Origin of the sequence: Bradyrhizobium sp. SZCCHNRI2009, from assembly GCF_032485115.1 — a bacterium.
In the GTDB taxonomy this organism is placed as follows: domain Bacteria; phylum Pseudomonadota; class Alphaproteobacteria; order Rhizobiales; family Xanthobacteraceae; genus Bradyrhizobium.
Window position 1 is genome coordinate 1 of sequence record NZ_JAUEUH010000011.1, and the last position, 113,088, is coordinate 113,088.

Below are 113,088 nucleotides of genomic sequence, written 5' to 3' on the forward strand. Positions count from 1 at the left end.
GACGAATCGAGCCGATTTTGAAGTGTCAACCATCTCCCCGAACACCCGTCAGCTATGTCCCCGGGCTGAACAGAAGCCCGAGGATCCCGACTACAAGGGCGGCGGGTTGCGCGACTTCTTCCTGTACCGCGATCTCGGCATCGCCGACGCCACCGGCGGCCAGGTGATCCGCCACCTCGTCAAGGCCAATCCGGATCGTCCGCCGGTGGATGGGTACAGGTTGGCATCGCCATGATTGCGATTTCCAGATCGTCATCATGATGAAGGGCTGGGCCCGCTTCATGTACGAGGACAAGCCGACCCTGGTGAAGGCCGGCGACGTCGTGCACCAGCGTCCCGGCATCGTGCACTACCTCTACGATTATTCCCCTGATATGGAATATATGGAGATCGTCAGCCCGGCCGACTTCAAGACGGTCGAGATGCCGCCGGCGACCGACAACGTGCCGCCGGTCACGCCCTGGGCCTGAGCGCCCGATCTCCTTCTTCGTTAGTCTTTGGCATCCGGTTGCGGCAAGCGGCGGGAGGCTTCCCCTCACGATGTGGTGGGTCGTCTCCGTTGTGTCCGACATCTAGCGTGAACAGATCGCGCACCCGATGCGGCATCCGATTCGGACGCGATTCGTTCCAGCAGCGTTCCAAGGATTAAGACTGCGAGGCAGCGCCGTCGCATTTTGAAACACGGCACGCGCGCTGCCTGTCTCGCGCCTGGGTGCTCTACATTGCCCCTTGCGACCGGTCTGGCGCCGGTCCATCACCCGCGAGGGGAGCATCGATCATGACATTGACCACATTGGCTTGGCTCGCGCTCGCGGCCTACGGCGCGCATATTCTCGAGGAATACACGTTCGATTGGCGCAATTGGGCGCGGGCGGTGATGAAGCTGCCGGTCGAGTGGAGCGACTTCTACGTGACGAACGCGCTGGTGGTCGTGCTCGGCGCGGTGCAGGCAGAGCTTGCCGAGACATGGCCGCCGGCCGCGCTCACCTACGCGGCGCTGATGATCATCAACGCCATCTTCTTCCACATCCTGCCGTTCCTGCGCAGCGGAGGCAGATTCTCGCCGGGGCTGGCGACGGCGCTGATTCTGTTCTTTCCGATTGCAATTGCGATGTGGCGGCGAGCGTGGGGTGACGGTGCGCTCGACGTTGGAACGGCTGCCCTCGCGATCGTCGCCGGCTCGCTGCTGATGGCCTATCCGGTCGTGATGCTCAATCTGCGTTCAAAACCATATTTTCGGCAAGACCGGCCCTGAGCAGAACTCAGGGCCCGGCATGATCAATAAGACGAAGCGCGATCGGCAACGAAGCTCGGCTGCGGACGGCGTCCATTGCGCTCGTCAAATCGCGCGCGCGGGAAGCGCCAGCCGATGACGGTGGCTTCGAGCGCGCCGCCGGATTCCTTGTTGTGCCATTTGCCATCAATGTAGAAACAGGGGAACGGCAGTTGATAGGTGCCGCTGTGATCCTCGCACAGCACCTCGACCGTCTGTCCGGGCGGCGGCTCACCGCTGCCGTCGAATTGCGCCAGCCGTTTTTCGCGCGTAGCCATTCTGTCCATCTCCCTAAAAACGGGTCCCAGCCGGAACTTCAATGCGCGATTGAGGTCTCAGTATGGTATCAATCAGGAAACTCCGTCAGTTCCACGCAAAATCATGTGTTGGGCAAGCCAATGAGAAAATTGTGATGCGAAAATTCGTTGCCGCGCGAATCATCTTTGCCGCGAGCGCGCTCGCGATATGTGTGAATTCTGCCGGACATGCGCAGGATATTCCGGGCATCGAAATCTGCACTGCAGAAAAGGCGATGGATCGACGGACATCATGTCTGCAGAGCAATATCGATTTCCTGCAGAAGACGATGACCAAGCAATCGCTCGATCAGCAGCAGAAGCTCGATGCGGCGAATCGGCAGATCCAGGCGCTGAAGGCTGCGCTGATCTCGCAGCAGGGCCTGATCGACGAACTCAAGGCGTCGCAGGCGAAACTTGCGGACGAACTGAGGAAGAAGGCCGATGCGCCGGCCGCCAAGGACGCGGCGCCGGCGAAGCCGGCCGGCAAATAGCACGGCCCGCAGCGCAACAACGATCAAGCGCATGTGGATCTCCGCGCGCAGGATCGGGCGCTTCGATAGGAGAGAGGTGTGTCCAACAACCCGGCCCAGAAGGCGCTCTGGTTCATCGAGAGCCATCTGTCGGCGCCATTGACGCTGGATGAGGTCGCGGCCATCGCCGGCGTGTCGCGCTTTCACATCGTGCGCGCGTTCGCGGCGGCGACCGGCGTCTCGGTGATGCGCTATGTCAGGCTGCGCCGTCTCAGCGAGGCGGCACGGGCTCTGGCCTCTGGCGCACCCGACATTCTCAGTCTCGCGCTCGAGGCCGACTACGGCTCCCACGAAGCGTTCACGCGCGCGTTCCGCGACCAGTTCGGCGTCACGCCGGAAGCGGTGCGCGCCCGTGCGCGTCTCGATGGCCTCGCACTGCAGGAGCCGATCCTGATGGACCAGACCCCGCTCGATGATCTCGCCGCCCCACGCTTCGTCACCGCGCAGCCGCTGCTCGTCGCCGGCCTCGGCGATCGCGTCAGCGTCGACAATGGCGCCGGCATTCCCGCCTTGTGGCGCCGCTTCAACGAGATCGTGAACGAGGTTCCGGCGCGCCGCGGCGTGGTGGCTTATGGCGTGTGCTGCAACGGCGACGATGCCGGCAATTTCGACTACATCGCCGGCGTCGAGGTGGCCGATTTTTCCGACCTGCCTCGGACCTTCAGCCGCGTGCGGGTTCCGGCGGCGACGTTCGCCGTGTTCACCCATGCCGGCCACGTCTCGTCGATCCGCCGCACTGTACACACGATCTGGAATCGCTGGTTGCCGCAGTCGGGCTATGAGGTCGCCGATGCGCCGAACTTCGAGCGCTATGATCAGCGTTTCGACCCGCTCACCGGCAATGGCGGCCTGGAAATCTGGCTGCCGGTGATCGGCTAAACATCGCGCGCGGTACCAACTTGCGTCGACACGCTGCAAGCGTCTCCCTCAGCAGGGCTGCTCTGCGGTCTCGCGCTCAGCCGCTTGCTTGGCAAGCCGTGCCGGCTTTGCGATAACCTTACGCCTAACAACCATGCGCCGCAGCGCGGCGACGAAAGCGGGAGGTCGTCCGATGTCCGACATGCGCGTGCTCGCCACCGATCTGGAATTTCCGGAAGGGCCCGTGGTGATGCCCGACGGCTCGGTGGTGCTGGTCGAGATCCGCGGCAAGCGCCTGACGCGGGTGTTTCCCGACGGCCGCAAGGAGATCGTGGCGCAGATTCCGGGCGGGCCGAACGGCGCAGCCCTTGGGCCCGACGGCAAGATCTACATCTGCAACAATGGCGGCTTTTCCTGGATTCCGACCGGCAAGATGATCATGCCGGGCCCACAACCCGAGGACTATCTCGGCGGCTCGATCCAGCGCGTCGATCTGCAGAGCGGCAAGATCGAGACCGTGGTCAGCCGCTGCGGCGAGCACGCGCTGCGCGGGCCGAACGATCTGGTGTTCGACCGTCACGGCGGCCTGTGGTTCTCGGACCTCGGCAAGCGCCGCGCCCGCGACATGGACGTCGGCGCGTTCTATTACCTCAAGCCCGGCATGAGCGAGATCGTCGAGGCCGTCCACGGCATTCTGCCGGCCAACGGCATCGGGCTATCGCCGGACGAGAAGACGGTCTACATCGCGGAGACGCCGACCGCGCGTCTCTGGGCCTACGATCTCGCCGAGCCCGGCACCGTGAAGCCGCGCGAGGTGATCTATCGCGGCGAGCGCGGCCGCCCGATCGCGGGGCTCGGAGGCTACCAGATGTTCGATTCGCTCGCGGTCGAGGCGAACGGCAATGTCTGCGTCGCCACGCTGGTGACCGGCTGCATCAGCGTGATCGCGCCCGACGGCACGCTGGTCGAGCAGGTGCCGACTGGTGACCGAGTCACGACGAACATCGCCTTCGGTGGTCCCGAGCTGAAGACGGCCTACATCACGCTGTCGGGCAGGGGTGAGCTGGTGGCGATGGACTGGCCGCGACCGGGCCTGGCGCTGAATTTTCTGAACAAGTGACGCTCTACGTGATAGTTCCGTCATCGCGAGCGTCAGCGAAGCCATCCGGAGCGGCACATGCGACTCTGGATTGCTTCGTCGCTCGCTCTCCTCGCAATGACGGACACTGCTGATGCCCTTTCTTGAACCAGTCACCCTTCGCGGCCCGCATGCGAGCCTTGTGCCGCTGTCGGCGGACCATCACGACGCGCTGGTCGAGGCCGTCAGTGACGGCGAATTGTGGAAGCTGTGGTACACCGCAGTTCCGAAACCCGAGACCATGACCAAGGAGATCGAGCGGCGGCTCGGCCTGTTCGCCACGGGAAGCATGCTGCCGTTCACGGTGCTCGATGCCGACGGCCGTGTCGCCGGCATGACCACCTACATGAACGTCGATGCCGCCAACCGCCGCGTCGAGATCGGCTCGACCTGGTATGCGAAGCGGGTGCAGCGCAGCGCGCTCAACACGCAGTGCAAGCGGCTGCTGCTGGCGCACGCCTTCGAGGCGATGGACTGTATCGCCGTCGAGTTCCGCACCCATTTCTTCAACCAACAGAGCCGGCGCGCCATCGAGCGGCTCGGCGCCAAGCAGGACGGCATTTTGCGCAGCCACCAGATCGCGCCGAACGGTACGCTGCGGGATACCGTCGTCTACAGCATCACCGCGGCCGAATGGCCGACCGTGAAGGCGCATCTCGACTACCAATTGAATGACAAGCCGCGCTGACCGCGCTATGGCCGCTTGCCGCCTCGCGCGGCTGATGATGACGAGACCGGGACGAACGACCAGATGGATACCTTCGACTATGTGATCGTGGGCGCCGGCTCCGCCGGCTGTGTGCTGGCGAGCCGCCTCAGCGAGGACCCTGAGGTCACGGTGTGCGTGCTGGAGGCGGGGCCGCGCGACTGGCATCCCTACATCCATCTGCCCGCCGGCTTCATCAAGACCTTCTACATGAAGAGCATCAACTGGGGCTATCAGCAGGAGCCGGGGCCGTACACGGCGGGGCGCAGCATCTACGCGCCGCGCGGCAAGACGCTCGGCGGCTCCTCCTCGATCAACGGCCATGTCTACAATCGCGGCCAGCGCCAGGATTTCGACACCTGGGCGCAGATGGGCAATCGCGGCTGGAGCTATTCCGACGTGCTGCCGAATTTCAAGCGCATGGAGAAGCGCATCGGCGCCGGCGAGGACCAGTATCGCGGCCGCGACGGCAACCTCATCGTGACCACCATGGAGTGGAAGGACACGCTGTGCGAGGCTTTCATGGATGGCGCTGTCTCGCTCGGTATCCCGCGCAACCCGGACTACAACGGTGCCATCCAGGAAGGCGTCTCATACGTCCAGCGCACCATCCAGAACGGCCGCCGCGTGTCGTCGGCGACCGCTTTCCTGCGTCCGGCCAGCAAGCGGCCGAACGTCGAGGTTCGCACCCACGCCCATGCCACCGGCGTTGTGCTGGAAGGCAAACGCGCGGTCGGCGTGCGTTACAGCCGCGGCGGGCGCGGCGGGGCGCCGGTCGAGGTGCGCGCGCGAAAAGAGGTGATCCTGTCCGGTGGTGCCTACAACTCGCCGCAGCTCTTGCAGCTCTCCGGCATCGGCGCGCCCGCGCTGCTGCAGGAGCATGGCATCGAGGTGCGCCATGCGCTCAACAGCGTCGGCGAGGGCCTGCAGGACCATTACGCGCCGCGCACGGTGGCGCGTGTCAAGAACATCAAGACCGTCAACGAGCTCGCGCGCGGCCTCAATCTATGGGGCGAGGCGCTGAAATGGGCGGTGACGCGGCGCGGCATCCTGTCGCTGTCGCCGACCATGGTCTACTGCTTCTGGCATTCCGGCGAGACCGCCGAGCGCTCCGACCTGCAGCTCACCTTCACGCCGGCGAGCTACAAGGAGGGCGTGCAGGGCCAGCTCGAGGACGAGCCCGGCATGACGGTCGCTTCCTGGCAGCAGCGCCCGGAGAGCCGCGGCTACGTCCGCATCCGCTCCGCCGACCCGTTCGCGCCGCCGCTGATCCAGACCAACTATCTCACCGCCGAGCTCGACCGCCGCGTCGTCGTCGCCGGCATGAAGCTGGCGCGTCGGCTGCTGGCCTCGGCCCCGCTCGCGCCGTACTACGCCTATGAGGATTTCCCGGGACCGAAGGTGAACAGCGACGATGAGTTCCTGGCCGCGGCGACGCAGCGCGCCACCACCACCTTCCATCCCGGCTGCTCCTGCCGGATGGGCCCAGCGGACTCGACCTGGGCAACGGTCGACGACCAACTCCGCGTCCATGGTCTCGAGGGCCTGCGCGTCGCCGACGCCTCGATCATGCCGCGCATGATCTCCGCCAACCTCAACGCCGCGACCTTGATGATCGGCGACAAGGCGGCGGACCTGATTTTGGGCAAGGCGCCGGTGGCGGAGAGTTTGTCGGCGTAGTTGGGGCCGTCGCCGCTTATCGTTCGAGCCCGTGTCGTGCCGCACGACCAGTGCGCCCCCCTCCCCCTTGCGGGGAGGGGAGTGCACCGCCTGCGCGGCAGACTATGCTTCCGATCACGAGCTTGACTACTTCACCAGCCTGAATCTCCCGCCCTCGACCTTGATCAGGAACGCCGAGCGCTCGTCGTAGCCGTTGTGGTCGGTCGGGCTCATGTTGGAGAGGCCGTTGTTGAGATAGACGTCCTTGCCGCGCTCCAGTTCGTCGCGCAGTGCGGCGCGAAACTCTGCGGTGCCCGGCTTGGCCGCCTTCAATGCGCCCGGGATGGCCCGCTTGAGCAGCGTGGCGGTGTCCCACAGATGTGCGGCGAAGATGTTCGGCTTGTCACCATTGGCGGCCCGATAGGCTGAAACGAATTCGTCATTGGCGCGGCGGAACGGATCCTCCGCGGGGAGGTCGTCGGCGATCGAGAACGCTTCGCCGGCGAACGCCGCGCCCTCGACATTCTCCCTGCCGAGCTTGATGAACTCCTGTGTCGCGACGCCATGGGTCTGGAAGATCCTCCCCGCATAGCCGCGCTCGCGCAGCGCCTGTTGGGGCAGCACCGCCGGCGTGCCGGCGGAGGCGATGAACACCGCATCCGGATTGGTGGCGATCACCTTGAGCGCCTGGCCGGTGACGCCGGTGTCGCCGCGCGCATAGACCTCGTGCGTCGTCACCGTGAGCCCGAGCTTCGGCGCCAGCTTCGTCACCTCCTGATAATAGCCCTCGCCATAGCCGTCGGACACGCCGATGAAGCCGAGCGTCTTCACCCCGGTCTTGGCGATGTATTTCAGCATCGCCGCGGCCATGATGTCGTCATTGGGCACGACCTTGAATGCCCATTTGCGCTTGTCGTCCATCGGCTGCACGATCGCGGTCGAGGCCGCCAGCGACAGCAGCGGCGTCCTGCTTTCGAGCGCGACGTCGAGCATCGGCATGGTGACCGGCGTCAGCGAGGAGCCGATGATGACGTCGACACCGTCCTGGATCACCAGGCGGCGCGCGTTCTGCAGTCCCTTCACGCTGTCGGATTCGTCGTCGAGCGCGATGTAGACGATCTTCTCGCCGTCGATCTCCTTCGGCAGCGCGGCCACTGCCTTGATCTGCGGCTGCCCGAGCGCCGAGCCGGGCCCGGTTGCGGACACCACGATACCGACCTTGATGTCGGCGCGCGCGGGCGAGCCGAAAGCCATCGTTGCAGCAATTCCGATCGCCGTGAGCGCGGCCCTCATCGCATATCCTCCCCGTTGAGCGTGCTCGGCGCGTTGACTGGCCGAGACTTTGGCCGATGAGCGTAGCCGGACCGGCGGCCTCGTGTCTGTCCCCGTGGTTGGTGACGCGGGGCGGCGCTTCCAGCCAGGGCGGGTTGCTGCTAGGTTTCGGCGAACAAAGAGATCCGGGAGGAACGCATGGAGGCTCAGGAGCCTGGCATCGAGGCGGCCGGTGCCGTCGGCGCGATGGTGCTCGCGATCGGACAGCCCGAATTTCCGCAAGTCCTGATCGAGACGTTGCGCATCCTTGCCGATGTCGGCCACTGCATGGTGTTCGCCTTCGAGGACCAGCGCTCGGCGCGCTGCCTGCTCAGTACGGGGAACATCGCGATCGGGCCCGACCTCGGCGCGGCCTATTCGGAGCACTTCCACACCGCCGATCCGAACCGGGATACGATCTTTCGCGAACGCGCGGAAGCGCGCCACATCCTGCTGCCGAACTTCGCGCGCCGCATGTACCCGAAGGGCTACCGCAAGCTGTTCTTCGAGGACTCCGAGATCGTCGACAAGGCCGCAACCGCGATCTGGGTCGGCGAGCACTGCACCTACGTGAACTTCTATCGCACTGCTGCCCAAGGCGGTTTTGCGCCCCACGAGCGCCAGCGCATCGCCGCGGTCGCCCCGATCGTGGGGGCCATCGTCGCGCGTCATTGCCAGGATCGCGCTGCCGCGATGGATCCGGCCGACAGATTTGCTTCGTTGTTCGCCGCCGGCGGACCGCTGTCGGTCCTGACCGCGCGGGAGAAGGACGTCTGCCGTCGCATCCTCGAAGGCTTCACCTCCGAGGCGATCGCTGGGGCTCTCGGCATCGCCCTCAACTCCGTCTTCACCTATCGCAAGCGCGCCTATGAGAAGCTCGGCATCGCCTCGCAGAACGAGCTGTTCGCGATCGCCCTCCGCCTGATGACGACACCGCGGCCGCTGAACTGAGCGAGGGGCTCGCCTGCTGTCACCCATCGCCGGGACAGACGTTGCCGGAGCGTGCGGCTAGCCTGCGCCGTCAGAACCGGAGACCGAGAGTGAGCACAGCACCGCATTTCGACATCGATACCGCCGCGTTCTGGGCCGATCCCTATCCGGCGCTGGCTCGCATGCGCCAGGAGACGCCGATCGCCTTCGTGCCGCAGCTCGGCAGCACGCTGTTGTGCCGTCGCGACGACATCTTTGTCTCCGAGAAGCAGATCGACGTCTTCAGCTCACATCAGCCGCAGGGCCTGATGAACCGGCTGATGGGCCACAACATGATGCGCAAGGACGGCGCGGCGCATATGGCCGAGCGCCAGGCGATCGCGCCGGCGGTGTCGCCGCGCGCGGTGCGGGTGCACTGGCTGGCGCAGTTCCAGGCCCACGCCGACCGGCTGATCGACGCGCTCGATCCTGCGACGGACGTGGATCTCGTTCGCGATTTCGCGCTGCCGTTCTCGGCCGAGTGCCTGAAGCTGATCACCGGCCTCACCAACATGCGCTTCCAGGACATGAATGCGTGGTCGCAGGCCATGATCGACGGCATCGCCAACTACACCGGGGATCCCGCGGTCGAGGCGCGTTGCAACGCCGCGACATCAGGCATCGACGCTGCCATCGACGACATGCTGCCGGTGCTGGAGAAGACCCCGAACCAGAGCCTGCTTGGCGTGATGCTCGCCACGCAAATGCCGATGGAGAGCATCCGCGCCAACATCAAGCTCGCCATCTCGGGCGGCCAGAACGAACCGCGCGATGCGATCGCCGGCACGGTGTGGGCGCTGCTGACGCATCCCGAGCAGCTCGCGCTGGCCATCCATGGCGAGGTGCGCTGGCTCCAGGTGTTCGAGGAATACGCCCGCTGGATCTCGCCGATCGGCATGTCGCCCCGGCGCATCGCCAAGCCCTGGACGATTCGCGACGTCGCCTTCGAACCGGAGGAGCGCGTGTTCCTGATGTTCGGCTCGGCCAATCGCGACGAGGCGCATTTCACCGAACCCGATCGCTTCGACATCCGCCGCGACGTCTCCAAGAGCATCGCCTTTGGTGCTGGCCCGCATTTCTGTGCGGGCGCCTGGGCCTCGCGCGCGATGATCGCCGACGTCGCGCTCCCGACGCTGTTCGCGCGGCTCAAGAACCTGCGCCTGCGTGACACCGAGCCGGTGCGCATCGGCGGCTGGGCCTTTCGCGGCCTGCTCAATCTGCCGGTGACCTGGGACGCGACGCAGGATTGATCCTCGCCGCGGCCCTTGCGGGGGAGCGCCGTACTCAGGCGGCCTCTACGCCCTGCCTGCTGCGATCGCCTGCGCCTCTGCGGCTGCGCGCTGCATGCTGGACGACATCTCGCCGGTCACCGTGCTCTGCTCCTCGACGGCGGCGGCGGTCGAGGTGACGTATTCGCTGACGTTCTGGATCTCGACCTTGATCGCGTTCAGCGCATTGACGACCTCGCTGGAGATCCCGTTCAGTCCGGCGATCTCCGCGCCGATCTTGTCGGTGGCGGCCTTGGCCTGCGTGGCGAGATTCTTGACCTCCGACGCGACCACGGCAAAGCCGCGGCCGGCATCGCCGGCGCGCGCCGATTCGATCGTGGCATTGAGTGCCAGCAGGTTGATCTGCCCGGTGATGTTGCCGATCAGCTCGACGATGCCGCTCATCGCCTGCGTCGCCTCGCTCAGGCGCTTGGCCTGCGAATCGGCGGAGGCGACCCGGTCAGCCGCCCCCATCGCGGTCTCGCGGGACTTCGTCATGGCCTCGGAAATCTCGCGCACCGAGGCGTTCAATTCCTCGGCACCCGCGGCGACGGACTCCATCATGCCGCGGACGCGCTCGTTGCCCATCCGCACCAGCACCTGCTTGGTGACGTCGGTCGCGTATTTCACGACCTTGAAGGGCTTGCCGTTGAGGTCGAGGATTGGATTGTAGGAGGCCTGAATCCAGACCTCGCGACCGCCCTTTCCGATCCGCTTGTATTCCGCGGCCTGATATTCGCCGCGGTTCAGGGCGGCCCAGAAGTTGCGGTAGGCCGCACCGTCGCGCTCTGACGGATCGACGAACATCGAATGATGGCGGCCCTTGATCTCGGACAGCGTATAGCCGAGCGCCTGCAGGAAATTGTCGTTGGCGTTGATGATCGTGCCGTCCAGTTCGAACTCGATCACGGCCTGCGATTTGCTGATGGCGGCGATCTGTCCGGCGAGATCGGCATTCCGAAGCTTCTGGGCGGTCACGTCGGTGGCGAACTTGACGACCTTGAAGGGCTTTCCGTTCTGATCGAACACCGGATTATAGGACGCCTGAATCCATACCTCCTTGCCGCCCTTTCCGATCCGCTTGTATTCCGCGGCCTGATATTCGCCGCGGTTCAGGGCGGCCCAGAACTCGCGATAGGCGGCACTGTTGCGCTCCTCCGGCGAAACGAACATGCTGTGATGTTTGCCCTGGATCTCCGGAAGGCTGTAGCCCAGCGCATTCAGAAAATTGTCGTTGGCGGTGACGATGGTGCCGTCCAGGTTGAATTCGATCACGGCCTGTGATCGGCCGATGGCCGCGACCTGAGCGCTGTAGTCGAGGTTCTGCAGCCGCACGCTGGCGTCGGACCACTCGACGACCGTTCCGGCGCGGCTTCCGTCCGGGTGCTTCAAGGGCTGCGCGATCAGATCGAACGTCCACTTGCCGATCTTGATGGTGGCCCGGTGCTCGGAGGCGAGGGCCTGCAGCATGCGGCGCTGGTGGGTCGGGTCCTTGTGGAAGACGTCGATGTTGGTGCCGATGAGGCCGTCGACGCGGAAGTTCGGCAACTGCGTCTTGAGATCGGCCTCCGCCTCACGCATCAGCGCCCGTACCGCCTCGTTCATGTAGACGATGTTGAGCTTGTCGTCAGCGACCATCACCTTCGCGGTGATCGCGTTTGCGGCCAGGGCGGCCAGGGATGCGGCGTTGTTCTTGCGGCCAAACATGATGGTCTCCTGTGCAAACGATCACGCCAGCGATGTGCACATCCTCGTGATCACGCGGTAGTTGCTGTGATCCGGAGACGGCGCTGACTGCGATCATTCCTGAACTCGATGATCCCCGTAAATTCCCGGGGGGCTTTATTCAATCTAACAGCTCGTCAGTAAGATTCGGTTAGGCAGCAATCTGCAGAGATGTTCTGATTGTGCAGGAATGGCCGTGAATCTGCGGGGCGTGTTCAGGTGTCGCAGGGCCGGGATTGCCTTAGATCAAGATCGACATGATCCTCGGCGCTAGGCTCCATTCGGATTGGATGGTATCGGCTTCGACATGCCAGAGAAGGACATTGCCGAGGTCATCGCGGTGCCGAGGGTGTTTCTCGACAGCCTCGGCATCGGCATCTCGATCATCGACAGTGCAACGGGACATATCCGGTTTGCGAACGCCGAATGCTGCCGGATCGTCGGATACACGCTGGAGCAGCTCAAGACCGGTGGGCTGACCTTTGTCGATCTGACGCATCCAGAGGACCGGGAGCGCAATCGGCTGCAGCACGACAAGCTGCTTGCAGGCGAGATCGCGACCTATCAGCTCGACAAGCGCTATCTTCGGCCGGACGGAAGCGTCGTGTGGGGACGCGTGACCGTCAATCCCGTCAGGGACGCCAGGGGCCGCCTGAAGTGGTTCTGCGCCGTGGTCGAGGACATCACGACAACCAGGATCCTGGAAGAACAGCTTGCGGCCGCGGAGAAGCTCGCTGGGCTGTCGACGTTCAACCTGATCGTCGATGCAGACGATTCCAAGGGAGATTTTCCGCCGGCGTCGCCATCGTCGCTGCGCGACATGTTGTGCCACGTGCATCCCGAGGATCGGAACGGGCTCGCGCAGGTCATCCGTCGTGCGATCATGAAGCGAACCGGCTACACGCGCGACTACCGGGTGCTTGGCAAAGCCGGTGCGGTGCGCTGGGTCCGTGGCATGGCGACCTCCGTCTACAGCCCGTCCGACGGACGAACCCATCTCGTCGGCGCGACGATCGACGTCACCGCGGATCATCTCGATCGCGATCGCCAGGTGCCGGAGCCCATTCGCAGGATCCTGGAACACATTGAGACGAACTGGGATCAGAAGATATCGATCCAGCAACTCGCGGTTCGCTACGGCGTCAGCCCCCGCACGGTCTATCAGTACTTCGCGAAGAGTGGCGTGTCCTTGGCCGAGAAGATCAAGCTGACGCGAATCCAACATGCGCACCGCATGCTGTATGATGCGAAAGCGGGTGACACGGTGACGTCGATCGCCCTGCGATGTGGCTTCAGCAATCCGGGGCATTTCGCCAGGGAGTATCGAAAGATCTATGGTGAGACGCCGTCGGAAAGTCTGAGGCAGGCGTCATTGCCGCTGGCGGCGCGGGGTGAAGCCGCCGCTGCTCCGTCCGTCCGCTGATCGTCAGCCGACCTTCACGGCATCACGTCTGGATGGAGCACCGGCCAGATGTGCCCGACGAGCAATCTCCGCATGCTTCGTATGCGCGAAATGCCCGTCGAGTTAGTTTGCCGCAGCCGCGCCGGCTTGCGTCGTCGGGCAAATCAGACCGATGGTCTTGCCCATCCCGCCTCGAGCAGAGGGGCGTACGCGTCGTCACGAACGTGGAGGCGGGCTGCGATGGACGTGACGGCTGCGCTGGACGAGCGTAGTCGGCGCGGACGGCGAAGTCGTGTGGTCCTGACCTCTCGACGCTGAGGTCAAGCTCGCGAGCGTTGCTTGACGGCACGCGCGGGCGATGGGGGCAAGAGAGCCGATCCCCAGGGAGAGCACGAAGGACACCGTTAACACCGTCGCGCGGGGAAGGCCGGGTCTGTCCGGCTGTACCTGTGGTACCTGCCGCCTGCATTCTTTTGAGCAGGCGGGCCACGGGCCTCAGCCGAGGTCCGGCCTTCCTCGCGCCCTCTCGATTTTCAGGAGGGGCATGATTGCCGCATCACCTGCGCCTCATGGGCGGCGGGAAGGCGGTGTCGTGTCTTATGGGAGGCACAGTGTGATGGAAGGCGCCAACCGCAACCTCAGCCGTCGTCCCGGCCTTGCGCCGGGACCCATAACCCCAGGAAGATGTGTGAGGCACGCTGGTGGATCGATTTCGCTGCGCCACCATGGCCGGTGGCCATGGGTCCCGGCGCAAGGCCGGGACGACACCGGTCGTGACGCGCGAGTTCTGGCAAACGAGACATCGACCGGCGCCACCATCGCGGTTCGCCTTACGCTTCCAGCGCCGTCCTGATCATGCGCGCGAGGTCGGCGCTGACATACGGCTTCGCCAGCAGCAGCACGTCGGCATCGAGCCGGCCATGATGCACGATCGCGTTCTCGGTGTAGCCAGATGTGTAGAGCACCTTCAGCCCGGGGCGGCGCTTCTCGGCCTCGATGGCGAGCTGCCGGCCGTTCATGCCGCCGGGAATGATGACGTCGGTGAACAGCAGGTCGATGCGTTCCTGGCTGTCGATGATTGTCAGCCCATCGGCGGCATTGCTGGCCGACAGGGTGCGATAGCCGAGACGGCGCACCTGAGCCACGACGTAGTCGCGCACCAGCGCATCGTCCTCGACGATCAGGATGGTCTCGTCGCCGCGCGCGACCGCCGGCCGGCCGGGCTCTGCGGCCGGCGTCTCCGGCAGTCCGGCGGCGCGCGGCAGATAGAGCTTGACCGTCGTGCCGTGGCCTTCCTCGCTGTAGATCTTGACGTGGCCGTTCGATTGTTTGACGAAGCCGTAGACCATGCTCAGCCCGAGGCCCGATCCCTTGCCGACGTCCTTGGTGGTGAAGAACGGCTCGAACACCTTGTCGAGCAGTGGAGCCGGAATGCCCTGGCCGGTGTCGCTGACCGCGATCATGACGTAGCTTCCGGGCTTGGCGTCGCGGTTCAGTTGCGCGTAGTGCTCGTCGAGCGTGACGTTCTTGGTCTCCAGGGTCAGCTTGCCGCCGTCCGGCATCGCGTCGCGCGCATTGAGCGCGAGGTTGAGGATCGCGGTCGACAATTGGCTCGGATCGATCAGCGCCGGCGCGCTGTCATGGGCCAGCATCGATTCGATCTCGATCTGCTCGCCGAGCGTCGGCCGCAGCAGACGGCCGGCCTCGACGATGAGCGCATTGATGTCGGTGGCGCGCGGCTGCAGCGGCTGGCGGCGCGAGAAGGCGAGCAGGTGCCGGGTCAGATCGGCGCCGCGCTCGGCGGCGGCGCTGATCATGCCGGCGATGCCTGCGAGCTGGGGCTTGTCCTTGACCGCATCGGCAAGGATCTCGATCGTCCCGGTGATGACGGTCAGGATGTTGTTGAAGTCGTGCGCGACGCCGCCGGTGAGCTGGCCGATCGCCTCCATCTTCTGCGCCTGACGGACCTGGGCCTCGTTGGCCTCGATTTCCTGGAATCGCCGCACCATCGCTTCCGCGGCGCGGCGCTGCCGGATCTCCTCCTCGAGCTGCGCATAGGCCTTCTGCAAGGTGATGCGCGTCGGCAGGACCAGAAGCTGCGGCAGCATCTTGATCATGATGACGATGATTCCGATCGAGGTGACGCCGAGAAAGACGTTGATGACGTCCGTGATGGTCGAGGTCGGTACCCAGAGATCGACGATCGCGAGCAGGCGGGTGACCCCGACGACGGCCACGAAGGTCGCAAGCGCCCCGACGATGCCGCGGAACATGACGTCGCGCCAGCGCCGCCGCAGGAACGTGCCGACGACGAAGGCGATGGTGAAGAAGGCGCTGGCGATCAGTCCGTTGGATACGACCTGCAGCCATGCCCATACCGGCGCTCCATGCAGACCCGCCGCTTGCACCGTCAACGTCGGCATATGCAAATCATCCTCAACAACGCAGCGCGCCAAATCCGGGGGCGGCCCGGCCGGTCGTCGTCGCAACCCGAACGGATCATTCAGCTTTTCGTCTCCGGCGCAAGGGCAATGGCGGCTTCGACGCGCATCGCGGCAGGGCGCTCTCGCCGCGAATGCCGCTCCGCCGCGCGGCGTCAAAAGCCTGCCACACATCCTTTACCGCCCGGTCACGCGGTTGTTAACGCGCCGACCTAAGCCGCTCGACACCGTCATCACCATGGGGAATGAACGAGATGTCGAACACGATCGCGCACAACCGGCGCGAGTTCCTGCGGCTGCTCGGAGCGTCGGCTGCGACCGCCGCCCTCGGCCAGAGCATCGAGCGCGCGCATGCCATTCCGGCATTCAACCGCCACGGCAGCATCGAGGACGTCAAGCACATCGTGGTGCTGATGCAGGAGAACCGCGCCTTCGATCATTATTTCGGCGCGATGCGCGGCGTCCGCGGCTTCAACGATCCGCGCGCCGTGAAGCTGCCGAATGGCAATCCGGTGTGGCAGCAGCCGAACGGCGCGGGGGCAGTGATGCCGTTCCGCGTCGACAATGCCGGCCAGGTCTATGTCGAGGACGTCGCCCATGGCTGGAACGACGGCCAGAAGGCCTGGAACAACGGCAACTACGACAAGTGGATCGCCAACAAGGGCACCACGACCATGACCTGCTTGAACCGGCAGGATCTGCCCTGGCACTATGCGCTGGCCGACGCCTTCACGGTGTGCGATTCCTATTTCTGCTCGGTGATGGGCCCGACCGATCCGAATCGCTACTACTTGTGGACCGGTTGGGACGGCAACGACGGCAAGGGCGGCGGCCCGGTCATCACCAATGCGGAAGCCGGCTACGACTGGACCACGTTTCCGGAGCGGCTGGAGAAGGCCGGCATCTCCTGGAAGGTCTACCAGGACATCGGTCTCGGCCTGACGGCGGAAGGCTCCTGGGGCTGGACCCAGAATCCGTGGATCGGCAATTACGGCGACAACTCGCTGCTGTATTTCCACCAGTATCAGAATTCGCAAGCAGGCAGCCCGCTGTACGAGAAGGCGCTGCGCGGCAGCAACATCGCCAATGGCGGCACGTTCGAGAATCTGTTCGACGGGCTGCGCAACGACGTCCGCAACGGCACCCTGCCGCAGGTGTCGTGGATCGCAGCTCCGGAGGCGTTCAGCGAGCATCCGAACTGGCTGCCCGGGCCGGGCGCCTGGTACATCTCCAAGGTGCTCGACATCCTGACGTCGAACCCCGAGCTGTGGAGCAAGACCGCGCTGCTCATCAACTACGACGAGGGCGGCGGATTCTTCGACCATGTCGTCGGCCCGTATCCGGCGATGTCGCAGGCCTGGGGCCAGTCGACCGTCGATGTGAGCACGGACCTCTTCGCTGGCGACGGAAGCCACGTTGCCGGCCCCTACGGACTAGGCGTCCGCGTGCCGATGCTGGTGGTGTCGCCGTGGTCGCGCGGCGGCTTCGTGTGCTCGGAGGTGTTCGACCACACGTCTGTGATCCGCTTCATCGAGCGCCGCTTCCATCACAAGGCGCCCGATCTGTTCGAGAGCAACATCCCGGCGTGGCGGCGCGCGGTGTGCGGCGATCTCACCTCGGCGTTCAACTTCACTTCGCCCAACGAAGGCATGGCGCCGCTGCCGAGCACGGCCGGCTACAAGCCGCCGGCCGCCGACATCACCTCCGGTGCCCGCTTCGACGACTATCATCCGGTGCCGCCGGCCAAGCAGGCGTTGCCGCAGCAGGAGCCGGGCATTCGCCCGGCGCGCCCGCTGCCCTACGATCTCAGGGTCGATGGCGACGCCGATGCTGCGCACAAGACGTTCGCGATCCGCTTCGCCAATCCGGGGCAGGCGGGCGCCTGCTTCCACGTCCGCTCCGGCAACACCGCGACCGGTCCGTGGAGCTACACCGTCGAAGCCGGGAAATCGCTGCACGGCGTGTGGGACCTCGCGGCCAGCGCCGGCCAGTACGATCTGTCGGTGTACGGCCCGAACGGCTTCTTCCGCCACTTCAAGGGCGGCGTCGCCACCACCGCCGCGCTGGTCGACGTCGATACGGTCCATCTCTGTGATTGGGACGATGGTGACGATTCGCGCAGCCTTGCGATCGCGCTCACCAACAAGGGAGCGAACTGTGTCGTGACACTGGCCGACAACTATACGGGACGCAGCGAGCGGCACCGCCTGCAGCGTGGCCAGCGGCTGGAGACGCGGGTTCGCCTGCAGCAGACCCATGGCTGGTACGACCTGACGGTCACGACGGACAGCGATGCCAACTTCAACTGGCAGCTCGCGGGTCACGTCGAGAACGGCCGGCCCAGCATCAGCGACCCGGCGATGGGCAGGATCGCCGCGACCTGATCGCGAACGATATCGGGATGCGCCCGGAGCGATTCGGGCGCATCCTCAAGATGACGAGGTGACGAGACCTTCGGGTGCTGCGTCGTCGGCATTGGGATCGCCGGGCGCCGTCGCCCAGGCAAGTTCGACCAGGGTGACGATGCGGCGGCCGGCGCCGTCGAGCTGGCACACGATGAGCCCCTGGTCCTCGATATAGGTCAGCAGGCGCTGCGCCCGGCGCAGCGAATGCGAGCCATAGGCGCGGGCGATCGCCGCATCGCTCGGGCAGGGGCGGCCGTCCTTGGCGGCGCGGGCGATCATCATGAACACGCCCTGCATGTCCTCAGGCAGCAGCGAGGCGCGCAGCGTGACGTCCTGCCAGCCGGCATCGTCGGCCGTCTCGTCGCCGCCGAGCCCCGCGCGGGCGCGGGTCAGCATGCGGCGGAACTCGTTGAGGTCGGGCACGGCCGTGCCCAGCCCCTCGATGCGGCAGCGGACGACGAATTCCTGGTAGAGCACGCCGACGGCGCGGAAGCCGGCGTCGGGCTCGGCCAAGACCGCGCGCAGCACGCGCTCGACGCGGGCTTTGCGTTCGGCTAGCTCCTCCTCGCTGACGGCGGGTGCTGGCGGTTCGGGGCGCAGCTCGAGCGCGGCGGACTTCGCCGCCATGAGCTGGTCGAGCAACTCCGGTTGCGGCTTGCGCTGCGGCCGCGCGTTGGTCTCGGGCGGCGGTGCGGCGAGAATCACCGCGCGGGCGTCCTCGAGCGAAGCCTCCGGCAGCGGCATCAGCCGCGGCGTTGCATTGCGCGGCTTGGTATCGGTCGGGCCGATGCGCAGGCCGAGTGGACGGCGCGACAGCGCGGGCCCCAAGGCCATGAACTGGCCGCGCTCGAGGTCGCGGAACGCCTCGGCCTGGCGCCGCTCCATGCCGAGCAGGTCGGCGGCGCGGGCCATGTCGATGTCGAGGAAGGTGCGGCCCATCAGGAAGTTCGAGGCCTCGGCCGCGACATTCTTGGCGAGCTTCGCCAGTCGTTGCGTCGCGATCACGCCCGCCAGCCCGCGCTTGCGGCCGCGGCACATCAGGTTGGTCATCGCGCCGAGCGAGGCCTTGCGGGCCTCGTCGGAGACTTCGCCCGCGACGGCCGGTGCGAACAGCTGGGCCTCGTCGACCACGACCAGCATCGGGTACCAGTGGTCGCGGGAGATCTCGAACAGGCCGTTGAGAAAGGCGGCCGCGCGCCGCATCTGATTCTCGGCGTCGAGGCCTTCGAGGTTGAGCACCGTCGACACGCGATGCATCCGTGCCCGTTCGCCGGCGACCTGCAGCGCGCGCTCGGTGTGGTCCTCGGCCGCGATCACGAGATGGCCGAATCGCTCGGCCAGCGTGACGAAGTCGCCCTCCGGGTCGATGATCGTCTGCTGCACCCAGGGCGCGCTCTGCTCCAGCAGGCGGCGCAGGAGATGCGACTTGCCGGAGCCGGAATTGCCCTGCACCAGGAGCCGGGTCGCCAGCAGTTCCTCGAGGTCCAGGGCGGCAGGCGATCCCGCCGCCGTCTGCCCCATCTCGATTGCAACCGTCATGTGCCCCGACTCAAGCCCGCTTCACGCAGAGGCTGGCGCTTAACAAGCGCAGGCGCGCACGTCGAGCGTTTGCAATGGACTGTCCCAGATTGCGGGATTGGCTGTGGATGGTTCGCAGATGGAACCCGATCGCGGGCTGCCCAGTTCCCTGTCGACGCGCCTCTTGCCGTGAGGGCCGGTGCTTGGCGCCCGCGCGCATTTGACGGTACTGTGCGGCGAAAAAGGGGCCAGGAGTGAACGAGCATTCGGATGCCGGTCACGCGACGTTCAAGGCGTTCGCGCGCGGAGCCGACTTCCTGCAGGGTGGCGGGGAGATGGGGGCGCTCATGCGCATCCATGATTGGTCGCGGACGCCGTTGGGGCCGCCCGAGAGCTGGCCTCAGTCCTTGCGCACTTCGATCAGCACCTGCCTGGACTGCGCGTTCCCGATCCTGATCTGGTGGGGCCCGGAGCTCGTCATGCTCTACAATGACGAGTATCGCCTGATCCTCGGCTCGCAGAAGCATCCCGCGGCGCTGGGGGCGCCAGGGCGCGCGGTATGGTCCGAGATCTGGGAGGTCATCGGCCCGATGCTGCGGCACGTCGTTAGGCTTGGCGAAGCGACCCGCTCACGCGACATGCGGCTGTTCATCGACCGCCACGGCTACTTGGAGGAGACCTATTTTTCGTTCTCCTATTCGCCGATTCGCGATGAGACCGGCGGCGTCGGCGGCGTCTTCACCCCCGTCATCGAGACGACGGCCCGGGTCGTGGGCGAGCGCCGTATGCGGACCTTGCGCGATCTCGCCGCGCGCGGCCGTGCCGACAGTCTGGCGCATGCTTGTCGCGAAGCCACCGACGTCCTCGCCGAGAATCCGCATGATGTCCCGTTTGCGCTGATCTACCAACTCAGCGAGGATCAGCGATCGGCACGGTTGTTGAGCGCCGCGGGGGGGCACCCGGACAGCGCCATCGCGCCGGCGCAGATTGCCCTCGACAGTGACGGGCTGTGGCCGATCCGAGCGGCGGCGCGCGCGGTGGCGCCGATTCGCGTCGTGCTGGATCGTGCGAAATTTGCCGGCGTGCCGACCGGCGCATGGCCCGAGCCGCCACAGCTGGCGCTGGTGCTGCCGGTTGCGACGGGCCGGGAGCAGGCGACGGCGATCCTGATCTGTGGCGTCAATCCGCGCCGCGCCCTCGATGCCGAGCACCAGGGCTTCTTCGATCTGATGGCCGCTCAGCTCGGCAGCTCCTTTGCGGAGACGCTGGCCTATGAACAGGAGCGGCGCCGCGCAGAGGCGCTCGCCGAGATCGATCGGGCCAAGACCGCGTTCTTCACCAATGTCAGCCACGAATTCCGTACGCCGCTGACGCTGATGCTCGGTCCGCTCGAAGATGTCCTGCTGCGGTCGCAGGCCTTGCCGCCTGCGGATCGCGACCGGCTGGAGATCGCCGAGCGCAATGTCTTGCGGCTGCTCAAGCTGGTCAACACGCTGCTGGATTTCTCGCGGATCGAGGCCGGCAGGATGCAGGCGGTCTACGCGCCGGTCGATCTCGCGAGCCTGACCGCGGAGATCGCCAGCACCTTCCGCTCGGCGATCGAGGCCGCCGGTCTCAGGCTGATGGTGGATTGCCCGCCGCTGCCGGAGCCGGCCTATGTCGATCCCGAAATGTGGGAGAAGATCGTCCTCAACCTGCTGTCCAACGCGTTCAAATTCACCTTTGCGGGCGACATCGAGGTCCGGGTCGTCACCTGCGATCGTCATTTCGAACTGAGCGTGAAGGACACCGGGACCGGCATCCCGCAGCACGAGCTGCCGCGGCTGTTCGAGCGTTTCCATCGCGTCGCCGGCGCGTACGGCCGCACCCATGAAGGCTCGGGCATCGGGCTCGCGCTGGTGCATGAGCTCGCCAAGCTGCACGGCGGATCCGTCGCAGCGACCAGCGAAGCCGGGCAGGGCAGCACGTTCGCGGTCAGGATTCCCAGGGGACGAAGTCATCTGCCGTTCGACCAGGTCGACGCGGCGCCAGCGCAGGAACCGATCCTTCGCGGTGCGCGGCCCTTCATCGAGGAGGCGTTGCGCTGGCTGCCGGATCCGCCGCCGCTCGACGCGCATGCCGTTCCGGACATCGACATCACCACCCCCTCAGCCGGCAGGGCCGGGCCGCGCCCCCGTATCCTGCTGGCCGACGACAATGCCGATATGCGCGACTATGTCCGCCGCCTGCTCGCCTCGCGCTACGATGTCGAGACCGTCGCCGATGGCGAAGCCGCGCTCGCGGCCATCGCCCGCGACAAGCCCGACCTCGTTCTGTCTGATGTGATGATGCCGCGCATCGACGGCATGCAGTTGCTTGCGCGGCTGCGCGCCGATGAACGGGTCGGCACTATCCCGGTGATCCTGGTGTCGGCCCGGGCCGGAGAAGAGAGCCGCGTCGAAGGCATGGAGGCCGGTGCGGATGACTATCTCATCAAGCCGTTCAGTGCGCGTGAACTGTTGGCGCGCGTCGAGGCGCATCTCAAGATGGCCCGTCTGCGTGCCGAAGCGACGGAGCGGCTGCGCGCCAGCGAGGAGCGCTATCGCGCTTTCGTAACCGCGAGTTCCGACGTCATCTATCGCATGAGCCCCGACTGGCGGGAGATGCGCCAGTTGCAGGGCAAGGACTTCATCGCCGATACAATGAACCCGAGCCAAGGCTGGCTCGCGAAATACATTCATCCGGACGATCAGGCGCAGGTGACTGCGGCGATCAGCAGGGCGGTCGCGACGAAAAGCATGTTCGAGCTGGAGCACCGTGTCATCCGGATCGATGGCAGCCTCGGTTGGATCCATTCGCGCGCCATCCCCATTCTCGGGCGTGACGGCGAGATCATCGAGTGGTTCGGGACGGCGCGCGACATCTCCGAGCAGAACAAGGCCGAACGGGAGTTGCGCAAGAGCGAGGAGCGCCTGCGCAGCGCGGTCGAGGTCGGTCGGCTCGGCCTGTGGGACTGGAACGTCGCGACCGGCGAGGTCTACTGGTCGGACGAGCACTTCCGCATGGAAGGCTATGGCGTTGGCGAACTGACTCCGAGCTACGAGGCCTGGGCGGCGCGCATCCATCCCGACGACCGTCCCGCAGCCGAAGCCGCGCTTCACCGCGCGATGGAGGCGCACCAAGAGTATGTCAGCGAGTTTCGCGTGGTGCATCCGGGCGGCGCAATTCGCTACCTCTACGGCCGTGGGCGCTTCTTCTATGACGACGCGGGACGACCGATCCGCATGACCGGCGCCATGGTCGACGTGACCGAGCGGCGTGAATGGGAGGAGCGGCAGAAGGTGCTGGTGGCCGAACTGCAGCATCGCACCCGCAACCTGCTGGGCGTGGTCCGCTCGATGGCCGACAAGACGGCGCGCGCCAGCACCGATCTCGGCGATTTTCGAGCCCGCTTCCGTGATCGGCTGGATACGCTGTCACGCGCCCAGGGCCTGCTGTCCCGCCTCAAGGAGCATGATCGCGTCACCTTCGACGATCTGATCCGTAGCGAGCTGTCGGCTGTCGCCGGCGGTCCGGAGCGCATCGGGCTGTCGGGGCCGTCCGGTGTAAGGCTGCGGTCGTCGACCGTTCAGACCCTTGCCATGGCGCTGCACGAGCTCGCCACCAACGCGGTCAAGTATGGCGCGCTGGCGCAGCCGTCGGGCCGGCTCTGCGTGGTCTGGTCGCTCGAGCGCGAAGGCGCGGAGGGACAGCCCTGGCTGCATATCGAGTGGCGCGAAAGCGGGGTCGACATGCCGCCGCCAGCCACGATGCCCAGCGGCACGGGGCAAGGGCGCGAGCTGATCGAACAGGCCTTGCCCTATCAGCTCAGCGCGAGGACCTCGTACGCCTTCGAATCCGACGGTGTCCGTTGCACGATATCGATTCCCGTTTCGCTCACCACACTGGAGCTCGAGGATCATGCCTGAACGCTCGCTTCGCGACCGTCATATCCTCATCGTCGAGGACGAGTACATGCTTGCCGACGAGCTGCGCTGCGCCTTCGGCGACGCCGGCGGCACGATCCTGGGCCCGGTCGGAACCGTTCCCGACGCGCTCGCCTTGATCAAACGCGAGGGGCGGATCGAAGGCGCCGTTCTCGACGTGAACCTGCGCGGCGACATGGCGTTTCCGGTTGCCGATCTGCTGGTCGAACGCGGCGTGCCCTTCGTCTTCACCACCGGCTACGACGAATCGGTCATCCCGGACCGCTTCTCGAAGATCCTCCGCTGCGAGAAGCCGATTGCCGTCGATGGGATCATGCGCGCGCTCGGACGCCTGATCGAGAGGACGGCGCCGCAATGACGCGCCGGTCGGATGGAGCTGGGCGCCTCACACCTCGCGCCGGCTGAGGAAGGCGAGCCGCTCGAACAGGTGGACGTCCTGCTCGTTCTTGAGCAGCGCACCGTGCAGCGGCGGAATCAGCTTGCGCGGGTCGCGCTCGCGCAGCTGCTCAGGACCGATGTCCTCGTTGAGCAGCAGCTTGAGCCAGTCGAGCAGCTCGGAGGTCGATGGCTTCTTCTTCAGGCCGGGCACGTCGCGGACCTCGAAGAAGATGCGCAGGGCCTCCTCGACCAGTCGCTTCTTGATGTTCGGGAAGTGCACGTCGACGATGCGGCCCATCGTATCCGGATCGGGGAACTTGATGTAGTGGAAGAAGCAGCGGCGCAGGAACGCATCCGGCAGCTCCTTCTCGTTGTTGGACGTGATGATGACGATCGGGCGTAGCTTCGCCTTGATGGTCTCGTTGGTCTCGTAGACGTGGAATTCCATCCGGTCGAGCTCGAGCAGCAGGTCGTTCGGAAACTCGATGTCGGCCTTGTCGATCTCGTCGATCAAGAGCACCGGTCGCTGCTCGGCCGTGAAGGCCTCCCACAGCTTGCCGCGCTTGATGTAGTTCTTGATGTCGGACACCCTGGAGTCGCCGAGCTGGCTGTCGCGTAGCCGCGAGACGGCGTCGTATTCGTAAAGGCCCTGCTGCGCCTTGGTGGTCGACTTGATGTGCCAGGTGAGCAGCGGCGCGTTGACGGCCTTGGCGACTTCCTCGGCCAGCACGGTCTTGCCCGTCCCCGGCTCGCCCTTCACCAGCAGCGGGCGCTCGAGCACGATCGCCGCATTGACGGCCACTTTGAGGTCGTCGGTGGCGACGTAGTCCTGGGTGCCGGTAAATTTCATTGCGTCTCGCTCATCGTTCGAACTTGTGTTGAGTGGCTACACAGCGGCAACGCCGCTGCGGCCTTAAGATGATGGCTGCCATCGGAAGCAGAAATAATCAAGCGCGCCTGATCAATGAGAGGATCACGAGCACGATGACGGCGCCGATCGTGGCGTCCAGGATCGCCCCCAGCGTGCCGCTGGCGAGCGCAATGTGCAGGGCCGGCAGCACGTAGCTTGCGACCAGCGCGCCGATGATGCCGATGACCATGTTGCCGATCAGGCCGAAACCTGCGCCGCGCACGATCAGCCCCGCCAGCCAGCCCGCGACGGCGCCGATGATCAGTGCTGCAATAATACCCATCAAAGCCCCCATTCCACCTGTTGTTCCAGGGATTGTAGAGCAAAATGCCGGCGGGTCCAGCGTGGGGCGTGGAGCGGCCCTTGACGCGCCCTCCCAGCCGCGCGATCTAATGGGCATGTTCCTGCAATTCTTCACAGCGCTGCGCGATGCGCAGGTCCCGGTCTCCTTGCGTGAATATCTCACGCTGATGGAGGCCGTCGACGCCGACCTCGCCGAGCATTCGGTCGAGAACTTCTACTATCTCTCGCGCACCGCGCTGGTGAAGGACGAGCGCAATCTCGACAAGTTCGATCGCGTATTCGGCACCGTGTTCAAGGGGCTGGAGAACCTGCTCGACGCGATGGAGAAGGCCGAGATTCCCGAGGAATGGCTGAGGAAGCTGGCCGAGAAATACCTCACCGAGGAGGAGAAGAAAGAGATCGAGGCCATGGGCTGGGACAAGCTCATGGAGACCTTGAAGAAGCGCCTGGAGGAGCAGAAGGGCCGTCATCAGGGCGGCAACAAGTGGATCGGCACCGCCGGCACCTCGCCGTTCGGCGCCTATGGCTACAACCCCGAGGGCGTCCGCATCGGCCAGGAGAAGAACCGCAACAACCGCGCCGTGAAGGTGTGGGACCGGCGCGAGTTCAAGGATCTCGACGGCAATGTCGAACTCGGCATCCGCAACATCAAGGTGGCGCTGCGCCGGCTGCGCAAGTTCGCCCGCACCGGTGCGCCCGACGAGCTCGATCTGGACACCACGATCCGCGAAACCGCCAACCACGGCTATCTCGACGTGCACATGCGTCCCGAGCGGCGCAATGCGGTGAAGGTGCTGGTGTTCTTCGACATCGGCGGCTCGATGGATTCGCACGTCGCGCAGGTCGAGGAGCTGTTCTCGGCCGCCAAGAGCGAATTCAAGCACATGGAATATTTCTACTTCCACAACTGCCTCTACGAGGGCGTGTGGAAGCAGAACAAGCGGCGTTTCACCGACCGCACGCCGACCTGGGACGTGCTGCACAAGTACCCGCACGACTACAAGGTCGTGTTCGTCGGCGACGCCTCGATGTCGCCTTATGAGATCATGGTGCCCGGCGGTTCGGTCGAGCACGTCAACGAGGAGCCGGGCTCGGTGTGGCTCGACCGCGTCATCCGCACCTATCCACACGCGGTATGGCTCAATCCGGTGGCGCAGAAGCATTGGGACTATTCGGAGTCCACCACCATCATTCGCCGGATCTTCTCCGAGCGCATGTATCCAATCACGATTGAGGGATTGGAAGCGGCGATGAAGGAGCTGGTCCGGTGATGCTGTCATTCCGGGGCGCCCGAAGGGCGAACCCGGAATCCCGACATTGCCCTGCCACTTCGAGATTCCGGGTTCGATGCCTCGCATCGGCCCGGAATGACGCCAAGAGGAAACGAGAGAATGCCCCAGACCATCACGCGCGGCATCAAGGCGCTGCTCGATGAAGCCAACGCCGAGATCGAGACGCTCTCGGCGGCTGAGGCGATCGCGGCGGCGAAGCGCGACGATGTCGTGATCGTCGATATCAGGGATCCCCGGGAGATCGAGCGCGAGGGCAGGATTCCGGGCGCGTTCTCGTGCACCCGCGGCATGCTGGAGTTCTGGATCGACCCGCAGAGCCCCTACGCCAAGCCGATCTTTCAGCAGGACAAGACGTTCATCTTTCATTGCGCCGGTGGCCTGCGCTCGGCGCTCGCGGCCAAGACCGCACAGGACATGGGTCTGACGCCGGTCGCCCATATCGGCGGCGGCTTCGCGGCGTGGCGCGACGCCGGCGGGCCGGTCGAGGCCTGGGCGCCGAAGAAGAAGGATTGATCGCTGCCCATCCCGCGCGGACTTGACCCGCGTGTCCATCGCTTCGACAAGGTGGATCGCCGGATCTCAAGTCCGGCGATGACGACTGAATGTGAAGTCCGGAGCTTTTGCGCATGACCATTCACGACGACCCCCTCGTCTCCACCGACTGGCTCGCTGCGCATCTGGGCGATCCCAAGGTGAAGGTGCTCGACGCGACCTTCAAGATGCCGGGTGTGCTGCCGCTGCCGAAGGACGATTATCTGAAGGCGCATATCCCCGGCGCCGTGTTCTTCGACGTCGACGAGGTCTCCGACCATTCCAATCCGCTGCCGCACATGTATCCGAGCGCCGAGCAGTTCGGCCGCGACGCGGGCCGGCTCGGCGTCAGCAATGGCGATACGGTCGTGGTCTATGATTCCGGCGGCTGGGTCGCCGCGCCGCGCGCCTGGTGGATGTTCCTGTCATTCGGCCACACGGATGTGCGCGTGCTCGACGGCGGGCTGAAGAAGTGGATGGCGGAGGGGCGCCCGGTCGAGAGCGGACAGGTCACGCCGGCGCTCGGCACGTTCAGCGCGAAGTTCGATGCCGCGCGCGTGCGCCGGATCGAGCAGATGGTTGCCAATCTCGCCGGCAATGCCGAGCAGGTGATCGATGCACGGCAGGCGCCGCGCTTCGCGGGCGAGGTCGCCGAGCCGCGGCCCGGCCTCCGATCCGGCCATATCCCCGGCAGCCGAAATTTGCCTTATGCGGAGCTGTTTGACGCTGCGACCGGCGTGATGAAGCCGCTCGACCGGTTGCGCGAGGCATTCGGCGCTGCCGGCGTCGATCTCGCCAAGCCGATCGTCACCTCCTGCGGCTCCGGGGTGTCGGCGGCCGTGCTGACGCTGGCGCTCTATCGTCTCGGCATCCGCGACACCGCGCTCTACGACGGCTCGTGGTCGGAGTGGGGCATCGAGAACGGTCCGCCGGTTGCGACGGGGCCGGCCTGATCGGCTGGCTCCGCCTATCGCGTGCGCGGCCCGGCAGCCTGCTGGCCGACCGCCTGCGGTTGACCAAACGGCTGCTGTCCGAATGGATCGGGGAAGGCAGTCTGTTGCTGCTGGGCGGCCGCGGCTTGCCGAGCCGACCGGAGCCGCTGGGCGATGCGCCGCTGCTTGGCGCGGCGCGCAGCGATCTGCTTCTCCCGGGCCTGGCGCTTCTTGAGGATGCTCCGGCGCAACTGAACGCTCGCGACCTTCACCGAGGCACGATGCTCGCTGGCGGCAGGCCGCTCCTGATGAGCCGGCTGTTCGGCCAGCGCGGCGAGCTTGGCCGCGATCGGATCGAGCACCGCCGGAACGAGCGCGAGCGGGGTTGAAGCGGCGGCTGCGGTCGTCATCATCGGATCGGCGCTGGCGATGACCTGAGGAACTGGCGGCGGTGGTGCGACCACGGCGGCCGCTGCTTCGCTCGGCGCCCGCGCTGCAGTCTCGGGCGAGCTGTCCATGCTCGGCCTGTCGGACGCTTTTTCGACCGGAACGACGATCGAAGCGGTCGTGTCCGGAATGGGGCGCTCCGGCTTGGTGCTCTCGATCCGATCGTTCGTCGCGGACGCGGTCGCGACAATGGCGGAGGTGCGGGACGTGTCGACCGTTTCCGCGGGCAGCGAGGGCGTCGGCACGTCCGTGGCCACCGCAACGGGCATCACCTCGGGCGTGTCGGCGGCCGAAGCCGCCGTCGACGGCGCGCTCGGCGGCTCGGACGCCGCCGGGGGAGCATCGGCCATGACCGGCGGTGGCGTCGTCACCGGCGGTGTCGGAATCGAATCCACCCGCAGCACCGCGAGCACCGGCGTGGGTTCGGCCGGGGGCAGGAAGGTCGTGAAGCCCGACGCCTGAGTCGTGCGCCAGGACGCGTTGCTGGCGAACTGCTCGTGGGCGGCGCGCAACAGGGCCGCGGCGCCCATGCCGAAGATGGTGAGAGAGATGGAACAGACGATCGCGGCGACCAGAAAACGAAAGCCGGGAAGCATTGACGGTAACTCTCGCCACGGCAGCGGAGACTGCCGAGACATTCGAGCCAGTAGGGAACGCGGTGATCACAGGGAATAGCCGCGTTCGCGACGAGGCCGGCTTCTGCCGTGCATCGCGAATCAGGCTCAGGTCAGAATACCGGAAGTGTTCCCGCCCGCTCGGCAAATCACGGCATCGATAGGGCCTGCGGGGGCTACGCCGCACTTTTTCGGCGGCGTGAGACTTCCGTGCAACGACGGAGACATGATCACAAATTGCCGAAGTCGGGCCGCTCTGGCCGGAATTGTCTTGAATGCGCCGCTATCTTCGGTCATCTGGCAAAGCAAAGGTCCCAATCGGCGGCTTGGGGATACTGCAAGGGCGATGATGATCAGACAAATCCTGACGGTTTGCGCGGTCGCGGCAGCGGGCGTGACGGCAACTTCGTTTGCCGAGGCACAGCAGGTCTATCAGACCGCGCCTGGAGCGTATTCACCGGCGCCGACGCCTTACCCGGCCGACGCGCGCGGGCAGGGGCAGGATTTTGACGCGCTCGACGATGAGGATGCGCCCGGCAATTCCGCGGCGTTGCCGCCGCCCGGCCCGGTGATCTCGCCGGACGATCCGCGCTACGGTCGTCCAGCCAATGCGCCGGTTTATGGTGCTGCGGCTCCGACCGGTCCCATCCTTTCTCCCGACGATCCCCGATACGGACGTCCGGCCGGTGCGACGGTCTATGGGGCCGCTCCGACCGGCCCGGTGATGTCCCCGGATGATCCGCGGTATGGCCGCCCGGCTGGTCCGCCCCCGGTGATCTATGGTGATCGTCCCGCCTCCAGCCAACAGGCCTATGGTGGCGCCTATGGCAACAGCGCGCCTAGTGGCGACGCAGGCGCGCCGCGGCCGCCCGGCGCCGTCGTGGGCGCGGCGCAGGCCCCGTCCGCCGGGGATCGTCCGATGACGGTAGCAGCTCTGCCGCCTGAGGAACAACCCGATGCGGCGCCGGCGCCGCTGCCGGCGAACCTGCGCCGCCAGGAGGTCGACTTCGTCACCAAGGAGCCGCCGGGAACGATCGTCGTCGATACGCCCAACACCTACCTCTATCTGGTGCTCGGCAACGGCCGGGCGATGCGCTACGGCGTCCGCGTCGGCCGCGAAGGCTTCACCTGGACCGGCGTGCAGAAGATCACCAAGAAGACCGAGTGGCCGGACTGGTATCCGCCGAGCGAGATGATCGAACGGCAGCCCTATCTGCCGCGCTTCATGGCCGGCGGGCCGGGCAATCCGCTCGGTGCCCGCGCGATGTATCTCGGCTCGACCGTGTACCGCATCCACGGCACCAATCAGCCGTCGACGATCGGCAAGTTCGTGTCCTCCGGCTGCATCGGCATGCTGAACGACGACGTCGCCGACCTGTTCGACCGGGTCAAGGTCGGCACCCGCGTGGTCGTGATGCCGGGCGGTGCGCCTCCGGGTTCCAGCAAGAACATGGCTGCTGCCGCGGCCTCACCGGCTCCGGCGCCCGTCCAGGCCCAGGCGACTGTGCCGGCGGCTGGCCAGCCCGCCAACATGCAGCCGCTGCCGCCGCCGGTGACGATCCGCTGAGGCGGGCGTGCGCGAGCTGATTACGTTGAAAACACCCTCCTCGCGGAGGGGTGTTTTGCTGTGAGCGCCGCGCTCGCCTGCGTCAAGCCAGCCGGCGCGGCGGCTCGGCTCCTGCGAGCCAGGTGGCGATGCAATCGACCATCTGGCCGTAATGGGCGCGAAAACTCTCCTCGGTGACGTAGCCGAGATGCGGCGTGAGCACGACATTGCCGAGCCGGCGCAGCGGATGGGCGACGGGCAGCGGTTCCACCGAGAACACGTCGAGCCCGGCGCCGGCGATGCGCTTGTCGCGCAGTGCCTGCAGCAATGCGGCCTCGTCGACGATCGGCGCGCGCGAGGTGTTGACGAGATAGGCGGTGGCCTTCATGCGCGCGATGTCGGCCGCGCCCACCAGCCCGCGTGACCGGTCGCTGAGCACGACGTGGACGGTGATGACGTCGGCGGCGGTGAACAGCTCCTCCTTGGTCGCGTAGCCTACTCCCGCCGCCTCGCAGCGTTCGGGCGTCAGGTTGGGGCTCCAGGCGATCACGTTCATGCCGAACGCCTTGCCGAGCCCGGCGACCTTGGTGCCGAGCTTGCCCAGCCCGATCACGCCCAGCGTCTTGCCCTCGATCTCCACGCCACCCAGCGTCTGCCAGGGCTCCCCGGCATGCATGCGAGCATTCTCCTGGCCGATCCTGCGGGTCAGCTCCAGGATCAGGCCCATGGTCAGCGGTGCGGTGGGGTCGCGGCCATATTGCGTGCCGCAGACCATGATGCCGCGCGCCTTGGCGGCCTCCAGGTCGATGGCGGCGTTGCGCATGCCGGAGGTGATCAGGAGCTTCAGCTTCGGCAACCGCTCGATCAGGGAGCGCGGCAATGGCGTCCGCTCGCGCATCGCACAGATGATGTCGGCATCGGTGAGCGCGCCGGCGGCCGCTTCCTCATTGCCGAACGGCTGTGTGAAAGCCGTCACATCCACTCTGTCGGCCAGCCGGGGCCAGTCGGCCAATGAGAGGGCCGTATCGTAATAGTCGTCGAGGATCGCACAGCGCAGCCGTGTCATCGGCAGGGTCCATTCATCGGGGGACGGCGGCAATGGTGAATGCCGTCAGGAATGGCGCCATGCTTGCGCGCAACGCGGTGGTTGCGCAAGGCATCGTCACGCTCTCACGTGGAAACAGGAGACGTCAGTCGAGGCGGGACTTCAGCCGGAACGCGGCGTCATGGCCGTATTTGGCGCGCCAGGCGGGGCCGGGGCCGCGCATGTAGTGCAATTCTGGCCGGTACGGGTTGAAGGCGCGCGCGACGAATTCGCGCCAGAAGCCGCGGATGTCGTCCGCGATCCCGGATCGGTCTTTGCGGTGTGCCGCCGGAGCGGGCAGGGAGGCTGAGGTGAAGGCTGCCATGACGGGCTCTCGCTGTTGTCGGTCGCGGCTTTTGCCGCTTGGGCGCGCGGGGTCTTGCGGGCCGAGACCGAGTGTCCCGCCGAATTAATTAAAAGATGGTTGCAATTGTCGTGATCCGCCACACACAAGGTGATGGACCCGTATTCGTCCGTGGGCGGCAGGCCGGGCCGGCGCAGGAACGACCGTGATTCTCCCGGCATTTGTTCCCGCCGAGACCGGCTCGCCGGTTGCCCTTTGGGGGCCGCGCGGTTACATCAGCGGCAACCATTTTCCGAAAATTCCGGCAGGCTTCAAGGGACACGCGATGGCGCGCCAGTTCGTCTATTTCATGCAGGGTCTGTCCAAGACCTACCCGACCCGCAAGGTGCTCGATAACATTCACCTGTCGTTCTATCCGGACGCCAAGATCGGCGTGCTCGGTGTCAACGGCTCGGGCAAGTCGACCCTGCTCAAGATCATGGCCGGTATCGACAAGGACTATACCGGCGAGGCCTGGGTGGCCGAGGGTGCCCGCGTCGGCTATCTCGAGCAGGAGCCGCAGCTCGATCCGAAGCTCACAGTGCGCGAGAACGTCATGCTCGGCGTCGGCAAGCAGAAGGCGATCCTCGATCGCTACAACGAGCTGGCGATGAACTACTCGGAAGAGACCGCCGACGAGATGACCAAGCTGCAGGACGAGATCGAGGCGCAGGGCCTTTGGGATCTCGACAGCAAGGTCGACCAGGCGATGGATGCGCTGCGCTGTCCGCCCGACGATGCCGACGTCACCAAGCTGTCCGGTGGTGAGCGCCGCCGCGTCGCGTTGTGCAAGCTGCTGCTCGACCAGCCCGAGCTGTTGCTGCTGGACGAGCCGACCAACCATCTCGACGCCGAATCGGTGTCCTGGCTCGAAGGTCATCTGCGCAATTATCCGGGCGCGATCCTGATCGTGACCCACGATCGCTACTTCCTCGACAACGTCACCAGCTGGATCCTGGAGCTCGATCGCGGCAAGGGCATCCCCTACGAGGGCAATTATTCCTCCTGGCTGCAGCAGAAGCAGAAGCGGCTGGAGCAGGAGGGCCGCGAGGATGCCGCGCATCAGCGCACTTTGGCGCGCGAGCAGGAGTGGATCGCGGCCTCGCCGAAGGCCCGCCAGGCCAAGTCCAAGGCGCGCTACCAGCGCTATGAGGAGCTGCTCAAGAAGGCCAGCGAGAAGCAGACCCAGACCGCCCAGATCATCATTCCGGTCGCCGAGCGGCTCGGCCAGAACGTCGTCGATTTCGACGGATTGTCCAAGAGCTTCGGCGACCGCCTGCTGATCGACAATCTCACCTTCAAGTTGCCGCCGGGCGGCATCGTCGGCGTGATCGGTCCGAACGGCGCCGGCAAGACCACACTGTTCCGCATGATCACCGGGCAGGAGAAGCCGGACGCTGGCACCATCACCATCGGTGAGACCGTGCATCTCGGCTATGTCGACCAGTCGCGCGACGCGCTCGATGGCAACAAGACCGTGTGGGAGGAGATCTCCGGCGGCAACGAGCTGATCCTGCTCGGCAAGAAGGAAGTGAACTCGCGCGGCTATTGCTCGGCGTTCAACTTCAAGGGCGCCGACCAGCAGAAGAAGGTCGGGGCACTGTCCGGCGGCGAGCGTAATCGCGTTCATCTCGCCAAGATGCTGAAGTCGGGCGCCAACGTGCTGCTGCTCGACGAGCCGACCAACGACCTCGACGTCGACACCCTGCGTGCGCTCGAAGAGGCGCTGGAGGATTTCGCCGGCTGCGCCGTCATCATCAGCCACGATCGCTGGTTCCTCGACCGCATCGCGACCCACATGCTGGCCTTCGAGGGCGACAGCCATGTCGAATGGTTCGAAGGAAACTTCCAGGACTACGAGAAGGACAAGATGCGCCGGCTCGGCCAGGACAGCGTGATTCCGCACCGGGTCAAGTACAAGAAGCTGACGCGCTGATCCCTGATCTCGCGAGGCGCGACGCGGTCTCTGTTCCGAGACAAAGCGTCGCGCCCCGGCTGCGGCCAGTTGTCGCTTTTCCGCGTGCTGCGATTGCGTAGATACATGATCCGCAATCCCTCCCAGCCGCGAGATTCTTCACATGTCTTCCTCCGACGCGACCCTGTCCTCCAAGGGCGGAGCGCTGCGCCCCATTCCCATGCTGATCTTCGGCTCGCGCTGGCTGCAGCTGCCGCTCTATGTCGGGCTGATCATCGCGCAGGGCGTCTATGTCGTGCTGTTCCTGAAGGAGCTCTGGCACCTGTTCGCGCACGCGTTCGATTTCTCCGAGCAGCAGATCATGCTCGCCGTGCTCGGACTGATCGACGTGGTCATGATCTCGAACCTGCTCGTGATGGTGATCGTCGGCGGCTATGAAACGTTCGTGTCGCGGCTCAATCTGCAGGGCCATCCCGACGAGCCGGAATGGCTCAGCCACGTCAATGCCAGCGTGCTGAAGATCAAGCTGGCGATGGCCATCATCGGCATCTCGTCGATCCACCTGCTGCGCACCTTCATCGAGGCCGGCGCGCTTTCGTCGGGCAAGTCGAACTACACCGAGACCGGCGTGATGTGGCAGACGATCATCCACACGGTCTTCATCCTCTCCGCGATCGGCATCGCTGTGGTCGACAAATTGTCGAATGCCGCGATCGAAGAGGCGAAGCAGGCGGGGCATTGAGCGGCAGCCTCGGGTTCCGTCGGTGGCCTGCTGACGTTCACAAGTGCCGCGGGCTATGGTAGCCCTGAGGCATGGTTCGGCAGCTGCTACTCCGTTTGCGCAGGCTCGTTCTCGTCGGTCTGGCGCTCTGCATGTTCGGCGATGGCCAAGCGAGCGCGGCCGACGCCGCCTTCACGCAGTTCATCAACTCGCTCTGGCCCGAAGCCGAGGAGCAGGGCGTCTCCCGTGCGACGTTCGAGGCGGAGACGCGCGGGTTGGAGCCTGACTACAAGCTTCCCGATCTGCTGCTGCCCGGCCGGCCCGCGACGGGGGCGCCGGCGCAGGCCGAGTTCGTGCAGGTGCCAGCCGACTACATCAAGGAAGCGTCGATCGCGCGGCTGGCCGCGCACGGCGAGAAGCTGATCCAGCAATATCGTCCGGCACTCGCCGAGATCGAGCGCCGCTTCGGCGTGCCGGGGCCGGTCGTGCTTGCGATCTGGGGCCGGGAGACCGATTTCGGCCGCTATGCGCTGCCCTACGATGCGCTGCGCGTGCTGGCGACCCAGGCCTATGTCGGCCGCCGCAAGGACCAGTACCGCACCGAGTTCATCATGGCGCTGAAGATGCTGAGCGACGGCGTGGTGTCGCGCCGCGATCTCAGGGCGTCATGGGGCGGGGCGGTCGGGCTCACCCAGTTCCTGCCGTCGGAGTACTACAAGCACGGTGTCGATCTCGATGGCGACGGCAAGGTCGATCTCTGGCATTCGGTGCCGGACGCGCTGGGCTCGGCGGCGCTGCAGCTTGCCAACAAGGGGTGGCAGCGCGGCCTGCGCTGGGCCTACGAGGTCAAGCCGCCAGCGACTGTCGACTGCGCGATCGGCGTGCCGGAGGTGAAGAAGCCGATCGGCGAATGGCTGCGCGCCGGCTTTGTCCCGGTACGCGGCCAGCGGCTCAGCGCAGCCGAGCAGCAGCAGCCCGCGTCGCTGCTGCAGCCTGAGGGCATCTATGGTCCGGCGTTCCTGACGACGGCGAACTACTTCGTCATCAAGGAATACAATTTTTCCGATCTCTATGTGCTGTTCGTCGGTCACCTCGCGGACCGTATGACGAGCCCGGCTCCGTTCGCGACACCATGGTCGGCGTCAAAGCAGCTTCGGAGCAAGGACGTCGAGGCGATGCAGAAGGGCCTGACGCGGCTCGGTCTCTACGGCGACAAGCTCGACGGCAAGGCCGGCATGCAGACCCGCGCCGCGCTCGGCGCATTTCAGAAAAAGGCGGGCCTGAAGGTCGACTGCTGGCCGAGCGAATCGGTGCTGCAGGCGATCAACGCCGCGCGCTGAGCGGCCGATTCGGTGCGAAGGCCGGAGCCGGCAGTAAAAAGCCCGGCCGCAAGGCCGGGCTTTTCGCATCGAGATGTATCGTCAGGATCAGTAGCAGACGCGAACCGGGCGGGACACCCAGCCATAGCCGTCCCAATAGCGCTCACGGCGCCACACGCACGGCGGCGGGCCCGGCGGAGGGGCTTCGACGTAGACCGGACCGCCATAGGCCGGACGGCTGGACGCGATCGCGCCGCCGAGCAGGGCGCCGCCGATCAGGCCGGCTGCCACGCCGGCACCCACGTCGCCAGCCTTTGCGGCCGGTGCCGTCACGCTCAGCGAACCGGCGATGGTCGCAACCGCAAGCACTGCGGTCAGGATCTTCTTCATGTTCCGAGATCTCCTGGAAGGCGCCCTCGCAGGCGCCGGGTTGGTGATTCACGCACGATCTGGGCCGTCAGCATCGTGAGAAAACACGACAATCCGTCAACCCTTCGTAAACTCTGTTCGACCTGATGCGACGGAAAAACGGTTTTTTCTGGCCGTGCCGGCCACCGCTCTCGAAATTCCGGTGCAAGGTCATGGAATTAATGAAGGTGAACGATCACTCGCAAACCCGGACGCGGCGAATCCGCCAGCCGTAGCCGTCCCAGAAGCGCTGGCGCTGCCAATAGCAGGCGTAGCCAGGATCGGCGACGTAGGCAGGCCCGCCGTAATAGGAGTAGCCCGGTTCGTAAGAATATCCGGGCCCATAATAATAGGGATTGCTGCCCGCAGCGATGGCGCCACCGATGAGGGCACCCCCGAGCAGGCCGGCAGCGACACCGGCGGCGACACGACCATTGCGCGCTTCAGCAGGAGCAGGGGCCAGCGCTGCGGTCGACAGCGTTGCGACGGCGGCCAGGGCCGCAAGAGTCTTCTTCATGACCTTAACCTCTCTCACTCCAGGTCGGCGGATCGCGTATCAAGCGATACGGCAGGTTCACACATCCCGCTTGAATGATCAATGAACGGGGGCGTCCCATTGGACGACCCAAGTCCAGGATACGTTCAATGCTGCATTGCACAAAATTCACTGCCGCATTGGAGCTGGCATGACCCCCACAATGGCGATGGTCGTGGCGATCGGATTGACGTCGGCCGTCTGCTACGCGCTGTTGGTTCGTGCCGACCGCAGGCCCAACCGCCGTCGTTCGTCCGCGGACAGTACCAGCGTCGACTCCGACGGGGGGGGTCCAGCTCCAGTCAGGGCGGCGGTCTCGCAAGTTGGTTTTCCAATACCTCGCCGGACGTCATGGGAAACCCGATCGACGGCGGAGGTGACAGTGGCGACGGTGGTGGAGGGGACGGTGGTGGTGGCGACTGAGTTGCGCCTGCTCGATCGCCGCCCACCATTGTTATTCGGCGGTAACTTTGATCTGCGGCAAGCTCGTACAGTTGGAGGCATTCTAGATTGATCGGGAAATTGGAATAGCTTCAAAAGCGCCGTTTTCCCTTTGCGCGGGTAGCTGCGGATGACTATCGATACCTGACCAAGGACGATTGGCCGGTTTCTCATGATTGTTTGTTCCTGCAACGTCATCAGCGATCACGATATCCGCAACGCGGTGAAGTCCGCGGACGAACTGCCGCGGAACCCCAAGCAGGTCTACGGTTGCCTGGGGTGCAGCGCGGAATGCGGCCGCTGTGCGCGCACGATCAAGACGATCATCGACGAGGCGCTGGGTCCCTGTGCTCGCGCCTGCCAGGCCGGCTGTCAGCACGGCCACCACCATGGGACGACACCGGTGAAGGCGATCGATGACGACCTTCAGAGCCGTTTCGCGCTCGCTGCCTGCTGACAGGCATTGCCGTCAGTCGCATCGTTCTCCGCCCGAAAAATGCACATGAACGGGGGTCGTCTCCGCACTTCGAACCTGTTATTGAGCGCCTGCGGCCTCTAACTTTTTCGGAGCTTATCCATGCAGGGCGACCCCAAGGTCATCGAATATCTCAACAAGGGATTGCGCAGCGAGCTGACTGCCATCAACCAATATTGGCTGCACTATCGTCTGTTGAACAATTGGGGCCTTCTCGACATGGCGAAGGTCTGGCGCAAGGAATCCATCGAGGAGATGGAGCACGCCGACAAGTTCACCGACCGCATTCTCTTCCTCGACGGCTTCCCCAACATGCAGGTGCTCGATCCCCTGCGCATCGGCCAGAACGTCAAGGAGATCATCGAATGCGATCTCGCTGCCGAGATCGGTGCGCGGACGCTGTATCAGGAAGCCGCAACCTATTGTCATGGCGTCAAGGACTACGTGTCGCGCGACCTGTTCGAGCAGCTGATGAAGGACGAGGAGCATCACATCGACTTCCTCGAGACCCAGCTCGACCTCATCAACCGCATCGGTCTCGAACTCTACACGCAGAAGCACGTCGGCGGCCTCGAGAGCGAGCACTGACGGCGTCGGCGAGGCGGCAGTCCGCTTCGGAACGGGTGGCGATTCAGGGCTGGTGTTTCAAGCCTTGAATCGACCGCCCCTGACGTCGAACCCGCTCACGCGATGATGCCGAAGGCGGTGACGGGTATGACCCAATAGACGAGCTGCGTTCCCGCAAACGCGCTTCTGAGCCGCTCGAGGAGCCGCTCGAGATCCTCTTCCGGCAACACGATCCGCACGACGACCTCGTCGGCATGTCCTTTCACCCGCTCTGCAGCGCTCCGCAGCCGGACGCGCGCACCGTGTCCGGCTGCTTCCGAGGCGGTGAAGCCCGTCACGAGATCGGTCTGCTCGCTCAGATGGTCGAGCACCTCGCTGTGAAGCGCATCCGGCACGATCAGGGTCAGGCAGACGGCTTGGCTGCTCATGTGGCTTCCTTCGCAGCGGCGCCGTAGCGGCGATACAGGATCGGCAACAGGATCAGCGTCAGCAGCGTGGACGACAGCAGGCCGCCGATCACGACGATCGCGAGCGGACGCTGGACCTCCGATCCGGGCCCCGATGCAAACAGCAGCGGGATCAAACCCAGCGCCGTGATGCTCGCCGTCATCAGCACAGGCCGCAGCCTGCGCTTGGCGCCTTCGACCACGATGCGCTGCTCGGGGACCCCGTGAGCGCGCAACTGGTTGAAATAAGACACCAGCACGACACCATTGAGCACGGCGATTCCGAGCAGTGCGATGAAGCCGACGGAGGCTGGAACGGAGAGGTATTCGCCGCTCGAGACCAGCGCGAACACGCCGCCGATCAGCGCAAACGGAATGTTGACGAGGACGAGCAGGGCCTGGCGCACCGAGCCGAACGTGGTGAAGAGCAGCACGAAGATCAAGCCGATCGCGACCGGCACCACGACCGATAGACGCGCGGCCGCACGTTGCTGGTTCTCGAACTGCCCGCCCCATGTCAGCCGATAGCCGGACGGCAGCGGCAGCTCGGCTGCGACCCTTTGCTGAGCCGCCTGGACGAAACCGACCATGTCGCGGCCGCGAACATTGCTGCGAACCACGCTCATGCGGTTGCCGTCCTCACGATCGATCTTCACCGGGCCATCGACCCGCTGGATGCGTGCGACCTGCGAGAGCGCAACATGCTGGCCGGACGCAAGCGTCAGCGGCAGCGCCGCCAGCATCGTCGGCGCCTGCCGCGTGGCCTCGCCGCCGCGGACCAGGATCGGCGTCCGGCGTCCCTCCTCGAGCGCGGTGCCGATCGTTCGGCCTTCGATCTGCGTGCGCAAGGCGGCCGAGATCGAGTCCACCGTGAGCCCGAGCCGGCCCGCCTCCATCCGGTTGACGACGATCGTGTAGTACTGCGCGCCTTCGTTAAGGGTCGTGTAGACGTCCTGGGCTCCATCGATATCGGATAGAATCGCCGACAGTTTCGCTGCGATCTCGTTGAGCTTGGTGATGTCCGGGCCGAAGATCTTGACCGCGACGTCGCCGCGGACGCCGCTGATCATCTCCTGCACGCGCATGTCGATGGGCTGCGTGAAGCTGAGCGAGACACCGGGGAAGCCGGTCAGGACCTCGCGAAGCGTCTCGAGCAGGACATCCCGGTCGCTGGTCTGCCGCTGGTCTGCCGGCTTGAGCACCAGGAACGTGTCGGTCTGATTGGGGCCCATCGGATCGAGCCCGAGCTCGTCGGAGCCGGTGCGTGCGATGATGCCGGCGACGTCGGGCACCTTCATCAGGGCCGCCTGCAGCCGGGCATTGATGGCGAGGGACTCGTCGAGATTGACGGATGGCAGCGTCTCCACGCTGACGATGACGTCGCCTTCGTCCATCGTCGGCATGAAGGTCTTGCCCAGCCGGGTGTAGCCATATCCCGCGGCAACGAGGCTGACCAGCGCCGCTATGATGACCTTGCGCTCGTTGCCGAGCGCCCAGTCGAGCGCGGGCGCATAGACGCGCTGCGCTGCGCGGATCAGCAATGGATCGTCATGCGACGCGGATGTGAGCACGAAGGATGTTGCGACCGGAAGCACCGTCAGCGCCAGCAGCAGCGACGCGGCCAGGGCGAAGATGATCGCCAGCGCGACCGGAATGAAGAGCTTGCCCTCCAGCCCCTGCAAGGTCAGCAGCGGAACGAACACGATGATGATGATCAGGACGCCCGAGGCGACCGGCTGCAGAACCTCGCAGACCGAGCGGTAGACGACGTGGATCAGCGGCGTGGTGCTTGCGTGATCGTGCTTTGCGAGATTGCCGACGATGTTCTCGACCACCACGACCAGCGCGTCGATCAGCATGCCGATGGCGATCGCAAGGCCGCCGAGACTCATCAGGTTGGCGGACATGCCGACAGCCCGCATCACGATCAGCGCCATCACGATCGCGAGCGGCAGGCTGAGCGCAATCACCAGCGAGGCGCGCCAATTGCCGAGGAACAGCAGCAGCAGCACGACGACGAGCACCGTGGCTTCGCCCAGCGCCCGCACCACCGTGCCGACGGCGCGGTTGACCAGCCGGCTGCGGTCGTAGAACACGTTGATGGTGACGCTGCTCGGCAGCGACGGCTTCAGCTCATCCAGCCGCGCCCGAACGTCGCGCACCAATTGTCCGGCGTTGGCCCCGCGCAAGCCGAGCACGAGCCCCTCGACCGTCTCGCCCTTGCCGTCTTTCGTGACGGCGCCATAGCGGGTGAGGGCGCCGATCTTGACCCGGGCGACGTCGCTGACCCGGATCGGGATTCCGTCGCGGGTGTCGACGATGATCGCGCGGATGTCGTCGATGCCGCGGATGCTGCCCTCGATGCGGACCAGCGCGCTGTCCTCGCCCTGGTTGACCCGCCCGGCACCGTCGTTGCGGCTGTTGGCCTCGATGGCTTTGCGAAACAGCTCGGACGAGATGCCGCGCGCCGCCAGCGCATCGTTCCGCGGCACGATTTCGAAGGCGCGAACATAGCCGCCGAGCGCGTTGACGTCGGCAACCCCGGGCACGGTGCGCAGCGCCGGGCGGATGACCCAGTCGAGCAAGGTCCGGCGCTCGGCCAGCGACAGATCGGGACTGTCGATCGTGAACATGAACATCTCGCCGAGCGGACTCGTGATCGGCGCAAGGCCGCCGCTCACGCCCTCGGGGAAGTCGCGCGAAATGTTGGAGAGCCGCTCCGAGACCTGATTGCGGGCCCAGTAGATGTCGGTGCCGTCCTCGAAGTCGACGGTGATGTCGGCCAGCGCATATTTCGTCGCCGAGCGCAGGATCTTCTTGTTCGGCAATCCGAGCAGCTCCAGCTCGATCGGGACTGTGATGCGCTGCTCGACCTCTTCCGGCGTCAGACCGGGGGCCTTCATGATGATCTTCACCTGGACCGGCGAGACGTCCGGAAAGGCATCGATCGGCAGGCTCGGCAGGACGACGGCCCCAGCGCCGATCACCAGCAGCGTGCTCAGGATGACGAAGAGCCGCTGTGACAGCGCGAATGCGACAAGCCGCTGCAGCATCTACTGCCCCAGTCGCGAGAGGATGCCGCGCAGCGCCGAGATGCCGCCGACGGCGATCTCGTCCTTGTCCGTGAGGGGGCCAGCGATGACGACGTGATCCTGATCCTCCGCGAGCAGCGTCACGGGGACGAGCCGGAAACCGCCTTCCGTGGCGACGAACACCGAGGTCTGCTCGCCGCGACGGACGAGGCCGCTATAGGGAATCTCCCATGCGCTTTCGCCTGCCGAGATGAAGCCGATGCGAGCGGCCGCCATCTGTCCGGAATGCAGCTCACCGTTGTTTGGAATCTCGGCGCGGACGAGAATGGTCTGCGTGGCGGCATCTGTCGTCTCGGACACCAGGATGACCTGGCCCGGTGTCGCATAGCCTTCGATGTCGACCTTGGCGCCGGTCTTGATGGCGCCGATGTTGGTCGCGGGGATCGCGATCTCGGCCCATAGCGGCGACAGCCGCGCAAGCTTTACCAGGGACGCGGCCTGCTCAAGGCGCTGGCCCGGCGATACCGCGATCTCGACCACGGACGCGGCGCGTGGCGCCGTCACGGTGAGTGTCGCGCTGATCGCCGCCTCATTGCTGAGCCGGGCGATGGCTTCGTCCGACAGCCCGCTGATGTGCAGCATCTGCCGTCGTTCGGCGACGACGATGCTGGCCTGGCGCGCTTCGGCCTGGCTCGACTCCAGCACGCGTTGCGGGATGGCTTTGCCTTCGAACAGGTCGGCGTTGCGCTTCAACTGCTGAGCCGCGAGTCCCTCCTGTGCCAGCGCGTGCAGGTAATCGCGCTGGAGCGAGACGAAGCTCGGACTCTCCAGCGTGAGCAGCGGCTGTCCGACGGTCACGCGATCGCCGCGGGCAACAGCGAGGTTGGTGATCATCCCCGCGACCGGCGCGCTGACGACCCATAGTTGAGGCGTGGGAATGACGATCTGCGCGGGATAAGGCAGCGTCCTGTCCATCCGGCTGGAGATCGGATGCGTCACGCGCACGCCGAGGTTCTGCGCCTGGCTTGGCGTGAGCTTCAGCTCATCATCGGCCAACGCAGCGCAGGGCGTGACGACGAGAGCCAGCGCGAGAGACGCGCGGGCCAGACGGCCTGCGGACCGGAAAAACAATCGCTTGAGCATTTCGATCAGGAATCTTCGCGTTCATGCATGACGCATTCTGCACACTATTTCGGCCAATTTCCGTATTTGTTGAGCTGCGTCAACAGGGTCCGGTCACGAGCCCGCGAGCCGAGCTGAAAATCTCGCTTGAGACCTGTCTTGTCGCCAACGACTCGCAGCAGTCACAGTCAGATGGCGCACATGCGCGTCATACCGCATCGGCGGGAACGAAACAGCTGATGATGATGTCGCCGCGGTGATGGACGTACCACACCACGGCTTCGCCGATCGGGTTGCCGCGGTCGCGGATGATGGCGCGTTCCGGCACCGGCATCCACCGGCCTTCGATCGGTACCCAATAGGTGCCGTCACGGACGTCATAGGTGGTGCGGTGGCCGTCGGAGACATCGCAGCATGGCACGCCGTTCGGAGCGATCACGCTCTTGAACCACGCGCGGATATCGGGCGGGACGTTGTCGAACTGCCCGTTGTCGAAGGCGGCCGCGACGGTCGCGCAGGCGAACGAGCCGATCGTGACAGCGGCCAGCATCGTCCTGCGCATTCGTTCGCTCCCTCCGCCGATCTACATGCCGCGCTGCGGCGCCGTCGCCAGCAATTCGCGCAGCGGCTCGGCGTAGAACTTCGCATTTCCGGTGGTCAGGTGGCCGCGCGTTTCGGCCGAGGTCGGGATGAGGAAGAGCTTGCCGTTGGCGACGCGCTTCATCGCGTCGACCGTGACGCCGGTCTCCGGCGGATTGCGCTCGTCGTCGGCCGAGTTGATCAGCATCACGGTTGCCTTGATCTTGTCGAGATCGGCGGACGGATTGTAGTCGTGCGAGGAGTCCCACTGATAGATGAAGTCGTTGGCGTCGGTGGGGATCGGCGTGGCGAGGCGCTCCTCGACCAGCTTGTCGGCCTTGGCGGCGGTCGGTGCCGCGAGCTGGTAGGCGATGGTGCCGCCGGCCGAGGCGGTGGCATAGGCCGTGACGGCATATTTCATCATGCGCGGCTGCGCGGTGTAGTTGCCGCCGTTGTAGTCGGGATCGTTGCGGATCGTCTCCAGCATCAGCCGGCGCAGCATCCAGTTGCGGGCCGCCATTTCGGTCGGCTGCGAGGCCATCGGCACCGCGACGTCCATGAAGTCCGGATAGCGCGTGGCCCACACCCAGCTATGCATGCCGCCCATCGAATTGCCGATCACGAGCCGCAGGTGCTTGATGCCGAGCCCCTCGGTCAGCAGGCGGTGCTGCGCGTCGACCATGTCGGCATAGTCATAGGCGGGAAATTTCGTCTTCAGCCCGTCGGAGGGTTTTGACGATTTGCCGTGGCCGATGCTGTCGGGGATGATGATGTAGTACTTGGTTGCGTCGAGCGGCTGGTCCTTTCCGAACAATTCGCCGGCGAAGGTCGGCACCAGCATGCTTCCGCCTGAGCCGCCGGTGCCATGCAGCACCAGCACCGGCTGCCCGGTCGGCTCGCCGACGGTCGTATAGTGCAGCCTCAGTTCCGGCAGCGTCTCGCCGGTGTGAAACTTGAAATCCTTGACGACGAAGTCGCCCTGCTTCGGGGCGGGATAGTCGGCGGCGCGGGCCGGCGCGCAAACAACGATGACGGCGGCAAGAACGGCGGCAAGCGGTCGAAACATGGACTCCCCCTGATCATGCGCGACTCTTCCGGCCGCGTCGGAGGCATGATAGCACGGTCTGCGACCTGGTTCAGTACCGGATTGATGGGACTCATCATGTGCCGCAACATCAAGACGCTGTTCAATTTCGAGCCGCCGGCGACGGAGGCTGAAATTCAGGCCTCGGCCCTGCAATTCGTGCGCAAGCTGTCCGGCTTCAACGTGCCCTCGCAGGCCAACGAGGCCGCCTTCGCCCGCGCGGTCGAGGAGGTGGCCGATGCCGCGCGACGGCTCCTGACCTCGCTGCAGACCCAGGCGCCGCCGCGCGACCGCGAGATCGAGGCGGCCAAGGCGCGGGAACGCTCGGCGGCCCGGTTCGGCCCGCGCTGAGGCCCATCGTGCCCTGACGGAGGGCGAAGCTCAGAAACCCTCGTCGTCGTGGTCGCCGCGCCCCTGGGCGTGCTTGTCGTGCTTCTTCTTTTTCTTGCCCTTCTTCTTTTTCTTCTTCTTCGGGAGGTCGATGTCGTGCGGATCGTCGTCCTCGAAGGCCTCGTCCAGTGCATCGTCATGCGTGGTGGCGGCGAAGATGTCGCGCACCGCGACCAGCTCGGCCTCGCGCTCATGCGCCTCGCGATCGCGGTTGCGCTTGTAGTCGTCATAGGCGGCGAAGATCTGCTCCAGCCAGGGCATCAGCTGATCGATCGTCGGCAGCGTGCCTGGCGCTCCCGGCTCGCCCTGCGGACCTTGCGGTCCGGCAGGTCCCGGCTTGCCTGGCGGACCGGCCTCGCCGCGGGGCCCCTGCGGACCGGGCCTGCCTTGCGGACCCGCCTTGCCGTCGGGACCGGGCTTGCCGCGCTGACCATCCGGTCCGCGCCGCCCGGGCTGCCCTTGCGGGCCACGTGGACCCACCGGGCCCTGCAGGCCGCGTCCGGCCGGATTCCTTGCCACTACCGCAACTCCGCTACACGTCTTTGATTCGCAGCGAAGCCTAACAGAGCCGCGACGACGGCAGCAATTGCAGCAGGGCTGCGAGGCCGATTGATCAACATCAATCGGCGCCGCATCCTGATGAGTTCCACGCGATGGGATATCGCGTGGCCGCCGTCGGATCAGGCCGAATAGGCCGGCACCGCGATGCCGTCGGCCGTGTAGATGCGGATCTTGTTGCGCAAGGTACGCACGGGCATGCCGAGCAGCCTTGCGGCGTGGGTACGATTGCCGTTGCAGCGCGCCAGGGTCTGCACGATCAGCTCGCGCTCGATCTCGGACAAGGGCGTGCCGATCAACAGCGGCAGGACCTCCGCCGCGGAGCGCGACGGTGGCATGGCAAGCGGCACGAGTGACGGACTTGCGGCTTCGGATGACAACTCTTGCGACATAACTCCTCCCGATCAACGCCCGCGCCGCCACTGAAACGACGCGTAAACATCGAGACCAACTAAACATCCAGCCCGTAAATCACCGTGGTCGGACAAGGTTAATGGGGCCTTAACGCCGGCGTCCGGCCGCCTCCAGCGCGCCAAATACCCTGAAATCGCCTTGGTTCTGCGCGGGTCTCGACCCATTTCGCCGGCGGCCGGCGGCACATCACGGCCCGCCCGGTCGGCCTGCCCTCCGACAGCCATCGTCAATGTCGGCGGCGGGCCGTTTGCATTGCCAAATTCCTGCGGTGAGAGCGCGTCATTTCGAACACACCGGCGGCGGCGCATGCGTGGTGCCGCGCAAAGGGCTAAATTCGGCCCGATCGATTCGCTTGGTGGGGCATGATCGTCACACACGGCCATCGAATGACCTCAAGCCCAAATTCACTTCGCTGGAGACTTCATCCATGACAATTGCATCCTCGCTTCGCGGTCTGCTGGTGGCACTGACGGCTGCTTGCGGCGCCGTCATTCCGGCCACGGCGCACGCGGATGGCGGCTTCATTACGCTGACCATCTACAAGGCGGGGTGGATCATCGGCGGCTCCGGCGGCAGCGGCGTGTTGAACTTCCACGGCCGCGCCTATCCGCTGTCGACCGGCGGCCTCGACTGGGGCCTGGTGTTCGGCGGCTCGCGCACGGTGCTGCGCGGCCGCGTCAGCAACATCTGGCGTCCGTCCGACGTCGAGGGCGTCTACGGCGCCGCCGGCGCGGGCCTCGCCGTCGGCCGCGGCGTGCGCGGCATCGTGCTGACCAACCAGAAGGGCGCGGTGCTGGAACTCTCGGGTGAACAGATCGGCCTCTTGGCGAACGTCGATCTGTCCGGGCTCGCGATCACGATCAGGTAGTTGCGTCATCGTCGTCGTCATCGTGGCTGCGTAGCAACTCACAACAGGTGTCATCGCCCGCCTGCGCGGGCGAGGACCGTCGTTGCGTGCTGAGCACTGCCAACACCATCTCTCTCCCTCACTCCTGCTCATAAGTCCGCGTTCTCGCCGCATCGCGTGCGCGAGGGATGCATCGTACGAGCCCCATCGAAAATTGAGAGGGGCAGGGAAGGCCGGGAGCTCGCCGCTCCCATGGTCCGCGTGCAACAGATAAGCACGCGGCAGAACCACAGGTTCGGCGGAGACATCCCGGCCTTCCCTGCGCGCATGGTCTGACGGCTTATACGTGGTCTCCCTGGCGCGCCGGCTTGTTGGCCGCCATTGCACGCGTCACGCTTCCGCATGAGCACGCACGTGATACCAGCTTCGGGGTATCAGGACATCACGATTTCGCCGTACGTGACGCTCGCGCTCGTCGGGCGCAGCGATCACGTCCACCGCGGCCCACCTCCACGTATCGTGACGACGCGTACGTCCCTCTGCATGAGGCGGGTTGAGCGGAAACATCGTCCTGATTTGCCCGACATGGCAAGCGCGCGGACGTGCGGCAAACTAACACGACGGGCAGTTGGTGCATGGCGGGGATGCGGAGATTGCCTGTCGGGCAAACCGGTTGTTGATCGCGCGAGGCATGGCGACGCCGCGGCATTTCATGCGATCGCGCCGCCTTCGCGTACTGGATCGTCCGCCTTCGCGGACGATGACGCCTGCATGTTGAGCTGCGGCGGAGCTCGATCCGCTGCACTTGCGAGCGCGAGCCAGAGCGCGGCACCTTGGACCGTCATGTCCCACGTCGGCGGGGCATCCAGTCCTCTGCGGCCTTCCGCCTCAATCGAGACGATCTCGGATGACCAGAGTTCCGGAAGCGCAAGCCACATGCGCTGCCAGCTCCTGCCACGGCTGCAACGTCCACGCGCCAGACGCCGCCCCGGACGGAGAGGCGAGCACGAACGTTGTCGGAAAGCCATCCCGCTCCGGCTGCCGCCCCAGCGCAATCGTGCCGGTCGGCTTGCCATAAAACAGGCTCGCGGCCTTCTTGCTGGTGAAGGCGACGGTTGCCGGGCGATGGTGTCGGATCTTTGCGGCGAAACCGGCGACGTCGACGCCGGCCTTCAGCGCGACATGGTCCATGCCCGCGCCCAGCTTGCACAGATCGGTGAAGCCGATGCCGAGCGACAGCAGCGCCGGAAATTCCTGCGGCTGGTACAGCCGCGGTGTCAGGCCGACCGCGAACAGCGTGCGCCAGAAACGGTTGCCGGGATGGGCGTAGTAGTGCCCGGTCGCCGCCGAGCGTTCGCTCGCGGCGGTGCCGACGAAGACGAGGCGCAGGCCGGGCTGGAGCTGGTCGGGCAGGCGGTCCATGGCTGGCGTTGTCGCATTGTTGCAGCCGCTGCAACAGCCTGTTGCCGGGAGGCCGCATTGTTGCTGCGGCGTCCCTGGTCTAGGTGACGCGGAGCCACGGGAGCACCTGATGTCGCAACGTCGTCTGTACCATTTCGCCCTCTCCGGCCACGCGCATCGCGCGCGGCTGATGCTGAGCCTGCTCGGCCTGCCTTGCGAGCTCGTCGAGGTCGACCTCAAGGGCGGCGCGCACAAGCGGCCGGACTTCCTCGCGCTCAATCCGTTCGGCCAGGTGCCGGTGCTGGTCGACGGCGATGCCGTGATCCCCGATTCCAATGCGATCCTGTTCTATCTCGCCGGCCGCTATGACGGCTCCGGCACGTGGCTGCCGCGCGATCCGCTCGGCCAGGCCCAGGTCCAGCGCTGGCTGTCGGCGGCGGCCGGTCCGCTCGCGTTCGGCCCGGCGGCGGCGCGGGTTGCGACCTTGTTCGGCGTGCCGCTGGACATGGGGCGGGCGCACCAGCTCGCCAACAGCCTGTTCGGGGTGATGGAATGCGAACTTGCCGCGCGGCCCTATCTGACCGGCGCGACGCCGACCATCGCCGACGTCGCGCTCTATAGTTACACCGCGCATGCGCCCGAAGGCGGCGTATCGCTGACGCCGTACCCCAACGTGCAAGCATGGCTGGCGCGGATCGCCGATCTGCCCGGCTTCGTGCCGATGCAGGCGAGCGCGGTCAGCGCAGCCTGACCGCCGCCATGTACGACTGCGTGCGAACGCCGCTTACAGGAAGCAGCGGCGCTCGTCGCGCAGCTTGAGCTGGATGTTGGTCGCCTCGACGAAGGTCGGCACCGGCTTGGACACGATCTTGTAGGTCGACGGCCACTCCACCGGCTTCGACTGCAGCTCGGTGTTCCAGATCTGGCAGATGCCGGTGTTGTCCCAGCGGATCACGTAGTAGCCGGACTTGGGCGCAGGCGCGGCGAAGGCGGTGGGCACGATCGAGGCGGCTGCAATGGCCGCGGCGGCGGCGAGCGTGGTCAGGCGACGCATCATCAATCTCCTCAAACAAAACAACGACAATCGCCCGCCCGCGCGGGCCACCGGCCTTGCGGCCGGACCAAGGCCAAAGTGGTGCGACAAAAGCGCGCGCAACGCAAGCCGCGCGTGCCGTCATTCACAGCGATGTCCGGGATGTGAAACGACGACTTGCCGCCGTCACGTGATGCCATAAGGTGCGAGCGGGCTCACAGCGTGCAGCGGCCCTGCTGGCGCAGCCTGATCTGCCGGCTCACGGCGTCGTTGAACGTCGGCACCGGCCGGCTGATGACCTGATAGCTCGACGGCCATGCGACCGGCTTGAAGGCGAAGGCCTCGCTCCAGACCTGGCAGATGCCGGTGTTGTCCCAGCGGATGATGTAGTAGCCGGCCTGGGCGGGCGCGGCGGCGAGCAGCGCGGCCGCGAGAGATGCAGCAAAAAAGATTGTGGTGAAACGAGGCATCGTCAACTCCGGCAGCGAACTGGCCCGGCCAGCGGGTGGCCCTATGTCGGAGCGGTCTCGTTCATTTTGAAGGCAAGTCTGCAGAACGCGTGCGTCAAAAGCGCGCGATCGTGGTCACCTGATCACTCCTGATGATCCCGGCGGAAGGGGAGGCGGGTCTGCAGGCTCGGCGCGTCGACTTGATTGCGGGGCTGGCGCGGTCGTTTCGGCGACCTCGGCGCACGGCTCAGGGGCGGACGCCTTCGGTGCCCGCGTGCGACGAGAAGCGGAGATCCGCGCCGAAGCTCGCTGCCGGAACCAGCACCGGAGACGCGCCCGTGACGATCGGCGGCGAGGTGACCGGCTGCGCGCGCCGGCGCAGGAAGTGGCGCTCGAGATAGGCGTAGGACAGCGTCGCCGCCACGATCGACAGCGGCAGCCCGATCGCGAGCCGCAGCGGCCACCACACGCCGTAGCTGTCCAGGAAGTTCAGGATCGGCAGGTGCCAGAGATAGATGCCGTAGAAGATCCGGCCGAGGAAGATCGCCACCGGCCATTCGAAGATGCGATGGCAGATCGTGCCGTGGCTCCGCCCCAGCATGGTCAGCGCGAGGATGCCCGGAAGCACGCCGCACACCATGCTGCCGAACAGATAGTAGTTCATGCTCGGCCCGTCCGCCGGCCAGAACAGGAAGGTGACCGTGATCCAGTAGATCAGCAGCGGCCATGCGAGCTTCGGCCACAGGCGATCGAGCGCGGGATAGGCGCCCCGCGGCACCAGCCTGAGCACGACGGCCATGGCGCAGCCTGCCATCAGCGCATCGGCGCGGGTATCGAACGCGGTGTAGAGCCGACGCCACTCCGCGCCATCCATCACCAGCGCCACGCGCCAGGCCCAGATTGCGGCCGCGATGGCGCAGATGGCGCCGACCAGCCGCCAGGTCACGCCGAACCGCTTCACCAGGAACGCGAAGGTCAGCGGCCACAGCAGATAGAACTGCTCCTCGGTCGACAGGGTCCAGGTGTGGCCGATGTCCTCGATCGTCTTCGGATCGAGCACGTACCAGTAGTTGGCAATGTAGGAGAGCGCGATCGCCGCGCGCTCGACCGCCGGCAGCAATGGCGGCCGCAGCAGCCAGGTGAACAGCAGATAGGCCGCGAGCATCAGGAGCAGCGGCGGCACGATCCGGGCGAAGCGCCGGGCGTAGAACTGACGGAACCTGACGGTGCCGTGCTTGTCGATGTCCCGCAGCAGCAGGCCGGTGATGTAATAGGCGCTGGCGACGAAGAACAGGTCGATATAGAGCACCGCGCCCGGCACGAGGCTGTGGGAGACATGCGCCGTGACGACGCCCAGCGTCATCAGCCCGCGCATGCCGTCATGCGAGGGAACGTAGCCGAGCGGATAGACCTGGGCCTGGAAGGCCTCCCGGATCGCCTCCCGCAACGGCGCCGTGGCGGTGCCTGCGAGGCGCAACAGGGCATGGATCGGCAATGAATAAAACATCTATCGTGAAATTTTCGGAGATAATGTTTCGGACTATTAAATCTTATTTAAAATTTAAATCGACCGCAAGAGACGAAATAGCAGGACGGGGGCCATCACGACGCAGGGTTGCGGCGGAATGAGGCAGGCCGCCGCGGTGGCGGCAAACGGCGGCGTCAGCGCAGGTGATGCGAAGGGAAACTCGCGGTGCTGCTGCGGAGCGCAACGGCGTGTTGCTCGACCGGCATCTTCCGCTCCTCGAGGTCGCGTGAACGGCAGAGCGGCGTCCGCTGATCGGCAGCACGATCGCTGGACGACGATCATAGTCATTGACCGTCGCCTCATCGGCAAAACCGCCGGGTGGGCGAAGCGACGTCTCGCTGCATCGCCGCGCGTCGGCTGACGCGTGCCCACCATGCCCTCCGCGGTGGGCGCGCCTCCGCCGCCGCTCTGCGAGCGCCGACGGCGGCTTTGCCCACCCTGCGGTGTCGCGGCCGCCGCGACGCCCTCGATCAGCATCTTCTGGAGTGGGGGCGCTAGACGGGTGAATGCGCGTCCACGACGGTGTCGGTGTCACCAACACGGAGCGACAATCATTGGTTGTAAATCGCGGAATTGAAGTCTAAAATCCGCGATTGTTTGAGCGCGGCCAATTTTTGAGTTTCATTTCAACGGAGCTTGTCATGGAAGAAGCGCATATCAAGTCATTCGAGGCTCTGCCTCAGTCCACCTCATGCAGGATCATCACGTTCGACAGCGCGACCGTGGTGCCTGGCATCGTTCCGAACACCTACTTCCTGATCGTCACCGGCACCAAGCCCTGGGTCACGATGAAGGTCGAATTGCATCCGCTGATCTATATCCGGCAACCCGAATATTGGGGCATCGAGGTGGTCGGCTGCCAAAGCGGCATCGGCTTGCCGCAGACCGCGCCGTATCACGTTGTCCTCGACATCACACACGTGCGCGGCAAGAAGGGGATCGAAGTGATCGGCGCCACGAGCAGGAAGCAGATCAACGTGCCGTAGGTCGGTCGACGGTCGGGTGGGGGGCATTCGCGCGCGCCGAAGCGGATCGCGCAACGCCCTCGGCCTGACCAGCTCACGTTACGACGAGCGCCGCGACACCCTCGATCTCGATCAGCATCTTCGGATCGGGCAGAACGTAGGGCGGGTTAGCGCCCGCGGGACGATTTCACCGCGGAGGGAATGTTTGCCAGGGCGCGTAACCCGCCGCCTGGAATGGTGGGTTACGCGAACGGCGTTCAGCCATGTGCGAGCGTGGAGAGATCGTCGGTTGCCGTCCGCTAACCCACCCTACCGTTTCGCGACCGCCGCGACACCCTCGATCTCGATCAGCATCTTCGGATCAGGCAGCGCTGCGACCACGCAGGTGGTGCGCGCGGGGTAGGGTGCCGGCCCGAACGCCGCGGCATAGAGTCGGTTCATGGTCGCGACATCAGCGGCTCGCGTCAGCAGCACGTTGACCTTGACGAGGTCGCGAATGGTCGCGCCGCCTTCGGTCAGGACGTGGGTGAAGTTGGTAACGACATTGGCGAACTGCGCCTCGAACTCGTCGGGCAGGGCGCCGTCGGCGTCGAAGCCGGGAATGCCGGAGATGAAGAGGAGATCGCCGACGCGGGTGCCGAACGACAGCGGCGGGGCCTTGATGTGGGGTGGGGCGGGGATGTGGTGGATGGGCATGTTTGAGTACTTGCGTTCTGTTGCGAATATCGGGGTATCTAGTCATTTTTGATTGAGAAGGGAGAGCGCCATTATGGTTGATTTCGTCCATTGGATTACAACGAACAGAGATTTCATCACGAGTTGGACTGCCATCCTTGCGATTGTTGCATCAACCGTTTCAATTGCGATCGCGGTGAGCAATATGAGAATGCAGAGAGCACATTATCGAAAAACAGTGATGCCTTTTGGCAATCTAAGTATGGGTGATTACGAAAATCAGCTATTCGTGCGGCTAAGGAATGATGGTGTGGGTCCCATGATTGTCGACGGAGTATCGATTCTGCAAAACGAAAATGGCGCTAAGATTGGCGAAGCGTTGATCGATCTTATGCCCAGAGATCTCTTGTGGGCGACGTTCGTCAAGAACATCTCTGGGCGTGCATTCGCGCCGGGCAAGGATATCGACCTCATATTGTTCGACGTTGATGAAGCCGACCCGGCCTCTATCGCTGCGAGGCAAAGCATTCGTGCAGCCCTGTCAAAGCTTTCAGTTAAAGTGGAATATCATAGCATATACGGGGAGAAATTCCTTGCTCAACGATCTCTTGACTGGTTTGGCCGGCACGCGTGAAGTGAATCCTTAAGGCTAAACACCTGCCGAAGCTGGTAGAAGCAAAAAGCCGGGCTTGCGCCCGGCTTCGATGGATGGCCGGGTCAAGCCCGGCCATGACGACGGAGAGAGTGGAACTGAGTGGGCTTCAGGACAACGCCTTGTTGCTCTCCTTCACCTTCTCCGCATCCAGATACACGCTGCCGCCCATTTCCTTGAACTTGGCGCTCATCTGGGCCATGCCGTCCTCGATCGTGCCGCTGATGGTCATGCCGACCGTCGCCGGGTCGTTCAGCGTGGCGGCGTAGTCGCGGACGTCCTGGGTGATCTTCATCGAGCAGAACTTCGGGCCGCACATCGAGCAGAAATGCGCGACCTTGTGGGCTTCCTTCGGCAGGGTCTCGTCGTGGAAGCTCTTGGCGGTGTCCGGGTCGAGGCCGAGGTTGAACTGGTCGGTCCAGCGGAACTCGAAGCGGGCGCGGGAGAGGGCGTCGTCGCGCAGTTGCGCGGCGGGGTGGCCCTTGGCGAGATCGGCGGCGTGGGCGGCGATCTTGTAGGTGATGACGCCGGTCTTGACGTCGTTGCGATCCGGCAGGCCCAGATGCTCCTTCGGCGTCACGTAGCACAGCATGGCGCAGCCGAACCAGCCGATCATGGCGGCGCCGATGCCCGAGGTGATGTGGTCGTAGCCCGGCGCGATGTCGGTGGTCAGCGGCCCGAGCGTATAGAACGGCGCCTCGCCGCACTCCTTGAGCTGCTTGTCCATGTTGATCTTGATCTTGTGCATCGGCACGTGGCCGGGGCCCTCGATCATGACCTGGCAGCCCTTGTCCCACGCGATCTTGGTGAGCTCGCCAAGTGTTTCGAGCTCGGCGAACTGGGCGCGGTCGTTGGCATCCGCGATCGAGCCGGGGCGCAGGCCGTCGCCGAGCGAGAACGAGACGTCATACTTGCGCATGATGTCGCAGATCTCCTCGAAATGCGTGTAGAGGAAGCTCTCCTTGTGATGCGCGAGGCACCACTTCGCCATGATCGAGCCGCCGCGCGAGACGATGCCGGTGACGCGGTTCGCGGTGAGGTGGATGTAGGCGAGACGCACGCCGGCGTGGATGGTGAAGTAGTCGACGCCCTGCTCGCACTGCTCGATCAGGGTGTCCTTGTAGAGCTCCCAGGTCAGCGCGACCGGGTCGCCGTTGCACTTCTCCAGCGCCTGGTAGATCGGCACGGTGCCGATCGGCACCGGCGAGTTGCGCAGGATCCATTCGCGGGTGGTGTGGATGTTGCGGCCCGTCGAGAGATCCATCACGGTGTCGGCGCCCCAGCGGATCGCCCACACCATCTTGTCCACTTCCTCTTCAACGGAGGATGTCACCGCCGAGTTGCCGATATTGGCGTTGATCTTGGTCAGGAAGTTGCGGCCGATGATCATCGGCTCCAACTCGGCATGGTTGATGTTGCAGGGAATGATGGCGCGGCCACGCGCGATCTCGTCGCGCACGAACTCCGGGGTGATGAAGGCGGGCACGGATGCGCCAAAACTCTCGCCGTCGGCAAGCGCAGCTTCGGCGCGCTCGAGCTGGGTCTTGCGGCCGAGATTCTCGCGCGCGGCGACGTAGATCATCTCCTTGGTGACGATGCCGGCGCGGGCGAATTCGAGCTGGGTGATCTTGTGGCCGTCGAGGCCGCGCAGCGGCTTGTGATGCGCGGTGAACGACTTTGCGGCCTTGTCGGCGCCGACATTGCCGTTGTCCTCGGGCTTGATGTCGCGGCCTTCGTACTCCTCGACGCCGCCACGCTCGCGCACCCAGGCGGTGCGGGCGCGCGACAGGCCGGCGTTGACGTCGATCGTCACGGTCGGATCGGTATAGGGACCGGAGGTGTCGTAGACCGGCAAGTTCGGCTCGCCTGCGCCTTCGGACAGGATGATCTCGCGCAGCGGCACGCGCAGGTCGGGCGCGGAGTCTGGCACAGCGTAGATCTTGCGCGAGGACGGCAGCGGGCCGGTGGTGACGGCGGGCAGGGTGGTGTCGGGATTGGAGCGGATGTTCATGGGATCCTCCTTCTCAATTGTTGTTGTCGGAGTGAATGGGGGACGTCATTGCGAGGAGCGGTAGTGACGAAGCAATCCAGGGCGGCACGCATGGCCCTGGATTGCGTCGCTTCGCTCGCAATGACGGTGGAGAGAGGCGAACGTCGCGCCGGCGCCCTGCCGGCATCGATGCGAAATGAGTTGGCGGCGTAAGGGACGCAGACTAGTCGGGCTCCCTCCCCCCTTGTGGGGGAGGGTTGGGGAGGGGGGTAAGCCGCATCCACCGCCCCCGGGGCTACCCCCCTCCCTAGCCCTCCCCCACAAGGGGGGAGGGAACGACCTCTTTTGGGGAGGGAGCCGGGCCCAATCACTGTCAGACGCATTCGCAAAATTCGCGCGCATTACGCCGGCTCCCTGGTCGCATCGAGCCACGCGCGGACGCGGGCGTCGGGGTCGGGGTTCTGCGTCACGTCGCTGACGACGGCGATGGAGTCGGCGCCGGCGGCGAAGATCTCCGCGGCCTGCTCCAGCTTGATGCCGCCGATCGCGACCAGCGGGATGGTGCCGACACGCTTCTTCCACTCGCCGATCTTCGCGATGCCCTGCGGGGCGAAGCGCATCGCCTTCAGCGTCGTCGGGAAGATCGGCCCCAACGCGACATAGTCGGGCTTGGCGGCGAGCGCGGTCTCCAGCTCGGCATCGTCATGCGTCGAGAGGCCGAGCGTCAGGCCGGCCTCCTTGATCGCGGCGACGTCGGCGTCGGCGAGGTCCTCCTGGCCGAGATGGAGGTGCTGCGCGCCGGCAACGATCGCGGCGCGCCAGTAGTCGTTGACGATCAGCTTCGTCGCCGTGCCCTTGGTGATCGCCAGCGCGTCGGTGACGATCTGCAGCGCCTCGCCGTCGTTGAGGTCCTTCGCGCGCAGCTGCACGGTGCCGACGCCGAGCCTGGTCAGGCGCTCGACCCAGGCGAGGCTGTCGACGACGGGATAGAAGCGATCAGGATACGGCATGCCAGAACGGTGTCCCAACGACAGGGGTGGAGGGCGAGGCGAAATCGCGGGCGTCCATCAGCCCGGCCTCGTAGGCGGTGCGGCCGGCTTCGACCCCGAGCCGGAAGGCGCGCGCCATCGCCACCGGGTCGGCAGCCTTGGCGATCGCGGTGTTGAGCAGCACGGCGTCGTAGCCGAGCTCGAGTGCTTCCGCCGCGTGGCTCGGCGCGCCCAGGCCGGCGTCGACCACCAGGGTGATATCGGGCATGCGGTCGCGCAGCAGCTTCAGCGCGTCGCGGTTGATGATGCCCTTGGCCGAGCCGATCGGCGCCGCCCAGGGCATCACGACCTTGCAGCCGGCATCGACCAGCCGCATCGCGACCGTGAGATCCTCGGTGCAGTAGGGGAACACCTCGAAACCGTCCTTGATCAGGATATCAGCGGCTTCGACGAGACCAACCACGTCGGGCTGCAGGGTGTCGTTGTCGCCGATCACTTCGAGCTTGATCCAGCTCGTGCCGAACAATTCGCGCGCGAGCTTCGCCGTCGTCACCGCCTCGCGCACGCTGCGGCAGCCGGCGGTGTTCGGCAGCACGGTGACATCGAGCGCGTTGATCAGCTTCCAGAACGCATCGCCGGTCTTTCCGCCGGCGGCCTCGCGCCGCAGCGACACGGTGACGATCTGCGCGCCCGAGGCGCGGATCGCGTCCTGCATGATCGCAGGCGAGGGGTAGAGCGCGGTGCCGATCAGCAGGCGGGAGGCGAAAGTCTTGTCGTAGAAGGTGGGCATCAATGGTCTCCGTCATGTCGGACGGTGGTCGCCGCAACGAAGCCTGTCATCCCCGCGAAAGCCGGCGATGACAGTGGTGGTTGTGGCGCGAGCTCCATGAGCATCACCCTCCCTGCCGGGGGGTGATGATCTCGATCTCGTCGCCGGTCTTGAGCTGCGTCTCGGCCCAGCGACTCTTCGGCACCACGTCGTAGTTCAGCGCGATCGCGAAATGGGTGCCTTCGTAGTCGAGCTCGGAGAGCAGCGCGGCGACGCTGGTCGCGCTGATGTCGCGGGCCTCGCCATTGACGGTCACGCGCATCGCATCACCTCGTTGTCGATCTGGCCGTGCGCGAGATAGTTCAAGGTCGCCTGCGCCAGCGCCGGCGCGATCAGGAAGCCGTGGCGGTAGAGGCCGTTGACGCGGATCTCGCGCTCGCCCTTGATGGTGATGCGCGGCAGATTGTCGGGATAGGCCGGCCTGAGCCCCGAGCCGAATTCGAGGATGCGCGCCTCGCCGAACGCCGGATGCACCGAGTAGGCGGCACCGAGCAATTCCAGCGCCGAGCGCAGGCTGACGCCGGTGTCCTCGGCCTCGAGCGAGGTCGCCCCGAGCATGAACAGGTTGTCCTCGCGCGGGATCAGATAGAGCGGGAAGCGCGGATGCATCAGCCGCACGGGCCGCGCGAGCTGCACCTCGGCGGTCTCGATCAGGATCATCTCGCCCTTGACGCCGCGCAGCTCGGGCTCGGCGTCGCGCGCCTCCAGCCCGCGGCAGTCGATCACGAGGCCGTCGAGATCGTCAGCCGTGACGTCGCTGTTGAACAGCACGCGGCCGCCAGCCTCGACGATGCGCTGATGCAGCTTCGGCAGCACGCGGCGTGGCTCGACATGGCCCTCGGTCGGATAGAACAGGCCCTCGCGGAAGCGGCCCTCCAGCGACGGCTCCAACGCCGCAAGCTGCTGCGCGTCGAGCCGCTGATAGCCGGAGGTGCGGCGGGCGAAGCGGTCGTAGTCGGCGCGGTCGCGGGCATGCGCGATCACCAGCGAACCGTTGAACGGCGTGTCCGGCAGCTCGCGCCGCCAGATGTCGAGCGAGGCGAGCCCGAGCCGGCTGATGATCGGCTCGGCGACCTCGCTCTCGCAATAGGGCGCCAGCATGCCGCCGGCCCAATGGCTGGTGGAGAGCATCAGATCGGCGTCGCTGCGCTCGTGCAGCGTGACCTCGCGGCCTGCGCGCGCGAGCAGCAAGGCTTGCCAGGCACCCGCGATGCCCGCACCGATGATGGAAACGGGGACATCCCCGCGCGTGGTTGTCTGCTGCATCCCTGTCCCTTCGCCGGCATGACCCGGATCAGGTTCAAAGGGTCACCGCATCACGCTGCGGTATCTCAGCTCCCCTCGGAGCTCCCCTCGGAACGCACTTAAAATAGACCGATATCCCCCCGTGTCAACGGAGTGTCACGGAAAGACAAAGCCGGTGTCCCTTGGAACCAATGGCGATCAGTGCGCCCGCGCGTGGCGGCCGGTTGCAATCTTCGGGGTGATGTCGAGCGGGCCGCTCGTCCGCTCGGAGCGGCCGGCGGGCCGCGCGTCGGCCAGGCGCTGCCGCTTGGCCTCCTCGTAGTAGCCCCTGGCGAAGTAGAGCACGGCGCGGTCGTGATCGCCGCGGGCGGCACGATAGGCGCCGGCGAGATAGCGCACGCCATAGGTGAGATTGGTGTTCGGATCGTGCAGGCCCTGTGCGTCGCCGGTGTAGCCCAGGCCGCGCGCGGTGCCGAGCTTGATCTGCATCAGGCCGATGCAGCCGCAGCGGCCGACCAGGTCCTTCTGGTATTTGCTCTCGCGCACGATGACGCGGTGGATCAGCGATTCCGGAATGTTGTTGGCGGCGGCGTGCACCGCCACCAGCGCGTCGATGTGCGGATGGCCGGTGTCGATGTGGCGCGGCTTGGCCTCGGCCGCCTTGCGCTCGGCCTCGCGGGGCTCGGCCGCAGCGGCCGGGATGGCATCGGTGTCGGCGGGGGCTGAGGCATTGGCGTCCATCGGCGGCGAGGTGTCGGCGCTGCTGACGGCCTCGATCGCCTCGACCTCGCGCGCGGCCTTGGTCACCGCGCTGCGTGCCGCCAGCTCCCTGGTTCCGTCAGAGCGGACATGGGCGAGCTTGACCTTGCCGGCCTTCGGTTTGGCCGCACTGTCCGATGCGCTGCTCGCATCATCGGCAGCCATTGCGAACGGCACGGGACCAGCCATCGCGAAGCCTGCAATGCAGGCCGTCAGCACAAGACGTCTCATGTGTCAGGATCCCCCGGGAACCACACGCATGCCGAGTAGCCCCCCAGCACGCGCTTTACACTTTGCACACCGTAATTGGTGCAAACGCCGGGCGATAATGTGGCAACAATGGGGCGAAGACGCCCGGTCGGGTCCGGATGCGCCGGCGGTTTACCGCGAATTATGCCGTGCATGCTTGGCTGGCGGAGCAATTCCGCCAACGGGGCCATGCCGCGATGACGCTGTCCGTCACCCACACCGAAGCGACCGCCGGGCGCGCGCAGGCGCTGCTGCCACTATGGGTCGGCGCCGGCGTCTATGCGCTGCTGCTGATCTCCGGCAATCGGCTGCTCAACGATCCCGATACGCTGTGGCAGATCACGGTGGGACAGTGGATCATCGACCACCGCGCGGTCCCCGAGGTCGACGTCTATTCCTTCACCATGCGCGGCGCGCCCTGGATCTCCACGCAGTGGCTGGCGCAGGTCGCCTATGCCGCCGTTTACACGTTCGCCGGCTGGACCGGGCCGGTGGTGCTGGCGGCCTCGGCGACCGCGCTGTCCTTCGCGCTGTTCGCGCGCGCCCTCGGCCGGCATCTGCGCGACGCCACGACATTGGTGTTCGTGGTCGCGGCGTTCCTGCTCTGCCTGCCGCATCTGCTGGCGCGGCCGCATGTGCTGGCGTTTCCGATCCTGGTCGCCTGGATCGCCGGACTTGTCGATGCGGCCGATCGCAGGGCCGCGCCGCCATGGCAGCTGGTGCCGCTGATCGCGCTGTGGGCCAATCTGCATGGCGGATTCGTGTTCGGCCTGTTCTTCATCGCGCCCGCCGCGCTCGACGCGCTGGTGAATGCCGATCGCTCGGTCCGCGCCGGCCTGGCGCTGCGCTGGGCCGGGTTTGCGGCGCTCGCGCTGGCGGCGAGCTGCTGCACGCCCTATGGCTGGAATGCGCTGCTGGCGTCGCAGAAGATCCTCTCGCTGGGCCAGGCGCTGCCGTTGATCGTGGAATGGAAGGCGACCGACTTCCAGGGGCTCGGTCCGTTCGAGATCTGCCTGCTGATCGCCATCGGGGTCGCGCTGTTCCATGGTCTCAGGCTGCCTCCGGTGCGGATCCTGATGCTGCTCGGCCTGCTGCACATGGCGCTGGCGCAGGCGCGCGCGGCGGAGATCCTGGCGTTGGTCGGCCCGCTGGTGCTCGCCGCACCGCTGGCGCGGCAGGCGGGCGCGTCGCCCGTGCTGCCGCCGGGGCGCGCGTCGGGAGCGGCGCTGACGGCGGCAGTGATGCTCGCGCTCGGCGCCGGCACGGTCGCCTCGGTTTCGATCCTGAACTACACGCCAAACATGCGCGGCACCCCGGTCGCGGCCGTGACCGAGCTGAAGAAGCTCAACCTCACGCGGGTTCTCAATGACTATGATTTCGGCGGCTACCTGATCTCAGCCGGTGTCGCGCCGTTCATCGACGGCCGCACCGAGCTCTATGGCGAAAAGTTCTTCGTCGATCACAACGCCGCGTCCGGCCTGATGGAGCCGGACAATCTGTTCCGCCTGCTCAAGGACTACGACATCGAGGCGACCCTGCTGCGCACGCAGAGTGCTGCGACCAAGCTGCTCGATCACGTCGACGGCTGGCAGAAGGTTTATGCTGACGACATCGCCACCATCCATCTGCGCAAGGCGGGTGCCCGTCATGTCGCGGAACCGGCGGTCTCTCCGGCGGCAATTGAATCAAACGCGTTGATCCCATCTCCGTGAGGTCGGATGTCGCGCGGCATCCCGGCGCGTGCAAAACAACCGCCGCGCGGCTAAGATCAGGGCCGTCAGTTCGACAGCATGCCTGACTCATTCAAGAAGACTGAACAGAGAGGGAGCGCGTCATGGCCGTGAAGGCAGCCGACGATCGTTCACCCAGCATCGACCATTCATTCGATATCGACGCGATGCCATCCACGGTTCGCGTCGTGGATCTGCCGCGCAACAATCCCTGCGCCCAATGTGGCGAGGCGATCGCATTGCCGTCCTGGGTCGAAAAGGATGGCCGCCGCACCGCCTATCTCTGGCACTGCCGCCTCTGCGACTATCGCTACGAAACCATCGCCTTCTATGCCGAGTCCGTCGACGAGAACGGCGCGATGGCGGCGTAGGCTCGATTGACTATTGCGGGACGTTGCAGCGCTGACGGTCGGCTCCCTCTCCCCGTTCTTACGGGGGCGCGACGAGCTTCGCTCGCGCTGAGAGGGTTGGGGGGAGGGCAGACCCACGGGAAGCGCCGATGGGGAGATCTGTACCCTCTTACCCGGATCGCAACTGGCGATGCAATCCGACCCACCCCGCAGGCGGGGGAGAGGTGAAACCGAGCTAGCAGCAATAGGCTTACACCAGCTCCAGCCAATGTAGACCTGTTAGTCGGGCTCCCGTGCTAGGCGCGGCGGTGCGGCTTGGCGATGTGAGCGACGTCACCCGGATCCCCCGAACGTCACAAAGTGACACTGCCGCGGCGCACTGAGGCTGCTTGTCGCGCAGCATGACGAAATCGTGGTTCCCGCGGAACGCCGACTGTCCATTGCCGTTCTCTCGTCACCATCCACCTAGAGGAGACACCACATGATGATGAAGACTGTTGCGGCCGGCCTCGCCGGTTCCCTGCTGCTCGCGACCGCCGCCTTTGCTGCGGAGAGCACCACCACCACAACCAACACCACGATCAAGAGCGACACCACCGTCGCGTCCTATCAGGGCGACTGGCGCAGCTCCAAGCTCGTCGGCGTGAAGGTCTACAACAACAACAACGAGAATGTCGGCTCGATCGACGATCTGCTGATCGACAAGAGCGGCGCAGTCAAGGGCGTCGTGATCGGCGTCGGCGGCTTCCTCGGCATGGGTGAGCACCTCGTCGCTGTCTCGTTCGATCAGGTCAAGTTCTCGGACCAGCCGGTTCAGGCCAACACCGCCTCCAACGCTCCGGCCTCGGGCAAGGCGACCACGCCGCCGGCCACGACGACCGGCGCCGCCACCGGCACTTCGTCATCCTCGTCGATGAGCTCCTCGAAGAATCGCTGGTATCCCGACCATGCGATGATCAACGCCACCAAGGACCAGCTGAAGTCGATGCCCGAGTTCAAGTACTCGGAGTAAACGGCGTCACTGACGTCTAGCTGACTGCCCAAGCGGCGCGCCCGGATCCGTCCGGGCGCGTTCGCGCGTCATGCTGCGGGGCGCAAGGTGGTCTGGCCGAGCGGCAGCTCGATGCGGGCGATCAGTCCGCGTGGCTTGCGATCGTGCAATGACAGCTCGCCGCCATGCGCCTGGACGATCGCCTTCGCGATCGAGAGGCCCAGGCCGAACCCGGTGGCCTGGTCCATGTTGCGGGCATCGTCGCCGCGCACGAAGGGCTCCAGCATGTCGGGCTTGCGCGCATCGGCGATCCCGGGTCCATCATCCTCCACGTCGATCGTCAGGCACTTCCCCGACGCCACCAGTCTGATGACGGTTTCCTTGCCGTACTTCACGGCGTTCTCGACCAGGTTGGTGACCGAACGCATCAGGTCGTCGGGACGCACCGTCGCCATCGCGTGCGCCGGGCCGATATAGGTGACGCTGTGGCCGACATCGGCGAATTGGTCGGCGACGAGCTGCAGGATGCTCGCGATATCGACCAGCGTCATCGGTTCGAGCTTGCGGCCGTTGCGCAGGAATGACAGCACCGAGCCCAGCATCGCATGCATCTGATCGAGATCGGCCAGCATGCGATTGCGCTGCAGCTCGTCCTCGACGAACTCACAGCGCAGCCGCATGCGGGTCAGCGGTGTCCGCAGATCGTGGCTGATGGCCGCCAGCATCTTGGTCCGGTCGTTCATCAGCGCCGTGATGCGTTGGCGCATACGGTTCAGGGCGCGCGCGAGCGACCGGATCTCTTCCGGTCCGCGCTCGGGCAGGGCAGTGGCATCGCCGTCGAGGCTGAAGCTCTCGGCAGCCTTGGCGAAGCTCGACAGCGGTGAGGTCAGCGCGCGGGCCGCCCACAGGCCGAGCAGTGTCGTGCTGATCAGCGCGAACATGATCGTCGTCAGCCATGGGGCGCCCCAGAACGGTGGCCGGTGCGGCCGGTCGGCCATTCGAGCCGAAACCATGTTGCCATCGGGCAGAGCGAAGATGACGGTGCGCGTCTGGGAGCCGGGCGGCGGCATGAAGACGCGATAGCCTGGGCCAAGGCCACGAAAGCCGCCTGGACCGTGAGGCCGTCCGTCGGCGAGCTCCGGAGGGGCCGGGCGGCGCTCGTCGCCACCGGTCCCGGCCTCGACGTCGGGGCCGGCCGGCTCGCGCCGGCGGCCGGAATCACCCGGTAGAGGCCCCACGTGAGGCTTGAGCTCGAACTCAGGATAGGCGCGGGCAATGTCGGAGATCAGTCGAGGCCGTTCGGCAGCGGGCGCGCGTCCAAGAATGCGGATGGCGGTCGCGAGCTGAAGTGGCCCGACTTCGTTTTCGGGGTCGGGCTGCTCGGCGCGATAGATCAGGAACGTCGCCGTGATGATGGCATGGAGCGCCACGATCGAAATGGCGACCAGCGCCGTGATCTGGCCGCGGATTCCCTTGAGGTTGAGCAAGCCGAACGACATCATGACATCGCCATTCGATCGGGCCGGTCAATGGCTTTGCGGGCCAGTCACCACCTCGACGACGGGTGTGAACATGTAGCCGCCGGAGCGCACGGTCTTGATCATGGTGGCCTCCTGCGGGTCCGGCTCGATCTTGCGGCGGATGCGGCTGACCAGCACGTCGATCGAGCGCTCGAACGAGCCGGCGCTGCGGCCCTGCGTCAGGTCGAGCAGGCTGTCGCGCGACAGCACGCGGCCCGGCCGCTCGCAGAAGGTGCGGAGCAGATCGAACTCCGCGCTCGTCATCGCGACGCGTGCGCCTTCGGGATTGCGTAGTTCGCGCAGCCGGAAGTCGATCGTCCAGCCGAGGAAGCTCAGCGCCGTCGCGCCTTCGGTTGCGCTCGCCGTCATCGCGGCCGCCTGCCGGCGCAGCACCGCGTTGATGCGGGCGAGCAGCTCGCGCGGATTGAACGGCTTTGGCAGATAGTCGTCGGCGCCCATCTCCAGTCCGAGGATGCGGTCGACGTCCTCGCCGCGCGCCGTGAGCATGATGATCGGCACCTGCGATTCCGCGCGCAGCTTGCGGCACAAGGTCAGGCCGTCCTCGCCGGGCAGCATGACGTCGAGGATCAGGAGATCGACACGGTGGTCGCCCATGATGCGGGTCATCTCGCGGCCGTCGGTCGCGGTGGTCACGTTGCAGGCATTGTTGCGCAGATATTTCGCGATCAGCGTCCGCGTCTCGCGGTCGTCCTCGACGACAAGAATGTGTGGTTGTGTCTGGGCCATACCGACAAGTGACCTAGAATCGCGGCGTTTTGCGAAGAATTTTGTTACGGAATATTTCCTGCGACGGGCGCGCGGAAAGGGCCAGACAACGTCTCTCTGCGCCGTGTTGCGGAATTCGTGAGGGCGCGTCAAGCCTCGCGAAACGTATCGCCTCGGGGCCGCCGCACGCTCGCGCGATGCGGCTGCATCCGGCTACCGGAAACGGCGCGGACATTCGTGAGTGTCGCCAGACCAGGTCAGGCCCGATTGAATCATTGCCGGTCGTTGCACGGTCCGCAAACGCGTGCAGCGACGGGATGCGACGTTCCGAAACGGCCCGTCACAGTCCTGGCAATGTATTGACTCGAACCGACATCGTGCCCTCCGCCGAGGCGATCACGCGCAGCACGGTGGCGTCGAAGGCGATGTCGGTCAAAGCGAGGTTGTTGATGTCGGTGTCGACGCGGATGCCGTTCTCGTTCTTCTGCAGTTCGGCGACCGCGGTCGCGATCTTGTCGCGGACATTGTCGGCGAACGGCTTGAGATCGACCACCGACCGCTCCAGCAGCGCGCGTTGCAGATGTGGCACCACGGCGCGCGCGGCGGCGCCGAGCAGGCCGAACGCCGCGTCGGATTCGACGGCGAGCTGCAGGTCGGACAGCCGCAGGATCTGCTGCGCCTGATCGACCATCGGCCGTCCCCAGATGTGCACCGTCGCGTCGGCGCCGAGGCCGAAGAAGCTCTCCTTCTCTTTTCCCTTCACCTGCAGCGAGATCAGCAGCCGGTTGCCCGAGGGCACGACGGTCGCATGCTTCACCGTGACCGTGACCGGGCCGGAGCCGTCCTCGGGGAACGTCCGCCCGGCGAGCTGCGAGTCGACGAGCTTGCTGAGCTCGGTGAATGGGACATCGATCGGAACCGCGACGTTGACCGTGCCCGCGGTGGGCGGAACGATCGTGATCTTGTCCGGGAACGGGCACTCCGGCTTGGTCTCGGCTGCCGTGACCCGGGTCTCCGCCTCGATCCCCATGGTGACGCTGACGACGTTCGCATCGATCGCGGGCTGCGCGGCCAGCGCCCGTGTCGGCTTGATCTCGAGCCAGACGGCGGGCAGTCCCGGCGTGGTGCCCTGAAGCGGCACCGAGCGGCAGGCGCGGGCCCACTGCGCCTGCGCCACGCGCCGCATGGTCGGGTCCTTGCGCAGCCTGTCGCTGAGCGCGCTGAGCTGGTCGTTGACGGTCTTGTCTATGACCGGCTTCATCTGCGCGGGCACGTTGACGCGGGCGCCGGCGACGGTCAGCGCGGTGTCGCCGAGATTGACCTGGGCGGTGAAGTTCGGCTCGACATACCAGGAGGCGGCCAGCCGTGGCCGCATCGCGATCAGGACGTTGCCCCTGATGTCGGCGGTGGCGTTCAGGTTCTTGATGTTGATGCCGCCAATCTGCTTGGCGGCATCCGCGCCGAGCAGGCCGCCGATGGCGTCGCCGAGCGCGCCGGTCGCTTTGGCGGACAGCGATCCGGTGACGTTCAGCCGGCCCGAGAGCGGCGTCGTCAGCGACAAAGTGTCCTGGGTGCCGGTGGCGGCGATGGCGCCGCGGGCGACCGTCCAGCCGATGTCGGCATTCTGCAGGATCTGGTTGACGGGGTTGTCGGCCTTGCCGGAGAAATTGCGCGGCGTGGCCTTTTCGGCGGCGTCACGAATCGCGCCGAGCGAGATCGAGACCGGCGTCATGATGATCGAGTTGCGCGTGGCCGGCGGCAGCGGCGGCAGTTGGGTCAGCTGCGGCGCCGGCGTGCTGCCCGAGAACAGAAACACCTCCACGATGATGATGCCGATCAGCACGACGGCGGCAAGGCCGGCGGCGCCGATCAGGATCAGCCGCAGCCGGGGCGGCGAGCGCCGCGGCGGCGGCTGCGTTTTCGGGGCGAGCGGATGCGGCCTGCTCTGCCAATCCGGTCGCGGTGTCGGAAGGTTCATGTCGGATCCACGGACTCCAACTGCCGCGCCAGCCCATGCCGGAAGCGGCGAGATCGCGGTTAATACAAGATTGCCGAGCTTACAGGGCCGGACGGAGGCGCGCCAGGGCAGCCCGTGACGCGGACCATCATCAATCGGCCGTGATGGTGAACGGCGGCATGCGCGCAAAGAAATGACCGCCGCGGCTTTCGGGCCTCGGCGGTCCAGTCAGGGAGGATCCGGGAGAAGGAACGAGCGGTGCGGCCCGCGCAGGTCAGCGGGTCATGCGGCCGAGATCGGCGCGGCGCTCCATCGGCAGCACGATCACCTTGGCGCCGACGCTGACGCGGGCATAGAGGTCGATCACGTCCTGATTGGTCAGACGGATGCAGCCCGACGACACATGCGTGCCGATCGTCTCGGGCGCGTTGGTGCCGTGAATGCGGTAGACGGTGCCGCCGAGATACATCGCGCGGGCGCCGAGCGGATTGCCGGGACCGCCGGCCATGTGACGCGGCAGATAAGGCTGGCGCGCGATCATCTCCGGCGGCGGCGTCCAGTCCGGCCATTCCGCCTTCCTGGTCACCGACTGCACGCCGGACCAGGTAAAGCCGTCGCGGCCCACGCCGATGCCGTAGCGCATCGCCTGGCCGCTGCCGAGCACGTAGTACAAATACTTGTTTGGTGTGTCGATGATGATCGTGCCGGGTGCCTCGCGGGTGGCGTAGCTCACGACCTGGCGGCGCAGGCGCGCGGGCATCTCATAAGCGGTTGCCTCGTCCTCGCGCGGCGTGATCAGTTGCGGCGTCGTTGCCGGCGGCTCGTAGGTCGCCATCGGCGGCGGCAGCAGGAAAGGGAACGGGAGCGGGGCCGGAGGCGCGGCTTGCGTCGGCGTTGCCGCAGCGAACGTACCGACGATCAGCGCAGCGAACAGGATGCGGGATCGCGAACCGACTGTGCCTGACGTGAACATGGACGTCCCCTCGTTTGATCGCTTGGTGCGCGCCGTGCTTGTCTCGACCGGCGTCGTCAAAATCAGTTGCCTGTCATCATTCTCTGCGGCGCATTGACCCGCGCCCGATGCTGCAACTCATAGGGGAGAAAAGTTTCGTTGCGTTTGCGCGCTGCGCGCAAAAAGGTTTCGTCGGCTTAACCGTTTGTTTCATGACGGTTTCACGACAGCAGCCGCGCGGGACAGCCACAGATCGCAGGGAAAACAGCAGTTGGCGGGCAAAAAGACCCTTCGACAGTTCGATGACGTCACACGCCTGAAATAACAATGTCGGAATTTGCGGCTGTTCAGAATCGCTGCAACTTTCCGGATCGCCTTATGCGGATCTTAATCGCAACCGACGCCTGGCACCCGCAGGTCAACGGCGTGGTGCGCACGCTCACCTCGCTGGCTCGCGCGGCCGCCGGCCTCGGCGCCGACATCACCTTCCTCACGCCGGAAGGCTTTCCGTCGTTCGGCGTGCCGACCTATCCGGGCCTGCGGCTCGCCGTGACCAACGGCCGCGAGATCGCCCGGCGCATCGAGGCGGCGGCCCCGGATGCGATCCACATTGCCACCGAAGGCACGATCGGCTGGGCGGTGCGCCGCTACTGCCTGCGCCATGGCCTGCCGTTCACGACGTCCTACACGACGCGCTTTCCGGAGTACGTCGCTGTGCGCACCGGCATTCCCGATGCCGTCGGCTATTGGGTGATGCGCCGCTTCCACGACGCCGCCGCGATGACCATGGTCGCGACCAATTCGCTGAAGCAGGACCTCGCGTCGCGCGGCTTCAAGCGGCTCGGCTTCTGGACCCGGGGCGTCGATACGAAGCTGTTCAATCCGGACGCGCCGGTCGCGCTGGATCTGCCGCGTCCGGTGTTCATGACCGTCGGCCGCGTTGCGGTCGAGAAGAACCTGGAAGCCTTCCTGGCGCTCGACCTGCCGGGCTCGAAGGTGGTGATCGGTAACGGCCCGCAAAAGGTGGAGCTGGAGCGTCGCTTCCCGGCGGCGCATTTCCTCGGCGAGAAGACCGGCAACGATCTGACCGCGCACATGGCGGCCGCCGACGTCTTCGTGTTTCCGAGCCTGACCGATACGTTCGGCGTCGTGCAGCTGGAGTCGCTGGCCTGCGGCACGCCGGTCGCGGCCTTCCCCGTCACCGGTCCGCTCGACGTCATCGCCGATCATCCGATCGGGGCGATCGACTGGGACCTGCGCGCCGCCTGCCTGAAGGCGCTGACGATGTCGCGCGAGACCTGCCGGGCATTTGCGCTCGACCGCTCCTGGGAGAACAGCGCGCGCCAGTTCATCGGCAATCTCGCCGTGCTGCAGCCGTCCCGCGTCGTGCGTCCGACACCGGTGCTGGCCGGTCAGAGCGCCGTGCGCGGCTGACGGCGAACTTTGCGTCACTCCATCAATTCCAAACCCAAGTGAGATGTAACGATGGCAGAAACCATGAAGCTCGGCGGCGCGCGGGAGCTCGACTTCGATCGCGAGCAGGTCGAGCAGGCCTATGACCGCTGGGCACCGATCTACGACCTCGTGTTCGGCGGCGTGTTCGAGAAGGGCCGCAAGGCCGCGATATCAGCCACGAACAAGCTCGGCGGGCGCGTGCTCGAGGTCGGCGTCGGCACCGGCATCTCGCTGCCGCTCTATGCGCCGCATGTCCGCGTGTTCGGCACCGACATCTCCGAGGCGATGCTCGGCAAGGCGATGCGGCGCGTCGCCGACCAGCGGCTGAAGAACGTCGAGGGTCTCGCGGTGATGGACGCCGAGCAGCTCGACTTTCCCGACGATTCGTTCGACGTCGTGATGGCGCAATATGTCGTCACCGCGGTGCCGAACCCGGAGGTCGCGCTGGACGAGTTCGCGCGCGTGCTGCGCCCGGGCGGCGAACTGATCATCCTGACCCGCGTCAGCGCCGATGACGGCCTGCGCCGGGTGATCGAGCAGGCGCTGCAGCCGGTGGTGCGCCGGCTCGGTTTCCGTACCGCCGAGTTCGGCTGGTCGCGCTACCTGCGCTGGCTCGCCGGCGCCGAGCGCATGGAGCTGGTCGAGCGCCGCCTGATCCCGCCGCTCGGCCATTTCTCGCTGGTCCGCTTCCGCAAGCTGGAGCGTGCCGCCGCGGCCTGAAGCCGCGGCCGCCCTCTACCGCCTCCGCGACGTTCTACGTAGTCCGAAACGTTTCGCTGCGTCCGATCGCATGACATCTTGATGATGTCATGCGATCTACACCGAATCCCTGTACAAGACCTGCAACTCATTCTTCGGAGCAACCATGATCAAGCATTTCCTGGAGCAGCTGCGGATCCAGCGCTGGGACGACCATCGCTACTATCATCACAGCCGTATCAACCAGAGCCTCCACTTCGTCAGCGCGCTCAGCTTCATGATCGCCTATGTGATGATGGTGTTCGACCCGCTGGTCTCGGCGCTGATCGGCTGGCTGGTGTCGATGACCTCGCGCCAGGCGGGCCATTTCTTCTTCGAGCCGAAGGGCTACGACCACGTCAACCAGGCGACCCACGAGCACAAGGAAGAGATCAAGGTCGGCTACAATCTGCAGCGCAAGGTCGTGCTGATGTCGATCTGGGCCGCGGCCCCCGTGGTGCTCTATCTGCAGCCGACCCTGTTCGGCCTGCTGCCGCCCTGGACCTCGGCGATGGAATTCGTGCGCGAGACCGCCAAGCTGTGGCTCGTGATCGGTATCGGCGGCCTGCTGTTCCGCACCATTCATTTGTTCTTCATCCGTGACGTCGAGACCGGGCTGGTCTGGATGACCAAGATCATCACCGACCCGTTCAACGATTTCATGCAGTACCGCGCGGCTCCGCTGGCGCTGCTGCGTGGCGAGCTGATCGACCCCGGCCTGCACCTGATGAACGAAGGCCTCGAAGAGCAGCACGCCTGAGCCGGCTTGAAGCCCAGAGTAAAGCGATGCCCGGGCCGGTCCCGGGCATCGGTGTTTGTGGGGGGCTGTGAGGTGAAATCGAGCGAGCTTGCAGCCATGCGGCACGTGCCACCTTCCCCTGGAGGGGGAGGGGGAGGGGGAGGGTCGACGCGTGCGAAGCGCGCGTCGGGGTGGGGTGATCTCTCCACTTGCTCACCCGCACCTCATGTGCGGACAGGCCGTCACCCCACCCCGGCGCGCATTTCGCTTCGCTCATGCGAGCCGACCCTCCCCCTTCAGGGGAGGGTGGTTGTGCCGTCAGCGCCCGAATGCGGCGCCGAGCATCTCTTTCAGAATCTGGCGCTTGATCGCCTTGTTGGTGAGCGTGCCGTCGTTCCACCACCAGCCGTCCTGCTTCATCTTCTCGGCCGCCGAGACGAAGCGCTTCGTCACCTCGGCAAAATCGGCGTCGGTGTAGTTCAGGCTGAAGATCAAGCGGCCGGTGCCGACCCAGCTCAGCGCCAGGCCCTCGGCACGCAGGTAGTATTGCAGCATCCAATTGTAGCGCGACGGCACGGTGTATTCGACCAGCCAGATCGAATGCATATTGGAGACGCGCACCGGCAGGTCGTGCTCGGCCAGCGCGGCGTTGAGCTGCGCGGCGCGGCCATTCCAGGTTTCATCCAGGCCGTCGTAGATGGCGCGGAGGTTCGGGCTGTCGAGCCGGCTCAGGAACTCGTCCATCGCCGCCATCACATAAGGATGCGAGTTGAAGGTGCCGCGGGCGAAGCAGATGTCGGCCGGGCGGTCGTCGCGGAAGCGGCGCATCAGCTCGCGCTTGCCGCAGACGACGCCGATCGGCAGGCCGCCGCCGAGGCTCTTGCCGTAGGTCACCATGTCGGCCTTGACGCCGAAATACTCCTGGGCGCCGCCCGGCGCGAGCCGGAAGCCGAGGAACACCTCGTCGAACAGCAGCACGATGCCGCGTTCCGTGCAGACCTCGCGCAGCTGCTTCAGCCAGGCGGTGTAGGCTTCGCGGTCGTAGCGACCCTTGCGCGAGGAATCGACCAGCGCCGAGTCGCCGGGCGCATTGCCGTTTGGATGCAGCGCCTGCAGCGGATTGACCAGCACGCAGGCGATGTCGCGCCGCGTGCGCAGGACGTGCAGCGTGCGCTCGGACATCTCGGCCAAGGTGTAGGTCTCGTGCGGCGCGATCGGGTTGCCGACGCCGGGCTGTACGTCGCCCCACCAGCCGTGATAGGCGCCGGCGAAGCGGACCAGATGCGTGCGGCCGGTGTGGTAGCGGGCGAGCCGCACCGCCTGCATCACCGCCTCGGTGCCGGACATGTGGAACGAGACCTCGTCCATGCCGGACAGCTCGGTCAGGCGCTTCACGTTGTCAGCGACGACCGGGTGATAGAGCCCGAGCACCGGGCCGAGCGCGCTCGCGCGCCGCTCGGCAGCCGCGATGCACTCCTTGTAGAAGTCATAGCCGAAGATGTTGACGCCGTAGGAGCCGGTGAGATCGTAGAACCGGTTGCCGTCGAGATCGGTCAGGGTCACGCCGGAGGAAACCTGCATGAACGAGCCGGCGCCGAGCTGCTCCTTGACCAGACGGCTGTACTGGAACGGGACCCGGTAGCTCTGGGTGAACTGCAGGTCGGAGATGCGGCTTGCGGCTTCCGCCGTCAGCGCGCGGCTCTTGGCGAACTTCTCCTGGAACAGCGCGCCGAGCCGGAAGAAGCCGTCCTGCCGCTGGGTCGCGACATCCGGCGGTGCGCCGTCGGAGCGGAAGAAGTCGTCGATCTCGAACTCATAGCGCGGGATCAGCCTGGAGATCCGGCGCGACATCTTGGAATGGCCGGCCAGCGAGCGGTGCTTGGCGCGCGACAGTTCGATGCGGGCCTTGACCTTCGGGGCCATGGCGGCCGTCACGGCAGCGCCAACGGCGAGCGATACATAAGGAATCGAGTTTTCCATCATGTCCAAAAGCGCTAACCCCTCCTGCTGACAGATTCATGACAGTCAAAAGCCTGATCGCCTCCGTCACCCAACAGGAAGACCTCAACTTCCTGCTCACCAACCGCGTGCCGCGCGCCGCGCTGACCCGCTTCATGGGCTGGTTCTCCAAGATCGAGAACCCGCTCGTCCGGGACGCGTCGATCGCGCTGTGGAAGCTGTTCTCCGACCTCGATCTCTCCGAGGCCAAGGAGAGCCGCTTCAAGAGCCTGCACGCCTGCTTCACGCGCGAGCTGAAGCCCGGCCTGCGGCCGTTCGATCCCGATCCCGCCATCGTCACCAGCCCGTCCGACGGCATCATCGGCGCCCACGGCCTGATCCGCGACGGCGAGCTCTACCAGATCAAGGGCGCGCCCTATTCGCTGCGCGAGCTCGTCGCCGATCCGGCCGTGGTCGAGACCCATCGCAACGGCAGCTTCGTCACCTTGCGTCTGACCTCGAGCATGTATCACCGCTTCCACGCGCCGGCCGACATGACGATCGAGCATGTCAGCCTGATCCATGGCGATGTCTGGAACGTCAATCCGATCGCGCTGAAGCGGGTCGAGCGGCTGTTCTGCAAGAACGAGCGCGCGGTGATCCGCACGCATCTTGCCTCCGGCGAGCCGTTCACGATCGTGCCGGTGGCGGCGATCCTGGTGGCGAGTATCCGCCTGCATGCGCTCGACCGCGTATTGAACGCGCAGACCGAGCGGCCGCTCGCCTACGCCTGTAACAACAATGTGCGCAAGGGGGACGAGCTCGGCTGGTTCGAGCACGGCTCCACCATCATCCTGCTCGCGCCCGGCGACTTCACATTCTGCCGCGATGTGGCGGAAGGCGCCCGCATCCGGGCCGGACAGCCACTGTGGCGCAGGCGCGTCGCCGCCGGATGAATGTCAGGTCCACGCTTGCGGAATCTCGATTTCGGCGTTGCGCAGTCCTATATCGGAGCGTTCAACTGACGAATCAGACCGCGGGAGTTGCGGTCGTTGCGGCTCGGGAGAGGCGATGGCGAGAGCGCCGATCATGGCGGCAGGGGGCATCGTGCTGCGGCGGGAACAGCCGCCGCGCATCGCGGTCGTGCGCCTGCGCAAGCGCGACGAATGGGTGCTGCCGAAGGGCAAGCTCGACGACGGCGAGACGCCGCGCGACGCCGCCAGGCGCGAGGTGCTGGAGGAGACCGGCCACAAGGTCACCGTGCATGAATTCCTCGGCACCCTGGTTTACGATACCGGCACGCGTGCCAAGGTCGTGCACTACTGGCGCATGGAAGCGGCCGGCGAGCCGTCGCAGCCGCTCATGGACGATGTCCGCGCCGTCGACTGGCTGCCGCTCGATGCGGCGGTGGGGCGGCTGTCGCGCGATCATGAGAAGACGTTCCTGGAGACCGTCGGGCCGTACGCGCTCGCAGGCCTGATCCGCAAGACCAAGGCGAAGTCAGCGCCCGAGGTGGCGGCGAAGACCGCCGCTGACAAGAAGCCGGTCGAGAAGGTCGCAGCGGAGACGGCGGCGGTCGCGGCAAAGCCTGCAACCGCCAGGAAGCGCCGCAGCCGGGTCGTGGAGCAGCCCGCCCCAGCGCCGGCTCCGGAGATCGCCGACCTCGCGATCGCCGTGCCGGGCGAGCAGCCCGCCGAAGCCGTGCTCGCGGCTGCGGCGCCCGACCTCGGTCAATCCGAACCGACTGCTTCGGATCCGGCGGCAGTGCCGGTGGAGGCCCACCCGGTCCCGATGGCGGCCGAACCCGCTGCAAGCGAGCGTGAGCCGGCGGACCTCGAGCGTATCGAGGCCGTGGCCGCAGCGATCAAGTCGCTCGTGCCGAGCAAGGCCGCGCCGGATGCCGAAAGCAGCCCGAATAAGGACAGGCCGTCGGACGTGCCGAATGCCGGCGCAGAAGCCGCCGCGCCGCGCGAAGACGTGGCCGCCGCGGATGCGGAGGCGCTGGATGGTGCGCCACGCCGCAGCCTGGCCCAGAAGATGCGGGCGTGGCTCGGCCGCGCCGCCTGAGTCTGGTTGACGAAACGATCGATCGGCAAGCGGTTCTGCCGTGCACATTCTGCGCGTGCCGGCTGAGCAATTCCTGCTGTCCGCTGCTCGAAGATTGCCAAGAACCATTCGCGCCATCGCGGGTTGATGCGGGTCCGTCAACGGAGACCCCGCATGAGCCCACCGCCACCGCGCCAGAGCGCCGCGTCCACCGCAAAGCCTGCCCCTCTGTCCGTCACGCTTCAGATCAATGGCCAGTCGCACACGCTGTGGGTGGCACCCTGGACCACGCTGCTCGATCTCCTGCGCAATCATCTCGACCTCACCGGCACCAAGAAGGGCTGCGATCACGGCCAATGCGGCGCTTGCACCGTGCTGATCGACGGCCGCCGCGTGCTCTCCTGCCTGACGCTCGCGGTCATGAAAGACGGCGCCGAGATCACGACCATCGAGGGACTCGCCAAGGGTGATGAGCTGCACCCGCTGCAGCAGGCCTTCATCGATCACGATGCCTTCCAATGCGGCTATTGCACGCCGGGCCAGATCTGCTCGGCCGCCGGCCTGATCGCCGAGGGCAGGGCGAAGACGAAGGACGAGATCCGCGAGCTGATGAGCGGCAACATCTGTCGTTGCGGCGCCTATCCGAACATCGTCGGCGCCATCGAGCAGGCGATGGGAGGCAGCCGATGAACAATTTCGACTACGCGCGCGCCAGCGATGTCGCCGAGGCCGTCAGGCTGAAGGCGGCGACGCCGGAGGCCAAGTTCATCGCCGGCGGCACCAACGTGCTCGACCTGATGAAGTATCACGTCGAGCAGCCGCGTCAGCTGATCGACATCAGCCACCTGCCGCTGACGAATGTGGAGGAGACGAGCGCCGGCGGCGTCAGGATCGGCGCGCTGGTGCCAAACAGCACGCTCGCCTATCACCCCCTCATCGAGAGCCGCTATCCGCTGCTGGCGAGCGCGATCCTCGCCGGCGCCTCGGCGCAGCTGCGCAACATGGCCTCGACCGGCGGCAATCTGCTGCAGCGGACGCGCTGCGCCTACTTCTATGACGTCGCCACGCCCTGCAACAAGCGCACGCCCGGCGCCGGCTGCTCGGCGGTCGACGGTCTCAACCGCGGCCATGCCATCCTCGGCGCCAGCGCCGATTGCATCGCGACCCACCCCTCCGACATGTGCGTGGCGCTCGCCGCGCTCGACGCCAAGGTGCAGGTCGCGGGCTCCTCGGGCGAGCGGGTCATCGCCCTTGCGGACTTCCATCGGCTGCCCGGCGACCGGCCGGATCTCGACAACACGCTGCGCGTCGACGAGATCATCACCGCGATCGAGCTGCCCCCGCAGGGCTTCGCCGCGAATCACAGCTATCTGAAGATCCGCGATCGCCTGTCCTACGCATTCGCGCTGGTCTCGGTCGCCGCTGCGCTCGAGCTCGACGGCGGCCGCATCGGCGAGGCGCGCCTGGCGCTCGGCGGCGTCGCCCACAAGCCGTGGCGCAATGAGGCCGCCGAAGCCGCGCTGCGCGGGCAGGCGCCGGATCCCCAGGCGTTCGGCCGCGCTGCGAACATCCTGCTGAGCGATGCGAAAGCCGCCACGCACAACGCCTTCAAGATCCCGCTGGCGCGCCGCGCCATTGTGCGCACCCTGACCCAGGCCGCGAACGCAACGCCCCAGATCCAAGCCATCAAGACCATCCGGTGATGTCATGACAGCTCGCATCGGCACAGCCACCTCCCGCATCGACGGCCGCGCCAAGGTCACCGGTGTCGCCAAATATGCCGCTGAGTTCACCGCGCCCGATCTCGCCTTCGGCGTCGTGGTCAATTCCACCATTCCGAAGGGGCGGATCGTGCGCATCGATACCAGCCGCGCCCTGGCTGTCGACGGCGTCCTCGACGTGCTGACCCACGCCAACCGGGTCAGGATGGCGGACAAGGATGACGATTATCGCGACGAGGTCGCGCCGGAGGACGGCTCGCCCTATCGTCCGCTCTATGACGACCGGGTGCATTTCAACTATCAGCCGGTGGCGCTGGTCGTCGCCGAGGACGAGGGCACCGCGCGTTTCGCGGCGACGCTGGTCGCGGTAGAGTATCTGGCCGAGAGCTTCGCGACCGACCTGCATGCGCGGCGCGAGCAGGCTTTCAAGGTCGACAAGCCGCTCAAGCCGCGCGGCGACGCGACAAAGGCGCTTGCCGGCGCAGCCGTGCGTCACGATGCCGACTATGGCGTCCCGATCGAATATCACAACCCGATGGAGCTCTACGCGTCGACAGTGCTCTGGCGCGAGGGCGGCAAGCTCGTGGTCTACGACAAGACCCAGGGCGTGCAGAATGTGCAGCGCTACGTCTGCAGCGTGTTCCAGCTGAAGGAGGACGACGTCCAGGTGATGTCGCCGTTCGTCGGCGGCGCGTTCGGCTCCGGCCTGCGGCCGCAATACCAGGTGGTGCTCGCCGCCATGGCCGCGCTGAAGCTGAAGCGCGCGGTGCGCGTCGTGCTCAGCCGCGCCCAGATGTATGGCCTGTGCTATCGCCCTGCGACGATCGAGCGGCTGGCGGTCGGCGCCCGTGAGGACGGCACGCTGGCGGCGCTGACGCACGAGGCCGTTGCGATGACCTCGCAGCACGAGGCGTTCTCGCGCAACGACATCGGCTGGGGCGATGTGCTCTACACCTCCGCCACTTCGCGCGCGACGCACCGCCTCGCCAAGCTCGATGTGCCGACGCCCGGCGACATGCGCGCGCCCGGCGCCGCCAGTGGCGTCTACGGGCTGGAATGCGCGATGGACGAGCTCGCCGTCGCGCTGAAGATGGATCCTCTCGCATTGCGCCTGCGCTGCTATTCTGATCGGGATCAGGACAAGGATCTGCCGTTCTCCAGCAAGCGGCTGAAGGAGTGCTATCAGCAGGGCGCCGAGGCGTTCGGCTGGTCGAAGCGCAATCCCGAGCCGCGGTCGATGCGTGATGGCCGAGAACTCGTCGGCTGGGGCATGGCGAGCGGCGCCTGGGAGGCACTGCAGATGCCGTTCGCGACGCGGATCGTGATGACGGCGAATGGACATGTCGAGGTGGCGAGCGCGACCTCCGATATCGGCACCGGCACCTACACGATCATGGCGCAGGTCGCCGCCGACATGCTCGGCGTGCCGCTCGACAGCATCAATGTGAAGCTGGGCGACTCCACGCTGCCGAAGGCGCCGGTGGAGGGAGGTTCGTGGACCGCAGCCTCGATCTCGCATGCGATCGTCAACGCCGCCGATGATATCCGGGCGGAGCTGCTGAAGATCGCGCACACCATCCCGGGCTCGCCGTTGCAGGGGCTTGGGGCTGAGGAGGTGACGCTCGCGGACGGCGCGATCGTGGCCATCGCAGATCGCAGTCGTTCGGTGCCCATGGCCGACGTCATGCGCCATGGCGGCATGGACCGGATTGAGAAGGAACGCGGCTCGGAGTTCGAGGACGACGAGAAGCACGCGCATAACACGCATTCGGCCATCTTTGCGGAAGTGAAGGTCGACGAGGAGCTCGGCGTCGTCAGGGTGACGCGTATCGTCAATGCCGTCGCCGCCGGGCGCATCCTCAACACCAAGACGGCTTCGAGCCAGATCATGGGCGGGGTCGTCATGGGCATCGGCATGGCGTTGCACGAAGAAGCCCAGATCGACCAGCGGTTCGGGCGCATCATGAACGCCAACATCGCCGAATATCACATGCCGGTGAATGCCGACGTTCACGACATCAAGGTGATCTTCGTCGACGAGGAGGATCGCATCATCAACAAGATGGGCATCAAGGGCGTCGGCGAGATCGGCATCGTCGGCGTCGCCGCGGCGATCGCCAACGCGGTCTATCACGCCACCGGAAGGCGCATACGGGATTTGCCGATCACGCTGGACAAGCTGGTGGGGTGAACCGTCTTCTCTCGGCCATAATGGCGCCGGAGCGAGCCGCGCTCGCCACACCGTCTCCCTTGTTGGTGCCGTTTCGAAACATCTCTCCATTCTTCCGCCCCACGCCGTCCGAAATCTCGGAGAAGGATGCGCCGCCCGCGAGAGGGCGATCATCGTGGGCGTGAGGCGGGAGAAGCATGGTCGAGATCGACGTCGCGGCTTTCGTGAGATCCTGTACCCCCGCCACCATCCGCCTGATGATGCTGTGCGCGGCGCTCGGCCTGTCGGGCTGCGCCACGGCGCAGATGACGCAGAGCGGCGCGCTCGCATCCTATCAGTCGCTGGCGGAATCGAACGGCCTGCTCGCCAAGTCGCAGCTCAACGTCGACAAGGACAATGTGCTCGCGGCCCAGACCGTGCGTATCATGCCGACATCCTTCTCGGGCCAGGCCGGCGCGGTGCTGACGGACCAGCAGCGGCAGCTCGTCGCCAATGCCGTCGACCGCGCGCTGTGTCTCAACCTGAGCGAACGCTTCACGGTCGTGGCGCCCAATCAGAGGGCCGATCTGACGACGCGCACCTTCATCACCCAGGCGACGCCGACCGATCCGGTCGCCGCCGGTGCGTCGAAGGTCGTGTCGGCCGTGCCGGGCGCGCTCGGCGTTCCCGTTCCGGTGCCGCGGCTGCCGATCGGGCTCGGCAGTCTCACGATCGAGGCTGAGGCGCTCGACCGCAAGGGCCGGCAGCAGGCCGCAATGGTATGGGCGCGCGGCGCCAATTCGTTCACCAACTCGCCGGTGCTGTCGCAGGCCGGCGATGCCTATGATTTGGCAGGTTCGTTCAGCGCCGATTTCGGCCAGATGCTGGTGACCGGCGAGACGCCGTTCGGCAAGGTGCCGAAGCTGCCGTCGATCGAACGGATCGGCGCGGCGCTCGGCGGCAAGCCGAAGAACGCGGCGTGCGAGGCGTTCGGCAGGGATCCCGGGGTCATCGGCATGGTCGCCAACCGTCTGGGCGCACCGCCGGAATGGGTCGACAAGGGCGCTGTGCCAAGAGACGCACAGGCGAGCACGCAGATCGCGAAGCAGTAGCGGTCATCTGCATCCGCATGCCGCCATGGGAATGCGAGACGCGGCCGCGTCGGAAAGCATAAACGCGCTGCTGGTGCTGGCACACCTCGGAGCGGGGCGGCGGCCGGTGTGCGCTACTCCGCCGCCTCGCTCTTGCCCTCGATCAGCAGCACGTCGAGGCTCTCGATCTCCTGCATCGCGCGGCCGGCGATGCCCTGCAGGTCGCCATACAGGCCCGCCGTCGAATCCAGCACGCTGCGCAGTTGCTCCTCGCGCTTGGCCCACAGCCGCATCATGGTCTTGCGCTCGCGGTCGAGATCCGACTGCATCTCGGTGAAGCGCTCGACGATGGCGTCGATGCGGTGGCGGAAGCGGGGCCCCGTGAGATAGGCGTAGACCATCTCCATCTTGGTCTGCTGGCCCTCCTGCGCGAGCTTGCTGCAGGCGACGTCGATCAGCGACTGCCGCAGTGCCAGCGACAGTGGCAGCGCGAAGCGCGGCTCGGCGACCCAGACGCCGTCGATCAGGTCGAAGCCGTCGACCCCCTTGGGCAGCGCGCTCGAGACGATCAGCGCGATGTCGGCCTTGGCGGCGCGCAGGTCGTCGCGCAGCTTCACCAGCCAGCCATCGCTCCAGTTCTTGGTGCGCTTGGATTCCCACAGGATCGCGCCGCAGGCCTGGCCACCGGGGCCGACCACGCGATGGATCACGTCGCCGCCGAACTCGCCCTTCGGAACCGGCTCGACCAGGTCGCGGGGAAAGCGCGCGCGCAGTTGTGACTCCAGCTCGATCTCCAGTGCCTCGCCCTGCAGCTGCTGCGAGCCCTGCTCGGCCTTGCGGCGAAGCTCCTCGATCTGGCGCTGCATGCCTGCGATCTGGGTCTCCTTCTCGGCGACCTTGGCCTTCAGAGACTCCTCCGCCTCGAGCCGCGCCTTGTCGCGCACCGCGACGAGATTTTCCTGCACCTTGGTCTCGATGGTGAGATCGAGCTCGCGGCGGGCCTCGTCGAGCTCACGCTGCTTGCGCATCATCTCCGCCTGCGCCTTCTGCGCATCCGCCAGCTTGGCGTCCTTGCTGACGATGGCCTCGTGCAGCTCGGCGAGCTGGCGATCGCGGTTGCCCATCTCGTCGGCCACCGCCTGTCGTGCCTTCTCGGCCTCGGCCTGCGCGATCGCAGCGCGTTCGGCCTTCAGCTTGGTGGCGACCTGCTGGTCGATCGCAGCCTTGGCCTGCGCGATCTGCTCCTGCGCGGCCTTGAGCTGCGCCTCGCGGCGGCCGAAATCGGCTTCTTTCGCCTGGAGCTGCCTCTCGAACTGCCGGCGCGTCTCCGCGATCAGGGGCGCTGCGAGCTGCTCGGTCAGCTTGATCTCGGTGCGGCAGGAGGGGCAGACGATCTGAGGATCGGTCATGATTCGCTTCCTTCCATGAAAGCCGAATCTAACCGGCCGCCGCGTGGCGTTTAACCCACGCGAACGGCTTATCCCACGCAATTATCCGCGATTCACGCCCCGTGCGGCGTGGCCTCGGACGTCGCCGTCGTGTCCGGCGCCTTGATGCGGAACCAGGCGACGTAGAGCGCCGGCAGGAACAGCAAGGTCAGCACGGTGCCGACGATGATGCCGCCCATCATCGCATAGGCCATCGGACCCCAGAACACTTCGCGCGCGATCGGGATCAGCGCCAGCGAGGCCGCGGCCGCCGTCAGCATGATCGGCCGCATGCGGTGCTCGGTCGCCTCCATCACGGCCTCCCACGGCGGCCGTCCTTCTTCGCGCAGATGCTCGATCTGCACGATCAGGATCACCGAGTTTCTGATCAGGATGCCGATCAGCGCGAGCACGCCGAGGATGGCGACGAAGCCCAGCGGCGCGCCGCTCGGCAGCAGTGCTGCGACGACGCCGATCAAGGCCAGCGGGGCCACCGCGAACACCAGGAACAGCCGCTGGAAGCTCTGCAGCTGCAGCATCAGGATGGTGGCCATGGTGAACAGCATGATCGGGACGACCGCGATGATCGGCGCCTGGCTCTTGGCGCTCTCCTCGACGCTGCCGCCGGTGACGACCTTGTAGCCGGCTGGAAGCTTGGCGTCGAAGGCCGTGATAGCCGGCTTGAGCTGATCGACCACCGTGTTCGGCTGCACCTGATCGATCACGCTGGCCTTCAAGGTCAGCGTCGGCAGGCGCGAGCGGCGCCAGATTTCCGGCTGCTCGATCTGGTAGCGCAGGGTCGCGAGCGCCGCGAGCGGGATCGACTGGCCGTTGGATCCGGAGAGCTGCAGGTCGCGCAAGGTCTCCAGCGACTGCCGTTCCTTGGCCTGGGCGCGGCCGCGTACGTCGATCAGATAGATGTCGTCGCGCACCTGGGTGATCGAGGTGCCGTCGAGCACGCTGTTCAGCGCATTCGCGATGTCCTCCGAGGTGACGCCGAGCTGGCGCGCCTTGTCCTGCAGCACGTCGACCTTCACGACGCGCGCCGGCTCCATCCAGTCGAAGATGACCGCCCCGAGATGGCTGTTGCCGCGCAGGACGCCGGCCAATTCCTGCGCGATCTCGCGCACCTTGGCGACATCGGGCCCGCTGACGCGATACTGCACCGGGCGGCCGACCGGCGGGCCGATGTCGAGCAGATGCACATAGGCGTCGGTGCCGGGGAACGTCTTGGTCAGATAGGCCTGCAGCTTGGCGCGGGCGCGGTCGCGCGCCTCGAGGCTCCTGGTGACGATGATGATCTGGCCGAACGACACGTCGGCCGGCTGCACGTCGAACGACAGCACGAAGCGCTGGGCGCCGGAGCCGACATAGGTCGACCAATGGTCGATGTCGGGATTGCCCTTCAGCGCCTCCTGCTCGAACTGCGCCATCTGCGCGTTGGTCTCGGCGATCGAGGAGTTCTGCGGCAGGTTGAAGTCGATCACCAACTCGGTACGGTCGGAGGAGGGGAAGAACTGCTGCTGCACGAAGCGCATGCCGAACACCGACAGCCCGAAGATCAGGACCGTGGCGACGATCGTGGTCCAGCGGTTCCGCATGCAGGCATTGAGCATGGCGCGGAAGATCCGCGTCAGCCGGCCGCCCTCGGCATGGTGACTCGGCAAGGTCGCGGGCAGGATGGTGACGCCGAGCAGCGGCGCGAACAGCACGGCGACGATCCAGGACACGACCAGCGACACCGCGATCACGACGAACAGCGTGAAGGTGAACTCGCCGGCGGCGCTGTTGTTGAGGCCAATCGGAATGAAGCCCGCGACCGTCACCAGCGTGCCCGTCAACATCGGGAAGGCGGTCGAGGTGTAGACGTAGGTTGCGGCCTTGCGCAAGGAGTCGCCGACCTCGAGCCGCGCCACCATCATCTCGACCGCGATCATGGCGTCGTCGACCAAGAGGCCGAGCGCGATGATCAGCGCGCCCAGCGAGATGCGCTGCAGCGAGATGCCGGTGTAGGCCATGAACAGGAAGGTGATGGCGAGCACCAGCGGGATCGAGATCGCGACCACGAGGCCGGCGCGGACGCCGAGGCTGACGAAGCTGATCGCGAGCACGATGATCACGGCCTCATAGAGCGCCTTGGTGAAGCCGCCGACGGCTTCCTCGACGATCTTGGGCTGGTCCGAGACGAGATGCACGCCGACGCCGACCGGCAGGTCGGCGATGACCTTGGTCATCTCCTCCTTCAGCGCCTCGCCGAAATCGAGCAGATTGGCGCCGGCCTTCATGCCGATGGCAAGCCCGATCGCCGGCTGGCCGTTGAAGCGGAACAGCGACGTCGGCGGGTCCTCATAGCCGCGGGTGATGGTGGCGACGTCGGTGAGCGGGAAGAAGCGGTCGTTGATGCGCAGGTTGATCGCCTTGAGACTCTCCTCGGAGGTGAACTGGCCGGAGACGCGTACGGCGACGCGCTCGGGGCCGGCCTGCAGCACGCCGGACGGCGACACCGCATTCTGCGCCTGGAGCGCCGTCAGGATGGTGCGCTGGTCGATGCCGAGCGCGGCCACCTTGCGCGGCGAGAATTCGAGATAGATCACCTCGTTCTGCGCGCCGACGATGTCGACGCGGCCGACATTGGGCACGGTCAGCACCTTGGCGCGAACCTCCTCGACGCGGTCGCGCAGCTGGCGCTGGCTGAGGCCGTCGCTGGTGAAGGCGTAGATGTTGCCGAACACGTCACCGAAGCGGTCGTTGAATCCCGGCCCGACGACGCCGGACGGGAAGTCGCCCCTGATGTCGTTGATCAGGTTGCGCACCTGCAGCCAGGTCGGGACGACGTCGCGTGCCTTGGTGGTGTCGCGCAGATTGACGAACACGGTGGTCTGGCCGGGCACCGTCAGGCTCTTGGTGTAGTCGAGCGCCGGCAGCTCCTCCAGCTTCTTCTCGATGCGGTCGGTGACCTGGCGCGTCATCTCCTCGGCGGAGGCGCCGGGCCATTTGGCCTGGATCAGCATCGTCTTGATCGTGAAGGACGGATCCTCCTCGCGGCCGAGATGCACGTAGGAGAAGAGGCCCGCAGCCATGAAAGCGATCATGAAATACCAGACGAGCGAGCGGTGCTCGAGCGCCCAGTCGGAGAGGTTGAAGGACTTCACGGTTGAGATTCCTGATCGATGCGGACGGACTGGCCATCCTTGAGACTGTGCACGCCGGCGGTGACGACGCGCTGCCCGGCTTCGAGGCCGCCGGTGACGCGGACGCTGCCGTCCTCGTTGCGGGCGATCGTGATTTCCTGTCGCTTCACCGTCTTGCTGGTAGCGTCGACCAGCCAGACGAAGCTCTTGTCGTTCTGCTCGAGCACAGCCGAGCGCGGCAGCCGGATGACGGTCTTCTGCTCGATATCGAGCGAGGCGGTCACCGTGGTGCCGAGCCGCATGATCTCGGGCGGATTGTCGAGCGTGATGCGGATGCGGCGCGTGCGCGTGGTGGCGTCGGCGCGCGGCGCGATCTCGCGCACCTTGCCGGCGGCGCTGACGCTGGGATCCACCTGTAGCCGCACGGTGAACGGCGTGCCGGCCTGCAAGGCCCCGGCGATGTCGTCGCCGACATCGATCACGGCCTCGCGGATGTCGGGCCGCGCCACCGTGACGACGCTCTGTCCCGGCGAGACGACCTGGCCGACCTCCGCGCCGACGGCGGTGACGATGCCGGCGAAATCCGCCTTGAGCTGGGCGTAGCCGAGCTGCTCACGCGCCTTGGCGAGATTGGACTGCGCCTTGACGACGGAGGCCTGGGCGGCCGCGCGCGACTGCTCGGCGCTCTCCAAGGTCGCCTTGGTGGTGGCGTCGGTTTCCAGCAGGGTGCGCTGCCGGCCCTCGGTGCCGGTCGCATTGGTCAGTTGTGCCTGGCTGCGCGAGACCTCGGCGGCCGAGGCACGCACGGCGAGCTCGAGCGCGGCGGGATCGATCGCCGCGACGACCTGGTCCTGCTTGACCATGTCGCCGACATAGACGGGCCGGGCGATCAGCCGTCCGAGCACGCGGAAACTGAGATCGGCCTTGTAGCGCGGCTCGATCGTGCCGGTGACGGCCGAGCCGTTGGCCGCCTGCGGCTCGATCTTCATCGACAGCACCGGCCGGACCGGCTCGGGAGCGGCGGCCTTTTCGTTGCAGCCGGCGAGCAGAGCGAGCGCGCCGAGCGGAAGAACACAACGCATGGGCGTCATCACGACCGCTTCTCCTCGTTGAATACGATCTGTTGGCCGACGCTGAGCAGCTTGCCGCCATCGGTCACGACGCGGTCACCCGGTTGCAGCCCGGCCGACACCACGATCGCGCCGGTCTCGTAGTCCTCGATCGTGATCGGCTTCAGCGACACGGTCTTGTCGGCGGCATCGACCAGCCACACCGCCGGTTTCTTGCCGGCCGCGGTGAGCGCGCTCCAGGGCAGCACAATGCGTTGCTCCGGCTTGATGAAGCCGGTGACGCTGACGGCGCTGCCGAGGATCATCTCGGGCGGCGGATTTTCGATTGCCATCTTGACACGGACGGTCCCGGATTTGGGATCGATGGTCGGCGAGACTTCGCGCACTTGACCCTTGGCCGTCACCGAGGGATCCGAGAGCAGCGCAATCGCGGCCTTGGTGCCGTCGAACTTCAACGACAGCGCCGCCTCGTAGACGTCGACCACGGCATCGCGATCGCCGTCACGCGCGAGCGTGAACACGGACTGCGCCGCCTGCGCCACCTGGCCGACCTCGATATTGCGCGCGGTGATCGTGCCGTCGGCGTCGGCGCGCAACTCGGTGAAGGTGAGCGCGTCCTTGGCGGTGTCGCGCTGGGCCTTGGCGGATTCCAGCGAGCCTTCCGCCGTCCGCAGCGTCTCCTGGGCCTGGTCGAAGGTGGCGCGCGTCGTGAAGCCGCTCGAGAGCAGCGTCTGCTGCCGATTGAAGTTGGAGGTCGCGACCTTCACCTGCGACTCCGCGGCGGTCACGGCGGCCTCGGCGGAATCCAGGTCGGCCTGCTGCTCGGCCGGATCGATCCTGGCGAGCAACTGTCCGGCCTTGACGTGCGCGCCGACCTCGACGAGGCGCTCCGTGACGCGGCCGCTGACCCTGAACGACAGGTCGGCGAGCACGCGCGCCTGGACGTCGCCGGTCAGCGTGATCGATTGCCGGCGCTCCGACAGCTTGACCACCTCGGTTCGCACCAGCCGGGACGGCGGTGCGGTTGCGGCCGTTTTCTGCTCGCAGCCGGCCAGCAGCAGGCCGACGGCAGCACAGCCGGCCGCGGCCAGCAGGCGTGAGCCCGGCGCCCGAAGGAAGGGGAATCCTGTGATTGGAGACATGGTCGTATCTTCGGCCCGGTTGGGTGGTGGCGATCATTCCCATCCTGCCGCGCAAGCACGCAAGGACCGGAAAGCGCCTGTTGGTCGTCAGCAGCGCGCAGAACCCGCGCAGCCGCCCGCCGTTGCAGGCAAGGTTCACGCGAAAGTTGAACACCATCCTCTTGACAGTGCGTGAATTAGACAATCAAATCTAGAATAATTCGTCTAGTAACATTCTCGTGGCGGTTTCGAATTCCCCCTGTGTGGGTTGCCGGGCGCTCCCGTTGGGACATCGGCCATCGCTGCCGCCGCGGTGAGCCAAGGCATGACGCGAACGTGCGACGCAAAGCTGCGACTGACCTGAATGACCCCGCGCGCACGACATCACGTGCGCCGCGCCAGGCGCGGGGCCGTGAGCGGCGCGAGCAGCTGCTCGACGCCGCAGCCGCCATCATCGCCGAGTCCGGGATTGGTGCCGTCAGCATGCATGCCGCGGCCCAGCGCGCCGGCGCCTCGATCGGCTCGGTCTATCACTTCTTCCGTGACAAGGATCAGATGCTGGATGCGCTCGCCGAACGTCACGATGCCGAGCTGCAGCCGGCATTCGATCGCGTGCTGCAGCGGAGCGATGCGGAATGGGCAGCGTTGGCGCCCGCAGAGGTCATCGAGCAACTGATCGGCTGGGCGATCCGCTACTTCGTCCGCAATCCCGATGCGCTGGCGACGCTCGATCTGCACGACCAGACCGTGCATGCCGAGTTCAGGGCCGTCATCGACCGCGTCATGCGCGCCAGGCTTGGCGACGAACTGGGCAAACAGGCGGCCACTACGCTCGATGCCGTCGTGCTCGGCACCCTGCTGTTCACGCGCGAGCAGGATCCGCGCAGTCGCGACGTCGTGGTCGCCGCGTTGCCGGAGATGATGGCTACCTATCTGAACGCTCTCGAGGCGAAGCGGAAGCGGACGAAGGCATGAGGTACAGGCGGCGTATCGATGCGATCAGGGCGGCTATCTGAACGGCCACGCGCTGCTCTTCCGATGCATCGCCACTGTGCGCGGCGTCGCCGTGTCCGCGATCGGCTGGGCCGGAAGGACGATCCGGTCGTCGACGTTCCAACGGTCGAGCTCGTAGCGCCATTTGCCATTCTCCGATGTGCGATAATCGCAGTCCTTCAGCGCGCGATCGCGAGACGGTGGATCGATGACCGTAGACGTCGTTCGGCGCTGGCGACGATGCTGACGATCAGGCGGAACGACGAGGCCGGCGCGGACGTACGCATACCGCTCATCGCACGGGGCCCGCCGGCGAAGGCGTGTCGACATGATCCATCGTCGTCATCGACACCGGCTGCGGCTCGTCGATGAGAGCGGAACGATCGCGACGGCGTGCCAGCCGCCGCTCGCTGCTCCGGTCGCGCCTGATGGCGATCCCTTCGACCAGCCGGGCCACGACGCCGACCACGGCAAAGCTCAAGAGCAGCGAGATGCACAGCAGCCCCAGATAGAGCTTCAGCACCGAGCTTGCGAAGCAGGCAAGCGCGATGAGCGCGACAATGGCCAGTCGGCCTTTGACGGAGATCGACATGATGGGGCGTTTCGCTGGTAGCTGATTGTGGGCGCCACTCTAGCGCCATGTTTTCTGCCGCCAAGCCGCGTCCCAATGGGTGGTAAATTTTGCCGCAAGGTCATGACGACAATCGGATGTGCTCCAGCTCAATCGTCGTCGCACGCGTCGCAGTTCAACTCCGCGTTGCGAAGATCCGGTTGTCCTTGTGCCGGCTTCGCGCATTCGTCGTGGGGAACCGAAGCGAGCATCCATCGTCGCCGAGGTCCGGCCTTCCCTGCGCCCTCTCGTTACGATGAGGGCCGAGATATCGCACGATCCGGGCGCATCGCGTCGCGGCAACGCGAAGCCGCGTCATCTCTCCGAGTAACGGATCAAATGCGTTTCTGCGCATCAGGTACGCGACGAGACCGGCTGTTTGAGATGTCCAGCACGACGATCGGCAGACGTGGCTGCTACTGCGCGCTGGCCCACGCCGCGAGCACGGCGCGCTCCTCGCCGGTGATCTCGGTGATGTTGCCGGGCGGCATGGCGCTCGACCACGCGGCGTTGCGTGCGATCAGCCGCGCGTTGCGCTGGATGTTGTCGGCAGTGTCGAGCCGCACGCCCCTGGGCGCCGCGACGATGCCGTCCCATACGGGTTCGGCGGCATGGCACATGCTGCAGCGGGAGGTCACGATCTCCTCGACCTGCGCGAAGCTCGGCGGGGCGCTCAGGGCCGTCTTGGCGTCGCGAGGACCCGCTGCGGACAGCAGCAGGATGCCGATCATGCCCGCGGCTGCGACGCCCCACACCCACCATGGCGATGGATTGCCCTTGTGACGCTCGTTGAAGAAGTGGCGGATGACCGGCCCGAGCGCGAGCACGATGGCGACGATCACCCAATTGTAGCGGGTGCCGAACAAGAGCGGATAGTGATTGCTGATCATCAGCACCACCACCGGCAGGGTCAGATAGTTGTTGTGGACCGAGCGCTCCTTGCCGGCCTTGCCAAGCTTGGGATCCGGCGCCTCGCCGGCGAGCAGCGCGGCGACGATCTTCTTCTGGTTGGGGATGATCACCGCGAACACGTTGGCGACCATGATGGTGCCGATGATGGCGCCGATCTGGTTGAAGGCGCCGCGGCCGCTCAGCACGTGGGTGAAGGCGTAGGTGAGCGCGACGAGGAAGATATAGCCGCCGATCGCGAATGGCAGCTCGTGCCGGGCAAGGCCGCTGCGGCAGGCGGCCTCGTAGAGCAGCCACGCCAGCGCCAGCGAGCCGAAGCTGAACAGGCCGGCCTGAAGGGGCGTGAGATCGAGGATCGACTTGTCCACCAGGAACAGGTCGGCGTTGAGATAATACACCACGATCATCAGCACGAAGCCGGACAGCCAGGTGGTGTAGGCCTCCCATTTGAACCAGGTCAGCTCGCTCGGCATCTGCGCCGGCGCCACCAGATATTTGACGATGTGGTAGAAGCCGCCGCCATGCACCTGCCAGGCCTCGCCCATCACGCCGGTCGGCAGGCCCTCGCGCGGCCTCAGGCTGAGGTCGAGCGCGATGAAGTAGAACGAGCTGCCGATCCAGGCGACCGCGGCGATCACGTGCAGCCAGCGGAAGATCAGGCTCAGCCATTCCGATATGATCGAAGCCCACATCGCGCGCTCATCTCCTTCGACAGGGCAAGTCCAGAGCCGAGTGCCGGCGTCTCATCTGTGGCATCGATCGCATCTGATTTCCAGCGCGTCGCTGTGGCAGTCAGTGCACAACGGATTAGCTGTCATGCGCGCGTGATGCGGTGGACTCCGGCGGCGCGATTGCGTTCAATGTGGCGGTCTGACAAGCGGGACGGGCGGAATGACGAGACTGGTTCTGATCATGCTGGTGTTGGGACAGTTCGCTGGTGTGCCTCTGGCGGCGGCGCAGACCGCACCCAAGCAGAGCACGGCCAAGCGCGCCGATGCCTGCGCGCCGATCGGACGAACCGAGGACGGCAAGCTGGTCTATGCGATGAAATGCGAGAGCATCCCCAAGCCGGTCGCTCCCGTCGCCCCGCCACAGGCGGCCGCCCAGCCGCCGGAGCCGGCTGCGGAACCGGAGCCCGAGACCCAGCGGAGCGGCCTGTTCGGTTGGTCGTACGATCGCCGACCCAAGCCATAGCGCAGCCGTTTCCCCAGACCGCCTCATTCACCGAATTTCTCCTGCAACTGCGGAAGCAGCCGGTCCGGCTTGAACGGCACGGCCGTGAAGCGGATGCCGGTCGCGGCGCGCAGCGCGTTGCCGAGCGCGGCGGCGACCGGATTATAGGGGCTCTCGCTCATCGACTTCGCCCCCAATGGGCCGATCGTGTCGTGGGTGTCGGCAAACAGCACCTCGGTGCGCGGCACGTCAGCATAGGACGGCAGGTGATAGTCGCGGAAGCGCGGATTGATCACGCGGCCCGTGTCGTCGATCACGATCTCCTCGTACAGCGCGGCACCGAGCGCTTGGGCCACGCCGCCCTCGACCTGGCCCCGGCACTGCATCGGATTGGCGACCCGGCCGGCATCCGCGGCCTGCACGCTCTTGAGGATCCTGATCTCGCCGGTCCCCTTGTTCACAGCGACGCGAAAGCCCTGGACGTTGAACGCGACCGAGCGCGGCGTGCCCTGCGAACTGCCGCTCGCGGTGAGCGGCGATCCGCTGGCGTTCGCGAGCTCGGCGAAAGCGAGACGGTGTGCGCCGCAGGTGATTGCATCATCGGCGATCACGCAGGCGCCGGGAGCGACGTTCCACCTGTCGGCAGCGAACCGCTTGATCGTCTCGGCCAGCGCCTCGGCCGCAGCCTGGGTCGCGCGTCCCGCGACGAAGGTGCCTGTCGAGCCATAGGCGCCGGTGTCGTGGCCGCCATGCGCCGTGTCGGACTGCTTCAGCGTGATGCGATCGACGGTGGTGCCGAGCACGGTCGCGGCGATCTGGCGATGGACGGTGCTGGTGCCGTTGCCGAATTCGGCGGTGCCGACGGTGAGCACGAAGCCGCCGTCGTCGCGCAGGCTGACGGTGGCATCGGCGATATGTCCATCGGGCGGCACGGTGTCGATCATCGTCAGCGCGATGCCATCGCCCTTCAGCCACTCGGCCGCCAGCTCCGGCGTCGGCGTGGCCTCGGCCATCGCGCGCTCGACCAGATCGAGGCACTGGTCGAGCCCGTAGGAGCCGTACAGCACGTCGCTGTGCCCGGATGCCGGCGGCGCCAGCATGGCATCGCCCGGCCTGACGATGTTGCGGCGTCGCATCTCGAAAGCGTCGATGCCGAGCTGCCGCGCGAGCTCGTCGATCGCGGCTTCGACCGCGAACGTGGTTTGCGGCAGGCCGTAGCCCCGATAGGCGCCGGCCGGCACCGTGTTGGTGTAGACGGCGAGGCCGTCGACCTTCTTGTTGGGACAATTGTAGACCGAGATCGACTCGGCGCAGGCATGGAACAGCACGGGCCCGGCATGATTGCCGTAGGCGCCGGTGTTGGAAAGAACATCGAGCTGCAGCGCGGTCAGCTTGCCATCCTTGTCGGCGCCGGCCTTGACCGTGACGCGCATCGGATGCCGCGTCGAGGTCGCGATGAACTGCTCCTCTCTGGTGAATTCGAGCTTCACGGGGCGCTTTGTCTTCAGCGCGGCGAGCGCGAGGATGTCCTCGACGAACATCTCCTGCTTGCCGCCGAAGCCGCCGCCGACGCGCTCGCAGAACACGCGGACATTATCGGGCGCGAGGTCGAAGATCTCGCACAGCGCCCGTTTCGTCAGGAACGGCACCTGCGTGCTGGAACGGACGGTGAGTACGCCCTTCTCGTCAAGCCAAGCGAGACCGCCGTGCGTTTCCAGCGCCGCATGCTGCACGCGCTGGGTGGTGAAGGTGCCTTCATAGGTCGCGGCGGCGGACGCGAGCGCGGCGGCGACGTCGCCGAACTCGCCATGGGTCTCGGCGACGATGTTGCGGGCGACGTCCGCGATGCGATGCGCGCTGCCACGGCCGGCGTGAATGACCGGCGCGCCGGGCTCGATCGCGTCAGCGGGATCGACCACGGCAGGCAGGATCTCGTAGTCGACGACGAGACGCCGACAGGCCTCTTCGGCCGCTGCTTCGGTCTCGGCGACGACGGCCGCGACCTTCTGGCCGATGAAGCGCACGACGTCGTCGAGCACGCGGGTGTCCGCCGGATCCATCCAGGCCTGCTCATGGCGCGCGGTGGAGAACAGCGTCGCCGGCGCATCCTCATGCGTCAGCACGGCGTGCACGCCCGGCACCGCCAGCGCAGCCCTCTTGTCGATGCCGGCGATGCGCGCATGCGCGTGCGGCGAGCGCGCGAGCTTGACGTGCAGCAGGCCTTCGACCGTCGTGTCGAAGGTGTAGCGCGCCCGGCCGCGTACGACGTCGGGGCCGGCGGGGGCGGGCAGGCTGCGTCCGAAGGCTTCGCCGGCTGTGACCTGCTCGACATGAACGTGGCCGAGCAGCGCGTCCTCGATGGCGCGATAGCCGGTGCAGCGGCACAGATTGCCCTTCAGCGCCGCGCCGAGATCCTTCTTCTGCGCCTGGTTCAACGAGGCGCAGGTGACGATCATGCCGGCGGTGCAGAAGCCGCATTGGAACGCCTGCGCATCGAGGAAGGCCTGCTGCATCGGATGCAGGCCGTCATCGGTCGCGAGGCCTTCGACAGTCGTGACCGCCTTGCCATCGGCACGAAAGGCAGGGATCAGGCAGCTATGCACCGGTTCGCCGTCGAGCAGCACAGTGCAGGCACCGCAATCGCCGGCGTCGCAGCCCTTCTTGACGCCGAAATGGCCGGTGTCGCGCAGAAAGGTCCGCAGGCATTGCCCGGGGCGCGGGGCAGCATCGACCTCCTTGCCATCCACGATCACGCTCATGGCCTGAAGCCCGCGAACTCGGCGCGGATCTCCTCGGCGAGGCGCAGAGTCATCGCCTTGCGCCAGGCGGGCTTGCCATGAACATCATCATGATACGACGCGTCTGGGATGCTGCCGAGAATGCCGGCGCGCAATTCGGTTGGGTCGGGCATCGTGGCGAAGCGCAGCTGCTGCGGCTTGATCGTCGATCCGGTTACCGTGAGCAGCAGGTCGCCGCTGCGGCCCGAGGTGCCGATCAGCAGCGCGCCGGAGCGTCCGACCGGTGTGAGGGCGATCTGGCGGAAGGCAGCGCGGCGCTTGAGCGCGGCCAGCGGAACGTCGATCTGGCGCAGCAGATCTCCAGGCGCGAGCACGTTGCTGTTGTTTCCGGTGACGAAGTCGGTGACCTGGATGCGCTGCTCGCTGCCGTCGTTCTTCCAGATCGTGCAGACGCCCTCGAGCGCGGCGAGCAGCGAGATCATCGGCCCGGCCGGCAGCGACATGCAGAGATTGCCGCCCACGGTCGCCGTCTTCCAGATCTTGAACGAAGCGAGGAACGCGCGGCAGCATCGATCGATCAGCGGCGCCGCGATCCACTCGGCCGGGCAGGGCAGCGCGTCCAGATCGGCGACGCTGCAGGTCGCGGCGATGCACAGGCCCTGATCGCTGATGCTGAGAGACGGCCAGGCGAGATCGCTGAGATCGATCAGCCGCGACAGGCGCGGCTGCGGTTCCGAGAAAAGCCACGTGCCGCCGGCCAGCCAGGCATCGCCTGCCTGCCAGCTGGGCAGCTCGGCCCGCGTCCTCGGGCGCACGACCGCCGTGATGGTGTTCAGATCCATGGTGAAGCCAGCTCGTGGGCGCAGCCTATCGCGGGTGGAATCCTTGCAAGACCAGCGCCAACTGGCAATAGGATGACGCTGGCCTTCCGCTTGCAAGTTACCGGCACATGCAAACGCCCAATCACCGAGACGAGACAGCCATGAGCACGACGCCGATCTGGATCAAGGACCCGCTCGCCATTCTCGCCGAGGGTGCTGCGCGCGGTGTCGTCGTGAAGGACGGCCGCATCGCCGAGCTGGTGCCTGCCGGGGCCGAGCCGGCCACCGCTGATGCGGCGATCTATGATGCCAGCGGGCATGTCGTGATCCCCGGGCTGATCAACACCCATCATCACTTCTACCAGACGCTGACGCGCGCGCTGCCGGCCGCGATGGACCGCGAGCTGTTCCCCTGGCTGAAGGCGCTCTATCCGATCTGGGCGAAGCTGACGCCGGAGGCACTGGATGCGGCGGTCACGGTTGCGATGGCCGAGCTGATGCTGTCCGGCTGCACGACGACGACCGATCATCACTACGTGTTTCCGGCCGGCCTCGAGGACGCGGTCGGCATCGAGGTGGCGGCGGCGAAGCGGCTGGGCATTCGAGTGCTATTGACCCGCGGCTCGATGAACCTGTCCGAGCGCGACGGCGGATTGCCGCCGGACAGTGTGGTGCAGGACGAGGATACGATCCTCGCCGACAGCGAGCGCGTGGTCGCGACCTATCACGAGCGCGGGCCGGATGCGATGGTGCAGATCGCGCTGGCGCCGTGCTCGCCGTTTTCGGTCACGGGATCGCTGATGCAGAAGACGGCCGATCTCGCCGACAAGCTCGACGTGCGGCTGCATACCCATCTCGCGGAGACCGAGGACGAGAACCGCTTCTGCGAGGCGATGTTCGGCTGCCGTCCGCTCGACTATCTGGAGAAGCATGGCTGGCTCGGACCGCGAACCTGGCTGGCGCACGGCATCTTCTTCAATGCCGAGGAGATGAAACGGCTCGGCAAGGCCAAGACCGCGATCACTCACTGCGCCTGCTCGAACCAGTTGCTCGCGTCCGGCTGCTGCCCGGTGTGCGAGATGGAGGAGGCGGGCGTCGGGATCGGCCTCGGCGTCGACGGCTCGGCGTCGAACGACGGCTCAAACCTGATGCAGGAGGTGCGTGCCGCGTTCCTGCTGCAGCGGGCGCGCTACGGCGTTGGCCGGATCAGCCACAAGGATGCGCTGCGCTGGGCAACCAAGGGCTCGGCCGCCTGCGTCGGCCGGCCGGAGCTCGGCGAGATCGCGGTGGGCAAGGCCGCCGACCTCGCACTGTTCAAACTCGACGAGCTGCGCTTCTCGGGTTCAGGGGATCCGATCGCTGCGCTGGTGCTCTGCGGCGCCCACCGCGCCGACCGCGTGATGGTCGGCGGCCGCTGGACCGTGATCGACGGCGCAATTCCGGGACTGGACGTCGGCGGGCTGATCGATCGGCACAGCGCGGCCGCCAAGTCCATGCGGGGAGGGTGAAGCGCGCAGCGTTGGAAAATATCCGCTCGAGAACTCCCCCCGACGTGTGGGGAGAGTTCCTGCCGGGTGCTGCGTCTACTTGCCCGGCACCTTGTCGTCGACGCCCTTGACATAGAAGTTCATGCCGAGAATCTGGCCGTCGGCGAGATGGTCGCCGCCCTTGCACTCGATCTCCTTGCCGTCCTGGCCGAGCACAGGGCACTTGAACGGGTGCAGCTTGCCGGCGGTGATCGCGGCCTGGGTCTCCTCGGCCAGCTTCTTCACGTCATCGGGCATGTTGGTATAGGGCGCCATCTCGAACATCTTGGAATCGAGGCCGCCCCAGGTGTCCTCCGACTTCCAGGTGCCGTCGAGCTCGGCCTTGACGCGCGCGATGTAGTAGGGCCCCCAGGTGTCGAGGATCGAGGTGAGCTGCGCCTTGGGGCCGAACTTGATCATCTCGGAGTCCTGGCCGAAGGCGAGCTTGCCGCGCTCGGCTGCGATCTGCATGGCAGCCGGGCTGTCGGTGTGCTGCATGATGATGTCGGCGCCCTGGTCGATCAGCGCCTTGGCGGCGTCGGCTTCCTTGCCGGGGTCGAACCAGGTGTTGGCCCAGATGATCTTGACCTTGATGTTCGGGTTGACCGTCTGCGCGCCGATGATGGTGGCGTTGATGCCCGAAATGACCTCCGGGATCGGGAACGAGCCGATATAGCCGAGCACGCCGGCCTTCGACATCTTGCCGGCGATGATGCCCTGGATGTAGCGGCCCTGATACCAGCGCGCCGAATAGGTCGACATGTTCTTGTCGCGCTTGTATCCGGTGGCGTGCTCGAAATGCACGTTGGGATACTTCTTGGCGACCTTCAGGGTCGGATCCATGTAGCCGAACGAGGTCGTGAAGATCAGCTTGTTGCCGGCGCGGACCAACTGCTCGATGGCGCGCTCGGCGTCCGGGCCTTCCGGTACGTTCTCCAGATAGGTCGTCTCGATCTTGTCACCGAGCTCCTTCACCAGCGCCTGGCGCGCGAGCTCATGCTGATAGGTCCAGCCGAGGTCGCCGATCGGTCCGAGATAGATGAAGCCGACCTTCAGCTTGTCGGCGGCGTGCGCCACGCCGGCAATGCTTCCCGCCAGCACCAGCGCGGCGGCAGCCCCCAGAAGCCTTTTCATCATCGTCCATGCCTCCAAACAATCCGGGGAAAACCTCGTGCGCCAGAGCACCGCGCCCCATCGCTGGCGCTCCGGATGATTGGTTCAGCGATCCGGCACGAACACCGTCCCCAGCGCTGCCGGCGCGGTGGAGCCGCCGGTGCGGGCGCGCGACAGCAGCACCAGAACGATCACGGTGGCGAGGTACGGCAGCGCCGACATGAACTGCGAGGGGATGCCGACGCCGGCGCCCTGCGCATGCAGCTGCAGGATCGTCACCGCACCGAACAGGTAGGCGCCGATGACAAGGCGGCCCGGTCGCCAGGATGCGAACACGACCAGCGCCAGCGCGATCCAGCCGCGCCCCGCGGTCATGCCGGGGATGAAGAACGGCGTATAAGCCAGCGGCAGATAGGCGCCGGCGAGCCCGGCGCAGCCGCCGCCGAACAGCACCGCGAGCAAACGGATGCGCAGCACGGGATAGCCGAGCGCGTGGGCGGAGACATGGTTGTCGCCGCAGGCGCGCAGCACCAGGCCGGCACGGGTGCGGTACAGGAACCACCAGACGGCGATGATCAAGACGAGCGACAGATAGACGAACGCATCCTCGCCGAACGCGATACGGCCGACCAGCGGGATGTCGCTGAGGCCGGGAATGGAAAGGTGCGGCGCGGTGCTGATGCGTTCGCCGACAAAGCGCGCGCCGATCAGGCCGGACAGACCGGTGCCGAGAATGGTCAGCGCGAGGCCCGTCGCCACCTGGTTCACGGCGAGGCCGAGGGTCATGAACGCGAAGATCAGCGACATCAGCATGCCGGCGACGATGCCGCACAGCGCGCCGACGATGATCGAGCCGGACAGCCAGGCCCCGCCGAAGCCGCAGGCCGCGCCGACGATCATCATGCCCTCGACGCCGAGGTTGAGGACGCCCGAGCGCTCGGTGACCAGCTCGCCGGTGGCCGCCAGCAGCAGCGGCGTCGATGCGGCGAGCACCGACAGGATGATTGCTTCAACCAGCACCACTTTGCACCTGCCGCGCGGCGAAGACGAGCTTGAAACGGTAGAGGATGAGCGAGTCGCAGGCGAGCACGTAGAACAGCAGGATGCCCTGGAACACCTTGGTCACATCGAGCGGAATCTTCATCGTGATCTGGGCCTGCTCGCCGCCAATGAACGTCAATGCGAGAAAAAGCCCTGCAATGAATATTCCAACCGGATTGAGCCGTCCGAGGAAGGCCACGATGATCGCGGTGAAGCCATAGCCCGGCGAGATGCCAGGCTGCAGATGTCCGATGGGTCCCGCCACCTCGATGATCCCTGCGAGACCGGCCAATGCGCCCGACACGGCGAACGTCAGAAGGATGAGCTGGTTCGCATTGAAGCCGCCGAACCGTGCCGCACGCGGCGCCACGCCCACGACTCGGATCTCGAACCCCTTGATGGTGCGCTCGAGCAGCACGAAGGCGCCGGCAACGACAATCAGCGCGATGATGCTGCCGAGATGCAGGCGTCCGCCCTCGATCAGCACCGGCACGGTGGCGACCGGATCGAACTCCGCCGTGGTGGGGAAGTTGAAGCCGGCGGGATCGCGCCAGGGGCCGCGAACGAGATAGTCGAGCAGGAGATCGGCGACATAGACCAGCATCAGGCTGATGAGGATCTCGCTGGCGCCGAACTTGACGCGGCACAGCGCCGGGATCAGCGCATAGAGCGCGCCGGCTGCGGCGCCCGCGACCAGCATCGCCGGCAGCACCCAGTGTCCCGCTTCGGTGCCTTGCGTCTTCACCGCGATCCAGCTGCCGGCAACGGCTCCGATCAGGAACTGGCCCTCGGCACCGATGTTCCAGGCGTTGGCGAGGTAGCACAGCGACAAGCCGATCGCGATCATGACCAGCGGCGTGGCCTTCACCGCGATCTCCTGCAGCGAATAGCCGTCGGTGAGCGGCGCGAGGAAGTAGACGCCGAGCGCGGTGATCGGGTTCTTGCCGAGCACGGCGAACAGCACGCTCATGGTCACCAGCGTCAGTCCGATCGCGATCAGCGGCGAAACCAGCGCGATGGTGCGCGAACGCTCGGCGCGCTTCTCAAGCACGAGCTGCATGCGCCGCCTCCTTCTCGAGGCTGGTGCCACCCATCAACAGGCCGAGCCTTTCCCGCGTCGCCTCCGCGCGTGGCAGCGCCTCCGACAAGTGTCCGTGAAACATCACCGCGATGCGGTCGGCGATCTCGATCAGTTCGTCGAGGTCCTGGCTGGTGACGAGGACGGCAGCGCCCGCGCTGGCGAGATCGATCAGCGCCTGGCGGATGATCGCGGCGGCACCTGCGTCGACGCCCCAGGTCGGCTGGTTGACGACCAGCACAGCCGGCGTGCGCAGGATCTCGCGGCCGACGACGAACTTCTGCAGATTGCCGCCGGACAGGCTCGCCGCTTCCGGATCGCGCTTGGCCTTGCGGACATCGAACGTCTCGGTCGTCAGATCGACCGTCCGCAATGTCGCTGCGGCGTTGATGAAGCCGTGCCGGACCATGTCGCCCGCGGCGTGTCCGGTCAGTAGCGCATTCTCGGACAACCTCATCCGCGGCGCGGTGCCATGCCCCAGCCGCTCCTCCGGCACGAACGCCGCGCCCATCTTGCGGCGCTCGGTGATCGAGAGATTGCCGCAGGCGAGGCCGTCGATGATGATCGCGCTGGGCTCTTTGACGAGGCGTTCGCCGGACAACGCAGCAAACAGCTCGTCCTGGCCGTTGCCGGCGACACCGGCGATGCCGAGGATCTCGCCGCCCTTCAGCTCGAAGGAAACGTTCTTGAGGCCCACGCCATGCAGCTCGCTGGGGGCGAGGGTGAGATCATTGACGACCAGACGCGGCACGGTGGTGCGCCGCTCGGCCGGCGGCTTCACGTCCTTGATCTCGGTCCCCACCATCATGCGCGCCAGCGAGGCAGCCGTCTCCAGCTTCGGATTGCAGGTCGCGACCTTCCTGCCGCCGCGCAGGATGGTGGCAGTGTCGCACAGCCGCTTCACCTCTTCGAGCTTGTGGCTGATGTAGAGGATGGCGCGGCCTTCTGCTTTCAGTCGCTCGAGCACGACGAACAACTGGTCGGCCTCCTGCGGCGTCAACACGGCGGTGGGCTCGTCCAGGATGAGGAATTTCGGATTCTGCATGAGCGCGCGCACGATCTCGATGCGCTGCCGCTCGCCCACCGACAATTGCCAGACTTCGCGCTTCGGATCGAGCGGCAGTCCGTAGTCGCGCGCGACGTCCGCGAGCCGCGCCGACATGGCCTTGAATGGCTCCTTGCCATCGAGCCCGAGCGCCACGTTCTCAGCCACCGTGAGGTTGTCGAACAGGGAGAAATGCTGAAATACCATGCCGATGCCGAGGGATCGCGCTTCCGCGGGACCGGACAGCGTGATGGGCACACCCTGCCAGCGCAGCTCACCGGCGCTCGGCTGCACCAGTCCGTAGATCGTCTTCACCAGCGTCGACTTCCCGGCGCCGTTCTCGCCGAGCAAGGCGTGAATCTCGCGTGGTCGGATCTCGATGTCGATCTTGTCGTTGGCAACGAAGTCGCCATAGCGCTTGGTCAATCCGATCGTCTGCAGGAGCGGAGGCGTAGGGTTCGGATCGGCCGGCGCGGGGTCAGGCATTTGCTGCGTCATGGGGCAGGGGAATGAAGCTGCCTCAATTGTGATCTAATTTGCCGCGGCGCGTAAGAGGCGAAAAGCGCCATCCTCTGCCCAACTCTTGTCCAAGCGTCCATCGCGCCGCGTTCGGCGAATGCAGTGCGCCAGCGGTTGCAGGCATCACGTCCCGCAATCGGTCGAGCGGAGCGAACGATAAAGTTCTGTGGCAGTTTTGAGACACCGGCCGGAAATCGATCCGCCCGCAGCACGTTGCCCGTTGGATGAGCAGCGTCATCCCATGCGCGTCCAGGGGCGCGCTTGCGCTCGCGCGTTGCCGCGAACGCGCGCGGAAGGCCAGGCGGGGCTTTTCGGAAAAACTTCAGCAATGTGAAGCCGCAAGATCGGGGTCTGGGAGCATCGTGGCCGCGGCCAATCGTCCCATGCCCAAGCTCGCGACCGATGTCGTCGCCGCTGCAATACGGCGGAACCTTGATCAAACTGCGGGCAAGTCCTGGAGAAAGTTGAGGCTTCTCCCACCCGTGGAACGGCGCAACTGTGCATGCAAGTCGGGAATCGGCGCTTGTCAACTGGGGGTGTTCTGAATGTCGTTACGTCAAACAATCGCGGCGGTCGTCGCAATGGGCGCGGCAGCGCTGACGTCGGTCGGTGCAGCGGGGGCCGCTGACCTGTCCGCCAAGGCGATCGCGAAGAAGGCGCCGGCCGAGGTGCCGTTCTTCCTCGTCGTCGACAATCGCGTCAGCTACTCCTATATCTTCGATGCCAGCCAGCCTGGTGCATGGAGTGTCAACGGCAACGGCACATTCAACGCCAAGACCGCCAAGCAGGTCTACTCGTTCACCCATTTCGACGTCTGGGGTTACGGCACCAACTTCTTCACGATCTCGCTGTTCAAGTCGGACCACAACGACCCCGCTGGGCCGTGCACGCAGACCGGCGGGATCGTGTCGCCCAACGCAGGTTTCGCCTTCACGCCGGCGAGCTGTGCCGGTGCGACCGAAATCTACGGACTGTTCCGCTCGACCTTCGGCTGGAACCAGATCTTCAACACCAAGGCCTTCACGATGGGCCCGCTGCAGAACATTTCGTTCGAAGTGGGCATGGATGCCAATACCGAGAACCGCTATTTCGGCGCCGCCAAACGCGACGTGGTTGCCGGCCTGCAGTTCGCGTTCAACCTGCCCTACAAGGGCTATTTCAACGTCGCTCCCCTGATGTATTGGGAGTTCGCCAACCACAATTCGTTCTCGCAGTGCGGGGCCGGCTGGTCGAACCCCTGCATCAATGACGGCAATACCTCGTTCAAGCCGACCTGGGCCGTCGAGACCAACTACTACATGGATCTCGGCTTCCTGCCGGAGAGCATGCAGTTCTTCTCGATCTCGGGCCGCGCCGGCTGGTACGGCAAGAAGGGCACCGACACCGAGCCGCTCCCGGCCAGCGTCGCGAACGGCGTCTATCCGACCAAGATCGAGTTCAATTCCGAGCCGATCCGCCTGACCTTCGATGCGTCGAAGGCGATGTGGGGTGAGAAGCAGAGCCACCTGATCGACGTCTGGGTGGCCTATCGCTACTGGCAGAACAAGTTCGGCCTCGACCACAACAACGCGGTCGGCTGTTCCGTCGCCGGTGTCGGCGGCACCCGTGTCGCCACGGGCGCCTGCACCGAGTCGTCGCTGTATTCGGGCGTGACCGTGAAGTTCTGATATCGATCGAGCCACGCAAGCAGGCGCCGCGCCTCCGGTCGCGGCGCCTGCTTCATTTGTCCCAGGCTCCCTCATGCAGCGTCGCGGCTTCCTCCTCCAACAGGGGGCCGACGACTTCGGTCGCACGCTGGCCGCTCGCGAACACGTCGCGGCACGGCAGGTCGAGGGTCGGGTTCTCCGGATGATTGCCGGTAATGCCGCGCAGCCGCCGCTCACTGAGGCCATAGACCACGCGTCCGATGCCGGCCCAGTAGATGGCGCCCGCGCACATCGCGCACGGCTCTGCCGACGAATACAGCGTGGCCGCCGCCCTGATCTCGGGCGCTAGCGAAACGCAGGCCTGGGTCGCGACCAGCCGCTCGGCATGGGCCGTGGCGTCATGAGCTGGCATGTAGCCGTTCTCGGCCTCGATCAGAACGCGGCCGTCGGCAGCGATCAGCACCGCTCCGAATGGATGATTGCCGTTGGATGTCGCGCGGCGGGCGATGGCGAAGCTGTGGCGCAGGAAATCTGCGTCCCGGTCTTGGGCGCCGGCTTGCCTCTGTCCGTCTCTCGCCTCATCTCTCGGCGCCATCGTCACTCTGCTCCGTTGCGGATCGGGCGATCCTGCTCCGGCGCGGCGACGTCCGCAAGCGCGCCACGGGAACCGATGCCCCGCAGCTCGCGTTGCCCGGCGCACGAGCGCAGGGAACAGGCAGGCGACATGGCGGCAAACGCGGATTCCAAGGTTGCCGTCTATGCCGCGCTTGCCGGCAATCTGCTCGTGGCCTGCACCAAGACCGCCGCGGCGGTGTGGACCGGCAGCTCGGCCATGATGAGCGAGGCGATCCACTCCGCCGTCGACACCTCGAACGAACTGCTGCTGCTCTACGGCTTTCATCGCGCAAGCCGTCCGCCCGACCAGCGGCATCCGCTCGGCCATGGCCGTGAGCTCTATTTCTGGAGCTTCATCGTCGCGCTGCTCTTGTTCGCGCTGGGCGCCGGCGTCTCGCTGTATGAAGGCGTGACGCACCTGATGCATCCGCGGCCGATCGAAGACCCGACGGTGAACTACGTCGTGCTCGGGCTCTCCTTCGTGTTCGAGGCAGGCTCCTGGTGGGTGGCGGTGCGGCGGTTTCGCGCGGCTGCGCCGGGTCTCTCCTATCTCGAGGCGTTCAGGCGCAGCAAGGACCCGCCGGCCTTCATGGTCGTGTTCGAGGACAGCGCGGCACTGATCGGCATCGTGATTGCTGCTGCCGCGATGGCTGCGGCCGTCGCCTTCGATGAGCCGGCATGGGACGGCATCGGATCGATCCTGATCGGTGTGCTGCTTGCGGCGACCTCGATGGTGCTCGCGCGGGAGAGCAAGAGTCTCCTGATCGGCGAGCCGGCGGACCCGGAGCTGGCGCGTTCGATCCTCGACATCGCGCGCAAGAGGAAGGGCGTCAAGTCAGCCAATGGCCTGCTCACGGTGCAGCTGTCACCGCAGCATGTCGTTGTCGCGCTGAGCATCGAGTTTGCGGACGATCAGCGCGCCGATGATATCGAGCGCGCCGTCGTTGCGATCGAGAGCGAGCTGAGGGCGCGGCATCCGATCGTCGCGGCGCTGTTCGTCAAGCCGCAGACCGGTGCGCGCTATCAGGAAATGCGCGAGAGCGTGCTCAAAGATGGCTCGACGCCGGCGTGAGATCGGCAGCTCAGCGATAGACGACGTCGCTTCGTGCAGACGAATGGCCGAGGCATGAGATGCCGGGTCAAACCGGAGCGGCGCGCCTCGTTCCTAAGGCTGCGTGCTCGCGGCCAACGGCGCACTCAGCAGCACGATGACGAGCAGTGCGGCCAACATCCAGAATGCGGCCGGCAGGCTGGTGGCTGCGGCGATGAAGCCGATGCCTGCGGGGCCCAGCAGCACGCCTGAGTAGCCTGCGGTGGTGACGGCCGCGACGGCCAGCCCGACCGGCATGGCGGTCTGCGCCCCGGCTCGGCGGAACAGCACTGGGACCAGGTTCGACGCGCCGAGGCCGATCAGCGCAAAGCCCGCCATGGCAGCAGCAACCCACGGAGCCGCGAGCAGCAGGACGAAGCCCGCGATGGCGATGGCGCTGCCCCCGAGCAACGTTGCGCGATCACCGATCCGTGCAACCACGGCGTCACCGACGAGGCGCCCTGCGGTCATTGCGATCGAGAACATGATGTAGCCCAATCCGGCCTGCGCGGCCGGCAGGCGGCCGGAACTGGCGAGCAGCAGCGCGCTCCAGTCGAGCATCGCGCCTTCGACCAGGAACATGATCGCGGCGAGCGCCGCCAGCAGCAGCACCGCGCCGTGCGGAAGCACGAGCAGAGGCCCCGATTGCGCGGGTTTGCTCGCCATCAGTCGCGGGGCGGCCACGATCATCGCGGCCAGGGCGAGCGCACAACAAGCGAGTGTGCCGAGCAGCGGCGCGACGTCGAACGCGAGCAGCGCCGTCATGACGCCGGAGCCCGCGAAGCCGCCGATGCTGAACTGGGCATGGAAACCTGACATCAGCGGACGCTCGCTCAGCCGCTCGACGTCGATCGCCTGGATGTTCACCGCGACGTCGAGCGAGCCCAGCGCCGCACCGAAGGCGAACAATGCGAGTGCGAGAGTCGCTGGCGTTGCTGCGATCGCCAGCAGTGGCAGGAACAGCGCGAGAGCGATGCCGCTGACGATGACGACCGGCTTGCTGCCATAATGGGCGCTCAGCAGCCCGGCGGCCAGCATCGATGCGACTGAGCCCACGCCGAGCGAGAGCAGTAGCAGCCCGAGCGTCGCATCATCGACGCCGAGCCGCTGTTTGGCAAACGGCACCAGCGGTGCCCAGCAGGCGATGCCGAAGCCGGCGACGAAGAAGGCCAGGCGGGTCGCGAGCCGCGCCCCGCTGTGATCAGAACTCATTTGGAAGATTCCCGACTTTCTGAAGGGCGCTGTCACACCGGCGGGGCGGCCGTCATGATGGTGGCTCCCGTCCGTTTGAGCAGGGCGAGCCGGGCCGCCGGCGCATCATGCTCGACGGTGAGCTGGCTGATGGTCTTGGCGCCGGCGATACGGTGGGGGGCTCGGGTCTCGAGCTTCTCGTTGGTGACCATTGCGACGCTTACGCGGCTCAGCGACAGCAGCGTCCGCTTGAATGCTGCGTCAGTCGGATCAACCGCGCTGATGCCGCCTTGCGCCGATACAGCGCAGGCGCCGATGAAGCAGCGGTCGATGTTCAAGCGCTGCACCTGCATGAGCGCATCGGCGTCGACACAGCCGCCGACTGCGGGATGAACGGAGCCGCCGATCATGATCAACTGCAGGTCCTGCCGGTGCAGCACGGTTGCGGCAATGTCGATGGCGTTGGTTGCGACGGTGAGATCGAAATCATCGGGCAGGACTTCAGCGAGGGCGAGATTGGTGCTGCCACTATCGAGGAAGAGAAATTCGCCACGCGCGATGCCGCGGGCGGCCGTCCGGGCGAGCGCCAGCTTGCGTTCGCGATCTTGCCCGATCCGCGCCGCCATCGGTGTCATGCCGCCGGCGATCGGCAATGCGCCGCCATACACCCGGCGGCAGCGTCCTTCGGCGGCAAGCGCACGAAGATCGCGCCGGATGGCATCCTCGGAGACGCCGAATTCGTGGGCCAGGGCGGCCGCGACGACCGCGTGCCCCGCCGAGAGGCGGCCGGCGATCTGGTCGCGGCGCGCCAGTGGAAGGTCTGACATGCCGTCCTCATATCAGGCATAAACAAGAATAACAACGTGCATAATCGTGCAGAGCGCAATTTGTTGTTTGCGCGGCCCGCGCGGCATGGCATTGCCAGATGTCGAAGTGATCGGGAGCAGGGTGTGACCGCCGTCTATTCGTCAGCAACGCCGGCCCTTGTCGCCGTCGACTGGGGGACATCCAGCTTCCGCGCCTGGCTGATGGCTGGAGACGGGACGGAGCTGGCCGGGAGCCGCGGTAGCGAGGGCATGCTGCATTGCGCGACATCTGGCTTCGCGCCGGTGCTGCGCGACCATCTGGCGAAGCTCGGCGCGCCGGCCGATGTTCCGGTGCTGATCTGCGGCATGGCCGGCGCGCGGCAAGGCTGGGTCGAGGCGCCTTATCTGCACACGCCCACCCGGCTGGAGGCGCTGCATGCCGGCGCGATTGGCGTCGACACGGATGGCGACGTCAGGATTCTGCCGGGACTGGCGCAGGCGCGGGCGGATCAGCCGGACGTGATGCGCGGCGAGGAAACCCAGCTGCTCGGCGTCACCGAGCCGGACTTCACCGGGATCGTCTGCATTCCGGGCACCCACAGCAAATGGATCCGGATCGATGCCGGCGCTGTGATCGACTTTGCCACCTACATGACCGGCGAGCTGTTCGCGGTCGTCTCTCAACATAGCATTTTGATGCACGCCGTCGAACCGGAGGCCTCGGCCGTCGAGCACGACGCGGCGTTCCGCGAGAGCTTCGCAGCGTCGCTTGCCGCGCCGACGGCACTGACCAATGCGCTGTTCCGGCTGCGCGCAGCCCAGCTCCTCGGTTTTGAGCAGCGGTCCGATGGGGCTGCGAGGCTCTCCGGGCTTCTGATCGGCAGTGAGATCGCCGACGCTCGGGCGCGGTTTGGCGCCGAGCTTCCACTCCGGTTGATCGGAGCGGGCCGGCTCGGCCGGCTCTATCGCGCGGCGCTGGCCGCTGCTGGTTTCGACGTGAACGAATGTGATGCCGAACAGGCGTCCCGGCGCGGCCTGGTCAAGGCCGCGCGGCAGATCTGGGGAGCGCGTTTCCGACCATGACAAAGTCCGTTGCCTGGCCGCATGTCAAGCGGTCGCTGGTTGCGATCCTGCGCGGTATCAAACCCGACGAGTCCGAGGCCATCGTCGATGTCCTGATCGAAGCCGGTTTCGAGCTGATCGAGGTTCCTCTCAACTCGCCGGAACCGTTCGTCTCGATCGAGCGTCTCGCCGCCCGGTTCGGCAAGGACTGCCTGATCGGTGCAGGGACGGTCGTCAATGCCGCAGATTGCGTGCGTGTCGCGGAGGCCGGCGGGCGTCTGATGGTCAGCCCCAACGTCGATGTCGAAGTGCTGGCGACGGCGCAGGCCTACGACATGGTCACCATGCCCGGGGTCTTCACGCCGACGGAGGCCTTTCTTGCTTTGCGTTGCGGCGCCTCGGCCCTGAAATACTTTCCGGCGTCGGTGCTCGGTCCGTCGGGGATTGCAGCGCAACTTGCCGTCCTGCCGAAAGGCGTCGTGGTCGGTGCCGTCGGCGGTGTGTCGGACAAGAATCTCGCCTCCTATGCCGTAGCCGGTGTGCGAGCCTTCGGACTCGGCTCCAGCCTGTACAAGCCGGGGATGAGCGCGAGCGATGTGCGAGACACCGCGGTCGCTTCCGTGCGTGCCTATGACGATGCCATCGCAGCCACGGGCTGAGCAGATCACGCTCCATGACGGCTTCGTGACGCTGTCTTGAAACTGTCGTCAGAGCTCGGCGTTGGAAGGGAACCAATTGTTCGTGCTCGCAAGAGTCTTGGTCCGCGCCTCCGGAACGGGCGGCCCTTGAACGCAGCTTGCGCGCATGGACCGGCTACGAACAACCGGGAGCAAGCCGGACATGACCGAATCCGTCATCCGCTTCCTGATCGGCGGCGTCATCGTTTCGACATTCGCGATCATTGGCGATGTGTTGCGTCCGAAGAGCTTTGCCGGCCTGTTCGGAGCCGCGCCCTCGGTCGCGCTGGCGACGTTGGGCGTTGCGGTTGTCACGCATGATGCCGCTTATGCGGCGGTCCAGAGCCATTCGATGATGTTCGGCGCAGCCGCGCTCTGTCTCTATAGCATGACCGTGTGCCGGCTGCTGATGCGGCAGCATATGCGCGCATTGAGCGCGAGCCTGCTCGCAACGGCCGTGTGGCTGGTCGCAGCGCTGGGACTGCAGGCGGTCTTCTCCGGAGGGGCGTGATGCTGATCTGCATCTCGCCCTCGGCGCTGAAGGACGGCAAGTGGCACGAATACGTCATCCGCTTTGCGCTGGGCGGCGCCGCCACAGTCGCGACCGGGCTCATTGCCAAAGCCTTCGGTCCTGCGATCGGCGGCCTCTTCCTGGCATTGCCGGCGATCTTCTGTGCCAGCGTCACCCTGATCGAGGCGCACGAGATCAGGCGCAAGCGCCGTCAGGGACTCTCCGGCGAGCGGCGCGGACGCGAAGCGGCTGCACTCGACACCGCAGGTGCAGTGCTCGGCAGTCTCGGCATGCTGGCGTTCGCGGCCGTATTCTCCACGCTGGTTCAGTCAAGCGTCGCAGCCGCCTTCGTCGCCGCAACGACGGCGTGGCTCGTCGTCTCGGTGACAGCGTGGGCGATCCGGCGCAAGCTGCGTGTTGCGGCAACGACCCGCAAAGTTGCGGGCCGTCGCGATACGTCTCGGCCGCAGCCTCCGCTGGTCAGCTGGCGGCGGCGTTGATCTCCGGCGATTCGCCTTCTTCCGCAGACTGCGTGAATGCCTGCAGCGCCTCCGCCATCTGCATGCGGCCGCCGACGCCGGTGATGACGACGTCGACCATCGTGAACGACGAGTGGAAGTGGCCGTGGGCCTTGAGCTGCCCGACCGGCACGCCGTTGGCGGCGAGCGCCTCCGCATAGGCGACGCCCTCGTCGCGCAGCGGATCGAACTCGCAGGTGACGATGTAGGCCGGCGGCAGGCCCTGCAGCTTGCCCCGCAACGGCGACGCGCGCGGATCGGTGCGATCCGCCGGCGAGCAGTAGATGTCCCAGAACCAGTACATCAGGCCGCGCGTCAGGAAGTAGCCGGCCGCGTTGTCGGTGTAGGACGGCCGATCGAAGCTGCAATCGGTCACCGGGCAGACCAGCAACTGTCCGCCGACGAGAGGCCCGCCGCGATCCCGCGCGAGCTGGCAAGTGACCGCAGCGATGTTTCCGCCGGCGCTCCAGCCGGCCACCAGCACCGGTCCGTCGCGTCCGCCGAGCTCGGCGGCGTGCTCGGCCACCCAGCGCGTCGCCGCATAGCCGTCCTCGGCCGCCGCCGGGAAGCGGTGCTCGGGCGCATGGCGATAGCCGACGCTGACGAAGATCATGTTGGAGCGGCGGCACATGTCGCGGCAGAATGGATCGTCCGACTGCTCGTCGCCGAGCACCCAGCCGCCGCCATGGAAGTAGACGACGATCGGATGCGGCCCGGGCGTCGCCGGCCGATACAGCCGATAGGGCAGGGGACCGTCGGCGCCCTGCAATGTGCCATCCTTGACTTCGCCAACGGGACGTCCAGGCGGCCTCGTCGCGTTGAACTGCGCAACGAATTCGCGGGCGCCAGCCGCGCCCATCGATTCGATCGGCGGCAAGTTCATCTCGGCCAGCATGTTCAGCACCAGCCTGACATCCGGCTGCAGCCGCACGATCTCGCCGTCATTGCATTGGGACGCGCCGTTCGGACCTGACAGCTTGAAGCCGAGCATGCCGCGGCTGACGATTTCGTTGCAGATGCCGCGATAGGGGCCGACGCCGCCAGTATAGGGCATCAGGGTCTGCGGCTTGCCCGGCACGTTGGCACCAGTGTACCAGGTGTTGGCGAGCCGATGCAGCGTCACGGTCGCGCAGTCCGCCATGTGGCGTGCCCAGCCGGCCTGCGCAGTCTCCGTGGCCTCGATGGTCGTGAACCCGGCTTCGCGCAGGGCGACGAGACGATCGACGACCCAGTCGACATGCTGCTCGATCGAGACCGCCATGTTCGACAGCACCGATGGGCTGCCGGGACCCGTGATCAGGAACAGATTGGGAAAGTCTGCGACCGTGAGCCCGAGATAGGTTTGCGGTCCGTTGGCCCAGACATCCTCCAGCGATTTGCCGCCGCGCCCGGTGATCGGATGCACGGCGCGGATCGCACCGGTCATGGCATCGAAGCCGGTCGCGAACACGATGACGTCGATGTCGAAGCTGCGCCTGTCGGTCTTGATGCCATCAGCGGTGATGGATGTGATCGGCTCCTGGCGCAGATTGACCAGCGTGACATTGGGGCGGTTGAACGTCTGATAGTAGTTGGTGTCCAAGCACGGGCGCTTGGCGCCGAACGGATGGTCGTGAGGCGTGAGCGCGGCGGCGGTCTCGGGATCCTTGACGATCTCGTGAATCTTCTCGCGGATGAGGTCGGCGAGCAGCGCATTGCCGTCGGGGTCGACACCCTGGTCGGCCCAGAGCTGCGTCAGCATGCCGACGAGGTCGCCCGACGCCCACAGCTTCTCGAAGCGTTCGCGGCGCTCGGCCTCGCTCAACGCCCAGCTGAAGTCGGTGGCCGGCGGGATCGGCACGCCAGCCATCGACCAGCGCGCCTGCTCGCGCAGCCCGTTGCGATCTTCTGCGAGCTGCGCGGCGCGATCGGCCGGGAGCGGGCCGTTATGCGCCGGCAGTGCGAAGTTCGGCGTGCGCTGGAAAACCGTGAGCTGTGCTGCCTGCTCGGCGATGATCGGGATCGACTGGATGCCGGACGAGCCGGTGCCGATCACCGCGACGCGCTTGCCGCGGAGGTCGACACCGTCATGCGGCCAGCGGCTGGTGAAGTAGATCTCGCCCTTGAAGTCGTGCACGCCGTCGATCTCCGGCGGCTTCGGCTGCGACAGGCAGCCGGTCGCCATGATGTAGTGGCGGCAGGAGACGGCGGGGCCCTTGTCGGTCGTCAGCAGCCAGCGCTCCTTGGCGTCATCCCAGGAGGCGCCGAGCACGCGGGTGCCGAAGCGGATGTCGCGGCGCAGATCGTAGCGATCGGCGACAAAGCCGAGATAGCGCAGGATCTCCGGCTGGGTGGCGTATTTCTCCGACCATTGCCAGGCCTTCTCGAGCTCGGGATCGAAGGTGTAGCTGTAGTCGACGGTCTGGATGTCGCAGCGCGCGCCGGGATAGCGGTTCCAGTACCAGGTGCCGCCGACATCGTTGGCCGTATCCAGAGCCACGGTCGAGAAGCCCGCCTTGCGCAGGCGGTGCAGCAGGTAAAGTCCCGCAAATCCGGCACCCACGACGGCGACATCGACCGTCTGCGTTTCACCGCCCGACACCTCCGACGCGCGTGTCTCGACAACCCCGTCTGACATGCTGACCTCCCGATGATTTTGTGATTGGAAGAAAGGCTAGCTCTGCTCGCATGGTTTGTCAGCAGCCAAAACAGCGATCTGCGGTTGTTGCAGTGCGGGCCGTGCGGTGCGGCCGGTATGCCAGGCGCTGATTTTGCATCGCCGGTCAAAAGGCCGCGACGGAGTGGACAAGACCCTGAGAAAGCGACAGAAAGCGACCCTGCCGCGTCGCATTCACCAAGTTTCAACGCATCGCGACTGTAACAACCGCTACACTACGCCACATCCACGACTGATCAGGCCAGGCCCATGCCGTTATCGCTTCCCAAGCAAAAGATCCGCGTTCTGCTCCTCGAGGGCGTGAACGACTCGGCCGTCCGCATGTTCGAGGCCAACGGCTATACGGAAATCGAGCGGTTGCCGAAGGCGCTCGGTTCGGCGGAGTTGAAGCGTATGCTGTCGGGCGTGCACATGCTTGGCATTCGCTCGCGGACGCATCTCACCGCCGATGTGCTGCAGGCCGCCGACCGGCTGATGGTGGTCGGCTGCTTCTCCGTCGGCACCAACCAGGTCGATCTCGATGCCGCGAAGCGGCTCGGCATCCCCGTATTCAATGCGCCCTATTCGAACACCCGCAGCGTCGCCGAGCTGACGATCGCCGAGGTCGTGATGCTGATGCGCCGCATCTTCCCGCGCTCGGTGTCGGCGCATGCCGGCGGCTGGGACAAGTCGGCCAATGGCAGCCGAGAGGTGCGCGGCAAGACGCTCGGCATCATCGGCTATGGCAACATCGGCTCGCAGCTGTCGAACCTCGCCGAGGCCATGGGTATGCGGGTGATCTTCTTCGATCTCACCGACAAGCTCCGTCACGGCAACACCGAGCCGGTCGAGAGCCTCGACGAGCTCCTGGCGATGAGCGACGTCGTGTCGCTGCACGTGCCGGAGACGCCGGCGACCGCCAACATGATCGGCGAGCGCCAGATCCGTCACATGAAGGACGGGGCCTATCTGATCAACAATTCGCGCGGCACGGTGGTCGACATCGAGGCGCTGGCCAGCGCATTGCGCGAGGGCAAGCTCTCAGGTGCTGCCGTCGACGTGTTTCCGGTCGAACCGGCATCGAACGCCGATCCGTTCGTCTCGCCGCTGCAGGGCCTGCCCAACGTGATCCTGACCCCGCATGTCGGCGGCTCCACCGAGGAGGCGCAGGACCGAATTGGTGGCGAGGTCGCGCGCAAGCTGATCGACTATTCCGATGTCGGCTCGACCTTCGGCGCCGTGAACTTCCCGCAGGTGCAACTGCCGGCGCGCCCGACGGGCACGCGCTTCATCCACGTTCATCGCAACGTGCCCGGCGTGCTGCGCCAGGTCAACGAGGCGGTATCGCGGCACAACATCAACATCCTCGCGCAATATCTGCAAACCGATCCCGAGGTCGGCTATGTCGTGCTCGAGACCGACGTGGTCGGCGGTGAGGGCGAGGCGCTGCTGTCGGAGCTGCGCGCGGTGGAGGGCACGATCCGCGTTCGCGTCCTGTACGATCACGACCGGCCTTGAGGCTGTGGAGGCTGCCGCGCGATGACCGGCTCGTCTGCATCGTCTTCAGCCTCGTCCGTCGTTCTCAGCACGACGGTGCCTGCGCGCGTGCTGCGCCATGATCCGCAATATGGCATGTCGACGTTGTTCTTCGCCGACGGCGAGTTGCGCGTTCCGATGGTCGACGCCGCGATCGACGCCGGCGTCTCCGTGACCATCGAGGCCCGCGACGTGTCGATCGCGCTGTCGCGGCCGATGGATGTTTCGATCACCAACCGGCTGCCCGGCCGGATCGAGGAGATCCTGCCGCTCGATCCGCCCTATGTGCGCGTGACGTTCGATCTCGGTGCGACGAAGCTGCACGCCTTGGTCACGCTGGAGTCCGTCGAGCGGCTGGCGTTGGAGCCGGATCTGTCGGCCTGGGCGATGATCAAGAGCGTCGCGATCGGACCCGGCGCGGTTCGGCCTTCGGAGCTGCCTCGGCCGCGCCGCTGGCCCGCTTCTGATAGCGGGGATCGGTAGCCTTCTGCAGCTCAGCGAGCGCCGCGGCGGTGGCCGTGCGGGTGCGCCGCTCCATCGAGCGATACAGCGCGATCAGCCGCTCGCCGAACGGCGTGATCTCGGCGCCGCCGCCCCGTCGCCCCGGATGAGTCTCGAACACCGGCGTCTCGAAGGTGCGGTTGAGCGCATCGACCATCAGCCAGCATTTGCGGTAGGAGATGCCGCTCGCGCGCGCGGCGCCGAGGATCGAGCGCTCCCGGCGGATGAAGTCGATCAGCAGCAGATCTTCGGGCCACAGACTTCCGCCGTTGCCGAAAGTGATGGTCAATGCGATCTGAGCTTCGCGCTTCATCCTATTCCGATCCGCTCGCGTTGTGAGCCGATCATGTCACGCGGGCTTCGCGCTGTCACCATGCGGCCGGACCACGCCTCGATCCAGCCGGGACGGCGCGCGACA

At 66.1% G+C, this 113,088-nt stretch carries 102 protein-coding genes, 1 pseudogene and 1 riboswitch (1 of these 104 only partly in view); of the genes and pseudogenes, 50 read left to right on the forward strand and 53 right to left on the reverse strand.

What is annotated here, in order from left to right; translation table 11 throughout:
* The first annotated feature begins 31 nt into the window (after positions 1-31).
* Positions 32-470, forward strand: a pseudogene (locus tag QX041_RS29930) (cupin domain-containing protein).
* Between the two features lie 308 nt (positions 471-778).
* The gene (locus tag QX041_RS29935) at positions 779-1,255 is read left to right on the forward strand and encodes an HXXEE domain-containing protein (protein ID WP_316167546.1); all 477 of its coding nucleotides are present in this window, start codon (positions 779-781) and stop codon (positions 1,253-1,255) included.
* Between the two features lie 23 nt (positions 1,256-1,278).
* Here QX041_RS29935 and QX041_RS29940 read toward each other — a convergent pair whose 3' ends face one another.
* Positions 1,279-1,551, reverse strand: coding sequence for a hypothetical protein (locus tag QX041_RS29940; RefSeq protein ID WP_315718054.1), 273 nt, complete (start codon positions 1,549-1,551; stop codon positions 1,279-1,281).
* A gap of 134 nt (positions 1,552-1,685) precedes the next feature.
* On the opposite strand from QX041_RS29940, the gene QX041_RS29945 reads away from it, so the two are divergent.
* From QX041_RS29945 to QX041_RS29965, 5 genes are all read left to right on the forward strand, one after another.
* Positions 1,686-2,063, forward strand: coding sequence for a hypothetical protein (locus tag QX041_RS29945; protein WP_316167548.1), 378 nt, complete (start codon positions 1,686-1,688; stop codon positions 2,061-2,063).
* 78 nt (positions 2,064-2,141) lie between these two features.
* Positions 2,142-2,981 carry an AraC family transcriptional regulator gene (locus QX041_RS29950; RefSeq protein ID WP_316167549.1) on the forward strand — a complete coding sequence of 280 codons (840 nt, stop codon included), beginning with the start codon at positions 2,142-2,144 and terminating at the stop codon, positions 2,979-2,981.
* A 172-nt stretch (positions 2,982-3,153) separates the two neighbouring features.
* Positions 3,154-4,080: an SMP-30/gluconolactonase/LRE family protein gene (locus tag QX041_RS29955; protein WP_316167551.1), complete on the forward strand. Its 927-nt coding sequence runs from the start codon at positions 3,154-3,156 to the stop codon at positions 4,078-4,080.
* Between the two features lie 112 nt (positions 4,081-4,192).
* Positions 4,193-4,786, forward strand: a complete 594-nt coding sequence (locus QX041_RS29960; RefSeq protein ID WP_315750228.1) for a GNAT family protein — start codon at positions 4,193-4,195, stop codon at positions 4,784-4,786.
* A gap of 63 nt (positions 4,787-4,849) precedes the next feature.
* A complete protein-coding gene (locus QX041_RS29965; protein ID WP_316167553.1) occupies positions 4,850-6,484 on the forward strand; it encodes a GMC family oxidoreductase in 1,635 nt (544 codons plus the stop codon).
* 126 nt (positions 6,485-6,610) lie between these two features.
* Here QX041_RS29965 and QX041_RS29970 read toward each other — a convergent pair whose 3' ends face one another.
* On the reverse strand, positions 6,611-7,756 hold the full coding sequence (locus tag QX041_RS29970) for an ABC transporter substrate-binding protein (protein WP_316167555.1): 1,146 nt from the start codon (positions 7,754-7,756) through the stop codon (positions 6,611-6,613).
* 177 nt (positions 7,757-7,933) lie between these two features.
* On the opposite strand from QX041_RS29970, the gene QX041_RS29975 reads away from it, so the two are divergent.
* A complete protein-coding gene (locus QX041_RS29975; RefSeq protein WP_316167556.1) occupies positions 7,934-8,725 on the forward strand; it encodes a helix-turn-helix transcriptional regulator in 792 nt (263 codons plus the stop codon).
* 89 nt (positions 8,726-8,814) lie between these two features.
* Positions 8,815-9,993 carry a cytochrome P450 gene (locus QX041_RS29980; RefSeq protein WP_316167558.1) on the forward strand — a complete coding sequence of 393 codons (1,179 nt, stop codon included), beginning with the start codon at positions 8,815-8,817 and terminating at the stop codon, positions 9,991-9,993.
* Between the two features lie 45 nt (positions 9,994-10,038).
* On the opposite strand, the gene QX041_RS29985 is transcribed toward QX041_RS29980, so the two are convergent.
* Complete coding sequence (locus QX041_RS29985) at positions 10,039-11,718, reverse strand: PAS domain-containing methyl-accepting chemotaxis protein (RefSeq protein WP_315750233.1); 1,680 nt, start codon at positions 11,716-11,718, stop codon at positions 10,039-10,041.
* 325 nt (positions 11,719-12,043) lie between these two features.
* Here QX041_RS29985 and QX041_RS29990 point away from each other — a divergent pair, with 325 nt between their 5' ends.
* Complete coding sequence (locus tag QX041_RS29990; protein WP_316167560.1) at positions 12,044-13,159, forward strand: PAS domain S-box protein; 1,116 nt, start codon at positions 12,044-12,046, stop codon at positions 13,157-13,159.
* A gap of 809 nt (positions 13,160-13,968) precedes the next feature.
* Here QX041_RS29990 and QX041_RS29995 read toward each other — a convergent pair.
* Positions 13,969-15,561, reverse strand: a complete 1,593-nt coding sequence (locus tag QX041_RS29995; protein WP_316167561.1) for an ATP-binding protein — start codon at positions 15,559-15,561, stop codon at positions 13,969-13,971.
* Between the two features lie 272 nt (positions 15,562-15,833).
* Here QX041_RS29995 and QX041_RS30000 point away from each other — a divergent pair, with 272 nt between their 5' ends.
* Positions 15,834-17,963, forward strand: a complete 2,130-nt coding sequence (locus tag QX041_RS30000; RefSeq protein ID WP_316167563.1) for a phosphocholine-specific phospholipase C — start codon at positions 15,834-15,836, stop codon at positions 17,961-17,963.
* 45 nt (positions 17,964-18,008) lie between these two features.
* On the opposite strand, the gene QX041_RS30005 is transcribed toward QX041_RS30000, so the two are convergent.
* Positions 18,009-19,523: an ATP-binding protein gene (locus QX041_RS30005; RefSeq protein ID WP_315750236.1), complete on the reverse strand. Its 1,515-nt coding sequence runs from the start codon at positions 19,521-19,523 to the stop codon at positions 18,009-18,011.
* A 233-nt stretch (positions 19,524-19,756) separates the two neighbouring features.
* Here QX041_RS30005 and QX041_RS30010 point away from each other — a divergent pair, with 233 nt between their 5' ends.
* Both QX041_RS30010 and QX041_RS30015 read left to right on the forward strand, forming a co-directional pair.
* Entirely contained in the window at positions 19,757-23,449 is a 3,693-nt protein-coding gene (locus QX041_RS30010) for a PAS domain-containing protein (RefSeq protein WP_316167565.1), read from the forward strand.
* Complete coding sequence (locus QX041_RS30015) at positions 23,442-23,825, forward strand: response regulator (protein WP_316167567.1); 384 nt, start codon at positions 23,442-23,444, stop codon at positions 23,823-23,825. The genes QX041_RS30010 and QX041_RS30015 overlap by 8 nt, the downstream gene beginning before the upstream one ends.
* A 27-nt stretch (positions 23,826-23,852) precedes the next feature.
* Here QX041_RS30015 and QX041_RS30020 read toward each other — a convergent pair whose 3' ends face one another.
* The gene (locus QX041_RS30020; RefSeq protein WP_315717852.1) at positions 23,853-24,695 is read right to left on the reverse strand and encodes a MoxR family ATPase; all 843 of its coding nucleotides are present in this window, start codon (positions 24,693-24,695) and stop codon (positions 23,853-23,855) included.
* Positions 24,696-24,792: 97 nt separating this feature from the next.
* Positions 24,793-25,038, reverse strand: coding sequence for a GlsB/YeaQ/YmgE family stress response membrane protein (locus QX041_RS30025; RefSeq protein ID WP_315717851.1), 246 nt, complete (start codon positions 25,036-25,038; stop codon positions 24,793-24,795).
* 115 nt (positions 25,039-25,153) lie between these two features.
* Here QX041_RS30025 and QX041_RS30030 point away from each other — a divergent pair, with 115 nt between their 5' ends.
* The 3 genes from QX041_RS30030 to sseA all read left to right on the forward strand — a co-directional run bounded on the left by QX041_RS30030 (position 25,154) and on the right by sseA (position 27,834).
* On the forward strand, positions 25,154-26,329 hold the full coding sequence (locus QX041_RS30030; protein ID WP_315827124.1) for a VWA domain-containing protein: 1,176 nt from the start codon (positions 25,154-25,156) through the stop codon (positions 26,327-26,329).
* A gap of 120 nt (positions 26,330-26,449) precedes the next feature.
* Positions 26,450-26,863: a rhodanese-like domain-containing protein gene (locus QX041_RS30035; protein WP_315717849.1), complete on the forward strand. Its 414-nt coding sequence runs from the start codon at positions 26,450-26,452 to the stop codon at positions 26,861-26,863.
* Between the two features lie 113 nt (positions 26,864-26,976).
* Positions 26,977-27,834, forward strand: coding sequence for a 3-mercaptopyruvate sulfurtransferase (gene sseA / locus QX041_RS30040; RefSeq protein ID WP_316167569.1), 858 nt, complete (start codon positions 26,977-26,979; stop codon positions 27,832-27,834).
* A gap of 14 nt (positions 27,835-27,848) precedes the next feature.
* Here sseA and QX041_RS30045 read toward each other — a convergent pair whose 3' ends face one another.
* Entirely contained in the window at positions 27,849-28,856 is a 1,008-nt protein-coding gene (locus QX041_RS30045; protein WP_316167571.1) for a hypothetical protein, read from the reverse strand.
* A gap of 364 nt (positions 28,857-29,220) precedes the next feature.
* Here QX041_RS30045 and QX041_RS30050 point away from each other — a divergent pair, with 364 nt between their 5' ends.
* Complete coding sequence (locus tag QX041_RS30050; RefSeq protein ID WP_316167573.1) at positions 29,221-30,441, forward strand: L,D-transpeptidase; 1,221 nt, start codon at positions 29,221-29,223, stop codon at positions 30,439-30,441.
* 82 nt (positions 30,442-30,523) lie between these two features.
* On the opposite strand, the gene QX041_RS30055 is transcribed toward QX041_RS30050, so the two are convergent.
* Together QX041_RS30055 and QX041_RS30060 are read right to left on the reverse strand one after the other, a co-directional pair.
* On the reverse strand, positions 30,524-31,486 hold the full coding sequence (locus QX041_RS30055) for a D-2-hydroxyacid dehydrogenase family protein (protein WP_316167574.1): 963 nt from the start codon (positions 31,484-31,486) through the stop codon (positions 30,524-30,526).
* 124 nt (positions 31,487-31,610) lie between these two features.
* The gene (locus QX041_RS30060) at positions 31,611-31,829 is read right to left on the reverse strand and encodes a hypothetical protein (protein WP_316167575.1); all 219 of its coding nucleotides are present in this window, start codon (positions 31,827-31,829) and stop codon (positions 31,611-31,613) included.
* Positions 31,830-32,133: 304 nt separating this feature from the next.
* Here QX041_RS30060 and ettA point away from each other — a divergent pair, with 304 nt between their 5' ends.
* The 3 genes from ettA to QX041_RS30075 all read left to right on the forward strand — a co-directional run bounded on the left by ettA (position 32,134) and on the right by QX041_RS30075 (position 35,823).
* Positions 32,134-33,783, forward strand: a complete 1,650-nt coding sequence (ettA, locus tag QX041_RS30065; RefSeq protein ID WP_315717864.1) for an energy-dependent translational throttle protein EttA — start codon at positions 32,134-32,136, stop codon at positions 33,781-33,783.
* A 142-nt stretch (positions 33,784-33,925) separates the two neighbouring features.
* Positions 33,926-34,504, forward strand: a complete 579-nt coding sequence (locus QX041_RS30070) for a TIGR00645 family protein (protein ID WP_315750243.1) — start codon at positions 33,926-33,928, stop codon at positions 34,502-34,504.
* A 131-nt stretch (positions 34,505-34,635) separates the two neighbouring features.
* Positions 34,636-35,823, forward strand: a complete 1,188-nt coding sequence (locus QX041_RS30075; RefSeq protein ID WP_316167576.1) for a lytic murein transglycosylase — start codon at positions 34,636-34,638, stop codon at positions 35,821-35,823.
* A gap of 87 nt (positions 35,824-35,910) precedes the next feature.
* Here the strand turns inward: QX041_RS30075 and QX041_RS30080 are convergent, their stop codons facing one another.
* Complete coding sequence (locus QX041_RS30080) at positions 35,911-36,192, reverse strand: hypothetical protein (protein WP_257169446.1); 282 nt, start codon at positions 36,190-36,192, stop codon at positions 35,911-35,913.
* Positions 36,193-36,406: 214 nt separating this feature from the next.
* Positions 36,407-36,727 (reverse strand): hypothetical protein, encoded by a 321-nt coding sequence (locus QX041_RS30085; RefSeq protein WP_315717840.1) that lies wholly within the window; start codon positions 36,725-36,727, stop codon positions 36,407-36,409.
* Positions 36,728-37,358: 631 nt separating this feature from the next.
* Here QX041_RS30085 and QX041_RS30090 point away from each other — a divergent pair.
* Complete coding sequence (locus QX041_RS30090; RefSeq protein ID WP_315717838.1) at positions 37,359-37,643, forward strand: bacterioferritin-associated ferredoxin; 285 nt, start codon at positions 37,359-37,361, stop codon at positions 37,641-37,643.
* A gap of 120 nt (positions 37,644-37,763) precedes the next feature.
* Positions 37,764-38,249, forward strand: a complete 486-nt coding sequence (bfr, locus tag QX041_RS30095) for a bacterioferritin (protein ID WP_315717837.1) — start codon at positions 37,764-37,766, stop codon at positions 38,247-38,249.
* 95 nt (positions 38,250-38,344) lie between these two features.
* On the opposite strand, the gene QX041_RS30100 is transcribed toward bfr, so the two are convergent.
* The 5 genes from QX041_RS30100 to QX041_RS30120 all read right to left on the reverse strand — a co-directional run bounded on the left by QX041_RS30100 (position 38,345) and on the right by QX041_RS30120 (position 44,473).
* A complete protein-coding gene (locus QX041_RS30100; protein WP_316167577.1) occupies positions 38,345-38,656 on the reverse strand; it encodes a DUF3240 family protein in 312 nt (103 codons plus the stop codon).
* Positions 38,653-41,727 (reverse strand): CusA/CzcA family heavy metal efflux RND transporter, encoded by a 3,075-nt coding sequence (locus QX041_RS30105; protein ID WP_316167578.1) that lies wholly within the window; start codon positions 41,725-41,727, stop codon positions 38,653-38,655. Before QX041_RS30105 ends, QX041_RS30100 begins: the two co-directional genes overlap by 4 nt.
* On the reverse strand, positions 41,728-42,849 hold the full coding sequence (locus tag QX041_RS30110) for an efflux RND transporter periplasmic adaptor subunit (RefSeq protein ID WP_316167579.1): 1,122 nt from the start codon (positions 42,847-42,849) through the stop codon (positions 41,728-41,730).
* 187 nt (positions 42,850-43,036) lie between these two features.
* Positions 43,037-43,390 (reverse strand): hypothetical protein, encoded by a 354-nt coding sequence (locus QX041_RS30115; protein ID WP_409977983.1) that lies wholly within the window; start codon positions 43,388-43,390, stop codon positions 43,037-43,039.
* A 21-nt stretch (positions 43,391-43,411) separates the two neighbouring features.
* Positions 43,412-44,473: an alpha/beta fold hydrolase gene (locus QX041_RS30120; RefSeq protein ID WP_316167580.1), complete on the reverse strand. Its 1,062-nt coding sequence runs from the start codon at positions 44,471-44,473 to the stop codon at positions 43,412-43,414.
* Positions 44,474-44,569: 96 nt separating this feature from the next.
* On the opposite strand from QX041_RS30120, the gene QX041_RS30125 reads away from it, so the two are divergent.
* Positions 44,570-44,842, forward strand: a complete 273-nt coding sequence (locus tag QX041_RS30125) for a DUF2277 domain-containing protein (protein ID WP_315827139.1) — start codon at positions 44,570-44,572, stop codon at positions 44,840-44,842.
* A gap of 30 nt (positions 44,843-44,872) precedes the next feature.
* On the opposite strand, the gene QX041_RS30130 is transcribed toward QX041_RS30125, so the two are convergent.
* Both QX041_RS30130 and QX041_RS30135 read right to left on the reverse strand, forming a co-directional pair.
* Positions 44,873-45,400: a collagen-like protein gene (locus QX041_RS30130; protein ID WP_315827118.1), complete on the reverse strand. Its 528-nt coding sequence runs from the start codon at positions 45,398-45,400 to the stop codon at positions 44,873-44,875.
* Between the two features lie 161 nt (positions 45,401-45,561).
* Positions 45,562-45,831 (reverse strand): helix-turn-helix domain-containing protein, encoded by a 270-nt coding sequence (locus tag QX041_RS30135; RefSeq protein ID WP_315717831.1) that lies wholly within the window; start codon positions 45,829-45,831, stop codon positions 45,562-45,564.
* A gap of 449 nt (positions 45,832-46,280) precedes the next feature.
* On the opposite strand from QX041_RS30135, the gene QX041_RS30140 reads away from it, so the two are divergent.
* The gene (locus QX041_RS30140) at positions 46,281-46,721 is read left to right on the forward strand and encodes a hypothetical protein (RefSeq protein ID WP_315717830.1); all 441 of its coding nucleotides are present in this window, start codon (positions 46,281-46,283) and stop codon (positions 46,719-46,721) included.
* Positions 46,722-47,588: 867 nt separating this feature from the next.
* Here QX041_RS30140 and QX041_RS30145 read toward each other — a convergent pair.
* Positions 47,589-48,122, reverse strand: a complete 534-nt coding sequence (locus tag QX041_RS30145) for a mismatch-specific DNA-glycosylase (protein WP_315827117.1) — start codon at positions 48,120-48,122, stop codon at positions 47,589-47,591.
* A gap of 109 nt (positions 48,123-48,231) precedes the next feature.
* On the opposite strand from QX041_RS30145, the gene QX041_RS30150 reads away from it, so the two are divergent.
* Positions 48,232-48,852 carry a glutathione S-transferase gene (locus tag QX041_RS30150; RefSeq protein WP_315827116.1) on the forward strand — a complete coding sequence of 207 codons (621 nt, stop codon included), beginning with the start codon at positions 48,232-48,234 and terminating at the stop codon, positions 48,850-48,852.
* A 33-nt stretch (positions 48,853-48,885) separates the two neighbouring features.
* Here QX041_RS30150 and QX041_RS30155 read toward each other — a convergent pair whose 3' ends face one another.
* From QX041_RS30155 to QX041_RS30165, 3 genes are all read right to left on the reverse strand, one after another.
* Positions 48,886-49,155 (reverse strand): hypothetical protein, encoded by a 270-nt coding sequence (locus QX041_RS30155; protein WP_315827115.1) that lies wholly within the window; start codon positions 49,153-49,155, stop codon positions 48,886-48,888.
* 194 nt (positions 49,156-49,349) lie between these two features.
* Positions 49,350-49,604: a hypothetical protein gene (locus QX041_RS30160; protein WP_315827114.1), complete on the reverse strand. Its 255-nt coding sequence runs from the start codon at positions 49,602-49,604 to the stop codon at positions 49,350-49,352.
* A 226-nt stretch (positions 49,605-49,830) separates the two neighbouring features.
* Positions 49,831-51,090, reverse strand: coding sequence for an acyltransferase (locus QX041_RS30165; RefSeq protein WP_316167581.1), 1,260 nt, complete (start codon positions 51,088-51,090; stop codon positions 49,831-49,833).
* A 662-nt stretch (positions 51,091-51,752) separates the two neighbouring features.
* Between QX041_RS30165 and QX041_RS30170 the strand changes: the two genes are divergently transcribed.
* Entirely contained in the window at positions 51,753-52,097 is a 345-nt protein-coding gene (locus QX041_RS30170; protein WP_315827112.1) for a hypothetical protein, read from the forward strand.
* A gap of 288 nt (positions 52,098-52,385) precedes the next feature.
* Here QX041_RS30170 and QX041_RS30175 read toward each other — a convergent pair whose 3' ends face one another.
* Positions 52,386-52,772, reverse strand: a complete 387-nt coding sequence (locus QX041_RS30175) for a RidA family protein (protein WP_315827111.1) — start codon at positions 52,770-52,772, stop codon at positions 52,386-52,388.
* Positions 52,773-52,845: 73 nt separating this feature from the next.
* Between QX041_RS30175 and QX041_RS30180 the strand changes: the two genes are divergently transcribed.
* A complete protein-coding gene (locus QX041_RS30180; protein WP_315827110.1) occupies positions 52,846-53,385 on the forward strand; it encodes a hypothetical protein in 540 nt (179 codons plus the stop codon).
* A gap of 127 nt (positions 53,386-53,512) precedes the next feature.
* Here the strand turns inward: QX041_RS30180 and thiC are convergent, their stop codons facing one another.
* The 6 genes from thiC to QX041_RS30210 form a co-directional block, all read right to left on the reverse strand.
* Positions 53,513-55,414, reverse strand: a complete 1,902-nt coding sequence (gene thiC, locus QX041_RS30185; RefSeq protein WP_316167582.1) for a phosphomethylpyrimidine synthase ThiC — start codon at positions 55,412-55,414, stop codon at positions 53,513-53,515.
* Positions 55,415-55,794: 380 nt separating this feature from the next.
* Entirely contained in the window at positions 55,795-56,403 is a 609-nt protein-coding gene (locus tag QX041_RS30190) for a thiamine phosphate synthase (protein ID WP_315827108.1), read from the reverse strand.
* Entirely contained in the window at positions 56,390-57,172 is a 783-nt protein-coding gene (locus QX041_RS30195) for a thiazole synthase (protein WP_315827107.1), read from the reverse strand. Before QX041_RS30195 ends, QX041_RS30190 begins: the two co-directional genes overlap by 14 nt.
* A gap of 103 nt (positions 57,173-57,275) precedes the next feature.
* Positions 57,276-57,473 (reverse strand): sulfur carrier protein ThiS, encoded by a 198-nt coding sequence (thiS, locus tag QX041_RS30200; RefSeq protein WP_315750253.1) that lies wholly within the window; start codon positions 57,471-57,473, stop codon positions 57,276-57,278.
* On the reverse strand, positions 57,464-58,477 hold the full coding sequence (locus tag QX041_RS30205) for an FAD-dependent oxidoreductase (protein WP_315717817.1): 1,014 nt from the start codon (positions 58,475-58,477) through the stop codon (positions 57,464-57,466). Before QX041_RS30205 ends, thiS begins: the two co-directional genes overlap by 10 nt.
* Positions 58,465-58,575: riboswitch (TPP riboswitch) on the reverse strand. (Overlaps the previous gene by 13 nt.)
* A gap of 79 nt (positions 58,576-58,654) precedes the next feature.
* On the reverse strand, positions 58,655-59,446 hold the full coding sequence (locus QX041_RS30210) for a lytic transglycosylase domain-containing protein (protein WP_316167583.1): 792 nt from the start codon (positions 59,444-59,446) through the stop codon (positions 58,655-58,657).
* Positions 59,447-59,661: 215 nt separating this feature from the next.
* Between QX041_RS30210 and QX041_RS30215 the strand changes: the two genes are divergently transcribed.
* The 3 genes from QX041_RS30215 to QX041_RS30225 all read left to right on the forward strand — a co-directional run bounded on the left by QX041_RS30215 (position 59,662) and on the right by QX041_RS30225 (position 62,556).
* Positions 59,662-61,176 carry a hypothetical protein gene (locus QX041_RS30215; protein WP_316167584.1) on the forward strand — a complete coding sequence of 505 codons (1,515 nt, stop codon included), beginning with the start codon at positions 59,662-59,664 and terminating at the stop codon, positions 61,174-61,176.
* Between the two features lie 122 nt (positions 61,177-61,298).
* A complete protein-coding gene (locus QX041_RS30220; protein ID WP_316167585.1) occupies positions 61,299-61,565 on the forward strand; it encodes a hypothetical protein in 267 nt (88 codons plus the stop codon).
* A 460-nt stretch (positions 61,566-62,025) separates the two neighbouring features.
* The gene (locus QX041_RS30225; protein WP_315750256.1) at positions 62,026-62,556 is read left to right on the forward strand and encodes a PRC-barrel domain-containing protein; all 531 of its coding nucleotides are present in this window, start codon (positions 62,026-62,028) and stop codon (positions 62,554-62,556) included.
* A 68-nt stretch (positions 62,557-62,624) separates the two neighbouring features.
* On the opposite strand, the gene QX041_RS30230 is transcribed toward QX041_RS30225, so the two are convergent.
* From QX041_RS30230 to QX041_RS30245, 4 genes are all read right to left on the reverse strand, one after another.
* Complete coding sequence (locus QX041_RS30230; protein WP_316167587.1) at positions 62,625-64,037, reverse strand: ATP-binding protein; 1,413 nt, start codon at positions 64,035-64,037, stop codon at positions 62,625-62,627.
* A gap of 24 nt (positions 64,038-64,061) precedes the next feature.
* A complete protein-coding gene (locus QX041_RS30235) occupies positions 64,062-64,802 on the reverse strand; it encodes a response regulator (RefSeq protein ID WP_315717811.1) in 741 nt (246 codons plus the stop codon).
* Between the two features lie 319 nt (positions 64,803-65,121).
* Positions 65,122-66,759, reverse strand: a complete 1,638-nt coding sequence (locus QX041_RS30240; protein WP_316167589.1) for a DUF4403 family protein — start codon at positions 66,757-66,759, stop codon at positions 65,122-65,124.
* 253 nt (positions 66,760-67,012) lie between these two features.
* Positions 67,013-67,711, reverse strand: a complete 699-nt coding sequence (locus QX041_RS30245) for a L,D-transpeptidase (protein ID WP_315717809.1) — start codon at positions 67,709-67,711, stop codon at positions 67,013-67,015.
* A 357-nt stretch (positions 67,712-68,068) separates the two neighbouring features.
* Here QX041_RS30245 and QX041_RS30250 point away from each other — a divergent pair, with 357 nt between their 5' ends.
* The 3 genes from QX041_RS30250 to QX041_RS30260 all read left to right on the forward strand — a co-directional run bounded on the left by QX041_RS30250 (position 68,069) and on the right by QX041_RS30260 (position 70,643).
* Positions 68,069-69,124, forward strand: coding sequence for a glycosyltransferase family 1 protein (locus tag QX041_RS30250; protein WP_316167591.1), 1,056 nt, complete (start codon positions 68,069-68,071; stop codon positions 69,122-69,124).
* 51 nt (positions 69,125-69,175) lie between these two features.
* Positions 69,176-69,865: a class I SAM-dependent methyltransferase gene (locus tag QX041_RS30255; RefSeq protein ID WP_315717807.1), complete on the forward strand. Its 690-nt coding sequence runs from the start codon at positions 69,176-69,178 to the stop codon at positions 69,863-69,865.
* Positions 69,866-70,010: 145 nt separating this feature from the next.
* The gene (locus tag QX041_RS30260; protein ID WP_315717806.1) at positions 70,011-70,643 is read left to right on the forward strand and encodes a hypothetical protein; all 633 of its coding nucleotides are present in this window, start codon (positions 70,011-70,013) and stop codon (positions 70,641-70,643) included.
* Positions 70,644-70,940: 297 nt separating this feature from the next.
* Here the strand turns inward: QX041_RS30260 and QX041_RS30265 are convergent, their stop codons facing one another.
* The gene (locus QX041_RS30265; RefSeq protein ID WP_410051901.1) at positions 70,941-72,605 is read right to left on the reverse strand and encodes an aminotransferase class III-fold pyridoxal phosphate-dependent enzyme; all 1,665 of its coding nucleotides are present in this window, start codon (positions 72,603-72,605) and stop codon (positions 70,941-70,943) included.
* A 35-nt stretch (positions 72,606-72,640) separates the two neighbouring features.
* Here QX041_RS30265 and asd point away from each other — a divergent pair, with 35 nt between their 5' ends.
* From asd to QX041_RS30295, 6 genes are all read left to right on the forward strand, one after another.
* Positions 72,641-73,516: an archaetidylserine decarboxylase gene (gene asd, locus QX041_RS30270; RefSeq protein WP_316167593.1), complete on the forward strand. Its 876-nt coding sequence runs from the start codon at positions 72,641-72,643 to the stop codon at positions 73,514-73,516.
* 115 nt (positions 73,517-73,631) lie between these two features.
* Positions 73,632-74,627, forward strand: coding sequence for an NUDIX domain-containing protein (locus tag QX041_RS30275; RefSeq protein ID WP_315827100.1), 996 nt, complete (start codon positions 73,632-73,634; stop codon positions 74,625-74,627).
* Positions 74,628-74,780: 153 nt separating this feature from the next.
* On the forward strand, positions 74,781-75,296 hold the full coding sequence (locus tag QX041_RS30280; protein WP_315827099.1) for a (2Fe-2S)-binding protein: 516 nt from the start codon (positions 74,781-74,783) through the stop codon (positions 75,294-75,296).
* Positions 75,293-76,309, forward strand: coding sequence for a xanthine dehydrogenase family protein subunit M (locus QX041_RS30285; protein WP_316167595.1), 1,017 nt, complete (start codon positions 75,293-75,295; stop codon positions 76,307-76,309). Before QX041_RS30280 ends, QX041_RS30285 begins: the two co-directional genes overlap by 4 nt.
* A 4-nt stretch (positions 76,310-76,313) precedes the next feature.
* Positions 76,314-78,518 carry a xanthine dehydrogenase family protein molybdopterin-binding subunit gene (locus QX041_RS30290; protein WP_316167597.1) on the forward strand — a complete coding sequence of 735 codons (2,205 nt, stop codon included), beginning with the start codon at positions 76,314-76,316 and terminating at the stop codon, positions 78,516-78,518.
* Between the two features lie 176 nt (positions 78,519-78,694).
* Complete coding sequence (locus tag QX041_RS30295) at positions 78,695-79,588, forward strand: DUF3313 domain-containing protein (protein WP_409977982.1); 894 nt, start codon at positions 78,695-78,697, stop codon at positions 79,586-79,588.
* 113 nt (positions 79,589-79,701) lie between these two features.
* Here the strand turns inward: QX041_RS30295 and QX041_RS30300 are convergent, their stop codons facing one another.
* The 4 genes from QX041_RS30300 to QX041_RS30315 all read right to left on the reverse strand — a co-directional run bounded on the left by QX041_RS30300 (position 79,702) and on the right by QX041_RS30315 (position 86,337).
* Positions 79,702-80,976 carry a DUF2130 domain-containing protein gene (locus tag QX041_RS30300; RefSeq protein WP_315717800.1) on the reverse strand — a complete coding sequence of 425 codons (1,275 nt, stop codon included), beginning with the start codon at positions 80,974-80,976 and terminating at the stop codon, positions 79,702-79,704.
* Between the two features lie 92 nt (positions 80,977-81,068).
* Positions 81,069-84,146: an efflux RND transporter permease subunit gene (locus QX041_RS30305; RefSeq protein ID WP_315717799.1), complete on the reverse strand. Its 3,078-nt coding sequence runs from the start codon at positions 84,144-84,146 to the stop codon at positions 81,069-81,071.
* On the reverse strand, positions 84,143-85,219 hold the full coding sequence (locus QX041_RS30310; RefSeq protein ID WP_315769637.1) for an efflux RND transporter periplasmic adaptor subunit: 1,077 nt from the start codon (positions 85,217-85,219) through the stop codon (positions 84,143-84,145). Before QX041_RS30310 ends, QX041_RS30305 begins: the two co-directional genes overlap by 4 nt.
* On the reverse strand, positions 85,216-86,337 hold the full coding sequence (locus QX041_RS30315) for an efflux RND transporter periplasmic adaptor subunit (RefSeq protein WP_315717798.1): 1,122 nt from the start codon (positions 86,335-86,337) through the stop codon (positions 85,216-85,218). The genes QX041_RS30310 and QX041_RS30315 overlap by 4 nt, the downstream gene beginning before the upstream one ends.
* A 315-nt stretch (positions 86,338-86,652) precedes the next feature.
* Between QX041_RS30315 and QX041_RS30320 the strand changes: the two genes are divergently transcribed.
* Positions 86,653-87,291 (forward strand): TetR/AcrR family transcriptional regulator, encoded by a 639-nt coding sequence (locus tag QX041_RS30320; RefSeq protein WP_315717797.1) that lies wholly within the window; start codon positions 86,653-86,655, stop codon positions 87,289-87,291.
* 310 nt (positions 87,292-87,601) lie between these two features.
* Here the strand turns inward: QX041_RS30320 and QX041_RS30325 are convergent, their stop codons facing one another.
* Together QX041_RS30325 and QX041_RS30330 are read right to left on the reverse strand one after the other, a co-directional pair.
* The gene (locus QX041_RS30325; RefSeq protein WP_315717796.1) at positions 87,602-87,901 is read right to left on the reverse strand and encodes a hypothetical protein; all 300 of its coding nucleotides are present in this window, start codon (positions 87,899-87,901) and stop codon (positions 87,602-87,604) included.
* 434 nt (positions 87,902-88,335) lie between these two features.
* Positions 88,336-89,520, reverse strand: a complete 1,185-nt coding sequence (locus QX041_RS30330) for a urate hydroxylase PuuD (protein WP_316167599.1) — start codon at positions 89,518-89,520, stop codon at positions 88,336-88,338.
* 199 nt (positions 89,521-89,719) lie between these two features.
* Here QX041_RS30330 and QX041_RS30335 point away from each other — a divergent pair, with 199 nt between their 5' ends.
* Positions 89,720-90,022 carry a hypothetical protein gene (locus QX041_RS30335; protein ID WP_316167601.1) on the forward strand — a complete coding sequence of 101 codons (303 nt, stop codon included), beginning with the start codon at positions 89,720-89,722 and terminating at the stop codon, positions 90,020-90,022.
* A 23-nt stretch (positions 90,023-90,045) separates the two neighbouring features.
* Here QX041_RS30335 and QX041_RS30340 read toward each other — a convergent pair whose 3' ends face one another.
* Positions 90,046-92,760, reverse strand: a complete 2,715-nt coding sequence (locus QX041_RS30340) for a molybdopterin-dependent oxidoreductase (RefSeq protein WP_316167604.1) — start codon at positions 92,758-92,760, stop codon at positions 90,046-90,048.
* Positions 92,757-93,581, reverse strand: a complete 825-nt coding sequence (locus QX041_RS30345; RefSeq protein WP_315827088.1) for an FAD binding domain-containing protein — start codon at positions 93,579-93,581, stop codon at positions 92,757-92,759. Before QX041_RS30345 ends, QX041_RS30340 begins: the two co-directional genes overlap by 4 nt.
* A gap of 140 nt (positions 93,582-93,721) precedes the next feature.
* Here QX041_RS30345 and QX041_RS30350 point away from each other — a divergent pair, with 140 nt between their 5' ends.
* Entirely contained in the window at positions 93,722-95,068 is a 1,347-nt protein-coding gene (locus QX041_RS30350) for an 8-oxoguanine deaminase (protein WP_316167606.1), read from the forward strand.
* Positions 95,069-95,143: 75 nt separating this feature from the next.
* Here QX041_RS30350 and QX041_RS30355 read toward each other — a convergent pair whose 3' ends face one another.
* The 4 genes from QX041_RS30355 to QX041_RS30370 form a co-directional block, all read right to left on the reverse strand.
* Positions 95,144-96,223, reverse strand: a complete 1,080-nt coding sequence (locus QX041_RS30355) for a BMP family ABC transporter substrate-binding protein (protein WP_315717790.1) — start codon at positions 96,221-96,223, stop codon at positions 95,144-95,146.
* A gap of 81 nt (positions 96,224-96,304) precedes the next feature.
* Entirely contained in the window at positions 96,305-97,222 is a 918-nt protein-coding gene (locus QX041_RS30360; RefSeq protein ID WP_315717789.1) for an ABC transporter permease, read from the reverse strand.
* Positions 97,209-98,300: an ABC transporter permease gene (locus QX041_RS30365; protein ID WP_316167608.1), complete on the reverse strand. Its 1,092-nt coding sequence runs from the start codon at positions 98,298-98,300 to the stop codon at positions 97,209-97,211. The genes QX041_RS30360 and QX041_RS30365 overlap by 14 nt, the downstream gene beginning before the upstream one ends.
* Entirely contained in the window at positions 98,284-99,849 is a 1,566-nt protein-coding gene (locus tag QX041_RS30370) for an ABC transporter ATP-binding protein (RefSeq protein WP_316167610.1), read from the reverse strand. Before QX041_RS30370 ends, QX041_RS30365 begins: the two co-directional genes overlap by 17 nt.
* Before the next feature lie 578 nt (positions 99,850-100,427).
* Between QX041_RS30370 and QX041_RS30375 the strand changes: the two genes are divergently transcribed.
* The gene (locus QX041_RS30375; protein WP_315827085.1) at positions 100,428-101,549 is read left to right on the forward strand and encodes a hypothetical protein; all 1,122 of its coding nucleotides are present in this window, start codon (positions 100,428-100,430) and stop codon (positions 101,547-101,549) included.
* A 52-nt stretch (positions 101,550-101,601) separates the two neighbouring features.
* On the opposite strand, the gene QX041_RS30380 is transcribed toward QX041_RS30375, so the two are convergent.
* Positions 101,602-102,123, reverse strand: coding sequence for a nucleoside deaminase (locus tag QX041_RS30380; protein WP_315750276.1), 522 nt, complete (start codon positions 102,121-102,123; stop codon positions 101,602-101,604).
* 129 nt (positions 102,124-102,252) lie between these two features.
* Between QX041_RS30380 and QX041_RS30385 the strand changes: the two genes are divergently transcribed.
* Positions 102,253-103,215 (forward strand): cation diffusion facilitator family transporter, encoded by a 963-nt coding sequence (locus tag QX041_RS30385; protein WP_316167613.1) that lies wholly within the window; start codon positions 102,253-102,255, stop codon positions 103,213-103,215.
* 93 nt (positions 103,216-103,308) lie between these two features.
* On the opposite strand, the gene QX041_RS30390 is transcribed toward QX041_RS30385, so the two are convergent.
* A complete protein-coding gene (locus tag QX041_RS30390; RefSeq protein WP_315750278.1) occupies positions 103,309-104,445 on the reverse strand; it encodes an MFS transporter in 1,137 nt (378 codons plus the stop codon).
* Between the two features lie 32 nt (positions 104,446-104,477).
* A complete protein-coding gene (locus tag QX041_RS30395) occupies positions 104,478-105,251 on the reverse strand; it encodes a DeoR/GlpR family DNA-binding transcription regulator (RefSeq protein ID WP_316167616.1) in 774 nt (257 codons plus the stop codon).
* Between the two features lie 123 nt (positions 105,252-105,374).
* Here QX041_RS30395 and QX041_RS30400 point away from each other — a divergent pair, with 123 nt between their 5' ends.
* From QX041_RS30400 to QX041_RS30415, 4 genes are all read left to right on the forward strand, one after another.
* Positions 105,375-106,313, forward strand: a complete 939-nt coding sequence (locus QX041_RS30400) for a 2-dehydro-3-deoxygalactonokinase (RefSeq protein ID WP_315827080.1) — start codon at positions 105,375-105,377, stop codon at positions 106,311-106,313.
* Positions 106,310-106,951, forward strand: a complete 642-nt coding sequence (locus QX041_RS30405; RefSeq protein WP_316167618.1) for a 2-dehydro-3-deoxy-6-phosphogalactonate aldolase — start codon at positions 106,310-106,312, stop codon at positions 106,949-106,951. Before QX041_RS30400 ends, QX041_RS30405 begins: the two co-directional genes overlap by 4 nt.
* 181 nt (positions 106,952-107,132) lie before the next feature.
* Positions 107,133-107,480, forward strand: coding sequence for a DUF3147 family protein (locus QX041_RS30410; RefSeq protein WP_315717779.1), 348 nt, complete (start codon positions 107,133-107,135; stop codon positions 107,478-107,480).
* On the forward strand, positions 107,480-107,980 hold the full coding sequence (locus QX041_RS30415) for a DUF3147 family protein (RefSeq protein ID WP_316167619.1): 501 nt from the start codon (positions 107,480-107,482) through the stop codon (positions 107,978-107,980). The genes QX041_RS30410 and QX041_RS30415 overlap by 1 nt, the downstream gene beginning before the upstream one ends.
* On the opposite strand, the gene QX041_RS30420 is transcribed toward QX041_RS30415, so the two are convergent.
* Positions 107,961-110,615, reverse strand: a complete 2,655-nt coding sequence (locus QX041_RS30420; protein ID WP_315827078.1) for a flavin-containing monooxygenase — start codon at positions 110,613-110,615, stop codon at positions 107,961-107,963. The genes QX041_RS30415 and QX041_RS30420 overlap by 20 nt on opposite strands.
* 288 nt (positions 110,616-110,903) lie before the next feature.
* Here QX041_RS30420 and serA point away from each other — a divergent pair, with 288 nt between their 5' ends.
* Both serA and QX041_RS30430 read left to right on the forward strand, forming a co-directional pair.
* The gene (serA, locus tag QX041_RS30425; protein WP_315750287.1) at positions 110,904-112,151 is read left to right on the forward strand and encodes a phosphoglycerate dehydrogenase; all 1,248 of its coding nucleotides are present in this window, start codon (positions 110,904-110,906) and stop codon (positions 112,149-112,151) included.
* Positions 112,152-112,172: 21 nt separating this feature from the next.
* Positions 112,173-112,652, forward strand: coding sequence for a TOBE domain-containing protein (locus QX041_RS30430; RefSeq protein ID WP_315717775.1), 480 nt, complete (start codon positions 112,173-112,175; stop codon positions 112,650-112,652).
* Here QX041_RS30430 and QX041_RS30435 read toward each other — a convergent pair.
* Both QX041_RS30435 and QX041_RS30440 read right to left on the reverse strand, forming a co-directional pair.
* A complete protein-coding gene (locus QX041_RS30435; protein ID WP_316167621.1) occupies positions 112,561-112,983 on the reverse strand; it encodes a LysR family transcriptional regulator in 423 nt (140 codons plus the stop codon). The genes QX041_RS30430 and QX041_RS30435 overlap by 92 nt on opposite strands.
* A protein-coding gene (locus QX041_RS30440; protein ID WP_315750289.1) for a DUF2478 domain-containing protein crosses the window boundary here: on the reverse strand, positions 112,980-113,088 show its 3' portion. The gene runs 482 nt beyond the window's last position; 109 of the gene's 591 nt are visible here — the last part of the coding sequence; the start codon falls outside the window, past its right edge; it ends in the stop codon at positions 112,980-112,982. Before QX041_RS30440 ends, QX041_RS30435 begins: the two co-directional genes overlap by 4 nt.

What these genes read in the sequence shown, in the direction of transcription:
- QX041_RS29935 (WP_316167546.1), top strand. Translation starts at nt 779, where the DNA reads ATGACATTGACCACATTGGCTTGGCTCGCGCTCGCGGCCTACGGCGCG.
- QX041_RS29940 (WP_315718054.1), bottom strand. Translation starts at nt 1,551, where the DNA reads ATGGCTACGCGCGAAAAACGGCTGGCGCAATTCGACGGCAGCGGTGAG.
- QX041_RS29945 (WP_316167548.1), top strand. Translation starts at nt 1,686, where the DNA reads ATGCGAAAATTCGTTGCCGCGCGAATCATCTTTGCCGCGAGCGCGCTC.
- QX041_RS29955 (WP_316167551.1), top strand. Translation starts at nt 3,154, where the DNA reads ATGTCCGACATGCGCGTGCTCGCCACCGATCTGGAATTTCCGGAAGGG.
- QX041_RS29960 (WP_315750228.1), top strand. Translation starts at nt 4,193, where the DNA reads ATGCCCTTTCTTGAACCAGTCACCCTTCGCGGCCCGCATGCGAGCCTT.
- QX041_RS29965 (WP_316167553.1), top strand. Translation starts at nt 4,850, where the DNA reads ATGGATACCTTCGACTATGTGATCGTGGGCGCCGGCTCCGCCGGCTGT.
- QX041_RS29970 (WP_316167555.1), bottom strand. Translation starts at nt 7,756, where the DNA reads ATGAGGGCCGCGCTCACGGCGATCGGAATTGCTGCAACGATGGCTTTC.
- QX041_RS29975 (WP_316167556.1), top strand. Translation starts at nt 7,934, where the DNA reads ATGGAGGCTCAGGAGCCTGGCATCGAGGCGGCCGGTGCCGTCGGCGCG.
- QX041_RS29985 (WP_315750233.1), bottom strand. Translation starts at nt 11,718, where the DNA reads ATGTTTGGCCGCAAGAACAACGCCGCATCCCTGGCCGCCCTGGCCGCA.
- QX041_RS29990 (WP_316167560.1), top strand. Translation starts at nt 12,044, where the DNA reads ATGCCAGAGAAGGACATTGCCGAGGTCATCGCGGTGCCGAGGGTGTTT.
- QX041_RS29995 (WP_316167561.1), bottom strand. Translation starts at nt 15,561, where the DNA reads ATGCCGACGTTGACGGTGCAAGCGGCGGGTCTGCATGGAGCGCCGGTA.
- QX041_RS30000 (WP_316167563.1), top strand. Translation starts at nt 15,834, where the DNA reads ATGTCGAACACGATCGCGCACAACCGGCGCGAGTTCCTGCGGCTGCTC.
- QX041_RS30005 (WP_315750236.1), bottom strand. Translation starts at nt 19,523, where the DNA reads ATGACGGTTGCAATCGAGATGGGGCAGACGGCGGCGGGATCGCCTGCC.
- QX041_RS30015 (WP_316167567.1), top strand. Translation starts at nt 23,442, where the DNA reads ATGCCTGAACGCTCGCTTCGCGACCGTCATATCCTCATCGTCGAGGAC.
- QX041_RS30020 (WP_315717852.1), bottom strand. Translation starts at nt 24,695, where the DNA reads ATGAAATTTACCGGCACCCAGGACTACGTCGCCACCGACGACCTCAAA.
- QX041_RS30025 (WP_315717851.1), bottom strand. Translation starts at nt 25,038, where the DNA reads ATGGGTATTATTGCAGCACTGATCATCGGCGCCGTCGCGGGCTGGCTG.
- QX041_RS30030 (WP_315827124.1), top strand. Translation starts at nt 25,154, where the DNA reads ATGTTCCTGCAATTCTTCACAGCGCTGCGCGATGCGCAGGTCCCGGTC.
- QX041_RS30035 (WP_315717849.1), top strand. Translation starts at nt 26,450, where the DNA reads ATGCCCCAGACCATCACGCGCGGCATCAAGGCGCTGCTCGATGAAGCC.
- sseA (WP_316167569.1), top strand. Translation starts at nt 26,977, where the DNA reads ATGACCATTCACGACGACCCCCTCGTCTCCACCGACTGGCTCGCTGCG.
- QX041_RS30045 (WP_316167571.1), bottom strand. Translation starts at nt 28,856, where the DNA reads ATGCTTCCCGGCTTTCGTTTTCTGGTCGCCGCGATCGTCTGTTCCATC.
- QX041_RS30050 (WP_316167573.1), top strand. Translation starts at nt 29,221, where the DNA reads ATGATGATCAGACAAATCCTGACGGTTTGCGCGGTCGCGGCAGCGGGC.
- QX041_RS30055 (WP_316167574.1), bottom strand. Translation starts at nt 31,486, where the DNA reads ATGACACGGCTGCGCTGTGCGATCCTCGACGACTATTACGATACGGCC.
- QX041_RS30060 (WP_316167575.1), bottom strand. Translation starts at nt 31,829, where the DNA reads ATGGCAGCCTTCACCTCAGCCTCCCTGCCCGCTCCGGCGGCACACCGC.
- ettA (WP_315717864.1), top strand. Translation starts at nt 32,134, where the DNA reads ATGGCGCGCCAGTTCGTCTATTTCATGCAGGGTCTGTCCAAGACCTAC.
- QX041_RS30070 (WP_315750243.1), top strand. Translation starts at nt 33,926, where the DNA reads ATGTCTTCCTCCGACGCGACCCTGTCCTCCAAGGGCGGAGCGCTGCGC.
- QX041_RS30075 (WP_316167576.1), top strand. Translation starts at nt 34,636, where the DNA reads ATGTTCGGCGATGGCCAAGCGAGCGCGGCCGACGCCGCCTTCACGCAG.
- QX041_RS30080 (WP_257169446.1), bottom strand. Translation starts at nt 36,192, where the DNA reads ATGAAGAAGATCCTGACCGCAGTGCTTGCGGTTGCGACCATCGCCGGT.
- QX041_RS30085 (WP_315717840.1), bottom strand. Translation starts at nt 36,727, where the DNA reads ATGAAGAAGACTCTTGCGGCCCTGGCCGCCGTCGCAACGCTGTCGACC.
- QX041_RS30090 (WP_315717838.1), top strand. Translation starts at nt 37,359, where the DNA reads ATGATTGTTTGTTCCTGCAACGTCATCAGCGATCACGATATCCGCAAC.
- bfr (WP_315717837.1), top strand. Translation starts at nt 37,764, where the DNA reads ATGCAGGGCGACCCCAAGGTCATCGAATATCTCAACAAGGGATTGCGC.
- QX041_RS30100 (WP_316167577.1), bottom strand. Translation starts at nt 38,656, where the DNA reads ATGAGCAGCCAAGCCGTCTGCCTGACCCTGATCGTGCCGGATGCGCTT.
- QX041_RS30105 (WP_316167578.1), bottom strand. Translation starts at nt 41,727, where the DNA reads ATGCTGCAGCGGCTTGTCGCATTCGCGCTGTCACAGCGGCTCTTCGTC.
- QX041_RS30110 (WP_316167579.1), bottom strand. Translation starts at nt 42,849, where the DNA reads ATGCTCAAGCGATTGTTTTTCCGGTCCGCAGGCCGTCTGGCCCGCGCG.
- QX041_RS30115 (WP_409977983.1), bottom strand. Translation starts at nt 43,390, where the DNA reads ATGCGCAGGACGATGCTGGCCGCTGTCACGATCGGCTCGTTCGCCTGC.
- QX041_RS30120 (WP_316167580.1), bottom strand. Translation starts at nt 44,473, where the DNA reads ATGTTTCGACCGCTTGCCGCCGTTCTTGCCGCCGTCATCGTTGTTTGC.
- QX041_RS30125 (WP_315827139.1), top strand. Translation starts at nt 44,570, where the DNA reads ATGTGCCGCAACATCAAGACGCTGTTCAATTTCGAGCCGCCGGCGACG.
- QX041_RS30135 (WP_315717831.1), bottom strand. Translation starts at nt 45,831, where the DNA reads ATGTCGCAAGAGTTGTCATCCGAAGCCGCAAGTCCGTCACTCGTGCCG.
- QX041_RS30140 (WP_315717830.1), top strand. Translation starts at nt 46,281, where the DNA reads ATGACAATTGCATCCTCGCTTCGCGGTCTGCTGGTGGCACTGACGGCT.
- QX041_RS30145 (WP_315827117.1), bottom strand. Translation starts at nt 48,122, where the DNA reads ATGGACCGCCTGCCCGACCAGCTCCAGCCCGGCCTGCGCCTCGTCTTC.
- QX041_RS30150 (WP_315827116.1), top strand. Translation starts at nt 48,232, where the DNA reads ATGTCGCAACGTCGTCTGTACCATTTCGCCCTCTCCGGCCACGCGCAT.
- QX041_RS30155 (WP_315827115.1), bottom strand. Translation starts at nt 49,155, where the DNA reads ATGCGTCGCCTGACCACGCTCGCCGCCGCCGCGGCCATTGCAGCCGCC.
- QX041_RS30160 (WP_315827114.1), bottom strand. Translation starts at nt 49,604, where the DNA reads ATGCCTCGTTTCACCACAATCTTTTTTGCTGCATCTCTCGCGGCCGCG.
- QX041_RS30165 (WP_316167581.1), bottom strand. Translation starts at nt 51,090, where the DNA reads ATGTTTTATTCATTGCCGATCCATGCCCTGTTGCGCCTCGCAGGCACC.
- QX041_RS30170 (WP_315827112.1), top strand. Translation starts at nt 51,753, where the DNA reads ATGGAAGAAGCGCATATCAAGTCATTCGAGGCTCTGCCTCAGTCCACC.
- QX041_RS30175 (WP_315827111.1), bottom strand. Translation starts at nt 52,772, where the DNA reads ATGCCCATCCACCACATCCCCGCCCCACCCCACATCAAGGCCCCGCCG.
- QX041_RS30180 (WP_315827110.1), top strand. Translation starts at nt 52,846, where the DNA reads ATGGTTGATTTCGTCCATTGGATTACAACGAACAGAGATTTCATCACG.
- thiC (WP_316167582.1), bottom strand. Translation starts at nt 55,414, where the DNA reads ATGAACATCCGCTCCAATCCCGACACCACCCTGCCCGCCGTCACCACC.
- QX041_RS30190 (WP_315827108.1), bottom strand. Translation starts at nt 56,403, where the DNA reads ATGCCGTATCCTGATCGCTTCTATCCCGTCGTCGACAGCCTCGCCTGG.
- QX041_RS30195 (WP_315827107.1), bottom strand. Translation starts at nt 57,172, where the DNA reads ATGCCCACCTTCTACGACAAGACTTTCGCCTCCCGCCTGCTGATCGGC.
- thiS (WP_315750253.1), bottom strand. Translation starts at nt 57,473, where the DNA reads ATGCGCGTGACCGTCAATGGCGAGGCCCGCGACATCAGCGCGACCAGC.
- QX041_RS30205 (WP_315717817.1), bottom strand. Translation starts at nt 58,477, where the DNA reads ATGCAGCAGACAACCACGCGCGGGGATGTCCCCGTTTCCATCATCGGT.
- QX041_RS30210 (WP_316167583.1), bottom strand. Translation starts at nt 59,446, where the DNA reads ATGAGACGTCTTGTGCTGACGGCCTGCATTGCAGGCTTCGCGATGGCT.
- QX041_RS30215 (WP_316167584.1), top strand. Translation starts at nt 59,662, where the DNA reads ATGACGCTGTCCGTCACCCACACCGAAGCGACCGCCGGGCGCGCGCAG.
- QX041_RS30220 (WP_316167585.1), top strand. Translation starts at nt 61,299, where the DNA reads ATGGCCGTGAAGGCAGCCGACGATCGTTCACCCAGCATCGACCATTCA.
- QX041_RS30225 (WP_315750256.1), top strand. Translation starts at nt 62,026, where the DNA reads ATGATGATGAAGACTGTTGCGGCCGGCCTCGCCGGTTCCCTGCTGCTC.
- QX041_RS30230 (WP_316167587.1), bottom strand. Translation starts at nt 64,037, where the DNA reads ATGATGTCGTTCGGCTTGCTCAACCTCAAGGGAATCCGCGGCCAGATC.
- QX041_RS30235 (WP_315717811.1), bottom strand. Translation starts at nt 64,802, where the DNA reads ATGGCCCAGACACAACCACACATTCTTGTCGTCGAGGACGACCGCGAG.
- QX041_RS30240 (WP_316167589.1), bottom strand. Translation starts at nt 66,759, where the DNA reads ATGAACCTTCCGACACCGCGACCGGATTGGCAGAGCAGGCCGCATCCG.
- QX041_RS30245 (WP_315717809.1), bottom strand. Translation starts at nt 67,711, where the DNA reads ATGTTCACGTCAGGCACAGTCGGTTCGCGATCCCGCATCCTGTTCGCT.
- QX041_RS30250 (WP_316167591.1), top strand. Translation starts at nt 68,069, where the DNA reads ATGCGGATCTTAATCGCAACCGACGCCTGGCACCCGCAGGTCAACGGC.
- QX041_RS30255 (WP_315717807.1), top strand. Translation starts at nt 69,176, where the DNA reads ATGGCAGAAACCATGAAGCTCGGCGGCGCGCGGGAGCTCGACTTCGAT.
- QX041_RS30260 (WP_315717806.1), top strand. Translation starts at nt 70,011, where the DNA reads ATGATCAAGCATTTCCTGGAGCAGCTGCGGATCCAGCGCTGGGACGAC.
- QX041_RS30265 (WP_410051901.1), bottom strand. Translation starts at nt 72,605, where the DNA reads ATGATGGAAAACTCGATTCCTTATGTATCGCTCGCCGTTGGCGCTGCC.
- asd (WP_316167593.1), top strand. Translation starts at nt 72,641, where the DNA reads ATGACAGTCAAAAGCCTGATCGCCTCCGTCACCCAACAGGAAGACCTC.
- QX041_RS30275 (WP_315827100.1), top strand. Translation starts at nt 73,632, where the DNA reads ATGGCGAGAGCGCCGATCATGGCGGCAGGGGGCATCGTGCTGCGGCGG.
- QX041_RS30280 (WP_315827099.1), top strand. Translation starts at nt 74,781, where the DNA reads ATGAGCCCACCGCCACCGCGCCAGAGCGCCGCGTCCACCGCAAAGCCT.
- QX041_RS30285 (WP_316167595.1), top strand. Translation starts at nt 75,293, where the DNA reads ATGAACAATTTCGACTACGCGCGCGCCAGCGATGTCGCCGAGGCCGTC.
- QX041_RS30290 (WP_316167597.1), top strand. Translation starts at nt 76,314, where the DNA reads ATGACAGCTCGCATCGGCACAGCCACCTCCCGCATCGACGGCCGCGCC.
- QX041_RS30295 (WP_409977982.1), top strand. Translation starts at nt 78,695, where the DNA reads ATGGTCGAGATCGACGTCGCGGCTTTCGTGAGATCCTGTACCCCCGCC.
- QX041_RS30300 (WP_315717800.1), bottom strand. Translation starts at nt 80,976, where the DNA reads ATGACCGATCCTCAGATCGTCTGCCCCTCCTGCCGCACCGAGATCAAG.
- QX041_RS30315 (WP_315717798.1), bottom strand. Translation starts at nt 86,337, where the DNA reads ATGTCTCCAATCACAGGATTCCCCTTCCTTCGGGCGCCGGGCTCACGC.
- QX041_RS30325 (WP_315717796.1), bottom strand. Translation starts at nt 87,901, where the DNA reads ATGTCGATCTCCGTCAAAGGCCGACTGGCCATTGTCGCGCTCATCGCG.
- QX041_RS30330 (WP_316167599.1), bottom strand. Translation starts at nt 89,520, where the DNA reads ATGTGGGCTTCGATCATATCGGAATGGCTGAGCCTGATCTTCCGCTGG.
- QX041_RS30335 (WP_316167601.1), top strand. Translation starts at nt 89,720, where the DNA reads ATGACGAGACTGGTTCTGATCATGCTGGTGTTGGGACAGTTCGCTGGT.
- QX041_RS30340 (WP_316167604.1), bottom strand. Translation starts at nt 92,760, where the DNA reads ATGAGCGTGATCGTGGATGGCAAGGAGGTCGATGCTGCCCCGCGCCCC.
- QX041_RS30345 (WP_315827088.1), bottom strand. Translation starts at nt 93,581, where the DNA reads ATGGATCTGAACACCATCACGGCGGTCGTGCGCCCGAGGACGCGGGCC.
- QX041_RS30350 (WP_316167606.1), top strand. Translation starts at nt 93,722, where the DNA reads ATGAGCACGACGCCGATCTGGATCAAGGACCCGCTCGCCATTCTCGCC.
- QX041_RS30355 (WP_315717790.1), bottom strand. Translation starts at nt 96,223, where the DNA reads ATGATGAAAAGGCTTCTGGGGGCTGCCGCCGCGCTGGTGCTGGCGGGA.
- QX041_RS30365 (WP_316167608.1), bottom strand. Translation starts at nt 98,300, where the DNA reads ATGCAGCTCGTGCTTGAGAAGCGCGCCGAGCGTTCGCGCACCATCGCG.
- QX041_RS30370 (WP_316167610.1), bottom strand. Translation starts at nt 99,849, where the DNA reads ATGCCTGACCCCGCGCCGGCCGATCCGAACCCTACGCCTCCGCTCCTG.
- QX041_RS30375 (WP_315827085.1), top strand. Translation starts at nt 100,428, where the DNA reads ATGTCGTTACGTCAAACAATCGCGGCGGTCGTCGCAATGGGCGCGGCA.
- QX041_RS30380 (WP_315750276.1), bottom strand. Translation starts at nt 102,123, where the DNA reads ATGGCGCCGAGAGATGAGGCGAGAGACGGACAGAGGCAAGCCGGCGCC.
- QX041_RS30385 (WP_316167613.1), top strand. Translation starts at nt 102,253, where the DNA reads ATGGCGGCAAACGCGGATTCCAAGGTTGCCGTCTATGCCGCGCTTGCC.
- QX041_RS30390 (WP_315750278.1), bottom strand. Translation starts at nt 104,445, where the DNA reads ATGAGTTCTGATCACAGCGGGGCGCGGCTCGCGACCCGCCTGGCCTTC.
- QX041_RS30395 (WP_316167616.1), bottom strand. Translation starts at nt 105,251, where the DNA reads ATGTCAGACCTTCCACTGGCGCGCCGCGACCAGATCGCCGGCCGCCTC.
- QX041_RS30405 (WP_316167618.1), top strand. Translation starts at nt 106,310, where the DNA reads ATGACAAAGTCCGTTGCCTGGCCGCATGTCAAGCGGTCGCTGGTTGCG.
- QX041_RS30410 (WP_315717779.1), top strand. Translation starts at nt 107,133, where the DNA reads ATGACCGAATCCGTCATCCGCTTCCTGATCGGCGGCGTCATCGTTTCG.
- QX041_RS30415 (WP_316167619.1), top strand. Translation starts at nt 107,480, where the DNA reads ATGCTGATCTGCATCTCGCCCTCGGCGCTGAAGGACGGCAAGTGGCAC.
- QX041_RS30420 (WP_315827078.1), bottom strand. Translation starts at nt 110,615, where the DNA reads ATGTCAGACGGGGTTGTCGAGACACGCGCGTCGGAGGTGTCGGGCGGT.
- serA (WP_315750287.1), top strand. Translation starts at nt 110,904, where the DNA reads ATGCCGTTATCGCTTCCCAAGCAAAAGATCCGCGTTCTGCTCCTCGAG.
- QX041_RS30430 (WP_315717775.1), top strand. Translation starts at nt 112,173, where the DNA reads ATGACCGGCTCGTCTGCATCGTCTTCAGCCTCGTCCGTCGTTCTCAGC.
- QX041_RS30435 (WP_316167621.1), bottom strand. Translation starts at nt 112,983, where the DNA reads ATGAAGCGCGAAGCTCAGATCGCATTGACCATCACTTTCGGCAACGGC.